The organism is Halopseudomonas salina (assembly GCF_008641105.1).
In genome coordinates, this window is the sequence record NZ_VTTI01000013.1 from 1 (window position 1) to 94,835 (window position 94,835).

The window sequence follows — 94,835 nt, forward strand, 5'->3', positions numbered from 1 at the left end:
CCCGGGATTCTCGTCCAGCATCTTTTCCAGCGAGAACTCCTGAAGACCTGCGGAACCATGGGCCTGAGCAAAAAAGTCGACCGGCTTCAGACCACCCTCGGGCTCAACCAGAATCATGCCGTACATCCCGTTGGTGATGTGTTGGGCGACCATAGGCGTGGCGCAATGGTAGACATACAGGCCCGGCGCGAGTGCCTTGAACGAGAAGCTCTTGGATTGACCCGGAGCCGCCTGGGTTACTGCTGCGCCGCCGCCAGGGCCAGTCGCCGCATGGAAGTCCACTGAATGGATGTGGGCGCTGTCGATCGAGTTCTTCATGTTGACATTGACGGTATCGCCGACCCGCACGCGAATCATCGGGCCGGGGACGGTGTTGTTGAATGTCCAGAATTTATAGCTGCTGCCATCACTCAGGCGACCCTGTACCTCGGTGGTTTCCAGATCGATATTGACCTCCTTGGGTCCGCGCTTGCCAACCGGCTCGCCCACCTGGCTCGGATTCTTCGAAAGATCGGGGAATTCATTCTCCGGCTGCTCCTGTGGATCGCCCACAATCAGCTTGCCGAACATTCCGGCCGCCTTGTGCCCCGGCAAGGTACACAGGTATTCGAATACGCCACTCTTGTTGGCCCGGAACACAACTGCGGTAGCAGAGCCCTTGCCGCCAATCTGATCGGAGTTGACGTCGAACTCTGGAATGGCCAGGTCATGCAGCGCGCCATCGCCGTTGACCACGTTGATCTGTACAACTGCGCCTTCGGCGACCTTCAGATCGGGGTTGACCTGGCCCTTGGTGGGCCCTGCCTCGCTGACATAGACCAGCTTGCCATCTGCGATATCAGTGCGCAGGGTGAAGGTCACATCGGGAACATAGGCTACGTCTGCGCTGCCGCGCGGATGCTCGGCGAGAGCCGGCACTGCGAATGCTGCGACAAACCACAGCATGAGCAGGGAAAGGAAGGTTTTCATGATCAGAACTCCATTAACCCGGGGATGGGCAATCTGGTTGCCCGTGTCCCAAGGCTACGCGTGGGCTGATCGGGAAAAATTGATACTGGTCAATTGTGAAAAATTGTCTGCAATGAGCAGTCTGCTGCTACATTGAAATTCCGCTTTCACCGCGCTGACTCATATTCACTCAATACCTGGCGGCACCCCGGCCCGACGCCTTCGCCCATACCCGCGTCCACCCAGGGCAGAATTGCCAGTGGCGGAGCCACCGCCAGGCCGATAACACTGGCAACCCCCCTGGCGAACAGCTCGGTACTGGTGACCTCGACACTGGGAGAATCCAGCGTGCCTCGCAGCATTACCGGAGAGTTGGCGGTAAATACGCTGACATCCTTGGGGTGGCCCTCGAGCTCCATATCGATCTGCTCGGTGCTCAGGTCAATAGATCCTTTACCGGTAAAGTTGCTGTCGTCGGTATCCATGAACAACTGCGACAGGTCCACCATCCCTCCATCGGCCTGCAGCCGAACGTAGGCACAACGGATCGGCACCTGATCGGCCTCGGCCAGGGCGGCCACCAGGGCCTCCCCTGCGTCCAGGCCCAGCAGTTCCAGGGCCAGCATATCCAGATGCCCGCCTGACATTGCCAGTTCCAGCTGGCCATCCGCGCCAGCCATGAAATCAGCCATCGATAGCCCGGTGAAACTCATATCCGCCTTCCCGCCGATGATGCCAGCCGAATCCCGGGCAACGTCTGGAAAATCGTCGCGCAGCAGCGGCTTGAGGTTCACACCAGTGGCGGACGCATCAAGCTGGCCTGTCACCTCAGCTCCACCGGCGTCGATGCGGATATCAGTGTCCACGGTCCCGCCGCCCAGACCAAATCTGAGAGGCCGCAGATTGAGCTGCCCATCCTGCAGGTCCATTTCCATCTCGAGTTCCTGCAAAGGCAGCCCTTTGGCATACACGTGGGCAGCGGTCAGGTCGACCTCTGCGTCCATGCGGCGCAGCGCCTCCGGACTCCAGGGCTCATCGGAAAAGAAGCGACCGGACTCTTCCTGCCGCCGCGCCTCACGGCGCTGTTCTGCCGAGGCCACTTCTCCTTCGCCGGTACCGGGCGGGCTGCCCCATAGCGGACGCAGATCATCATAATCCAGGCTTTCCGAGTACAGTGTCGCCCAGATCTTGGGCGGTTCTCCGGTACGCAGCCGCAGGTCTCCCGAGAGCTGGCTTTCGCCAAAACCGCCACTGAAGTCGGTCAGACGCAGTATGGGGTCATCCCAGCGCAGCCGTCCCTCGATGTGATAAGGCGGCAATGATGGCAGGCTCAACTGGGTAATCTCGTTGATCCGGTCGGGATTGGGTCCTTCGAGCCGGAACTGCGTATCCACCGACGCCAGTTCCAGCGGCCTGACGAGGGTGCCGTCTACATAGAGCGTGGTATCCCGAGAGGCGAGCGTACCTTTCACCGGATAGGGTTTCTGGGCCTCGGTCAGATCAAGCAGCGGACCGAGCTCAAGATCGAATCGAAAGGGCTCGCCGTTGCGAAAGCCGGTGCCCTTTGCCTGCAGGCCCGGCACCGGGTCGTCGGGCAACTGCCTGGAGTCCGCCTGCAACTGGATACTGAATTGCTGGGCCGGAGCGTCATAGGCCACCTCGGTCTCGTGCAATGTCATCACGCCCTCGCGAAAGCGTATATGCAGGTCGCCATCCAGCGTACCGAGGTCGGTCGAGCGGATTGGCTCCAGCGCATCGCCCAGATGAAACTGCTCGACCTGGGCATTGATCTCTCCGGTCACATCATCCTTTTCCAGCAGCAGCGATCCACTGGCTTGAAATTGTCCGTCGCCCTGTTGCGCCTGCAGTTCAGAGACATTCAGTTCTCGCTCGTCGAGGCTGGCAGTGAGGGTCAGATTGCGCAGTGAATGGTTGCCGTAGAGCAGCTCGTCCACCTTCAACGCCAACTCGATTTCACGGCCTCGCAACATCTCGAATTGATCGGCGAGACGCTCGGCAAGTGGTTGTTTGTTCTCACTTTCAGGTTGTTGCTGCTCGGCGGTTAATCGTTCCAGGACGTTCCAGCGATTCAGGTCCAGACTGGTTGCGTGCAGCTGCGCATCCAGACGCAGCGGGTCTTCGAGGACCAGGGTCATCTCGCCGTCGATATCGGTTTCGGCAGATTCAAGCTGCAGCTCCTCGAGCATCCAGCGCGGTCCGTCACGCTCCAGCCGGCCCTGCAGCTGGAAGGACGGGAATGCCAGATCCGGATAGCCGAACATGGTTGCCAGCTCCGTTTCCTCGGGTGCTGACAATTCGAAACTGCCTTGCATGACCTGCGGCTGCAGCGGATCACGCGCCTGGCCATCGAAGCGCACCTGCAGCTCGCCCAGATTGCCCTCGAGCCTGAGTGGATAGGCGTCCTCTTCGTCAAGCGCCTCCAGCGGGGCCGCGCCCCAGGCATCGAAATGCAGCGGTTTGCCTTGCCACTGGCCCTCCCCGCTAACCATCAGACGCCGATCGCTGTCTGCCGCTGTTCGGGTCGCAACGCTGGCTTCGATTGACGCGTCCAACTGCGCATCCTGATAGGTCAGCCGCCCGTCCTCGATCGCCAGCGTATCGGGCACCATGGGTGGCTCGTTGTCATCTTCGCTGGTCAATTCACCCCAATTGGTCGTGCCGTCCGCACGCCGGGCCAGATGCACGCGGGGTTGCTCCAGAATCAGGCGCTGCATGCCAATTTTACCGCCCAGCAGATCTCCCATCGCCGGTGCAAACTCAAGCGTGTCAATGTTGACCATATACTCGTGTTCGGCCCATTCGGTATTGGCAATGCGAATGCCCTCGATCGTGAATACCGGCGGCCAGCCCCACTCGACCGAGATATCCGCTATGTTCACTTCGCGGCCTTCCAGTCGCTGGCTTGCCTGATCCTCGATCCAGTTGCGCGCCCATTGGGATTCGGGCACGAAATACACCAGGGTACCGGCAGCCAACAGCAGTAGCACCAGCACGATCAGCATGACTTTGGCTGTTTTACCCACCAGAACGCTCCATCCCGAGTAGTTTGCCGAGAGACGAGTCAGGCTCAACAGGTGCAAAAAGCCCGCTGAAAAGCGGGCTTCCTACCCACACACCTTCATCAATCGTCCTTGTCCTCTTCCTCCAGGTTCTCGCGTAGCTTGGCAGGGTCCACCTGGTTGAGATTCTCCCCGTCGACGGGCCCCTCCAGGTTCTCCAGCGGCTCCTCCTGGTCCGGGGTGGGTTTGTGCGGCAGGTTGTTCTCGCCAGGATGCTTGTGGTCTTCGCTCATGCTGTCCTCCTTGCCTCGGATGTCTTCTAGGTGTGACGTCGGAATAAGGTGAGGGTTCACCGCTTTCACTGTGAATGAAGATCAGCAACCGTACCGATAGCGGGTGAAACCCCCAGGCCGCCGGGCGGTCCAAACTCTCAGCGCTCAGAGCAAAGGAGTTGATAATGGACTTGGGAACGCTCTCCCTGTGGCAGAACATCGGGTTGTTTGCCCTCGCTGGCGTGGTGATCCTGTTCACCGGCACCTGGCTGGCAGGGCTCGCTGATCGCTTCGCCGACCGCACAGGTATTGGCGAGGCCATGGCAGGCAGCGTGTTCCTGGGCATGGTCACCTCGCTCCCGGGGCTCACCACGTCGATAACCGCTGCCCTCGATGGCAGGCCCTCCCTGGCCATCAGCAATGCCCTGGGCGGGATTGCAGTGCAAACAGCGTTTCTCGGATTGGCGGATATAAGCTACCCGCGGATCAATCTGGAACATGCAGTCGCGTCAGTGCAGAACATCATGCAGATCGTCCTGCTGGCAATTCTATAGGGATCGAGAGCGTGCTCATGCTCTCGCTTTATGTAGGCGGCGCCGGGGTATTAGCCTTCACCGACTTCGGTGGCTGACCAGGAGGGTAGCGCCAACGCAGCAGGACTTCGGCCACTACACATTCGCCTGTGCGAATGTCCACTCGAAGCTGGTAACCGCTGTATTGATGACGTAGCTTTTTGCAACTGGCTTCTTGCCACTCTCAGGTCGTGCAATACTGCCCGGGCACAATACACCAGGGATAAGGCTCCAATAATGAAAACACAGCAGATAATGGGTATCGCTCTACTGGTCGCAGGCTTGATCATGCTGTTCTTTGGCTGGCAATCATCACAATCGGTGGGGGAGCAATTGGTAGAGACAGTAACCGGCCGGTATACCGACAACACCATGTGGTATTTCATCGGTGGCGCCGTCGCCAGTGTAGTGGGGATTTGCCTGTTGGCCATCAGGAAATAGTGGAGACATTCATGGACGAAGTACGAACGGTGCAGGTGGGTATTTTCGTATTCGAGGACGTGGAAGTGCTCGATTTCGCCGGCCCCTTCGAAGTCCTTACCACTGCAGCACGAGTGTGGGCACGCTCCCATCCCCAGGACCCGCCGTTATTCAATGTAACCTTGCTTGCTGAAACCACATCGGTTCGGGCGCGGGCCGGATTACTGGTGCACACTGACCACTCCCTGGAGGATGCTCCCCATCTGGATCTGCTTGTTATTCCCGGCGGCGTGGTCACCGATGAACTGGAAAAGCCGCACGTCATCAGCTGGATCAGGGAAGCCGCTACGCAGTGTCTGGTAGCTTCGGTTTGCACTGGTGCCTTTCTGGTAGCCAAGGCGGGATTGCTCGACAACCGCCGCGCCACGACGCATTGGGAGGACATCGACGATCTGCGCGAGCAATTTCCGCAGGTGACGGTACTGTCAGACCAGCGATGGGTGGACGAGGGCAGAGTCGTCAGCTCCGCCGGCATTTCCGCCGGGATCGACATGAGCCTGCACCTAGTCGAGCGCCTGGCGGGCCGTGATCTGGCGATAGCCACTGCACGGCAAATGGAGTTCGATTGGACAGAGGCCGATTGACTGGTCATCATTCCGCCTCCCAACCAGTCAATAGCCAGGTACCCCATGAGTGATTTACCACCCTGCCCCCAGTGCCAGTCCGAGTATACCTACCAGGATGCAGCGATGCTGGTCTGCCCAGAATGCGGCAATGAATGGTCAGCCGAAGCCGAATCCGGATCAGTTGGCGGCGCGGCGGTCATCCGCGATGCCAATGGCAACCCGCTCGAGGATGGCGATGTGGTCACCGTGATCAAGGACCTCAAGGTCAAGGGTACTTCGCTGGTAGTCAAGGTCGGAACCAAGGTGAAGAACATCCGCCTGGTAGACGGCGATCACGATATTGATTGCAAGATTGACGGTATCGGACCGATGAAGCTCAAGTCCGAATTCGTCAAGAAATCCTGATCGACCGGCTATCTGTTCACCCAGGTTGCCAGCCAGGCAATCAGCAGTGAAGCGATTACCACGAAGCTCAGTGGCTTGCGTAATGCCGGGTACCAGACCGGCGCCAGACCGTGGTTGACCGCCCAGATGTCTGCAAAATACAGTCCGGCAAAGGCGACAAAAAACACGGGTAGAGCCAAATCGATGGGTAGGCTCAAGGCTACCCAACCCAGCAGTGGGGGTATGACCGACAGGCCCAGTTGCACTGGGGCCTGATCGCTGGCCTCGTCCGCGCGCATGGCCAGGCCCCAGTGAATCGCCCCCATGAAAGCGAGAATCACTGCAGCGTAATTGAGCAGTTCCTCCATCACCCGCTCCCGCCATGCCTCGGGGGTCACCCATAGTCCCAGGGCTGCGCTGACGAAGGGGATCAATCCGGCAAGCCCGAGTCCGACTGCAAGGGGGGGCGGTTTGATAGCGCTGAAAGGATGCATGGGTGCTCCGCTGCAAGATTGAAAACGCCAGGGTGGCGGCAAGCCTCATTATAGGCGGGTGGAACGTCCGGGCAAGTCGTCCGTATCAAGGGATGCGATGCGACCAGGTGGCAACCTGCGAGGCAAAGACCTGGTCAGCATGCGCTCGAGATTGTGCAGCTGCCCCTGCATGGTGCGATCAGCTCGGCTCTCGCTCGCATAGGTCTGACGCACATACTCATCGAAGTACGCCGCCAGTTCCGCTTTGCTGCCGGGCAATGCACTACTCAAGCGTGCTTGCCAGTCACGCGGTCCCTCGCCCCGTTTGGCCTGCAAATCCAGCCGCTGTAGCCGTCGATCCAGCCGTGCCCAGGATCGACGCCTTGGATCCTGCGGCATGCGCCCGGGGCGCAGCGTCCACAATGCCAGGGGGATCATGACCAAAGCGGCACAGGCCAACAGAATCACACCGATACGTTGCCAATCAGTGGTTCCCAGCCAGCGCTGAAAGAATCCCGCCTGGCTGTCGGATTGAAATCCCAGCACGCGCAACTGCCATTGAAAATTGATCTCGTCCCATTGCAACCGGATCCTGTTGACCCAGTTGATATCCCGGTAGCGGGCAGCTGAGAGTGGCGAGTCCTCGAGAAAGCTGCCCTCGCCCTGAAGTGCCTGCTGGATGCCGCGCTCGATGCGCTGCGGTGCCACCTGAAAGGTAGGGTCGACCGACGTCCAGCCTTGACCGGGCAGCCAAGCCTCAACCCAGGCATGGGCGTCAAACTGGTGCACCAATACATAGTTTCCCGCAGGGTTGATCTCGCCACCCTGATACCCAGCGACGATGCGCGCAGGAATTCCCGCAGCGCGCAGCACGAAAGCCATGGCACCAGCGAAATGGGCGCAGAAACCGCGCCTGGAATCAAAGAGAAACTCATCATTGGTATTCACTCCGAGCGTTTCGGGTCGCAGGGTGTAAAAAAACGGTTCCGAATTGAAATAGCGCAGGAGCGCCTGGACCAGCTCGGCGTCATCGGGGTATTGGTTGCGCAGTTCGGCTGCAAAGGCCCTGCTACGCGGGTCTACCTCCTCCGGGAGTATCGTGTACAGGCGCTGCTGCGTTTCGGTCAGCCCTTGTGGCTCAAGCAGGCTCTGTTGGTAGGAGGTGGCCCGATAGCTGGTGGTATCGCTGAGCGGCCGGCGGGAGCGAAGCATGAAGTCCCGGGTCAGTACCAGCCTTTTATCCTTGGTAGTGGCTCCGCGCAAGCTGAACACCCAGGGCTGCTGGGTAGCCCGCGTGGTTACCTGATAACCCATGGGCTCGCCAAGCGGCTCCCAGTTACCGGGCTCTGCACGTGAGGCAAAATCCAGATGACTCCACCTGCGGCCATCGAAGCTCGATAGCGTCAGTGCACGCCAGTAGAGCGTATCGTGGGCGGGAATCTCTTCATCGAACTGAACACGAAAAGCCAGCTCACTTGACCGGGCAAGATCGGCTATGTCTCCCGGCGCCATACTTTCTGCAAGCCCGGTAGTTGCACGGCCGCCGGGTGTATCCACAGACCAGAGCGGCCCGATACGCGGGAAGAGAAAGAACAGCACCAGCATCAGCGGCACCGCCTGCAATAACAGCACCGACCCGGTGCGCAGCGCACGGGATGGGTCGTTACGCCCCGCCGTCTGCTGCAGACCTACCAGCGCCGCAACGAGAACCAGCAGGGAGAACAACTGATACAGCGCCAGCAAGATCGACTGGTCGAACAGAAACGCGGTAGCGACAATAAAGAAACCCAGGTAGATCACCACGATCGCGTCACGGGGGTTGCGCATCTCCAGCAGTTTGAACATGAACAGCAGAAGCAGCAGCATTACCGCTGCATCCAGGCCGATTAGTGTTCGCTCGGTAAGCCAGACGCCGGCCCCAATAGCCACAATCCCCAGGGTCTTGAATATGATTCCGGGGTAAGCCCAGCGCATCCGCTGGATCTGCACGCGCCAGAGGGCGCACCCAACCCATATGACGGTAACCCACAACGGCAAACGCGGCAGATGCGGCAGCAGCACGACAATCTGCGCAGTGAGAAGCCAGGCAAGGCTGTTTCGCGGTATAAGGGTGTGGGTCTTGTGTGTTGTCGATTTCATTGCCCGCTCCCGAATAATGCCAGGGTGCGCAGGCAGCGATCGCGGTGTTGCACCCCTATACCAGGATCGATGCGCGTCTCACCCACTTGCAGACCATAAGGCTGGCCTGCCTGTTCCAACTGCATGACCCAACCAGCGAGGTGGCTCAAGCGCTGCTCCATATCGGCACCGGGCGTGTGGGCCAGATCAAGCCAGTGCGTTGTTCCCGCCGGTTCGGCAAAAACCTTGCTGTGCAGGCCCTGGCCGCGGGAATAAGCCCGCCAGTCCAGGCGCCGGCGCGAGTCGCCGGGCTGATAGTCGCGCAGCCCCTGAAAATCGTCCGTACCTTCGGCCAACAGCTGTTCGGTTTCCCCCTCCCCTCCAAGGGCCAGCGCCGGAAGTGGCAAACTGATAGCCCGTGGATAGACCAGCACCTGCCAGTCCAGGTCCACAAGGCTCCAGGCAACAAACCAGCCAAGCGGATAACGGGTCTCGATTCGCAATCGCCCGGGCTTCAACCACCCACGCTTGCTGCTAGGGTAGTACAGGGTGATGCGCGACTCGCCATTGCGCTCTATGTCGATCTGACGTGATTGAGCATCCGGCCAGGAAAACACCAGGGCCTGGTGCTCGTGCCGTGGTGCGAGCAGATTCAGATCAAGGGGCGCCATTTCTCCGGCAAACACCGGGCTGCTGCCTGCGGCATGTACTTCCAGACTTGCGAGGTTGCGGTACGTGTGGTGTAACGACACCCAGAAGAGACTGCCCAACAGAAAAGTCACCCCATACACCAGGCTGTTCTGATAGTTGATCGCGCCGATCAACATGATCAGCAGCAGTAGCAGCAGCGCCAGCCCGGCGCGCGTGGGCACAATGAAGATTTGCCGATGTGACAGGGTCATCCGCGCAGCGGCCGGAATGCGTCTTGTGAGCCATCTGTCGAACAGGCTCCTGGCGCGTTGCTGCACGGACTTCAAACCGCTTCCACCTCATTCAGCAGCCACTGGGCCAGACCGCCACCGCCGTGGCCTGCCGGATCTTCACTGGCGCGCAGGCGATGGCTGACTACCGACGGCAATACGGCCTGCACGTCCTCGGGGATCACGTAGCTGCGATGCTCGAGCATTGCCCAGGCGCGGGACGCGGCCAACAGACCGAGGCTGGCGCGCGGCGACAGGCCCCAGGCACATACCTGGCTTTCACGGGTGCGGTTAACCAGCCGGAGTATGTAATCAATGATTGCCGGGCTGGCGGTGATCTGCGGCACGCTCTCCTGCAGGCTCTTGAGAGTCGCGCGGTCCAGCACCGGCTCCACGCGACCCAGACGGGCATTGCGATCTTCACCCAGGAGCAGCGCTTTCTCGGCGGCTGGCCCCGGGTAGCCCAGGGACAGGCGCATCAGAAACCGGTCAAGCTGAGACTCGGGCAAGGCATAGGTACCAGCCTGGGACACCGGATTCTGGGTAGCTATAACAAAAAATGGATCCGGCAGTTTCCGTGTGGCCCCGTCAACCGTCACCTGATACTCCTCCATCGCCTCCAGCAATGCGCTCTGGCTTTTTGGAGTGGCACGGTTGATTTCATCGGCCAGCACCAACTCGGCAAAAATCGGCCCTGGATGAAAGACAAACTGGGCCGTATTGCGGTCGAAAACCGAGGTGCCGAGAATGTCGCCGGGCAGCAGATCGCTGGTGAACTGGATACGCTGATAGCTCATGCCCATGACCCGTGACAAAGCCTGGGAAAGCGTGGTCTTGCCCATACCAGGCAGGTCTTCGATCAGCAGGTGGCCACGAGCAAGGATGCAGGCTACGGCCAGTTTTACTGCATGCTCCTTCCCCATCACTACCTGATCTACAGCCGCCAGCGCACGATTCAACACATCCTTCATGTTCGATCCTTATTCAAAGCTTCTGGGTGCTCAAGGCTACATATAGTCAAGGCATGTTAGGTTTGCTGCCGGCCGGATAGAAGGCGCACGCAACGACTTGTAACAGCTTGTCGATTGAACTCACTGCGCCCTGATCCATTCTCAAGCCTTGCACCAGTGAAAGTTCACAGTCAAAACTACGTCAAGTTCAGGGATCGTGCACCATGTCCATTCGTTCGGCAAAAATTCTACTGGCTTTGCTGGCAGTTCTCAGCACCGCCTGTTCACCCCTTGCGCCGGTAAATCTTCTGGTGCCCGATGACACCTACATTTTGTTGCCAGACCAGGCCTACGGTGAGAATGATCGGCAAAAGCTCGATGTCTATATGCCACTGGAGGGCGTGGCCGAAGCGCCCGTAGTGGTTTTTTTCTATGGCGGCAGCTGGCGGAACGGTGATCGGGCAGATTACGCCTTTGTCGGCGAAGCCCTGGCGTCACGCGGCATCATCACCGTGGTAGCTGATTACCGGGTGTATCCGGAGGTCACCTACCCCGCCTTTGTCGAGGACAGCGCCGCAGCGACCGCCTGGGTGCGCAAACAACAGGATACCTGGCAAACCCGACGCCAACCCTTGTTCGTCATGGGGCACAGCGCAGGGGCCTATAACGCGGCCATGCTCGCCCTGGACGAACGCTGGCTCGGAGAACACGGCATGAGTCCGCAACATTTGGCTGGATGGATCGGCTTGTCCGGCCCCTATGAATTTCTGCCAATCATCAATCCGGACGTCAAGCCCATCTTCCATCATCCCGACACCCCAGAGACGTCCCAGCCCTATTACCATGCCAGGCCTCAGAGCCCACCGGCGCTGTTGATGGCGGCCACACCTGACAAGCTGGTCGATCCCCAGCGAAACACCGGCCAATTGACCGAAAAGCTGCGCAGCGCGGGGACTGCGGTTGAAACCCATTACTACGAATCACTGCACCATTTGACGATCATTGTGGTGATGGCAGACCCGCTGCAATGGTGGGAGCCGGTGGTTGATCAGGTGCAGGAGTTTGTCATGCGTCATTCCAGCTCGTCGTCCGCAGCGGATTCCTGAGAGCTGGCGCGCATGCTTTCCAAACGGTTAATCATGTAGCGCACGTGTAAATGCAGGCTGTATAGCTCATGGGCATAGGACAGGGGAACATCGACCTGGGTCAGCTCATCCTGCAGTCGATGCAAGCGTTCGACCTGCTCCTCAAGCACGCCCTGTATCCGGCCCTGGTGAATAAGCTTGTCGACCTCCCGCAGCTGGGCATACCAGCGAAATACGCGGGCACGCATACGCCAGCTGTAGATCGGTCCCATGCTGCGCAGCAAAGGCACCATGATGGCGATGAATGGAATCAGCAACACCACATAGCGATCAACGATTGACGCTATCCAGAACGGCAGATACCGCTGCAGAAAAGGCACGCCCTGGCGATGGTAATAGTCCGCTTCACCAGTCAGGGTCAGCTCTAGAGGTTTGGCGGCGGGAAAGGCGCCAGCAGGATCGAGCAGGTTGCCCTCACTGAGGACCTCGCGTGATGCTTCCAGCACCAGGGAAGTCAATGCCGGGTGAAAAGTCTCGTTGGCGATCAGGGTAGCCACGGGCGAAAGCAACTCAAGATCCTGGCGCGGCACGTTGCCAGCGATATCCAGCAATCCCTCGGTAACGGTCAGGTGGTCCAGAAAGGTCAACCTGGCCGCGTAGGCTCGCGCCCGTGTGAGGCTCACCAGCTCCAGACCGGGGTCGGATATCAAACTGGCTATGCGCTCATTGTCCGCCGGCAGAACAAAGAACGCCGCGTCAAGCTCGCCATTCTGCAGCGCCTCGGCGGCAGCCTTGCCAGGCAATTTCTGCCAATTCCCGCCGTCCAGATTCTGGAGCCTGCCCGCATCGCCATGGGCCTCGAACAGACTGCCCACCACGGCCCAGGTGCCGCTGCCTTCGCTGCCAACCGCCAAACGCTTGCCGTGCAGGTCAGACAGCCGTTCAACCTGCAGACCAGCACGTTGAAAAAGCCACAGGGGCTCATGATACAAGGCAGCCAGGCCTTCGAGCTTTTTCAACCTGGAGCGCTCTATCAAGCGGGTCGTCCCGCTTTGGATCAACCCCAGCTGCACGTCGGGAGAATCAGCGGTAAGCCGCTCCAGATTATCCATTGAGCCGCGGGTGCTGTGCAGCTCCAGCGTCACCCCATCCTCGGCCAGGCGCTCCTTGAGCGCCAGCCCGAACTGGTGATAACCGCCACCCTCACCACCTGTCACCATTGCGATGTGCCGTGGCGGTGCTGGATCGAGAAAGCGGAACAGCACCCAGATCAACATCGCTACCAGCGGCACAATCCACAGATTGGCGCGTACAAATAGCGCGCCCTGCTTCAGCACATTCATCCAATTCCCCTGCGCCTGTTTTTTTCAGTCTATACACTGGGTTTGGCCAGGGCGAATCGAGTTCTGATCAGTTGATGTCGCCCGGAACGTCATGACCCAGTTCAAGATCTGCCCGATCGCGCCAGGTTTCGCCCAGCTCCGCCTTGACCGATACACCCAGATCCTTGAAGTCATTGACCTGTTTCACAAGGTTGCCACGCCCACCAACCAACTGATCACAGGCCTTCTGATAGGCATCAGACGCCTTTTCCAGACTCTTGCCGATGCCATCCATGCTCCCCAGAAAGGTGCGCAGCTTGTCGTGCACCTTGGCAGCCCGCTCGGCGAGCTCTGCGGTGTGGCGATTCTGATCCTCGAAGCGCCACAACTGGCGAACGATATTGAGACTGGTCAGCAAGGTAGTGGGCGTGGCGACCAGCACGTTCTGCTCGATGGCTTTCTGAAACAGAGTCTCATCAGCCCTGAGCGCCTCGACAAAGGCAGATTCGATCGGAATGAACATGAAAACCATCTCCGGCGCGTTCAAGCCGGGCAAATCAAAGTAGTTGCGATCAGACAGCTCACGAATGCGCTGGCCGATGGCCTGCACGTGCTCGGCCAGGGCGATGCGGCGCTCGCTATCGTCCTCGCTGTTGATATATCGCGTGTAGGCGTTGAGTGACACCTTCGCGTCGATGATCAGATGCTTTTCCTGGGGCAGGTAGACCAGCACATCCGGACGCTGACGCTGGCCTTCGCTGTTGGTCATGCTCACTTCGCGCTTGAAATCCTTGCCTGCCACCAGCCCTGAACGTTCCAGCACGTTCTCCAGGATCAGCTCGCCCCAGTTGCCCTGGGTTTTCTTCTGTCCACGCAAAGCCGTGCTCAGATCATGGGCTTCCTGGGTAATCTGCCGGTTGAGCTCCTTGAGGTGGTTGAGCTCACTGGCCAGGGTCGCCTGTTGCTGCGTGTCCTTGTGGTGTATGTCCTCGACCTTGAGGCGAAATTGGTCGATCTGCTCACGGAAGGGTTTGAGCAGGTTATCCAGGGACTGCTGGCTCTGTTGCGAGAATGCCTGCCCCTTGGCTTCGAATATCCGGCTGGCGAGCTGTTCGAACTCCAGTTTGAGCTGGTCGCGACTGTCCTTGAGCAACTGCTGTTGCTCGGTAAAATGCTGCTGACGGTGTTCGAGGGTATTCTGCAAGGTGGAATGCTCAATCCCCAGAGCCTCATGGCTGGCCTGCAATTCCTGCAGTCGAGCGTTGAACGCATCACGCTCCTGTTTAACCGATTCCAACTGGCGGCTCTGCTCCTCGCCAAGCGTCTGGGCTTTTTCAGCCCGCACCTGCCAGTCATGGGCCTGCCGCTCCAGCTCACTTTGTCGCGTTTGGCCCTGCCGGTGTTGTTCGCGCAGGGATTCGACATTTTCGTGCAGATGTTCGAGACGTACCTGGAGTCCCGCGCGTTCACTGTGCTGTTGATGCGCTTCAAGCTGCAGTTGCTGGCAGAGCTCGCGCTGTTGCTCGGTTTGGCGCCGAGCCTCTTCGAGCTCGCGTTGCAGGCCTGCCTGGCGGCGCACCTGTAGCCATGCCGTCAACGCCCAGCCCAGCAACAGCACTGCACTGACAATAGCCAACTGAATCTGCGCGTCGGTTAGGGGCATTGATATTTCTCCTTGTCTGATGGCGCGCATTATCCCGGTTTACTCACTGCTTTGTAACCTTTGCACCAGAGCCCAACACGACTGTCGCTGAATCCGGGGGAGCCTTCCCCCCCATTAGGGGGGTACATCACGACCATACAGGCGACTAGTGTCGTAAGGAGTGCGGTGGCCTGCATGGCGGGCCATCAGGAAGGCTGAACATAAAGCCAGCATGCACTTGCCAAGGGTTCCCAATAACAACAAGCGCCCGGCGCGAGGAATACCATGACTAGAACAACAAAAACGCAAAGCTTCAATGTCTTGCTCAAGCCATTGACCGTGGCTGTAGCAATAGCCCTTTCCCTACCCGCCCATGCAGCCCGATTTGATCTCGGCGAAATACAGGGCCAGTTCGATTCACAGATGTCGGTAGGCACCAGCATTGGCACCAGCGACATCGACGACGATCTGATCTGGGTCAACAACGGAGGCAAAGCCAACGCCGCCAACTCCGATGATGGCCGCCTGAACTTCAAGAAAGGCGAACCCTTCTCGACCATTTTCAAAGCCACCCATGACCTCTCATTGCAATACGAGAATACCGGCGTGTTTGTGCGGGGCAAATACTGGTATGACTTCGAAACCAAGGACGGCAGTCGCGAACTCTATGATGTCAATGATAGCGGACGTCGCCAGGCAGCCAAGTCATCCGGCGGCCAGATTCTGGATGCTTTCATCTATCACAACTACAACATCGGTAACCTGCCAGGCTCCGTTCGCGTAGGCAAGCAGGTGGTCAGTTGGGGTGAAAGTACCTTCATTCAGAACAGCGTAAACAGTATCAACCCGATTGACGTAGCGGCATTCCGCCGCCCGGGCGCCGAGATCAAGGAAGGCCTGATTCCGGTCAACATGCTTTTTGTTTCCCAGAGTCTGACCGACAACCTGGGTATGGAAGCCTTCTACCAGCTCGAATGGGATCCCACCGTACTGGACAACTGTGGCACCTTCTTCTCGTTTACCGACTCGGTGGCCAAGGGTTGCGGTCAGGTAGGTATTGGCGGCTCTCAAGCAGCAGCAAACTCACCGCTGAACCCCTTCGCTTACGTACCGCGAACCAAAAATCGGGAAGCAAGTGATAGCGGTCAGTTTGGTGTTGCCTTCCGTTTGTACGTAGACAGTCTCAACCAGACCGAATTCGGCCTGTTCGCGATGAACTATCACAGCCGTAATCCGGTATTCAGTACTACCGCTGGCACGGGCGCTGCTAATCCGGGCGGCTTCGGTTTCAACAATGATACCAATGCTTGGGAGATCCCGGTCGACGCCGCTTATTACATCGAGTACCCAGAGGATATCCGGCTTTATGGGGTCAGCTTCCAGACTAACCTGGGCGGCATGTCAGTATCGGGTGAAGTCAGCTATCGCCCTAATCAGCCACTGCAGATCAGCACGAACGATCTGGTAGGTGCTGCACTTGGCGCGGCTGGCAATCCGGTTTCTCCAGTCAACTCCCAGGGTGTGGGCGGATCCGTATTCGGCGTACCGGCAGCCCCGGGCACTGACCTGCCGGGCTACAAGCGTATGCCCGTCACCCAGGCACAAGTCACCGTTATCAACTTCATTGACAACGTCTGGGGCGCTGACCGTCTGACCATGGTGGGTGAAGTGGGTTACAACCACATCGGGGGTATCAAGAGCAGCCCCACCGAGCTGCGTTTTGGCCGTGATTCGCTCTACGGCTCCGGCGAACTGCCGATACCCGGTCTGTGTGAAACAGCGCTCAACGCCTCCCAACCCAAATACTGCAACGACGAAGGTTTCTACACGCAGCATTCCTGGGGCCTGCGCACCGTGGCATCACTCGAGTACCGTGGCTTTGCAGGTGTTCAACTGACACCCAACGTCGCCTTTGCCTGGGACGTGGAGGGCTATGGCCCGAACTTCAACGAAGGATCAAAGGCCGCCAGCATCGGCCTGAATGCCCTGTATAACAACAAATACAACGCCAGCATCAATTACACGAACTTCTTCGATGGCGATTACAACGCCATGGTCGATCGTGACTTTATTGCGCTGAGCGTTGGTGCGAACTTCTGACCTGGATGGAGAACAATATGAAAGTAATCAAGAACCTGGGTCGCCAAACCTTTGCCGTGCTTGCTTTGAGCAGCCTGGCAATGGCGGTATCGGCGGCAGTATCGGTTGAAGAGGCAGCGACACTGCAAACAACGCTCACGCCCATGGGCGCCGAGCGCGCGGGTAACGCCGAGGGCACTATTCCAGAATGGACTGGCGGCCTGCCAACCGATGCAGCATCCGTAAGCGAGAACGGCTTTTTCTCGGACCCCTTTGCTGATGATCAGAAGCTGTTCACCGTCACGGCAGACAACGTAGAGCAATATGCTGACCAGATCAGCCCCGGCCAGTTGGCCATGTTTGCCCGCTATCCCGAGACCTATCGCATGCACGTTTATCCGTCGCGGCGCAGTAACACCGTGCCGGATGAAGTGTTCGCAGCAGTGGCGCGCAACGCAGTCAATACCGTGACAGTGGAAGGTGGCAACGGCCTGGAGAATTTTGACACCGCCTACCCTTTCCCGATCCCCAAAACGGGTGTCGAGGCGGTATGGAACCATATTACCCGCTACCGCGGTGGCAGCTTCAGCCGCACCATCGCACAGGCCACGCCGCAGGCGAACGGCTCCAATACCATGGTGGTATTCAAGGATGAATTTACCTTTGCAACGGCACTGACTGATTACAACGCACAAACCAACCCTAATCTGATGTTCTATTTTACCCAGCGCGTTCTCTCGCCTTCGCGTCTGGCCGGTGACGTATTACTGGTGCACGAGTTTATCAACCAGGTCAAGGAACCGCGTCTGGCATGGATCTATAACGCCGGCCAGCGTCGCGTGCGCCGGGCTCCCCAGGTGGCCTATGACGGTCCAGCCTTCGGCTCAGACGGCACCAGAACCTCCGACAATTACGACTTCTACAATGGCGCGCCAGATCGCTACAACTGGAAGCTCATTGGCAAGCGCGAGATGCTGATTCCGTACAACAACTACAAGATCGCTTCGCCGGATATCAAGTACGACCAGATTATCCAGGCCGGCCATATCAATCAGGACCTTGTGCGCTACGAAAAGCACCGCGTATGGGAGGTCGAGGCCACTCTGCGAGAAGGCCAGCGCCATGTTTACGCCAAACGTCACTTTTTCATCAACGAGGATAACTGGCAAGTGGCGGCTCTGGATCACTACGACGGTCGTGGCGGCCTCTGGCGTGTAGCAGAAGCTATCGCCTTGCAGCGTTACGACGAAAAGATCCCCAGCTATGCAGTCGAAACCCTGTATGACCTTCAGAACGGCCGCTATGTGGCACTGGGCATGACCAACGAAGAGCGTGAGAACTACGACACCAACTTCGAGGCATCGTCCGCCGATTACACCCCCAACGCCCTGCGCGCCTCGGGTATCCGCTAGAAAAAAACCGCCGCTCCGGTCATGCCGGGCGGCGGTTTATTTACCCGAAAAGTACAACGCCTCTTCTGCACAGGCTCCCTGCCCGTCCTGCAAATCCCCTCAACCAGTCTGCAGCATCACTGCTGCCTGAGCACGGTTATCTACCTTGAGTTTGGCAAAGATACTTTTCATATGGGATTTGATGGTTTCTGGTGTTACGTTCAGGTCACGTGCGATCTGTTTGTTCGATTTGCCCTCGGCCACCAAGTGCATTACCTGGCGCTCTTTCACAGTCAACTCAAGCAGAGCTGCATTGCACACGGTTACCGCTCCCTCATCGGGCAGATTCTCGCTGAACCACCCCTGAGCGCCGGTCCACCATTCATCCGACACCTTGCCCTCCAAAGCACCACATAGATCCGCTACGGGTAAATCCTGCAGCACACTGATAGCCCCGGTCTCACGCACGACGCCAAGTACTTTGCCAAGCAGATTTTCGCCGCGCTCTCTTTCACCCTGTATGCAACACAACACACCTGTCGCCAGGGCAACTTCTGCATACATAATCTGCAACTGCCTCTGTTCAAGCTCGGCAAGTAAAGCAGCGCTACTTGCCAAAAGGCCAGCTTTCGACTCCAGCCCATTGACGGCCAGCCAGAGCGCACCCAGATGTGCGTACACCTGGCGATCCAGACTCACGTCTTCGCCCTGTTCGGCAGCCAGTTCCACCAGATAGTGGCTGCACGCAATAGCCTCGCGGTGCTTGCCATCGCGCAGGTTCAACCAGGTCCGCTCCAGCAGTACCCTGGCGCGTAATCGCGTCCATTTGCGCTGTGTTGCCAATACATCGAGCTGCTCGAGGGTCCGCCGGGCACGGGTCGCGAATCCTCTCCGCCACTGCAGGCGCGCACTGGTGCAATAGGCCGCGGCCATGCAGTCGAGGAATCCACCCATGGCGATAAAATCCATGCACTGGGCCAGATAAGACTCGGCCAACTGGCTGTCCCCGCGCAGGTAGGCCAGTTGCGCCAACAAGGCCTGAGGTAACGCCACAAGAGCCGGATTGGGTCGATTGAGGCTGAGATCAAAGGTCTGGTCGATCCGCGCCAGCAGAATGTGAAGACATTCGGTTGCAGGACCTATACGGCCCTGGGCAGACTCCGCCAGGGCATGAATCGATTGCCGATAGCAATCATGGAACAGCAGGTTCGGTGTCGGACTGTTGTCCAGCAGACTTGGCGGTAGCGTGTAAAACGCATCCCAGCGGCTGGCGTGGTAATGGCTGCAACTCATCAGATTGAGCAGTACGTTCGTCACCCAGGGACGAAGCGGCACGGCTTCGAAACAGCTGACTGCAAGCGCTCCGGAGCGTTCATTGTGATCTGCCAGACCCAGCAACATGGCATTGAGGGCCTGCATTTCCCAATACAGAGGACGCTTCTCGAGCGTACTTTCAGGACCCGTCCGGCTTTGCACTTCCGCTAGCAATGTCTGCGCAGCATCCACTTCAAGGGCGAGCCCCATGGCCCATGCCCGCGCCATTTTCAGTTGGATTGGGGCGTCGAACTCCTGAAGCTTCCAGCGCTTCTCAAGCATGACCAGAGTGGTGAAATCTCCCTGTTCAAGCAATTCCATTGCGCACTGGTTTATCCACTCCCGCACCGCTTCTGTATGGCCACTTTCAAGCCCTAGACGAATCGCGTCCAGCCAATACTCGTGCAGTGCAAACCAGCTTGCCGCGCGCAGTAGCAGGTCACGGGCAGCCAACTCATCCTGCTCGATGCACTCTTTCTTCAGGTAGCTGCGAAACAACGGGTGCAGGCTGAACCAGTTTTCACTCTCGTCCAGAGCGCTGATAAACAGTTGGCGTTGTTGCAACAGGGTCAACATTTGGCGCGCCCGAGGCGCTCCGAACAACTCGGTAAGCAGACCAACACTGAACTTGTCGAGCAATCCCAGTTGATACAAATGCTCGCGACTGGAGGCTTCCAGAGACTGCATCAGCTCATCAAAGAGAATACAGATGCTGCGCGTGGCCAGTCGCGGCCGACCACCAGGATTGATCTGTGGCGTCAGCAGGAAAGCACGCAAGGAAGCAATCCAGCCATCCGAACCCTGCTGAATCGCGCTTAGTTCGCCAGCCTGTTCCAGCTCCACACCGGCCTTCTTCAGGAGGTCGCGGGTCTCATCCAGAATGAACCGCAGGTGATGGCCATCCACCTCGAGCAGGTCATCGGCATACAGGTGTTCCAACAAGGCGTTGGGCAGTTCGCGGCGCCCAATGAGCACTACGTGCAGCAGATCGGGAGCCCGCTGCAGAAAGAAACGCAATGCACCGACCAGAACGCTGTCGCTGATACGATGAAAATCGTCGATAAAAAGCACCACGGGCCGGCCGTAGCCTGTCAGCTCATTAATCAGCAGGCTGGCCAGGGTTTCCATGGTGAAAAAGGTCAGCTCGGCACGCAGGCTCAGACAGGCCCGCCCAACCTCAGGCGCAGCTTGATTCAGAGCCGCAGCCAGGTAGAAAAGCACACGCTGGACTGACTCATCCTCCTCGTCCAGTGACAACCAGGCAACAGTATGACCCTGGGAGCCAAGCCGATCTGCCCAGATAGTCGCCAGGGTTGTCTTGCCGAATCCGGGAGGCGCCTTGAGCAAGGAAAGACGTCTTTCGGCTACCTGAGCCGCCATATCCTCGAGACGCGACCGGGGCAGAATACCTCGCCCCAGGCGTGGCGGTATGAGCTTGGTGGAGAGCAGCAGGGGTACGTCGTTGCCTGGCTTTGTGGATTCATTCCCCACGTCGCCGGCGGCTATAGGAATTATGGCACCGCCTTTCATATTCATAAGGTCAGTCATCCTGGTTCACACGGGCCGGGTTTTACCGGCCTCTTGTTATTGGCTGAACTACAGCGCCTGGCATCGATACAGGCCTGTTTTCAGCATAACAGTGAACAGGCCCGAGAAAAGCGCAAGCGCTTTAAACGAGCCTATCATAAGGATTACTGATATTAGAGTAATTACTCGGCAGCAGTGGATCCCTCCCCAGTCGACTCGGCTGACACCTGCATCGCCTGCATGTAGGTCTCGTACTCCCGATGCAGGACATACAGCCGAATGTTATCCACCTGCTCAGGCGTCAGGCTGGTGGCGAAGCTGGGCATACCCTGGGACTGCAGCAGGCCTTCCAGAAGGATGGCCTGGTAGGCGGCGCGCACTGGCTCGGCCGAATGGCGCAGGTCCGGCAGCACGCCACCGCCAATTACACCCGCACCGTGACAGACCGCGCAATATTGCGCATACAACAGCTTGCCTGCCTCAACATCAGCCTTCGCTGCTATGACCGGTTCCGGCACACGCTCTGATGCTGGCGGTTCGGCCAACGCCGGCAATGTGGCCTGGCCCCCGACCTTGAATACCAGCATGCGACTGACATTACGTACGCCGGTGGCTACCGCCGCATCACCGCCAAACAAGGCAGCGGCCCCACCCCAACCGGCCATCAATGCAATATATTGATCATCGCCGTGCTTGAAGGTCATCGGTGCGGCGATGATGCCGGTCTGCGCGTCAAAGTCCCAGAGTTGCTCACCCTCGTCCGCGGTATAGGCAACCAGCTTGCCGGCCGCAGTGCCCTGAAACACCAGATTCCCCGCCGTGGTCAAGGTACCACCATTCCAGTGATTATCATGCTCTACGCGCCAGGCCGCCTCCTGCTTCACCGGGTCCCAGGCCACCAGTGCGCCGGAAGTATACTCTCGGGGCAGTTCAGTGATTTCCGAGGATCCCGCACCGGTATTGAATGCCTCACGCTTGACGAAACCCTTGCCCTCGTTACTGTAGGTGCCCGGTACTTCCTGGTAGGGAATGTAGACCAGACCGGTCTGGGGGTTGAAGGACATCGGATGCCAGTTATGCGCGCCGAAGGGGCTTGGCCACATGACTATCATTTCTTCCTCGTAGCGCGCACCGGGTGTTTCCACTGGACGTCCAGTGGCCATGTCGATGCGTTCGGCCCAGGTCACCTTGCCGAATTTTTCTGCCGACAGGAGTTCACCCGTAGCGCGATCAAGCACATAGAAAAAGCCATTCTTGGGCGCCTGCATCAATACCTGACGCTCCTTGCCGTCGATCTCCAGGTTGGCCAGGGTGATCTGCTGGGTCGCAGTAAAATCCCAGGTATCGCCGGGGTTGACCTGGTAGTGCCAGACCAGTTTTCCGGTATCCGGTCGTACAGCCAGAATGGATGATAGAAACAGGTTATCTCCACCGCCTGGGCTGCGAATTTCACGGTTCCAGGGCGAGCCATTGCCAGTGCCGACATACAGCAGGTCAAGCTCCGGATCGTAAGCCATACTGTCCCAGGCGGTACCGCCGCCGCCCAGTGACCAGTCGGTATCCTTGCTCCAGGTTTTGGCCGCTTCCAGCAACTCAGGGTGCTCTACCGGCTTGGAGGGATCAGCAGGCACAGTATAGAAGCGCCAGCGCATCTCGCCTGTCTGGGCGTCATAGGCAGAAAAATAGCCGCGCACGCCGAACTCGGCACCGCCATTGCCGATCATGATCATGCCCTTGACCACGCGGGGCGCAGCAGTGATGGTGTAGGGCTGGCTGTTATCGGTCGTTTGCTGGCTCCAGACCTCGTTACCGGTCTTGGCGTCCAGGGCGATCAACCGTCCATCCAGCGTACCCACGTAGACCTTGCCTTCATGCAGAGCCACTCCGCGGTTTACCGCATCACAGCATGCATGCCTGCCCTTGGCCTTGTTCACTTTTGGATCGAAACTCCAGAGAATCTCCCCGGATACGGCGTCAACCGCCATCACCCGGCTCCACGACAGTGAGGTGTAGAGCACGCCGTCGCTGTAAAGCGGTGTTGCTTCAAGCCCGCGGTTGTTATCCAGATCTATAGACCATGCCAGGCCCAGCTTGCCGACTGTCTGTTCATTCAGATCGGTCAAAGGACTGTGGCGCTGGCCGGCCAGCGTGCGGTCGTAGCTCAACCACTCTCCGCTTGCCATTGCGGGCATGTGGGCCACGGCGCCAGCGGGCTCATCCGCGTAACTGACGGACCAGCCAAGCATTCCGGCTGCAAGGGCTGTAGCAACGCCGACCAGGCACGTATTGCGCTTTATTATTCTTGTCATTGCATTCTCTCTCTAGGTGATTGGGTCTGTTCAGGCTTCGGCAAAGTCACCAATACGCTGAGCAACTGCCTCTGGCGCCTCAAGCGCTACCGAATGCCCGGCACCGGGAATCACGTACATGTCACCGTGTCCGCTGGTATCCACAATTTGCTGGGAAAGTTCTATTGAATAGGCGTGATCCTGCTCACCAGCCAGCACCAGCAGAGGCACCTCCAGCAAGGCAATCTCTGGCAGAACACTCTGGCGATGGATAACACCCCGGGCGGCTGCACCGATGCCAGTATCCAGATCAAGCATCTTGCTGCGCCAATGGGCTAACAGCGGCTCGCGGGCTGGGTCCGAAAAAATGTCGTCGCCAAACATGATATGCATCAGGGTATCGATATGGTCAGCTGGTCCATTACGCGCCAGATCCTCGACCAAGGGCTCGAAGGCAGCCAGCTTGTGCTCCAGATCCGCGCTGCTGCCCATCACGATGCACCCGGCCACCAGATGCGGATACCGCGCAGCCAGGCGCAAGGCGACAAAGCCGCCCATGGAGTTGCCTGCGACTTGGCACGGACCAAAATCCAGGGCCGCGATCAACGCAGCTGCATCGCGGGTCAGATTGTCCATGTCCAGCGCGCCCTTACGGCCACTGGCGCCCTGGCCCCGGTGGTCGTAGGCAACAATCTCAAAGCGATCCTTGAGCAGCTCGATCAGAGGCTCGAACATGCTCAGATCAAAGAACAGTGAATGGCTGAGAAGCAGTCGCGGACCGCCCGCAACGCCGGTTCGCAGATAGTGAATAGTCGTATCGTTGATCTGGATACTGGGCATGGATCGCCTCCTGCTGAAGCCACCGTCGGATCACGGGGCACTGTCGATCCTAGGCGCGCAGAAGGCGTAACTTCACCCCCCTGTTGGGGGAGAAGTTCGAATACCTGTAGCCGGCATGCATCTGAATATTTCTGAAAACAGCTGAATCAGATAGCAAAAAGCCCCTGGAAAGGGGCTTTAGACTAGTCTCGATCAGGTTATGCCAATGATCGGGTCAGGACACGAAAGGGCTCAACCGCACTTGCTATCACCACAATTGAGGCAGGTCAGACAGCCATCCATTTGCACTGCCGCCTGTGTGTGGCACTTGCCGCACATCTGTGCGCCAGGCGGGTAGGACTCGGTGCTGTCGTCACAATCGGAAGCAGCCTGGCCCTGGGGCTTGAGGCTGACAAACTCGGCCCGCTTCTGTTCGAGGTAAGCACGCTGATGCTCGTCCATCTCGTTGGTCATCATGCCGATGCGCGTCAGGTGCTGCTCGAGCACATCACCGATCTCGGCGACCAGCGAGGGCATCCAGCGACCCCCGCGCTTCATGTAACCACCCTTGGGGTCGAACACACTACGCAGCTCTTCCACCAGGAAGGTGCAATCACCACCCTTGCGAAAAACGGCAGAGATAATCAGCGTGAGGGCTGAAATCCACTGGTAGTGCTCCATGTTCTTGGAGTTGATGAAAATCTCGAAGGGTCGGCGAATTTCATGATCGCTGCCGTGGTTGAGAATAACATCATTAATGGTGACGTAGATCGCGTGCTCGGACGTCGGCGTCTTGATCTTATAGGTCGAGCCTTCCAGAAACTCGGGACGCTTGAGCTTCTCGTGCATCTCTTCCAGTTGCTCGTCAGGCGCCGCGATCACCTCCAGTGGGGCAACTGGCTCATCGGGTTTGACTACCGCGTAGTCGACAATCTTGCTGCTTATCTTCAATGCCATTTCCTGATCCTCACCCGGCTCTGGCCGGGCTCTTTACTGTTCGTTAGCGGGGAGCCGCGCACGGGGCTCCGATGTGTCAGAACTTACCGTAATAGCCTTCTTTCAAGGCGTCGTAGAGGTTCGCTGCGCTGTGCATCTCGCCGTCATACTCGATCTCGTCACCGCCCTTGGCCTCAACAAAACTGCCGTCTTCTAGCTTGAAGCGGTAAGTGGTGTTAGCCAGATCCTGCTCCTTGACCAGAACGCCCTGGAAGGCTTCGGGGTTGAAGCGGAAAGTGGTGCAGCCCTTGAGGCCCTTCTCGAACGCGTAGCGGTAGATATCCTTGAAATCTTCATAGGGATAATCGGTCGGTACGTTGGCCGTCTTGGAGATGGACGAGTCCACCCACTTCTGCGCTGCGGCCTGCACATCCACGTGCTCGGTCGGCTTGACGTCGTCAGCGGCGATAAAATAGTCGGGCAGGTTGCGGGTACCCGCCTCCATGCTCGGCAATGCATCGGCATTGACGAAGTGACGGTAAGCCAGCAACTCGAAGCTGAACACGTCGACCTTTTCCTTGGACTTCTTGTTTGCGCGAATCACGTTACGGAAGTAGTGGTGGGCGAAGCTTGGCTCGATTCCATTGGACGCGTTATTGGCCAGCGACAGGGAAATCGTGCCCGTGGGCGCAATCGAGCTGTGGTGGGTAAAACGTGCGCCCTTCTCGCTCAAGGCGGCAACCAGCTCCGCATCTTCACCGGCAATCTGCTGCATGTAACGGCTGTATTTCGCCCAAAGAATCTTGCCCTTGAGACTGTCACCGGCCTTGATGCCGTCGGCGCGCATTTCCGGACGCTTGACCAGCATGGCTTCAGTCACGGTGAACTCTTCATCCATGATCGGGGCTGCGCCCTTTTCTTCACTCAGCTGCAGCGCTGTGCGCCAGCCCTGCACCGCCATCTCCTTGGAGACCTGCTCGGTAAAGTCCAGCGACTTGGGCTCGCCATATTTCATGCACAACATGGTCATGGTTGAACCCAGGCCCAGAAAGCCCATGCCGTGACGGCGCTTGCGGAAAATCTCCGCACGTTGCTCTTCCAGAGGCAGGCCGTTGATCTCGACCACGTTGTCGAGCATGCGGGTAAAGACATCTACCACTTTGCGGTATTCATCCCAGTCAAAGCGGGCCTTCTCGGTGAAGGGATCGCGCACAAACAGGGTCAGGTTGATCGAACCCAGCAGGCAGGCGCCATGGGGCGGCAGAGGCTGCTCACCACAGGGGTTGGTAGCGCGGATCTCTTCACAGAACCAGTTGTTGTTCATCTGATTGACGCGGTCGATCAGGATGAAGCCGGGCTCGGCGAAGTCGTAGGTCGAGGTCATGATCATGTCCCAGATCCGACGCGCCTTCAGCACCTTGGACACCCGACAGGCCACACGACCATCTTCGCGGGTCAGGTAACGCTGGGTGGCGGGTAGCTCACGCCAGATCACCTGATCATCATTGGCCAGATCCAGACCATCCGCATCGACCTCAGACTGGGTCAGCGGAAAGGACAGTTTCCAATCGGCATCGTCGGCCACTGCCTGCATGAAATCTTCAGTAATCAACAGCGACAGATTGAACTGACGCAGCCGACCACCTTCACGCTTGGCGCGGATAAAGTCCATGACATCAGGATGGCCAACATCGAAGGTCGCCATCTGGGCACCGCGGCGGCCACCGGCGGAGGAAACGGTGAAGCACATCTTGTCGTAGATATCCATGAACGACAGAGGGCCGGAGGTGTACGCACCGGCGCCGGAGACGTATGCGCCCTTGGGCCGCAGTGTGGAAAACTCGTAACCGATACCGCAACCCGCCTTGAGCGTCAGGCCTGCCTCGTGCAGCTTGGACAGGATGTCGTCCATGGAGTCGCCGATAGTAGCCGATACCGTGCAGTTAATTGTCGAGGTAGCGGGCTTGTGCTCCAGAGCGCCAGCATTGGACGTGATACGGCCGGCGGGTATCGCGCCATGACGCAACGCCCAGAGGAACTGCTCGTACCAGTGCTCACGTACAGAGGGCTCTTCCACATCGGCAATAGCCCGGGCAACGCGCTGATAGGTCTCGTCGACGGTCGAATCGATCGCTACCCCATCCTTGGTTTTCAACCGGTACTTGGTATCCCAGATATCCTCGGAGGCTGGCTGCATCGGGATGTCGGTGACCGTGTTGTGCAGGCGCTGCACCTTGGCTGTCTGGTTCATTATTATCTCCTGAAATACTCGGCTACACCCCGTAAAACCACGTTGTCAACGCCCAATGGCGCCTGGGAGTTTACGGGGAAGAAACACTACTTGTTGTGCATAGCGAGCAATCCTAGACCCAGATATGGTAAATATCAATATCTGGCAGACCACAAAAAAGTACTTTTTCCGCTTGACTTGAAGAGAGCCAGAAAGGACGTGGCCGGGGAGCGCCGACCAGACCGGCCGGCGAGGATTTCGGGGAAATATCAGGCGCGGTTGCCGTCTATCGGAAAGAAGCATCCGTTGCTCCAGACGCCCAGACAAAGTGTGCCCTGGTGCTCGCGCTCAACGGCCAGCTCGACCAGTTGATAGAAAACATTGCGTCCGATCAGTGCCTCCAGATTGCGCCGCACCAGCACGTAGGGTGAGGGCTCCTGAGTGCCTGCATCGAGCTCGACGCGAATCGGATTGTCACTTCCTACTTCGACTGTATCTTCAAGGTTGGTAGTGAATGTCAGCTTCTGACTCTCGCCCTCACCTTCCACGTTGAGCAGGGTGGCCACAAATGGCGCGTCATCGACCTGAATAGCCCAGCGCTCGACGGGCGTCACCAGATAATAACGGCCATCGTCGTCAAGACGCAGAATGCTGGCAAATAACTGCACCAAAGCCTTGCGACTGATTGGATCACCCTCGTGGTACCAGGTGCCATCGCGGGTAATCTGCAGATCCATTTCGCCACTGACCGGCGGATCCCACTGATCAACCGGAGCCGGTTGCGGGCGACGGGTCGAATTGGCGCCGGGGATGCTGTCGAGCAGCGACTGGTGCGGTGGTGGTCGTCGGGTCATGGTGTTACCTCTATTCAACGGCCGAGCAATTGCCGGGTGTAGTCTTCCAGCGGCGGACGCAGCAGATCCGTTGGCTCGGACTGGTAAAATTGCAGGAAACCGCCGCGCGTAGCGACAACGGCATGATCGATCATCCGGCGCGTAGCCGTTTCCATCAGAATCAGATGCAGGGTGGCGCGATCAACACCAACATCACCCAGGCGACGGGAATCTTCCCAGTGTTCACGGTCTCCGACCTGATCTTCGGCACTGGCAAAGCGGGTGTACAGAAGATAGTCCATGCCATGGACGTATGCCTGATCCAGGGCCTCTTCCAATCCCAATGGTGTCTCCGCACGACGCATCAGGGGAAACACCTGTACTGCCGCGGCAAAGGTTTCCTCGGCGACAACATTCGGACGTGCATAGGGATGGCCCACCGGGACGAAATGCCCCTGGGCAATAAACAGACTGGAGTCGGATTGCAGGCTCCAGTTGGCCTGTCGGGTGATGGTGTAATTATCCATCAACCCTGCGTCACCCAAATGGTAACGCGCGGTTTTCTGCATGTCGGACGGCTTGACGCAGCCGGTCAGTGCCAACAGGGCGGTGAGTAAAATGGCTATTGCTGTCCAGCGCATCCTGATTTCCTCGGCATGTTACCTGGTGGCTCAATGGAGCCTATTACAGACCGCGCATCCACTCCGGTCGCAAACGCGCCCGCTCGGGCCGCTCGATGGCGTTCTTCACCTGCTCCAGTATTCGCTCCTTGTCCGCCCCCAGCGTGCCCTTGAGCACCAGAGCGTTGGAAGCATGGTCACTGCGAAAGACGCTGTCGCGCAAGTCGAGCTCCTGGATAAACTGTTGCAATTCAAGAAACAGACTCTGCTGGTCCAGGGGTTCGAAATCGGGAAAGCGATCACGATAGCGTTCCATCCCCTGAGGAAAACTGACCACTAGCGTCGAAACAAATTCAGGCTGAGTTGCATTCATCAGTCTGGCAGAGTTGCGCGCGTGCTGCTCGCTCAAGCTCTTTCCGCCCAGACCATTGAGAATCATCACCGAACGCAGGATGCCAGCCTCCCCAGCCTTGGTCAGTGCCTGCTCGGTGGACTCGTAGGTTTCCCCCTTGTTGACGCGCTCAAGCACCTGATCATCTCCTGATTCGGCGCCCACATAGAGCATGGCCAATCCGGCCTCACGCAGCTCTCTGAGTTCCTCGACCGATTTACGCTTGAGATTGCGCGGCAGGCAGTAGGAAGTCACACGCTCCACCGTCGGCATGTGCTCACGTATAGCTTCAAGAATGGTCAACAGCCGGCGCGTGGGAAGCACCATGGCATCCCCGTCTGCCAGGAAGACGCGCTGAACAATCAACTGTTCGCCGCTGCGCCGTATCTCTTCAAGCACCTGTTTCTCATCCCGCGCACGGAATTTCTTCTGCTCATCTGTGTACATTTCACAAAATGTGCACTGATTCCAGGAGCAGCCATTGGTAACCGGCAGGATCAGCGAATGGGCTTCACTGGGGGGACGGAAGACGGGTTCTATGTAACTGACGGGGAACGACTGGGCAGACATGACTTCTCCGTTGGAGGGGGGGGGTGACGAGTCGACCCTGCAGTCTACTACGAAAAACCTCAAGGTAGGATCACCCGTATACGTTTCGCGCCTGCGGTGTGATTGATTTATCGTTTTAACTCGACTCGAGCCATATTTCGAATTAGAACAAACCAATCTGAGTGGATAAAACAATGAATCGATCCAGCCTCCCTTTTGCCGGCTTTTGCCGGACAGGGCTCGCCGCCGCCGTTTTCGCCGTAACCCTTACCGGCTGCCTCTCTGGAGGTGGCGGTGGTAGTGAAGCAGTGGCTACCCCCGACCCCCTAACTGTCACTACTACCGAGGGGGCTATCAAGGGCGTCACACTCGAGGGTGTGGAAGGTATCCGCGTATTCCGCGGCATACCCTATGCTGAACCGCCGGTTGGTGAACTACGATTTGCGCCAACAGTGCCAGCGGAGGACCGGTCGGAAACACTGCAGTTGAGCGACGCCTTCGGTAGCAGCTGTGTTCAGATCGATCTCGCTGTCAGAGCGCCGGCCGGAAATGAAGATTGTCTCTATCTCAATGTGTATGCGCCCGAGTCCGGCGAGAATCTTCCTGTAATGGTATGGCTTCATGGCGGGGCTTTCGTATTCGGCAATGGCGGTGGTGAATATGATCCAACTCGACTGGTGAAAGAAGACGTTATCGTCGTTACCCTGAACTACCGTCTTGGTTTGCTGGGCTTTCTCGCTCACCCCAACCTGGAGTCAGACGGAGGCAACTTCGGCTTGATGGACCAGCAACAGGCGCTGCGCTGGGTGAAGGAAAACGCTGCTGCCTTTGGCGGCGATTCGAACAATGTCACTATCTTTGGTGAATCCGCTGGCGGTCATAGCGTGATGAGCCATATCGCTTCACCACGAGCCAAAGAGGAAAATCTGTTCCAGCGCGCAATAGTACAAAGCGGTTCCTACGCCGCCTTCCAACAAAGCAAGGTTGACGCGCAAGCGACTGGCGAAACCGCTGCCACCGCGCTGGGCTGTGCCGATGGGGCAACGGCTGCAACCTGTCTGCGCGCTCTGCCGGCAATGAGTTTCCTGGCTGTGCAGGGCTCCCAGGTCATTCCCAACTCCGATCCAACTACCGACCTGCTGCCTGTGAGCATACAAACTGCGCTGGCCACCGGTTCATTCAATCAGGATCTGGACATCATGATCGGCAGCAACCAGGATGAAGGCACCCTGTTCGTCGCTCTGGATGAACTCACAGGCGACCCGCTTGATGTCCTGGGCGAGGCCGAATACCGCACACGCGTCGCTGATCTTTTTGAAGATTCAGGCCTGGATGCCGATGCCATCGCCACCTACTATCTGAATGAGTACCCCACCGGGGCAAATCGACTATCGCTGGCACTGTCGGCGATCTGGACCGACTCCAACTTCGCCTGCAACAGCTATGCACAGGCCAGCACGTTCGCGAACAGCAACATGAATACCTACCAGTACTGGTTCCGCGACGAAAATGCGCCCTGGACTTTGGTACCTGCGGCGAGCTTCCCACTGGGGGCAACACACGCCGGCGAGATTCCCTATGTTCTATACCCGGAGCAGGTGATGCGCGATCGTTATACGGGCGATAAAGACGAACTGGATGCACTGGCCAGCGACATGGTGGGCTACTGGGCCCAATTCGCCAAGGATGGCAACCCCAACAGCACCGACGGTGTAGCCCCCAACTGGGCGCAAGTATCCGCCGGTCAAATCAATACCCTGGACGTGTCGAGCCCTGGCAGTGGTTCGAACCTCAACTTCCTCGGATATCATCGCTGCGGTTATTGGGCAACCCCACCCCTGGCGGCGGCACCTCGTTAACCTGACCTTTCAATCTCCCACAGCAGCCCGGCTATTCGCCGGGCTGCTATGTTTCGGCCGACTCCAGCTCCTTCTTGCGCTTGGACTTGTTGCCCATGCGCACGCCTATATCCATCAGAAACTGCATATATCCTTCCTTGTCCTCGATCACATCCTGCCAGAACGGTGAGTGATACATCGCCATGGCGCCGTGCACCAGAGCCCAGGCCGCGCAGTAATGGAAGTAGGCTGGCACATTCTCCAGTTTGCCATCATCAATACGTTCCTGAATAACCCCGGTCAGATGGTTGAAGTTGGAGGCGCGGATCTTGTGCAACTCTTCAACAAGTTCAGGTAACTGATTGGATTTGACCAGTTTTTCTTCCAGACGATCAAACAGACGATAGCGTTCCGGATCGCTCATGCGGAAGGCGAAATAGTCGCGAGAAAGGGCTTCGCGGTCTCGCTCGATGCTTTCGGAATGCAGGAGACTGGCAAGATCGCGTTCATAGTCGAGCATCAGACGCAGATAGATTTCAGCCTTGGATTTGAAGTGCTTGTAGATGGTGCCCTTTCCGATACCCACTTCGTCGGCGATCATTTCAACCGTCACACTGTCTTCACCCTGCTCAAGGAACAGGCGCAGGGAGGTATCGAGTATTTCCTGCTCGCGACGCCGAAACTCGCGGACCTTTCGTGATTCTTTCTGCATGACGATTATGCACTTCCCTACCGGCAAAATCGGCATTATGCCAACTTGATGACCAAATTCCCATGATTGCTTGAAAGCTGACTGTCAGGCCCTTTTTTGAACACGAACAGCCACCAGCGCAAGCACCATCGAGCCAAGCATCAGCAACAGAGAGACAGCATTGAGTACCGGCGTAGCGCCCTCGCGAAGGCGACTGAACAACGTGATGGTCAGCGGCGCATCGGAGCCAACCAGCATCAGCGTGGTATTGAAGTTCTCGAACGACATCAGAAAACAGATCAGCGCTGCGCCGATGATTGCCGGCGCCAGAAACGGCAAGGTGACGGTCAGAACGGCAGTCAGATGTGAAGCACCCAGATTACGGGCGGCCTCTTCAAGCTGTATGTCGAAGGTTCGCAACCGCGCTGATATGACCAGAGTGGCGATGGTGCTGAGGAAGGCAAATTGACCCAACACCACCAGCAGCAGCCCGGGCCTAAGCATATCCAGGAAAATATCGTGATTGAAGTCGAAATAGTTGGCGATACGACTGGCAAAAATCAGAATGGATATACCCAGAATCACACCCGGGATAACCAGGGGTAGCAGCATCAGAATGAACAGCAGATTCTTGCCGGGGAAACGGTGGCGCTCAAAAAGAAAGGCATTGAGTGTGGCCAGGCTGACAGCCAGCACCGTGACACAACTGGCGACCAGAGCGCTGGTACCAACACTGCGCAAAATGGCGCGATCATGGAACAACCCTGTGCGCTCAGGGGTATTGGCCACAAACCAATCGAGCGTAAAGCCTTTCCAGGGCAGAGCCGGAAAGCTGCTGTCATTGAAGGCAAACACGCCCACAACGATCAGCGGTGCCGCCAGGTAAATGAAGAACACCAGCACATAGGCCGCATAGATCCAGCGAAATCGTCGGGTTAGCGGTAACGAGGCGATCATCGCATGGTCTCCGCAAAGGATTGCCGGCTCAACCTCAGGCCCAGCCACACAATCAGCGATGACAGCACCAGCAGCAGCACACCGAATGCGGCGCCCTGCTCCCAATTGAATCGGGTAATAAACTGGGTAAAAATCTGCTCGGTGAACCACATACTGTCCTTGCCACCAAGCAGTACCGGCGTGAGATAGTTGCCTACCGAAAGCATGAACACCACGATCGAACCGGAAACAATACCCGGCATAGCGTGGGGGATGACGATGTTGCGCGCAACGCTCAGATGATTGCCGCCCAGATCGTAGGCCGCCTCCACAAGACTGTCATCCAGGCTGTCCAGCGTGGTCACCAGGGGAACCAGCATGAACAGAATCGAGGCGTAGACCAACCCGACCATGATCGCCACATCGTTATAGAGCATCTCCACCGGCCCGGCGGCCAGGCCGCTCCACTGCAGCAAGCCGCTGATCACGCCACTTTCACGCAGCAGGATCATCCATCCATAGGTACGCACCAGTTCGCTGACCCAGAAAGGCACCAGGCATGCCAGAAACAGCAGCGAGCGCCTGCGACCACGCACCAGCTTGGCAATGTACCAGGCCACCGGAAAGGCAATAACCAGCGTCAGGAACGTGGTAAAAATTGAAATAAACGCAGTACGCACGAAGGTACGCCAGTACAGCGACTCGGTGAAAAACAGCTCGTAATGCATCCAGCTGAAACGATGCTCGGCAAAACCGATACGTTCACGCAGGGACACCAGCACCATATCCACATGCGGCAACACAATCAGTAGCAACAGCCACAATAACAACGGCAACATGAGCAGGAATACACCAAGGCCCAATCCGCCATGTGATGCCTTGTTCCCTCTCATGGAGCATCTGCCGCAAAATACTGCGCCTGGCTACTCATCCAGCCCAACTGCAGACGATCGCCCGGTTTCAGCCTGGCAAACTCCGGGGTCTGGGGAAGCCGGACGGTCAGCCCGACGCCCTGCTCCACCGTCGCACTGATACGACTGTTGGCGCCATCGAATAACAGTGTATTGATCTGAGCATTCAGGCAGTTGTCCATCCGGCATGTCTCACCCGGTAAAAACGGGCTGATACCTTCAGGCCGCACAAACAGTGAAACGGCGTCGCCCACACTGATCGGCAGAGCTCCTGCAGCGGTGGCTTGAATAGCCTGACCACTGGCCAGGGTGACCCGACCCGGAGCCGCCACACGTGCCTGAAGCCGGTTTGAGTCGCCAACAAATCCCGCCACAAAAGGGGTGGCCGGCTCGTAATACAAGGTTTGCGGGCTTGCTACCTGCTCGAAGCGGCCCTTATTCATCACGGCCACCTGATCAGACATGACCAGGGCTTCGGACTGGTCGTGGGTGATATAGACAAAGGTGGTGCCAAAGGTCTGCTGCAGCTGCTTGAGCTCCAGTTTCATCTGCTCGCGCAGCTTCAGATCCAGGGCGCCCAGGGGTTCATCCAGCAATAACACCGCCGGCTCCAGCACCAGACAGCGGGCGATGGCAATGCGCTGCTTTTGCCCACCGGAGAGTTGGTCCGGCTTGCGCTGCCCCACGTCGGGCAGCCCGACCCTTTCGAGTACGTCATTCACCCGCCGGGCAATATCTTTCCTGGCAACACCGCGACGTTTCAGCCCGTAGGCTATGTTGTCCGCGACGCTCATCATCGGAAACAGAGCCAGATGCTGGAACACCATATTCAGAGATCGCTTGTTGGGCGGTACTCCCCGCATGGACTGGCCCTTGATGCGGATGTCCCCGTGATCGGGTTCGACAAAGCCTGCAAGCATGCGCAGCAGCGTTGTTTTACCGCAGCCCGAGGGTCCCAGAATGGAGAAAAAGGAACCGGCCGGAATACTCAGGGAGATATTATCTACCGCCGCCTGGCCGGCAAACGCCTTGTACAGCTGGTGGCACTCAAGGTCCAGGGGGGTATCGGGTGTGAAAGGCATGGCATTTCCGTTGCAAAGGATCCTGATCGCCCGGCATTGCGCCGGACGAAAAGACCGGAATCAATGTCAGTTCGCGGCGCTAACGCGATCGAGAATACGCCCTTCAATGGTTTCCAGGCCCGGCGGAACCGGTGGATACCACTTGATATTCTCCAGTGCCGCTTCGTCGAAGCTGCTCTCGAAACTGTTTTTCAGCTTTGCATCGACAAAGGCTTCAGCGCCCCGGGATGCGGTGAAATTACCCGCCGACTGGGTAATCATTGCCGCAATTTCGGGCTGCATAACAAAGTTGATCCACTTGTAGGCCGCTTCATCATTGGCCCCACGACGCGGCAATGCAAAGGTATCGATCCAACCCAGCGCACCGCTGGCAGGCGCCACAAAGCTGATTTCCGGATTCTCGGCCTGGAGCTTCCAGCCGCCTGCATCCCAGCCCTTGGCCGCAACCACTTCGCCTGATGCAACCAGGTTGATCAGTTCGTCACCCCCGGTCCAGTAGGTTTTCACGTTGGGTTTGCAGGCAATCAGCTTTTCCTGCACACGCGTCATCATTGCCTCATAGGCTACGGGATCGTCGTAGGCCGCGAAGGGGTCCTCGCCCATGGAGAACGCCATACCGATCAGCATTGGCCGACGCAAGCGGTAGGAGACCCGGCCTGCCAATTCCGGCTTGCACAGGTCTGCGAAGCTGTTCACCTGACCCCGTACACTGTCGTGCACAATCAGGCCCGTTGTGCCCCACACATGGGGGACCGCATAGATGTCACCATCCAGTTCGGTGTTGGCCTTGGTGGCTGCCAGCATGGAGGGGATAAATAGGGAGGAGTCTATTTTGCTGGTGTCCATCGGCTTGTAGATCCGATATTCCTGCTGGGCACTGGTGATCCGATCCTGACTGGGCTGCGCCAGATCAAAACCCGAGCCGCCGGTGGCACGCAGTTTGGAAATCATGTCCTCGTTGTTGGACAGGGTTACCTGCACATCAATGCCGGTTTGCTCTTCGAATTGGCTGATCACTTCCTCGGGGGCATAACCGCCCCAGGTGAGCAAACGCAGCTCTTCAGCAATGGCGGAAAACGGCATGGCAAGGGTGATTACGGCAGGTACGAGCATCTGTTTCAAACGCATGATGTACTTCCTTTTATCGTCGTTGGTTCCCGGAAACTAAGTCATGACCGTGACAGTATAGTTACAGCAAAAAAAACTGCCCGACCGCGAGCTAACAACAGTTGACGATAAAATGCCGTGCGCGTATTCCAAATCGGTTTATGAAAGGGGAACAAAGGGCTGGCGGACTGCGGAATCTGGGCAATACTGAAGACATCAGGTTGACGCGCTCCCCCAGGCGCAAGGCCTGAAATGGTTGGGCCACGCCCGACCTCGCAACACTCCTAATGGTCTTGACCCGGATACTTCCCCCAGTATTCGGGTTTTTTTTGCGTCTGACCGCCAGATCACCTGGCCAGAGGAAACAGCCGATGAAAGTTATCCGTGGTGTTCTGCCATAGTGTGTCGAGGGGCTCACCGCGGATATCCGCCACGAATGCGGCTACCTCACAGACAAACTGGGGCTCGTTGGGTTTGCCCCGATGGGGGACCGGAGCCAGATAGGGAGAGTCGGTTTCAACCAGCAGCCGATCATTGGGTACACGGCGCGCTACATCTCTAAGTGCGTCGGCATTGCGAAAGGTGACAATACCCGACAAGGAAATGTAATAACCGAGGTCCAGCGCTTGGCGCGCCATATCCCAGTCCTCGGTAAAGCAGTGCAACACGCCGGTTTCAGCCAGATCGGCCTCGCGTAGCAGATCCAGAGTGTCCTGCCGCGCTGCCCGAGTGTGAATGATCACCGGCTTGCCGGTCTGCCTGGCAGCTGTCAGATGGCACTGAAAAGAGCGTTTCTGCTGTTCCGCCATATCAGGCTGGTAATGATAATCCAGGCCGGTTTCGCCAATGGCAACAACCCGCGGGTGATCAAGCTCCCCGATCAGCCAGTCGAGCTCGGTGAGTTGTGCATCGGCCAGATCCAGAGGATGCACACCCACACTGCAGTACACATCGGAATAACGCTCCGCCAGCCCCTTTACCACCGAGGCATTGGCAGCATCCACGCCGATACAGAGAAACTTGCCCACGCCTTTGGCCCGCGCCGCATCCAGCGCGGCATCAAGTGAACCTGCATGGGAGGTGAGATCCAAACGGTCGAGATGGCAGTGAGAGTCAATCAGCATGGAAACCCAGATTACATCGTATGGGTGGGCCGGTCGGACTTGAGTGCGCCAGCGAGGTAGGTTTCGATCTTGCTGCGCGCGGTGTTGTCCTGATCACTGAACTGCACGCCGATTCCCGCTGCCCGGTTACCCTGGGCGCCCTTTGGTGTGATCCAGATAACCTTTCCAGCCACCGGGATCTTCTCGGGCTCATCCATCAGGTTGAGCAACATGAAGACCTCATCGCTGAGCCGATAGCTCTTGTTGGTCGGAATGAAAAGCCCACCGTGCTTCACGAAAGGCATATAGGCCGCGTACAGAACCGACTTGTCCTTGATGGTCAGGGACAGGATTCCGTTGCGCGGACCGGGGGCGGTCGGATTACTCATGTTAGATTCATCCTGATCAATAATGTCTGCAGGTTAACGCTTTTTCAGCAACTGTTTCCACTCTAGCAACAAGGTCTCGAGAAACAGCCCCCGGTTGAGGTTCGCCTTGCCCAGGGTCATCGACCGATGGGCGAGCAACCAGTCCTGCCACTGCATCAACTCTTGCGCTTGAACATGTTTGGCCATGTAACCAAGCACCACATCCATGTCGCCGTTCTCCGCGTGCGTAATGGCACCCGTATGCAGTTTGAGCAAATCCAGCGTCCAGCTGCAAAACCAGTCGATCAGCAGTTCAAGGGGAATTTTTGCCCAGCTTTCGGCTACCTGGCTGGGAGACTGTTTGTCCTTGAGTAATGCCTTAATGTTGTCAACCACGCCCATGCGCAACTGCACCGCATCCATTTCATGCAACGCGGCTGCGCGCAGGGGGGCACCTGCTGCCATCTGCAAGAGTACCAGTCGCTGTTCGGCACCTAACTCAGGCACGCTTTCTGCCAGCCAGGCGAGTGCTGATTCCCGCGCGGGAGTCGGCAGCCGCTGAGCGCGGCAGCGACTGCGCACTGTTGGCAGCAGCCGCCCCGGCTGATCGGTGACCAACAGCAGATAGGTCGCGGCAGTCGGTTCTTCGAGTGACTTGAGCAAGGCGTTGGCCGCGTTCTGGTTCATCGCCTCGGCTGGATGCAGAACAATGACTTTGCTACCTCCCTGCTGCGCTGTCTGCCCCATAAAGTCGACCAACTGCCTGATAGCATCGACACGAATTGCTTTGCCTTCCTCCTCCGGCGTGATCAAAAGCAGGTCCGGGTGGGTACCGGCTTCGCGCAGCAGGCAACTGCGACAGCGCCCGCATGCCATGCCCTGGGCGGGTTTTTCGCATAACAGAAAAGCAGCAAACGCATGGGCGAAGCGCCGTTTACCTACGCCCGGCAACCCGCTGAACAGGTAGGCGTGGGCGTGCTCCTGCTGCTCGGTCAACTGCGACCAGACCTCCTGCTGCCAGGGAAAGGCGATCTCAGGCATGCCATTGCTCCAAGACCTGAGCAACCAGAGGCCGCATAGCCTGGGCAACCTGATCGAGCGTACCACTGGCGTCGATTATCCGGTAACGGCCCGGATCTGCCGAGGCACGTTCAAGGTAGGTCTGACGAACCGCCTCGAAAAACGCCGTTTGCTCCACTTCAAAACGATCCAGCTCACTGCGCGCCCGGGCTCGCTGCATACCAACTGCAACGGGCACATCGAAAACAACAGTCAGGTCCGGACGCAAGGGGCCCTGGACCCATTCCTCAAGTGCGGCAATACGCTGGACCGCTATTCCGCGGCCACCGCCCTGATAGGCATAGGTAGCATCTGTAAACCGGTCACTGATCACCACCTGGCCCCTGTCCAGGGCTGGACGAATAAGACGATCGATATGCTGCGCACGCGCCGCAAACATCAACAGCAGCTCTGCATCCGAGCACATGGGCTCATCGTGGTGGCTAAGCAGCACCTCACGAATCTTCTCGGCAATCGGCGTACCACCCGGCTCGCGGGTCAATAGCGGATCACAGCCAGACTCGCGCAACGCCGCGGCAAAGAGCTGCAAATTGGTCGACTTGCCTGCCCCTTCCGGCCCCTCGAACGTGATGAACAGCCCGCTCATTCTGCACTCTCCCCTGTGCCGCCCGATGCCGCCGGGCTCGACCTGTAGCTCTCGGCCCGCTGCCGTATCTGGTATTGCTGAACAGCACGGTTGTGCTCGCGCAGGGAGTCAGAGAACACATGACTGCCATCGCCGCGGGCAACGAAATAGAGACTAGTCCCGGATTTCGGATTCACCGCCGCTTCCAGCGCTCCGCGGCCCGGCATGGCGATAGGTGTCGGCGGCAATCCGTCAATAGTGTAGGTGTTGTAGGCAGTGGGTCGGCGCAAATCACTGCGCCGGATGTTGCCCTGGTAGGCATCGCCCATGCCATAGATAACCGTCGGGTCAGTCTGCAGGCGCATGCCAATCCGCAGGCGTCGGGTAAAGACACCGGCAATTTCGCCACGCTCCTGCGGCACCCCTGTTTCCCGCTCGATGATCGAGGCCAGTATCAGCGCCTCGTAGGGCGTCTTGACCGGCAGATCGTCAGCCCGCTTCTGCCAGACATCAGCCAACACCTCTTCCATGCGCTGGTAGGACCTGAGCAGAATGTCACGGTCACTCATGCCGAAGGTGTACTGGTAGGTATCGGGGAAAAACCGACCCTCCGGATGTACCCCCTCCAGACCCAATGTCGTCATGACCTGCTCGTTGCTCGCCTGCGGATCCAGTGACTGCTCAAGGCGCTCCGCCTTGGCCAGCTGTGCGCGAACCTGCTGGAAGTTCCAGCCTTCAACCAGCGTCACGCTGCGTCGCACTACCTCACCGGCATCCAGCCGGCGCAGAAGCTCCGCAGCTGACATGCCGGGCTCAAGCTGATACTCCCCGACCTGCAGCACCGAATCGGGCATCTGCCATTGCCAGTAACGACGCAGCCACTGGGCCCGATCAATCCGACCGTCATTCTCGAGGTTCGCAAGAACCCTGGCTGGTGTACTTCCCGGCACTACATCCAGACTGACGGGCTCATCCACACGAACAGGTTGCTCCAGCACATCCTCAAGGGTCAGATACGCCCAAAGCCCCACAGCAAGAAAAGAAAAAACCGATAAAACAATAAGTAAACGGACAATACGCAGAATCAACTTCACTTTATCACCTGCTCTGCCAGACGCTGCGCCTGGCGTGTTCGGGATCCGATCGACCAGCTTGTATCCGCCAGGCCAATTACCGGCCAGACACCGTAAAGGCTGTTGCAGCAGAATACTTCGGTGCTCTCAAGCAAGGTCGAAAAGTCGACTTTTCTGACTTCAACCGACTCACCGGCCTGCCCCAACCGGTCAATCAGGTAATCACGCATGACCCCCTGCACTCCACACCCGGACAGATCAGGCGTCACCCAGCGTTCTCCGTGAAGCATGAACAGGTTGCTCATGGTGCATTCGATCACGTTCCCCAGTGTATCGCGCACCATACCCTCAGCATGGATGGAATCGGACCATTCGCTTCGCGCGAGCACCTGCTCGAGACGGTTCAGGTGCTTGATTCCGGCCAGCAGGGGCTGAACGGCCAGGCGTGTCTGGCATTCGAACAACCTGATACCGGTGCGGGCATTTTCAATGGGGTAACCCGTGGGGGCAAAACTCTGACAGATGCGCGTGGGCTGGGCCTGTGCAGGAATGCCGTAGCCCCGCTTTCCAATCCCCCGGGTCAGGGTCATCTTGAGAACACCATCACCCAGTTGCCCCGCCAGCGCATTGAGCTCCGAGATAATGGCAGTCTGATCTGCATCCATCTTCAGGGCCAACAGACCACGACGTAACCGGGCCAGATGGTAGTCGAGCAACGCAATGCGTCCGTCAACGACGCGCATGGTTTCAAACAGGCCGTCACCATAGGCAAGGCCTCGGTCCAGCACCGACACCTCGCTACGCTGCTGACCGTTGACCATCGTTTGCGGCAACTGCAAATTATCCAGACTTGGGTCCGCCATCAGAGACGACGGAACACCAGACTGCCGTTGGTGCCACCAAAGCCGAATGAATTGGACACCACGACCTCAAGAGAACGCTGCTGAGCCTCATGAGCCACATAATCCAGATCACAGCCCTCATCGGGATTATCGAGATTGATGGTTGGCGGTGCTACCTGATCACGCAGAGCCAGAATACTGAAAATCGCTTCGACGGCCCCGGCCGCACCAAGCAAATGGCCGGTCATGGACTTGGTGGAGCTGATCGCCAATGCCTGAGCATGGTCGCCAAACACCGTTTTGACCGCGCGCGTCTCCGCCAAGTCGCCTGCCGAGGTAGAGGTACCGTGGGCGTTGATATAACCGACTGCCGAAGGATCCACACCGGCATCACGCAGTGCATTGGTCATGCACTTTGCACCACCACGTCCATCTTCCGGGGGTGCGGTCATGTGATAGGCATCGCCGCTCATGCCAAAGCCGATAAGTTCGGCGTAAATGTGTGCGCCACGTGCCTTGGCATGTTCGTACTCCTCGAGCACCAGTGCCCCGGAACCATCGGACAAGACAAAACCGTCCCGGTCGCGGTCCCATGGCCGGCTGGCAGCCGTCGGGGCATCATTGCGCGTGGAGAGTGCCCGGGCAGCGCTGAACCCCCCCAGACCCAGACCACTGGTAGCCATCTCCGAACCACCGGTAATCATCACGTCCGCTTCACCGTAGGCAATATTGCGGGCGGCCATGCCGATGCTGTGGGTACCTGTGGTACAGGCTGTAGTCAGTGCATAGTTCGGGCCTTGCAGGCCGTACTGTATGGAGAAGTAACCGGCAACCATGTTGATGATCGAGCCGGGCACGAAAAACGGTGAAATGCGCCGCGGCCCACTGGCCAGCAACAACTCGTGATTCTTCTCGATATTGGTCAGGCCACCAATTCCCGACCCCATGGAAACGCCGATCCGGTCGCGATTGTCGTCGGTAACCTCCACGCCCGAGTCGGTGAGCGCCTGGATGCAGGCAGCAATACCATACTGGATGAACAGATCAAGCTTGCGCGCCTCCTTGGGCGCCATGTACGGCTCGATATCGAACTCGCGGATTGATCCGCCGAAGCGCGTGCCAAAGGCACTCACATCCATATGCTCGATAGGCCCGATACCGCTCTTGCCCGCCAGGGCTGCCTGCCAACTGCTGTCCACCGTGTTGCCCAAAGGGGTCAACATGCCAAGGCCGGTTACCACGACGCGTCTGCGCGACACAGGATGCTCCTTATTCAACTCTCAGGGATGACGAGACAGTACATAATCTCGCGGCAATCGGACGGTATTGTCCGCATAAAGGGCGCACTCGGCAATAACAGCAACCGAAGTAAGCAGCGGCTCATGGTGAAATGGATGCAAAAAAGCCGCAGTTCAAGGAAAGAACTGCGGCTTTTTTGTATTCAGTCAGCTGACTTTGTGATTACTTCTGGTGAGCATTCACGTAGTCGATGGCTTCTTGAACGGTGGTGATTTTCTCGGCATCTTCATCCGGGATCTCGGTCTCGAATTCTTCCTCGAGAGCCATGACCAGCTCAACGGTATCAAGCGAGTCAGCGCCAAGGTCTTCAACAAAAGAAGCGCTGTTGGTCACTTCTTCTTCTTTGACGCCGAGCTGCTCGGCAACGATTTTCTTGACGCGTTCTTCGATGGTACTCATACCTTGTTCTCACTCCTGGTTGCAGTTCCGGAAAGCCGGACTGCGCGTAGTTTATAGAAACAATTTACGTTATTTCAAGCATCAATCGTTTCTATCTCAAAGAGGTAAAGGCCAGCAGGCCCTCACCGCGTAAAATCTGTTCCAGTCTGGAGGGCGCAAAAGCCCATGCCAGAGGGGTTACATCTTAGCTCATAAACATGCCGCCGTTCACCGGAATAACCGCGCCGGTAATGTAACCGGCCGACTCACCAGTCAGAAATTCGACTGCTGCGGCGATTTCTTCGGCCTGACCAAGACGACCCAGCGGGATCTGCTCGAGCATCGCAGAGCGCTGGCCTTCATTCAATGCCTTGGTCATGTCGGTGTCAATAAAGCCCGGCGCCACCGCATTGACCGTAATCGAGCGAGAGCCAACCTCGCGGGCCAGGGCACGGGTAAAGCCTTCCATGCCCGCCTTGGATGCTGCGTAATTGGATTGACCGGCGTTACCCATGCCCGCCACCACAGAGCTGATGTTGATGATACGCCCCCAGCGAGCCTTGGTCATACCCCGCAGTACCGCTTTTGACAACCTGAAGACCGAGCCCAGGTTGGTACCGACGACGTCGTCCCACTCGTCATCTTTCATGCGCATAAGCAGATTATCGCTGGTGATGCCCGCATTATTGACCAGAATTGCCGGAGCCGCGAACTCTTTGCTGATGCGCTCCAACACCTCGGATACCGACTGAGGATCACGCACATCCAGCTTCATTCCTGCACCCTGGTATCCGGCAGCATGGAGCTTTTCGGCAATCGCGGCTGCACCGGAATCAGTGGTTGCAGTGCCAACAACGATCGCTCCCTTGGCAGCGAGCGCGTGGGCGATTGCCTGCCCGATACCCCGGCTGGCGCCGGTAACCAGTGCCACTTTTCCTTCGATACTCATAGTCAGGCTCCTTGCTTTAACGTATTGCTGGCAGCGGTGAAAGCCTCTGCCGAATCAAGATTGTGGGTACCAATACCCTTGACGCAGCGCTTGTTCAAGCCTGATAAAACGCGTCCGGGTCCACACTCGACCAAATCGGTAACGCCCTGGGCAGCCATCCATTCAATGCTCTCCACCCAGCGTACCGGATTGTAAAGTTGCTCAACCAGCTGCTGACGCAAGCTATCCAGGTCAGCAGCAGGCCGGGCCGATACGTTCTGCACTAGGATGATCTGCGGCTCTCGCCAGCTCAGTACGTCCAGATCAGTGCTCAACTGCTCTGCAGCCGGCTTCATCAGGGCACAGTGCGAGGGCACGCTGACCGGTAGCGCAATAGCACGCTTGGCGCCAGCTGCCTTGCACTGTTCAATAGCGCGCTCAACAGCGCTGGCCTGACCGGCTATAACCACCTGGCCCGGCGCATTGAAGTTGACAGCGCTGACTACTTCTCCCTGGGCTGCCTGAGCACAGATATCAACAATCTGATTGTCTTCCAGCCCCAGAATGGCAGCCATACCGCCCTGCCCTTCAGGCACGGCCTGCTGCATCAACTGGCCGCGACGCTCGACCAGTCGCAACGCATCAGCAAAGCTGATTACCTCTGCTGCCACCAAAGCGGAATACTCACCCAGGCTGTGGCCAGCAACATATGCCGGGCGGACAGGATTAGTTGAGCACCAGAGGCGCCAGAGCGCGACGGAGGCCGCCAGAATCGCCGGCTGAGTACGATCGGTACGGTTCAGATCGGCTTCCGGCCCATCCTGACAGAGCGCCCAGAGATCATAGCCGAGCACCTCGGAGGCTTCGACAAAGGTCTCGGTGATCTGGCTGTGCTCCTGAGCAAGCGAGGCAAGCATGCCAACTGCCTGCGAGCCCTGACCGGGAAAAACAAATGCAAGGGTTTGAGACATTCCATCATCCTCGTTTATTGTCATATTCGCTGTTAGCCATTTGCTAGTAATTGTTTGGATGGCCACGGACCTGCACGGGTCACAGATTAACCCGCCCATATGTCACGGGCTGCCAGGTCCGGCCGACCCGAGCCGACGGGCAATATGCTGAGGAAGGTTGCTTCGGCCGGCCTGGGCTGCGCGGTCAATGGCCGCTGTAAAAGCATCTTCGTCGGCACCTCCGTGGCTCTTGACCACGACCCCCTTGAGACCAAGCAAGCTAGCGCCATTGTAGCAACCGGGATCGTGCCGCCGATTCATGGGCCGCAGGGCGAGACGCAACAGGGGTGAAAGGCAACGCAATAACAGGTTGGCTGTCAGCGCCTGGCGAAGCTCTTCCTGCATATAACTGGCCAGCCCCTCGCTGGCCTTGAGCACCACATTGCCCACAAAACCGTCACAGACCACCACATCCGCATCACCCCGGAACAGGCCGTCGCCCTCCACGTGACCGACGTAATTAAGCGAGGCGTGCTGGCGCAGCAATTCGCTGGCCTCTCGTACCCGCTGACTGCCCTTGTTGACTTCACTACCTATGTTCAACAAACCAACGCGCGGCTCCTGCAGCCCGGATAACTCACGTGCGGCCTCGGACCCCATCACGGCAAACTGGACGAGCTGCAGCGCAGTGCAATCCACATTGGCACCCAGATCAAGCAGATAGCAGGCTTTACCCGCCACCGGCAGCGCAGCCATGATCGCAGGGCGCTCGATTTGATCTAGGGTGCCAAGAATGGAGCGCGACAGGACCATTAGCGCACCGGTATTACCGGCGCTCAGACAGGCATCAGCATGCCCGTCACGCACCTGTTCGATAGCCACGCGCATGGATGCATCCGGCTTGCGGCGCAGAACGCTGGCAGGAGAATCGCTGGCATGAATGATTTGCGTGGTAGGAATACACCGTATGCGTCCGGACGGAAGCCGATGTTTGTTACATAGGGACGCCAACTGCTCGGCATCACCAACCAGAAGCACGTACAGATCAGGTATCTGCCGGAGGCTACGGGCTACCGCAGGGATAATGCAACGGGGACCGAAGTCCCCGCCCATCACATCAATCGCTAAGCGGATTGACGTGGACAAGACTTACTCTTCGCTGTCCTTGTTGACAACCTGACGGCCACGGTAGAAGCCATCTGGGGTCACATGGTGACGGAGGTGAGTCTCGCCGGTGGTGCTGTCCACAGACAGTGCTGCTGAAGACAGCGCATCGTGTGAACGGCGCATGCCGCGTGCTGAACGAGACTTTTTGTTCTGCTGTACTGCCATGGCGATAAGCTCCTAAGCTTTTCAGGTATCACGTTTTAACGATGCAAGCACACTGAAGGGGTTGGGCTTTTCAGCCGGTTCTTCAACGTCCACCGGGTCAGGGGTATAGCCCGGAGGATGCTCGCATGTTTCCATTGGATGCATCGGAACTGGTGGCAGAGCCAGTAACAGTTCGTCCTCGATCAGCGCATGCAGATCCAGGGGTTCATCATCCACAATAACCGGTTCGTAGTGCTTCGGCAGATTTTTGGCTGCCTCATCACTTTCGACAAAACCCACGTCACACTGACTATCGAGCGGTACCACGACCTGCTCGAGACAACGCTGACAAATCAGCGCAACCTCGGCCTGGTAGTGCCCGTGCAGAGTAGCAATACCCTGCTCGTCCCGTGCGAAAGCGAGCTTGACCTGAACGTCCCCTGCGGGGGCGTCCAAAAGCGCGCTCAACCTGGGCATCTTGACGGCAGCCACCGTTCCCTCGAGAACGATTTCACGGTCAACCAGCTTGCGCGGCTCTATGTGTGCGGGTATGGGTCCAGACATAAGCGCGCAATTCTAGGCATCATGCACCCCGCTGTCAAAACTATTTGCAGATTTATGCAAGGCTTGGCCACAGAGGTTAGGATAGTCGACCATTCAATCCTCGCAGGACAGACCCATGCTGCCGCTGATACTTGCCTCGGGCTCACCCTACCGCCGCGAGCTACTCGCCCGCCTGGGCCTGCCCTTCAAATGGGCCGCCCCGGACATCGACGAGACCCCTACGCCCGGCGAGAGTGCCGCAGAGCTGACCCAGCGGCTGGCACTTGCCAAGGCACAAGCTCTCGCACCGGCCTGGCCAAATCATCTGATTATCGGTTCAGATCAGGTGCTGCTGCTGGATGGCATTCCAGTAAGCAAACCCGGCAACCACCAGGCTGCTGCTCAACAGTTGCGACGCTGTAGCGGAAGAACCCTGCGATTTTCAACCGCACTATGCCTGCTCAACACTCAGACAGGTAGCCATCAGATAGCCGTAGAGCCTTTCGACGTAGTTTTCCGGGACCTCTCTGATGAGCAGATCGACAGGTACCTGCAGCGCGAGCAACCTTATGATTGCGCTGGCAGCTTCAAGATGGAGGGCCTGGGCATCACGCTGTTTCGCGCACTGCGTGGAGAGGACCCCAACAGCCTGATCGGGCTACCTCTGATCAGGCTGTGCGACATGCTCATGCAGGAGGGCTTCAGCCTGCCCTGAGTACGCCTAACGCAATAAAGGCGCACTCAGACCGAGATGAGTCGAAAGCGTATTGCCCATGCTCGCACCTATCTGACGAGCGAAACGCTCGAATGCTGACTCCCGGTGAGTGAAATCCACTAACTCTTCCACCCCTACCACCTCACGCGCAACCTGCGAGGTACTGCCAAAGCCATCGATCAGACCCAGCTCCAATGCCTGCTCACCAGACCAGATAAGACCACTGAACATATCAGGGTGCTCCTTGAGTCTGTCACCACGACCCGCCTTGACCTGATCGATAAACTGCTGATGCACGGTTCCCAGCACATCCTGCCAGAACTCAGTTTCTTCAGGCCTCTCGGGCTGGAAAGGATCGAGAAAGGTTTTGTGTTCTCCGGAGGCATAAATGCGGCGCTCGACGCCCAGCTTGTCGAGGGTCTCAACAAAACCGAACCCCGCGGCAGTAACACCTATGGATCCAACCAGGCTCGCCTTGTCAGCATAAATCTCATCAGCTGCAGCCGCGATATAATAGGCACCGGAGGCCCCCAGATCGGTAATGACAGCGTAAACGCGCGTATCAGGGTAAAGGCCACGGAGCCGCACAATTTCATCGTACACGTAGCCGGATTGTACCGGACTGCCGCCCGGGCTATTAATTCGTAACACAATTCCGCGCGTATTTTCGTCTTCGAAGGCCTCGCGAAGACTGGTAATCAGATTATCGGCACCGGCTTCCTGCTGGTCAGCAATCGGTCCACGCAACTCGATTACGGCTGTGTGCGGCTCCAGGGAAGCGGCACCTTCCATCGATAATAAAGGTGAAAACAATGCTATGCCGCCAAACAGATAGATGAATATCAACAGCTTGAAGAAGATACCCCAACGCCGCGCCCTGCGCTGCTCCTGGACCGAAGCCAGCATGGTGCGCTCGATCAGTTCCCAGGCCTTGACGTTATTCGCGCCTGCCTGAGCCTGATCACGATTGAGCATGGGACCATCGGTCCATTTATCCTGTGACATCATCTATCCTCTGCTGCTACACAGCCTTTGACGCGGGCATAACGAAGCCCGGAAATTCGTTGAAAGCATCAATACAATGCTCGGGGCGGCTTTGCAACAGGTGTTCCCGGGACTGTGCGCCGTAGGTTGCGGCAATAGCCCGCACCCTCGCACCATGGGCCATGCGCATGTCGAATTCGCTGTCGCCGAGCATCAACGCGCAACTGGCCGGCGTTTCCAGTCGGTTGAGAATTTCCTCCAGCATGCGTGGATGCGGTTTACTCAGGGTTTCATCGGCGCAGCGGGTCATATCGAAAAACCCCGTCAAGTCGTGAGCAGCCAGAACGCGATCCAGGCCGCGACGACTCTTGCCAGTGGCCACTGCCATCTTGAACCCCGCCGAGCGGAAGCTGTCCAGCGCTTCCAACACGCCGGGAAACAAGTTCGCTGGCTGCTGCTCAAGCGCCACATAATGTTCGCTGTATTCCTGACGCAGCTTCTCCACCAACCAGGGCTCATTCAGACCAGGAAACAGAATCGCTATAGCTTCGGGCAGACCCAGGCCGATGATATCGCGCACCGCCCGCTCGGAAGGCACGTCCAGACCAGTCAGCTTCGCCGCAGCCACCATGGACTCGACAATCCGGCTGATGGAGTCACACAGCGTTCCATCCCAGTCAAAGATCAGTGTTTTTAGTTCAGGCATTGGCCAGCCTGCGCAGGGTGTCATCCCACATGCGGCCAGGCTCGGCCTTCACGTCCAACTGAGTGCCGTCGGGCAACTCGACATGCAGCGAGGCTGCATGCAGAAAGAGCCGTTTACCCCCCAGCTCTTTTATCTGCTGGGAAAATTCGTCGCTTCCATATTTCGGATCGCCAGCAATCACATGACCGGCATGCCGAGCATGCACACGGATCTGGTGGGTACGGCCGGTAATCGGACGAGCTTCCACCAAAGTGGCGAAATCGCCAAAGCGCTGAACCACGCTGAACTCGGTCAGAGATTCCTTGCCCTCGGCATTTACCTCGACCATTCGCTCGCCGGACCGCAGATTATTCTTCTGCAGAGGCGCGTGAACTTTTCGCGTGGTAGCAGGCCAATGGCCGCGCACCAGTGCCAGATAGCACTTGCGCACGCCATCACCGCGTAATGCCGCATGCAGATGACGGAGCATACTGCGCTTCTTGGCGATCATCAGGCAGCCGGAGGTGTCGCGGTCCAGCCGGTGTACCAGCTCCATCTGCGGCACATCGGGACGCAACTGGCGCATCGCCTCGATCACACCGAAATTGAGGCCACTGCCACCGTGCACGGCAAGACCCGCGGGCTTGTTGATAACAATCAGCCCCTTGTCCTCATACAGAATGTTCTGCTCCAACGCCTGCAGAATGCCCTGACCGACCAGCGCTGGCTCATTGGGTTCCGGTAAGCGTACTGGCGGTATACGTATGCTGTCACCCGCCTGCAAACGGTAGTCCGGCTTGACCCTTCCTTTATTGACGCGCACCTCGCCCTTGCGCAGGATCCGGTAGACCAGCGTGCGCGGCGCGCCCTTGAGACGAGTGATCAGATAGTTGTCGATGCGCTGCCCCGCGAGGTCCTCGGAGATGAGGTCAAACTGTACGGGGGGAGCTGCTGGAGTTGTGCTTTCATTCATCCGCGCATGATACATTTTTTCTTGCAATTGAAGCACTTAAAAAATGCTGTTATATTCGCTAAAGCTGCGTAACAGGCAGCCGGGGAAACAGCAGGCGCATCACCATCGCGCAGCCCCCAGAAACAACGACATTTGGGGCTTTGCCAGGCGTTTATCAAACAGTAGGCCGGCAAGCACCATTGATCGACACGCTGGTTGCCAGTTGGCAGCCAGAATATAAACCCGCTCCCGACAAAGCGATGAGCGGCACCCGATCAAGATGGGTAAGTGTCAGGTGGAGATGCACAGCTTCAGGATCATGTGACGAGCGCTGACAGTTGCCCTGCAATGTGTCCCCGTTCCCAGTCCGGCTGATTCCTCCCGAAGGCAGTTTTTGAACAGGCCCCCGCGCTGACATGGTCACCGGCGACCTGAAACGTCATCCCAGGCATGCAGCATATTTGCATGGGTAGGCATCCGGCGCTGTCGTGGCATGGTTGGATAGATAGTCACGCAGGCTTTTTCAAAGACTTCCAGAAACGGTTTATCTGTACTCGCCGTAACAGACTGTATTGCCCTGCCCTGTGGCAGCGACATGAAATCTGAACAAGGGCAAGGTTGGCCCAAGCAGAAACACCCCTGACACCTGTCATACGAGTCGCAGGTGCCGTCATTGTGTGATCCGGGCAGCATTGGAAACACAACGGTACTTCATGAAAAGAATGCTGATCAACGCAACTCAACCCGAAGAGTTGCGCGTCGCCCTGGTAGATGGCCAGCGCCTGTACGATCTGGATATAGAATCCGGAGCACGTGAACAGAAGAAAGCCAACATCTATAAAGGCAAGATCACCCGTGTCGAACCCAGCCTCGAGGCTGCATTCGTTGATTTCGGCTCTGACCGCCACGGCTTTCTGCCGCTGAAGGAAATCTCCCGCGAATACTTCTCCAAGCAGCCTGAAGGCCGCGTCAACATCAAGGAAGTACTGCGCGAAGGCCAGGAAGTCATAGTCCAGGTCGACAAGGAAGAGCGCGGCAACAAGGGCGCAGCTTTGACGACCTTTATCAGCCTGGCTGGTCGCTACCTGGTGCTGATGCCCAACAACCCGCGCGCCGGTGGCATTTCCCGTCGCATCGAGGGTGAAGAGCGCAACGAGCTACGCGAAGCCATCAACAGCCTCAACGTTCCCGCCGACATGGGCATGATCGTGCGCACCGCCGGCCTGGGTCGCAGTGCTGAAGAACTGCAATGGGATCTGGATTATCTGCTGCAACTCTGGGGTGCCATCAAGGGCGCCTCCGATGAGCGCGCCTCCCCGTTCCTGATCTATCAGGAAAGCAACGTCATCATCCGCGCCATCCGCGACTACCTGCGCCAGGACATCGGCGAAGTGTTGATCGACAGCGAGACCGTCAAGGAAGAAGCGCTGAACTTCATCAGCCAGGTCATGCCGCAGTACGCGAGCAAGGTGAAGCTGTACGAAGATACCGTACCGCTGTTCAACCGTTTCCAGATTGAAAGCCAGATTGAAACCGCCTTCGAACGCGAAGTGAAACTGCCTTCCGGCGGCTCCATCGTGATCGACCACACCGAAGCTCTGGTCTCCATTGATATCAACTCCTCGCGCGCCACCAAGGGTGCCGATATCGAAGAGACTGCACTGCAGACCAACCTGGAAGCGGCTGAAGAAATCGCCCGCCAGTTACGCCTGCGTGATATCGGCGGCCTGATCGTGATCGACTTCATCGACATGTCCCCTGCCAAAAACCAGCGGGCCGTTGAAGAGCGCGTCAAGGAAAGCCTGGAAGCCGACCGCGCCCGTGTTCAGGTGGGTCGGATTTCCCGTTTCGGTCTGCTGGAAATGTCCCGTCAGCGCCTGCGCCCATCCCTGGGCGAGACCAGTGGTATTGTCTGCCCACGCTGTAATGGCCGAGGCACCATCCGCGACGTCGAGTCCCTGTCCCTGTCGGTACTTCGCCTTATCGAAGAAGAAGCATTGAAGGAACGCACCGCAGAAGTTCGCGCCCACGTGCCGATCGCTGTAGCCACCTTCCTGCTCAACGAAAAGCGCGAAGCGCTGGCCAAAACCGAAGAGCGTACCAAGGTACGCCTGCTGATTCTGCCCAGCGAGCACATGGAAACCCCGCACTTCGACGTTCAGCGTCTGCGCGACGACCATGAAGCCGTTCTCAATGGCGAAACCAGCTACACCATGAGCAGCGAAATCGTTGCCGAAGAGCCCACACCCGTCAGCCAGACCAAGGCTATCGTGCGTCAGGAAGCAGCAGTCAAGACGCTGGCGCCCTCACGCCCTGCGCCAACGCCTGTTGCCGCCGCAGCTCCCGTGGCTGCCACCAAGGCGATTCACGATGCGCAGCCGGGATTGTTCAAGGGTTTGATCAAGTCACTCGTGAGCCTGTTCGCCTCTGAAGAAGAGCCAGCACGCGAAGAGCCGGCCAAGCCCGCAGAGCGCTCTGCCAGCAAGCCCGCCCCACGTGACAACAAGCGAGGTGGTGACGAGCGCCGTGGTGGTCGTGGCCGCCGCCCCCGTACCGAACGCAGTGACCGCCCAGAACGCAATGAGCGCCCAGAACGCGCCGAGCGTCCTGAGCGCAGCGAACGTCCCGAGCGCAAAGCTCCAGCAGCTCGCGCCGAGGCGCCGGTCCAGACCGAGAAGCGTGACGCTCCGGTAGCAACGGAAACCAAGTCGGGGGAAACGCCTACCCGCCGCCGCCGCCGCGGTACGCCGGAAACCCCGACTGAAGCCAAGCAAGCGGCGCAGGAGCAGGGTCCAGATCAGAACCAGGACCGGACTCCTGATCAAGGCCGTTCCGAAGCACCTGCCGAGCGTCGTTCGCGTCGCCCTGTCGAGGAAAAGGCAAACGAAGACCAGACGATCGCTGAAGATCAGACAGATCTGGACACCACGGATGAGACAGGCGAAAGCGATCGCCCCAAGCGTCGCTCGCGTAATAGCCAGCGTCGTCGCAATAATCGTCGCAGCCGCGTTAATCAGGATGACACTACAGCCGGCTCCGAGGGCGCCCAGGAAGGCGAGCAGACGCCTTCCAGCGAACTGCCGAGCAACGAGCCGAGCCAGCCTGTAGCAGACAGCGCTGTCGCAGTGGCAGCCACAGCTGCAGCGTCGGTTGCCCGTGTGGAAGAAACGGTAGCCGAGCAGGAGCAGGAGCAACCTGGCAGCCTGAGTGATGTGACTGATCCTGTAGAGGCCGGCTTGAAACAGGCCGCATCCGATCTTGAGTCCTCCATTGAGGATGCGGTTCAGGCGTTCAGCCAGTCGCAACCCAAGGCGGTTGATGAAGATACAACCGAGCAGCAAGCCACTCCGGCTCCTGTCGAGGAAGTGGCTGAGATCAAGGCCGCTGATGCAGAGCCAACGGCAGTACCGGCTGAATCCGTCAATGAGGCGCCCACTGAGCCTGCGGTCCAGATTACCGCCGCAGCGGTCGAACCAACCGAGCAGGAACCGCAAGTTCTGGTACACGCAGAGCCTGTAGCGCCAGCACCGGCACTGGAAGAAACGGTTGCCGCACAGACGGAAGTTCAGCCCGAGCCAGTGAAGCCTGTGGAGCCGGTGAATCCGCCAACAGAAAGCGGACGCGCCTATAACGATCCGCGGGAAATTCGCCGCCGCCAGCAGGAAGCCAAGCTTTTGGCTGAACAGCAGGCAGCCAGCGAGGAGCCGGAAACAGCAATGGAAACGGCAACGCCGGTTCAGGATGTCACACCCCTGCCCGATCAGCCCGCACCGGTAGTAGACCCGGTCGCTCAGCAGCCTGCAGTCGAAGAGCAGTCGGCGCCAGCCGAGCAAGCCGACAGTCCGCAGCCCGAGCGTTCCGAACGGGAGCGTCCAGCCAATCCGCAACAGGCTGACCTGCCGATCGATACGGTCGAGTCACCCGCTAGCGCGGATGCGACGGGTGATGAAGATCATCCCGAGACCCATGATCTGCGTCAGCAGCAGGAAGACCAGGAAGATAAGCCCAAGCTCTGATAGGGGACGGCGAACGAAAAAGGGGATGCTTGATGCATCCCCTTTTTTTGTCTGAGTGACCCTTGAAACATCGGCAAAGTCTTCAACCCAGCCGTTGCGGCTCCATTTCCAGCTCCAGGCCAAACCGGGCATGGACATCATCGCTGATACGCTTGGCCAGCGAGAGAATATCCTCTCCCCGTGCGCCACCGTGATTTACCAGCACCAGCGCCTGTCGTGCATGCACGCCCACATGGCCAGCGCGCACACCCTTCCAGCCAGCCTGGTCAATCAACCATCCGGCTGCAACCTTGTATCGACCATCCGGCTGCAGGTAGTGCGGTATGTCGGGATAAAGGGCCTTGAGCGCATTCAGTTGGTGCCGGGTTACCAGCGGATTCTTGAAAAAGCTTCCCGCATTGCCCAACACCGCGGGATCCGGGAGTTTGGACTGGCGGATATGGCAGACCAGACTGGCGACAACACGCGGATCCGGTCGGTGCAGGCCGGTCGCTTCCCAGGCAGTGTCCAGCGGGGCATAGTCGACACGAACCTGAGCATGACGGCGCAGTATCAGCCGCACCCGCAAGATCACATAGCGCCCGGGCGACTGTTTGAAAACGGACTCCCTGTAGCCGAAGTGGCAAGCTGCACGGTCAAATTGTCGGATCTCACCGGTCACCCGGTCCAGTGCGTCCAGACTATGAAAGACATCCTGTAACTCAACACCGTAAGCGCCGATATTCTGGACCGGAGCTGCGCCCAGCGTGCCCGGTATAAGTGACAGATTTTCCAGCCCGCAGAGCCCCAGATCCAGCGTCCAGTTGACCAGGTCGTGCCAATTCTCACCGGCCTCACCCTCGATCAGCAGCGCATCTGGCGCGCGCCGCAAAACCCGCCGGCCGCGGCTGCGCATGATTATGACCACACCAGGCAGCGATCCGGTAACAACGACGTTACTGCCGCCTCCCAGCACAGTGACCGGCCAGGCATGTTCAGCCGCCATATCCAGTGCAGCCACAAGCTCCCGATCGCTGTGGATCTCCACCAGATGCTCGGCGCGCTCGGTAATACCCAGGGAGTTGTAGGCCCGCAGGTCAACCTGCTGTCGCACGGCGAACATCAGGATCCGGCCAGCATTGCGCGTACCCGCTCCAGGTCGTCCCGGGTATCAATGCCCGGTGCCGGCACCTCACAGGCATCAGCAACCTGAATCCGGCAGCCAAACCAGAGTGCCCGCAGTTGTTCCAGGGATTCTGCCGTCTCCAGGGGGCTCGGTGCCCACTGGACATAATCATGCAGAAATCCGACCTTATAGGCATACAGGCCGATATGCCGGCGGAAGGTCATTCCCTCAGGGATGCTGCGCGGCTCGGTTGCAAAGGCATCCCTGGACCAGGGGATCGGCGCGCGACTGAAGTACAGGGCAAAGCCCTGTTGGTCGGTCACCAGCTTCACCACATTGGGATTGAAAACCGATTCGATATCCGTCAAAGGCTCGGCCAGAGTGGCAATGCTGGCCTGCGGGTGCGCGAGCAGGTTTGCTGCCACCTGGTCAATCAAGCTGGGGGGGATCATCGGCTCGTCGCCCTGCACGTTGACCACACAGTCTTCGGCATCAAGCCCCATCAACGTCACCACCTCCTGCAACCGGTCGGTGCCCGAGGGGTGATCGGCTCTGGTCAGTACAACGTTGGCGCCGAACTGACGACAGGCCTCAGCTATGCGCTCGTCGTCGGTGGCCACGGTCACGCTCAAGGCCTGGCTCTTGCCGGCCTGCTCCCACACGCGCTGAATCATTGTCTTGCCGCCAATATCAAGCAGGGGCTTGCCTGGCAGGCGGGTGGAAGCATATCGAGCCGGAATGATGACGTGGAACATGTTCAGGTATCCAGCCGCTCATCGGCATCCAGGGCACGGGCCTCGCCTTCCAGCATGACCGGTATGCCATCGCGAACCGGATAGGCCAGACCATCGGCGCGGCACCACAACTCGGTCTTGTCGGCGTTCTGTACCAGCGGGCCCTTGCAGATCGGGCACGCCAGGATATCAAGCAGCTTGGGGTCCATCATAAAACTCCTGAGAAAATGAAAAGAAAATGCCGAGTAGCCAGACCAGTCAGGCAGGCCTCGGATTGAGAGTGGCCAGGCGCTGTTGCAACTGGCTGGCAAAGGCGTCACTCATGGTCGCCTCTACGCACAGATACCACCAGTTGGGTCGGGCAAAGCCGGTGCATTTGATCGCGTCCTTTTCGGTCATGATCAAGGGCCTGTCCAGATCGCAAGCAGCAAAACTGGCTACCGAATAATGTGCATGATCGGAAAAAATGTGCCGCTCCACCTCGAAGGATAGCTGCTCAAGACTGATAAAAAAACGCTCGGGGTTGCCGATTCCTGCCACCGCTGACACCTGTTTGCTGCCCTGCCAGTGTTCAGGCCGTATGCGCTCACCCGTCAGCAGGTTGACCAGCGCCACCGGCTTGAGCTGCATCCCGAAATCCGTGGAACTGTCAGATACGGCACCATTGCGCACCACGAAGTCTACCGACTTCACCCTGCTGGCAGGCTCACGCAACGGCCCCTCCGGCAGACATCTGGCATTGCCCAGCCCCCGCGCAGCATCGACCATGAGTATTTCCAGATCGCGCCCCAGTCGGTAATGCTGCAGGCCATCGTCACTGACGATGACGTCCACCTGCGCGCTGGCCAGCAGGTGCCGCGCCGCCTGCGGACGATCCGGATCAATGACCACGGGCACCTGGCAGCGCTTTGCGATTAACAAAGGTTCATCGCCCACGGTCACCGCGTCGTCATGGTCGGGATCGAGCAACCAGGGCGTTGACTGGGGGGAGGCGCCGTAGCCACGACTTATCAGACCGGGACGTAGCCCCTGGGCCTTGAGATAATCAAGCAGCCAGATGCACATGGGGGTCTTGCCGGTACCACCCAGGGTGATGTTACCCACCACGATCAGCGGCACGGGGGGCTGCCAGACACGCGCAGCATCCTCCATGTATGCTGCGCGACGTCTGGTTACTACCAAGCCGTAAAACGCGGACAAGGGCCTGAGGGCCAGCAGCCAACTCTGCCGTCCATACCAGGCACGGAGCATGAACTGCTCGAGGGAAAATCCCTTCACTGCCCTTCGCCCGCCTCCGCCTGGGTCGTCGTCAGCCTCAACCGGGTGAAGCCCAGTTGACCTGCCGCGTCCATCGCCATGATCACTGACTGATGGGGCGTCTGCGCATCTGCGGTAATAATCAAGGGCAACGACAGGTCACCAGCCGATTCGCGCTGAAGCGCTGTCTTAAGCGTATCCACCCCGGGAGCAATAAGCGCCTTGTCGTTGATTGCAATATCCCCGCTGGCCGATATGGTCAGTTCGATCTGCTGCTGGTCACGATTTTCCACCTGCTCGCCGGACACCGCTTCCGGCAGATCCAGCTTGAGCTGGGTCTCGCGGGTAAAGGTGGTTGAAACCATGAAGAAAATCAGCAGCAGAAACACTACATCGATCAGGGGCGTGAGATTGACGCTGGCCTCTTCCTGTCTCTGGCGCCTGAAATTCACGTCCTGGCTCCCTTGCGAGTGCTACCAACGCGTGAAACCGGCTCCTTGCTCACGGGGCCAGCGATCGGCGCTTCCACTTCACGATTGCCCTGCAGAACCTCGACCAGCTTGGTCGCCTCCTGTTCCATGGCCACCACCAGCTCGTCCACCCGACGCACAAAGAAACGATGAAAAAACAGGGCCGGAATGGCTACGGTCAGGCCCGCAGCGGTGGTTATCAATGCCTTGGAGATACCTCCTGCCAACACGCCGGTATTGCCGGTACCCTGAATCATGATTGCGCTAAACACGTCGATCATCCCGATTACCGTACCCAGCAGACCAAGCAGCGGCGTAATTGCAGCGACTGTACCGAGGGTATTGAGGTAGCGTTCGAGCTCATGAATGACCTTGCCGGCCGCTTCCTGGATGCTTTCTTTCATGATCTCCCGACCGTGCTTGGAGTTGTTCAGGCCGGCCGCCATGATTTCGCCCAGGGGCGAGTCACTACGCAGGGTTTTCAGACGTTCGGCGTCCAGCTTGCCCTCACGCACCCATTGCCAGACCTGACCAAGTAACGCCGGAGGCGCCACACGCGCGCTGCGCAGTGCCCAAAGACGCTCTATCACGATGGCGGCAGCAATAACCGAAGACAAGATAATCGGCAGCATCAGCCAGCCGCCCGCACTGATCAGTTCCCACACAAGCGATCCCTCCCCAAAAGTCAGCATACTCTAGCACAGGGCCAGCTGCTCCCTGCGCGCTCTTGTTATTCATGCCAGAAGCGCCTGGCGCTGTCTCTCCAGCTCCAGTCACGGCGCCCGCCGTGGTCTTTGTCAAACACGAAACGAACAGCACCGGCGCGGCTAGTATAAACAGGTTCGACGGCCAATTCCCGATAGCGCGCCACAACATTTGGATGCGGATGGTTGAAGCGGTTCCTGTGACCGGCACTGAATACCACCCAATTTGGATCCACCGCACGAATCAGCGCATAGGAAGAAGAGGTTCGACTGCCATGGTGCGGGGCCAGCAACAGATTCGCAGACAGATCATGGGCAAGCATCTGATATTCACCGCGTATGCCTACATCACCGGTTAACAGCACCCCACTGTCGCCCGTCGTCACGCGCAGGACGCAGGATCGCTCATTGGCTGGCGCGGGAGCCGGTGCGCTGTAAATGATCTCGAATGTCACCGCATTCCAGCTCCAGCTCTCACCTGGCTGGCAGGCAATCGCTTGCAGTTGGGGGCTCTGATCCTCAATCTGACCGGCGACTACTCGGCCCACGGGCATGTGCCGAATTATTGCCTGCGCCCCACCTGCATGGTCATTGTCTGCATGACTGACCAGGAGCCTGTCCAGATCGGTTACCCCAAGGGATACAAGGGCAGGATGCACCACGGCTTCACCCAGATCAAAACCGCTGGAAAGCCGCGCACCCGCATCGTAAAGAAGCGCATGCTGTCGGGTCTGCACCAACACTGACAGCCCCTGCCCCACATCCAGGACAGTTACCCAGAACTCCCCCTCGACCGGCCTTGGTTGCGGTGCTGCAAGCAGCACGGGCACGCACGCCAGAGCGGGCAACCACAACAACCGCGATAACGGGCTCAGCAGGGCCAGAATACCCGCTACGCCCAGCAGCCAGTTGATCCAGCCAGGAAAAGCCAGGTACGTGGGGACATGCAAGCTAGCTGCCTGCTCCAGCGCAAGAAATAATCCATCGAGTAATTGGGCAGCGAACCAGAGAAGCCAGGGGACCCCCAGCACAAGCTCCAGCAGCGTCCCCAGTAGTGCAGCGGGCACCACCAGCAGACTGACGAATGGGATTGCCAGAATATTCACCAACGGCGCAATGAGGCTGCCGGGCATCCCCCATAACAGCAACCAGGGCCAGAGACCGATAAAAATAACCCACTGCGCGCGACCCCAACGCCACCAGAGCCCCCTTTGATCGAGCCTGCCAGCCATCCCGAAAACCAACAGACCCACCGCCATGAAAGATAGCCAGAACCCAGCCAGCAGGGGCGCAGCAGGATTTATCATCACCACCAGACACATGGCCAGCAACCAGAAGAACCAGGGCCCGGGTTGGCGATAAAGCAACCGGGCCAGCAACACCATGGCCACCATCAGCAAGGCGCGCTGGGTGGGGACGGCAAAACCCGCAAGTGCGGCATAAATAGCAGCGGCAAAGATGGCCAGGGGCGCTGCCAGCCAGATACGCGCAAAGGGCAGGTGTAATATGCCCAGTCGACCCGCAAGCGTAACCAGACCAAACACCGCCGCGGCGAACAGACCTACGTGCAAGCCGGATATCACCATCAGATGACTGGTGCCGGTTGCCTGCAGTACCTGCCAATCCTCCCGACTGAGCACGCTTCGGTCACCAACAATTAATGCCAGCAGCCTTTCAGTACCCGGGGTAGCCCCCAGGGCCTGCAGCAATCGGTCACGGATATGACTGCGCATTCCGTCAACGCCTCCATACCGCATGCCGTCCAGCCGTTGACCACTGCGTATGCTGCCAAGGGCGCCAATACCCTGGGCATAAAGCCAGGCTTCGTAATCGAATGCACCGGGGTTGGACATGCCGCGGGGACGGCGCACCCGCGCCTCGAACCGCCAGTACTCGCCCTGCAGCACGGGCTCACCGGCGTACCAGTGAACACGCATGAAAGGCAGGGATTCACCGGTGTCAACTATCCGTGCGTCCGCGAGCTGAAATCGCCAGCCGGTTAGGGTGGCTTCGGGCAGACCTGCAATACGCCCCTCGATCGACAGGGTTTGTTGATCGAGCCGGTCCGGCAGCCGCTCATGCAATACAAGATGATGAACCAGCACTGCCCAGACCAGACCAGTCAGACCTGCGGCAAGCAGCCGGTTATCCGGGCCCTTCAGCCAGACTACCGGAATCAGCAGGCTCAACACCCCGAGAAGCCAGGGCGATGGCAACTGCTCCAGCATCAATGGACTGATCAGGCCCAGAAAAAAACCCGGCAGGATAACCATGAGTTGTGGGCGGCGGAATACATCCAATGTACGGCCTTCCTTTGCAGTCAGGCAGTAGTCTGCGCCTGACATTCCATGCATAATTGAGCGACATTTCCCTGGCTACCATAGTAATGCCGCGTCGGTTCCTGAAACGCTACATGCCCAGTCCCGAACGCATAAAGCAAAGCAAATCGCTTCGCTTTATGGGCAGCATGCTGCACGATCCAAACCTATGGCATCTCAACCGCCACAGCGTTGCGCGGGCAATGGCCATCGGGCTTTTCGTTTCGATGCTACCCATTCCAATGCAAATGCTGGTTTCAGCCTGCGTTGCAATGCCGGCACGTGCCAACCTGCCCGTCTCGGTGGGCCTGGTCTGGCTGACCAATCCGGTCACCATGCCGATGATTTTCTTTGCGGAATACAAGATCGGAACCATGCTTCTGGGCGCACCCGAACGCAGCATGCCCATGGAATTATCAATGACCTGGCTGGCCAGCGAAATCCACCATATCTGGCAGCCGCTGCTTCTCGGTTCCGTTCTTCTGGGGGCCGTCTTCGCCGTGGCGGGGTATGCCGCCACCATGTTGTATTGGCGAATATGGGTCGGGCGCAACTGGCAAAGGCGTAAAATGCGACGCCGTCATCAGAACTGACGTTTTTACTCTACGCGCGCCGCCAGTTTACCTTCCACCAGGGTCAGGACCCTGTCCATTTGTGACGCCAGTGCGAGGTCATGGGTAACCACCATGAAGGCGGTCTTGAGACTCTGGCTAAGTTCGAGCATCAACTGCTGAATGCTTCTTGCCGTGTGCTGGTCCAGATTGCCGGTAGGTTCGTCGAGTAGGACACAGGCCGGCTCGTTGATCAGCGCCCGTGCGATGGCCACACGCTGACGCTCACCACCTGACAATTCGCCCGGCTTGTGTCCGGCGCGCTGGGCAAGACCAACACGTTCAAGCATCTGCTGCCCGCGTTGGTGCGCTTCACTGATAGGCGTGTTGCCAATCAACAGCGGCATGCATACGTTTTCCAGGGCACTGAACTCCGCCAGCAGGTGATGGAACTGGTAGACAAAACCCAGCCCGCTGTTACGGAGCTTGCCACGTTCTGATTCGCGCAGTGAGGACATCTGCCTGCCGGCCAGCCAAACCTCTCCTTCAGTGGGCGTATCCAGCCCACCGAGCAGATTGAGCAGTGTCGTTTTACCCGACCCCGAGCTGCCGACAATGGCCACGCGCTCACCGGCTACCAGTTGCATGTTTATGCCATCGAGTACACGCAGGCGCTGCGGTCCGATTGCATATTCCATACTCAGGTTCCGACATTCCAGGACAAAATCAGTCATAACGCAATGCCTCCGCAGGCTCGGTGCGCGAGGCGCGCCAGGCCGGATACAGTGTGGCCAGGAAGCTCATGCCCAGAGCCGCAGCACAGATCAACACAACATCACTCCAGATAAGCTGGGACGGCAGGTAACTGATGAAGTACACATCGGAACTGAGGAACTGGATGCCGAAAAGTTTTTCCAGCCCAGCGACCATCGCCGACACGTTCAACGCCGCAAGTACCCCGAGGACACAACCAGCCAGAGTTCCCACCACACCAATCACGGAGCCCTGCACCATGAATATGCCCATGATGGTGCCAGGCGATGCGCCAAGAGTTCGCAGAATAGCGATGTCCGCTTTCTTGTCGGTGACCACCATGACCAGAGTGGAGATGATATTGAATGCAGCCACTGCGACGATCAGCAGCAGAAGCAGGCCGATCATGGTCTTTTCCATCCGGATCGCGGCAAACAGATTACCGTGAGTACGGGTCCAGTCCTGCGCGTAGTAGTCACCCGGCAGCAAGGATGCCAGCTCCCAGGCAACACGGGGCGCCTGGAAGAGATCACCCAACCTGACACGCAAACCCTGCACCTGACCGGGCTCCCAGCGCGACAAACGTGCAGCATCGCCGGCATGGATCAGCGCCAGGGAACCATCCAGCTCCGCTCCGACCTTGAAGGTGCCCACCACATGAAAACGTTTGAGGCGGGGAAACACGCCGGCGGGGGTTACCGATGCTTCTGGCAGAACAAAGGTCAGCTTGTCGCCAATCCCCACGCCAAAGCGACTGGCAATCTGTTCACCGACGATAATGCCAAACTCCCCGTCCTGCAGGTCGCCCAGGGTGCCACGGGTCATGTGCTGACCAACAATGGACACATCTACCTCCTTGTCCGGCAGAATGCCGTTCACCAGAACAGGAGCTACACTGCCATCATGCGTGAGCATGCCCTGCAGCTGGACAAAAGGCGCCACTGCTTCGACATCGGGATGCTCAAGCAGGGTATCGGCCAGCAGAGGCCAGTCGTTGATCGGCTGCTGGGAGCTGACGGTCGCATGGGGCACCATACCCAGAATGCGGGTCCGCAACTCGCGGTCAAAGCCGTTCATCACCGACAGCACCAGGATCATGACCAGCACGCCAAGGGTCAGCCCCAGCATGGAGATCAGGGAAATGAAGGAAATGAAATGATTGCGGCGCTTGGCGCGGGTATAGCGCAGGCCGATAAAAAATGGCAAGGGTCTGAACATGAAGTAACGGTTACCTGAAGGGCCGTGCCCGTTGAATGGCAGTTCGGATTGGCATGGTACACTGAAAAGCATATTTGTTCAGCGCTTCGCAAAGGCTCAGGCGGGTCAAATGACAGACAAAGAAGAAGACTCAACAGACGACAAGCGGGATTTCTTCAGAATTCGCGACAGCCTCGCCCTGGATGTGCGCAAGGTGAGCAGTGCGGACATTGAAGAGGCTGCGTTCGAGGAGCAATCACCACTTTTCAGCCTGTTAAGTGACCTCCATACCCTGGACTACGAATCGCAGCATCTGCTGCGTCAGATAGCCGAGCGTGACCGAGCCCTGGCGCACTATCTGAAGATAATCAACAAGCGAGTCGATCTGCTAAGTAACGCTCTGGCGCTACAGCTGGTGGATGAAATCGGTGATCCCCAGGAAGTTACCCTGAGTGAAGGCGGTATTTCCTTTGCCTATCCGGAGGCTTTCGAGATTGGTGCCTGGCTGGCGCTACGTATGGTGCTGCTGCCCTCACCACTTGGGCTGGTGTTGCCGTCACAGGTTATTCGCTGTGAGCCTGATACCGAGTCAGACAACTGGATCATTGCCGTGAGCTTTCACACCCTGGCAGATAATCAGCGTCAGATGCTTGCCCGGCATATACTGCAAAAACAGGCTCAGGAAATCCGTGCCAACAAGACTCAAGCCTCAATCCAGGAAAGGACACCATGATGAAACACCTAACCTCGACACTATGTGCCACCTCTCTGATGCTAGGTATGATGCTCAGCGCAGCACCCCTGCAAGCAGACACCCTGGTCATTCCACTCGGCCACCAGGCAACCGACAATGTGTCTGCTATGCCCCAGCGGGGTCAGACCAAAGGCTCCGTGGTCCAGCGCCATGGCGAGCCGAGCACTCGACATGCCGCTGTCGGGCAACCACCGATTACCCGCTGGGACTATCCCGGCTACAGCGTTTATTTTGAATACGACAGGGTCATCGATAGCGTTCGCCATCGCCAATCGGGGAGCGCGCTGACCCCATGACGTTGATTTACGGCCATCGGGGTGCCCGCGGCGAAGCACCGGAAAACACCCTCCCAAGCTTCAGACGCGCACTGGCCGCCGGCGTCACCCGTGTCGAGCTTGACCTGCATCTGTCCGCAGACCGTCAACTCATGGTAATTCATGACCCTACCCTCAGGCGCACCACAGGCCTGGGCGGCAAGGTCAGCAAACATACTGCTGCTGAATTGATGCGCCTGGACGCCCGCCGGGATGGTCCATCCTGGCCGGAGCCTTGCCCAATACCCAGCCTGGAGCAGCTTTTCCAGGCCTGCCCAGAGTTCGAGCACTACCAGCTTGAAGTCAAGAGTGGCTCCAGCGGCCAATCACGTATTGTGCTGGACGCTGTCAGTGAACTGGTCCAGCGTTTCGGGTTGAAGGACAAGGTAGTCCTTACCTCAAGCAGCCGCACCTTGCTGAAAACGGCCAGCCAGGACAATTACTCGCTTCCCACCGGGCTGGTCGAAGAGTATGGCCTGATTGATCCCCTGAAGAGCGCACGTCGGTACGGTTGCCGCTATCTGATCCTGAACTGGAAATTATGCAGGCTTGCACGTATACGAAAAGCCCAGGCCATGGGTCTGCATGTATCAGTCTGGACAGTGAATGACCCTGCGATGATGCAGCGCCTGGCAGAGATGGGCGTAGACAGCCTGATTACCGACCTGCCGCACCTGGCAGTCGAGACCCTCAAGCAGCGGGCATAAAAAAGCCCCGGTTACGGGGCTTTTTCGTTGCACACACGAGCATAGTGCCTAAAAAAGTCGGTTCAATCCGTCCAACGCCGCAACCCGATAGGCTTCAGCCATGGTCGGGTAGTTGAAGGTGGTGTTGACGAAGTACTTGATGGTATTCGCCTCCCCTTTCTGGTTCATGACGGCCTGGCCGATGTGCACAATTTCCGATGCCTGGTCGCCAAAGCAATGAATACCCAGAACTTCGAGAGTTTCGCGATGGAACAGGATCTTCAGCATACCCACCTGTTCACTGGTAATTTGCGCGCGCGCCATACTCTTGAAAAATGCCTGTCCAATTTCGTAAGGCACCTGTGCATCGGTCAACTCACGCTCGGTCTTGCCCAACGAGCTGATCTCCGGAATCGTGTAAATACCTGTGGGCACATCATCCACAAAACGCCAGGCGTCATTGCTTACGATATTACCCGCGGCAGAACGGCCCTGGTCGAAAGCCGCACTGGCCAGGCTCGGCCAGCCAATCACATCTCCGACAGCGTAGATATTCGGCACATCAGTGCGGTAGTTTTCATCCACACTCAACTGGCCACGGTTATTGGCCTTTAACCCGACATTTTCCATGCCTAGCCCATCAGTATTACCAGTACGGCCGTTACACCAGAGCAACGCATCGGCCTTGAGCTTCTTGCCAGACTTTAGATGCAGAACAACACCCTGGCTGTCCAATCCCTCAATCTTGTCGTATTCCTCGTTATGCCGGATCAATACGCTGTTGTTACGCAGGTGGTAACTCAAGGCATCAGAGATCTCGTCGTCAAGGAAACTGAGTAACCGGTCCCGGTTGTTGATCAGGTCTACCTTTACGCCCAGCCCGCAGAAGATTGATGCATATTCACAACCAATAACACCCGCACCGTAAATGATCAGGGTACGTGGAGTATGGTTAAGCTTGAGGATGGTGTCGCTGTCATAGATGCGCGGGTGACTGAAGTTCACGTCCGCCGGACGATACGGCCTGGAGCCCGTGGCAACGATGACTTCCTTGGCGATCAACTTGTCGACCACACCTGCGGAATTGACCAGTTCGATGGTGTTCTCGTCGGCGAAACTGCCCTTGCCAAAAAACACATCGACCCGATTGCGGGCGTAATAGCTGGTCCGGGAGGTAACCTGTTTGGCCATGACCTTTTCGGCACTTTTCAGTACGTTTGGAAATGAGAACCAGCGGGGCTCACCGATGGTGCGAAACATCGGATTGGTATTGAAGTGAATGATCTGTTTGACAGAATAACGCAATGCCTTGGACGGAATGGTGCCCAGATGGGTACAGTTACCACCCACAGAGTCACGCTCTTCAACCACAGCCACCTTGCGGCCGTGCTTGGCCGCGTTCATTGCAGCGCCCTCGCCAGCTGGGCCAGAGCCCAGTACCACTACGTCATAATTGTATACAGCCATTCAGTAAGTTCCTTGTTGTGCTCGAGGGTATGCTCTCATCTGAAAACCGATGAAGCTAGTCGACCTTGGTCGCGTCATATCCCAGATCACTGGTTGCACGCTTGGCCCGCGGCTCGATACCCGCGTTTTCACTTGCTTCTTCGCACCTTGTGACGTCCCCGCCGCAGATGCCACAGGACTTGTCGAGTCCAGTCGCACCAATACCACCGCAGGACCCGGCAATAGGCTTGCGACCCATCATTACGCCCACGGACATGCCAACCACGACCAGAGTCATCAACAGGAATGCCAGAAACCAGACCATAGGTTACTCCTCGCTCTTTACCAGAGCCTCAAACAGGGGTGTGGGCCGGGAAACAAACTCGGCCCCCTCGCGCAGCACAAAAAGTGCCGCAACATTGTTTTCCTGTGCATATTCCCAGCCCTTCTCCGGGCCAAGAATCAGCAATACGGTGGAAAGCCCATCAGCCACCATGGCAGAGGGATCCATCACGGTCACTGCAGTCAAATTATGCATGACCGGCCATCCGCTCCTGGGATTGACAGTGTGCGAATAACGCTGCCCCTCGTATTCAAAGTAATTACGATAGTCACCTGAAGTGGATACCGCATAACCGTCGAGCTCAACGATCAGACTCGCTGTGCGCTCATCATCACGCGGCTCCTCTATGGCAATGCGCCAAGGATTCTCGCCCGGCTTGACCCCGGCCGCCTTGAGTTCGCCGGTAATCTCGACCATATAGTCTTTGATTCCCAGTGACAGCAGGTGTTCCGCAACCCGATCAACCATATAGCCTGCGGCAATGCTGCTGAGATCAACCTTGAGGTCATTGTCCTTACACAACTGGTCCTTCTCGATGCGCAAATGCTGCTGGCCTACATTCTGCAACGCCTTATCAATCTCGGCCTGCACAGGCACGACCTGCATTCCGTCGCCACGCTGAAAGCCCCAGACTTCCAGCAACGGGCCAACGGTCACGTCGAAACCGCCTTCGCTGTCCCTATTGAGCCTCTGTGCAAAACCGACCAAATCCAGAATCGATTGCGGCATGGACTGACAGGCACCAGCAAGCAGTGCGTTGAATCTCGCCAAATCCGAATCGTCACGCCAGGTAGAAACCTCAGCATCAAATTCGTCGAACTGGTTTTCCAGACTGGCCTGCAGCTTTTCCGGACCGGGAGAACCATCCGCCGCAACCCATTTGATCGAATAGGTGCTACCCATGGTGCTACCGGAAATTTCCGAAACCGGCACCGTAGAATTGAAACAGCCCGCCAGAGCTGTTGCCAAGGCAACAACAATAGCGGGCCGAAGGTTTCGAAGTAGCACTCTAGCCGCCGAAATCATCAAGCATGATGTTTTCCGGTTCGACACCCATATCCTGCAGCATCTTGATAACCGAAGCGTTCATCATTGGCGGACCACACATGTAGTACTCGCAATCCTCAGGGGCCGGATGGTCCTTCAGATAGTTATCAAGCAACACATTGTGAATAAAGCCCGTTGGACCATTCCAGTTGTCTTCCGGCAGCGCATCGGACAAGGCCAGATGCCACTTGAAGTTCTCATTTTCTTCCTGCAGCTTGTCGAATTCCTCGACATAGAAAGCTTCACGCAGCGAGCGCGCACCGTACCAGAAGGAGATCTTGCGCTTGGTCTTGATGCGGCCCAGCTGATCGAAGATGTGCGAACGCATGGGCGCCATACCGGCGCCACCACCAATAAAGACCATCTCGGCATCGGTATCCTTGGCAAAGAACTCACCAAAGGGACCATAGACCGTGACCTTGTCACCGGGCTTGAGCGCGAAACACCAGGAGGACATCTTGCCCGGGGGCAGATCGTCACGGCCTGGCGGCGGCGAAGCCACACGCAGATTGAACTTCACTACGCCACGCTCTTCCGGGTAGTTGGCCATGGAATAGGCACGAATGACGGTTTCATCAACCTTGGACACAAAGCGCCACATGTCGAACTTGTCCCAGTCACCACGGAATTCCGGCTGAATGTCGAAATCCTTGTAATGCACGGTATGCGGCGGGCATTCCAGCTGCACATAACCACCAGCACGGAAATCGACGTTCTCGCCTTCCGGCAGTTTGAGCGTCAGTTCCTTGATGAAGGTCGCCACATTGGGGTTGGCCTCAACGGTGCATTCCCACTTCTTCACGCCGAAGACTTCTTCCGGCACTTCAATCTTCATATCCTGCTTGACCGGGGCCTGGCAGGACAAGCGCCAGCCTTCGTTGGCTTCACGCTTGGTGAAATGCGACTCCTCGGTGGGCAGCATGGAACCGCCGCCCTCCTCGACAATGCACTTGCACTGGGCGCAGGTACCGCCGCCGCCGCAGGCAGAAGACAGGAAAATGCCGTTGTTCGACAAGGTGTTCAGCAATTTGCCACCGGCAGGCACGGTAATGGTGCGCTCGCCATTGATTTCAATGGTCACGTCGCCACTGGTGACAAGCTTGGAGCGAGCGATCAAGATCACGGCAACCAGAAACAGCACGATCGCCGTGAACATCCCCACGCCCAGAAAGATTTCCATGTTCATCAGTTACAGCTCCTGTTTACAGTTGCACGCCGGAGAACGACATGAACCCCAGGGACATGAGCCCCACGGTGATGAAGGTAATGCCCAGACCGCGCAGGCCATCAGGAACATCGCTGTACTTGAGCTTCTCGCGAATACCCGCAAGCGCAACAATCGCCAACGCCCAGCCCACACCGGCACCAAACCCGTAAACGGTGCTCTCGCCGAGAGAATAATCACGCTCGACCATGAACAGGGACGCACCGAGAATGGCGCAGTTCACGGTGATCAGCGGCAAGAATACACCCAGCGCGTTGTAGAGCGAGGGAACAAACTTGTCCAGCAACATCTCCAGAATCTGCACCAGTGCAGCGATAACGCCGATGTAGCTGAGCAGACCCAGGAAGCTCAGGTCCACATTGGGCAGACCGGCCCAGGCCAGCGCGCCATCACGCAACAAGTAGGTATAGATCAGATTGTTGGCCGGTACGGTGATGGTCAATACCACCACTACCGCAATACCCAGACCCAGCGAAGTCTGCACCTTTTTTGAAATAGCGATAAAGGTACACATGCCGAGGAAGAAGGCCAAAGCCATGTTCTCAACGAAAATGGCCCGGACCATCAGGCTTATATAGTGTTCAATCATGGCTTACATAGCCTCCTTCAACGCACGGCTCTGTGGTGCCATCTTGAAATCCGGCTCCTCCACCTGCTCAGTCTTCCAGGAGCGTAGCGCCCAGATGATCAGCCCGATTATGAAGAACGCAGACGGTGGCAGCAGAAGCAGACCGTTGGGCTGGTACCAGCCACCCACGTTGACCAACGGCAGGATTTCATAGCCGAGCAGCTTGCCGGCACCAAACAGCTCACGAATCACGGCAACCACGATAAGTATGAAGCTGTAGCCCAGGCCGTTACCGACCCCGTCAAGGAAACTCATATGTGGCGGGTTCTGCATGGCAAAGGCTTCAGCCCGGCCCATCACGATGCAGTTGGTGATGATCAGACCAACGAAAACCGACAACTGCTTGCTGATGTTGTAGGCATAGGCCTTGAGAACCTGATCTACCACGATTACCAACGACGCAATGATCACCATCTGCACGATCATCCGGATTGAGCCGGGGATGTAGGTGCGGATGCTCGAGATAAACAGGTTGGAAAAAGCGGTTACCGAGGTGAGTGCCAGACACATCACCAGGGTGACGTTCAGGCTGGTCGTAACCGCCAGCGCCGAGCAGATCCCGAGGATCTGCAGGGCAATTGGGTTGTTGCTGAAAATTGGGTCGAAGAGCACCTGTCTGGCGCTTGCTTTAGCCATGATTACGCTTCTCCCGCGCTGAGATTATCGAGGAACGGACGAAAGCCATTCTCGCCCATCCAGAACTGAACTAATTTTTCCACCCCACGACTGGTCAAGGTGGCACCGGCAAGACCGTCGATCTTGTGCTCGGCGTCAGCCATACCCGGATCCACGCTACCCTTGATGACCTGGATAGCAACATCATCCTGCTCATCGTAGACAACCTTGCCGGTCCATTGCTGTTTCCAGTTCGGATTGTCGACTTCACCACCCAGACCGGGCGTTTCCGCGTGCTGGTAGAAGCCCAGACCCACAACAGTCTGCAGATCACCCTCAAGGGCAATAAAGCCGTAAAGGGTCGACCACAGGCCGTAACCATGGATTGGCAGAATCATGGTCTCGATACCATCTTCGTTCTCAACCATGTATACGGTTGCGTAGTTGGCACGGCGACGGATGCTGGCAATATCTTCGGAAGCATCAAGTTGCTGAGACAGCGCAGGCTCCTTGGAAGCCTTTTGCTGATCGTAGGTCAACGGATCGATTTCATCACTGAACTCGCCAGTGCGCAGATCAACCAGACGAGCAGTCACTTTCTCGAACTGCTCCTCGACACTAACGCCCTCTTCCAACAAACCGGCGATAGACAGAATGTTGCGCTTCTTGTCCAACAACTGGTTGGTTATCTGCACCGGCTTGAGCGACACGGCGGCAACCGAAACAACCACCGAGCACACCAGACAGACCAGCAACGCCACCATGATGGTGCGGCTGACGGATTCTCTATTACTGGACATTGCGTACAAGCCTCCGCTTTATATTGGCCTGGACGACGAAGTGGTCGATCAGGGGAGCGAACAGGTTGGAGAACAGAATCGCCAGCATGATGCCCTCGGGGAAGGCCGGGTTGACCACACGGATCAGTACAACCATGACACCGATCAGGCCACCGAAGATCCATTTACCCTGGTTGGTCATGGACGCAGATACAGGATCAGTGGCCATGAAGATCATGCCGAAAGCGAAGCCGCCAACCACCATATGCCAGTACCAGGGCACTGAGAACATCGGGTTGGTAGTGGAGCCCAGCATGTTGAACAACAGACTCAAACCAATCATGCCAAGCATCACGCCTGCCACAATACGCCAGTTGGCGATCTTGGTTGTCAGCAGTACGGCGCCGCCCAGGAATATAGCCAGGGTCGAAGTTTCACCTATTGAACCGTGGATGTTGCCGACAAAGGCATCAAACCAGCTGATTCCCTGTGACATGATCGCTTCGACGCCACCGGAAGCCGCCAGACTCAGTGCGGTTGCACCGGCGTAGCCATCAATCGAAGTCCAGACAGCGTCACCGGAGGAGGCCGCAGGATAGGCAAAGTACAGGAACGCCCTGCCCGTCAGCGCCGGGTTGAGGAAGTTCTTGCCAGTACCGCCGAAGACTTCCTTGCCGATCACGATACCGAAGCTGATACCCAGCGCGACCTGCCACAGAGGAATGCTTGGCGGCAGAATCAGCGCAAACAGGATAGAAGTAACGAAGAAGCCTTCATTGACCTCATGCTTGCGGATCGAGGCGAACAGGACTTCCCAGAAACCACCGACCAGAAAGGTCACGGCATACACCGGCAGAAAGAACGCCGCACCATGAATCAGGTTGTCCCACAGACTCGCTGCGTCAAAACCTGCCAGCGACCCGATCAAGCCAATGCGCCAGCCTTCCTGAGCTGCGAGCAACTCGGGGTTGGCTGCATAGATGATATTGGCCTGATAACCAATGTTGTACATGCCATAGAACATCGCCGGGAAAGTACATACCCATACGGTGATCATCATGCGCTTGAGGTCCAGACCATCGCGCACGTGCGCAGTGGTGCGAGTTACGCTACCGGGACGGTAGAAAAACGTGTCGATCGCTTCGTAGAGGGCGTAGAACTTTTCGTGCTTGCCACCCTTCTCGAAGTTGTGCTCGATCTTGTCGAGGAATGCACGCAAACCCATGGCTTAACCCTCCTTCTCGATCAGCGTGAGGTTGTCACGCAGAATCGGGCCATATTCATATTTGCCAGCGCACACGTAACTGCACAGGGCCAGATCTTCTTCGTCCAGCTCCAGGCAGCCCAGTTTCTGGGCCATGTCAGTGTCACCGACGATGAGGTAGCGCAAGAGTTGCGTTGGCAGGATGTCCAGCGGCATGACCATCTCGTAGTTACCGAGTGGGACCATGGCCCGCGGGCTGCCATTTGTAGTAGTAGTAAAATCGAATTGCTTGCCGGGTTTCAACTTGGAGACGAAAATATTCAATACCGAGTGTTTATTCACCCCGGGACGCAGGTAGTGAATCATTTCGCGGTTATCGCCTTCGGCCAGTACGGAAACCTGCTGGTGATAACGACCAAGGTACGCGACCGGACCCTGAGCCAGGCGACCACCAAAGACCGACCCGGAAATAACACGGTTATTACCTGACTGCAGCTCGCCAGCGGTGAGCTCATCAAGATTGGCACCCAGACGTGTGCGCAGCAGACGTGGACGCTCGACCATCGGGCCTCCCAGTGCAACCACACGTTCAGTCCATAACTTGCCGTCGGTAAACAGATGACCGATAGCAATAACGTCCTGATAGTTGACCTGCCAGACAGTCTTGCTCTCGCTGACCGGGTCGAGCATGTGGATGTGCGTACCAGGCAAGCCTGCGGGATGGGGGCCGGCGAAGCTTTCGCAGCGAACGCCATCGAGGTTTTCACCCGGTACCGACGCGCCCTCGGCGCGGCACAGCCAGATTCGTCCGAGGCGCGCAAGCACCTTCAGGCCATTCTCGAATGCGCCTGCGTATTCCTTCAACACCAGGGCCGGGTCAGCGGCCAGCGGGTTGGTATCCATAGCCGTTACAAAAATCGAGTGCGGCTCACTGTCAACAGCAGGCACACGGCTGTAGGGCCGTGTCCGCAATGCTGTCCACATACCTGATTCGATCAATTGCTCACGTACATGCTTGGGATCAAGGCCCGCCAGGGCCGTTTCCTCGTGGGCGGTAAAGCTGACCGCTTCATCACCCTCGACGTCGATTACCACCGACTGCAGGATACGCTTCTCGCCGCGGTTGATCGCACTGACTACGCCTGACGCGGGTGCGGTGTAGATAACGCCGGGGGTTTTCTTGTCACTGAAAAGAATCTGGCCTAGCTTGACCCGGTCACCCTCTTTCACTTCCATGGTTGGTTTCATACCGTGGTAGTCGAAACCGACCACGGCAACGCTGCGCACCGGGCGCGCGTCATCCATGATTTGCTCAGGGGAGCCGGTGATTGGCAGATCCAAGCCCCGTTTGATTTTTATCATACGTATAGCCTAATCACTGGTTGGAATCGTCAAGGGCGGATCGGGCATCCGGCGTAGCAAAGGGGCCGCCGAGCGTTTCGGGAGGCAAACAAAACCCAGCAGAATGTGACCACGAACCCTCATCAAAAATCCCGTCAAGTATAAAGACCATGACCTGTCAATGCTACTCAAGGTCTTGGTTTTTTCAGGTTTTTTGCTGTTACACAATCCGTTACCGGGTGAATTGACCATAATTCAGCCGGAGTAGTTAATGGGCGTATTGACTCACCGAAAACGGAGTAGAAAAGATGATTGCACGTACCCTGGCGCTGGTTTGTTGCCTCTTGCCACTCAGCCTTGCCGCCAGCGAAAAGCGCCTGGCCGAAGCGGACTTCCCGCAACGCATCGAAGTTGGCAATCAGGAGCTGGTCTTGCGCAATGCCAGCTTGCTGGAATACCTGTTCGTGGACGTTTACAGCGCCGCCCTGCTGACACCAGCACAACAGCCACTGGAAAACCCGATAAAGGCAGGAGAACCCCTGCATCTGGAGCTGTATTACTACCGGAACATTGATCGCGAGGACGTCATCAAGGCAGCCTGGGTAGCTCTGGAACGGCAGTACGACAAGCCAACCCTTGACGAGCTGCGGCCCATGATTGACGAGCTGCACGCCACATTTACCGACATCAGCGCAGGTGATCGTTACGCACTTACCCTTGATGCAGCCCACTCCCTTAGTTTGAAATACAACGGAGTGGAGTCTTTCAGCTCAGAGGACAGTCAACTGGCTAGAGCATATGTTGGCATCTGGCTCAGGGAAAACGGATTGTCTGACGACCTACGCGAAAGACTGACTGCAACCCGTTGATTTAAAATGGATCAATAGTTCAAAAAAAAGGCGCCAGAGGCGCCTTTTTTATTACTCACTACCTGCACAAGCAAGCAGTGTCTGCTCAGACCGGGAAAGCCGGGGGATTGACGTTCGCCAGATCTTCCAGAATCCGCACAACCTGACAGCTGTAACCAAACTCGTTGTCATACCAGACGTAGAGAATCAGACGATTGTCATTGCAGATGGTAGCCTCGGCATCCACCACACCGGCATGGCGTGAACCCACGAAATCACTGGAAACCACTTCCTGGGAATTGGTGAAATCGATTTGCTTGTGCAGGTCAGAATGCAGCGCCATGTAACGCAGGTATTCATTGACCTCATCACGATCAGTTGCCTTCTCAAGGTTAAGATTGAGAATGGCCATGGACACGTTGGGCGTAGGTACACGAATCGCGTTACCACTCAGCTTGCCGCCCAGCTCCGGCAACGCCTTGGCAACTGCCTTGGCAGCACCCGTTTCAGTGATGACCATGTTCAGTGCAGCGCTGCGACCACGACGGTTGCCCTTGTGGAAGTTGTCGATCAGGTTCTGGTCGTTGGTGTAGGAGTGAACAGTCTCCACATGACCGTTGACGATCCCGTACTTGTCGTTGATCGCCTTGAGAACTGGGACAATAGCGTTGGTGGTACAGGACGCAGCAGAAATGATCTTGTCGTCCGGCGAAATCGTCGCATGATTGATGCCGTGAACGATGTTCTTCAGGTCACCCTTGCCCGGAGCGGTAAGAACTACCTGAGATGCGCCCGGGCACTTCAGGTGCTGGGACAGACCCTCGGCATCACGCCATACGCCAGTATTGTCTACGACAATGGCGTCTTCTATACCGTACTGGGTGTAATCGACTTCGCTGGGGTTACTCGCATAGATCACCTGGATGATCATGCCGTTAGCCGTCAGGGTGTTGTTTTCCTCATCCACCTTGATCGTGCCCTGAAAGGAACCGTGCACCGAATCGCGACGCAGCAGACTGGCACGCTTGGCCAGATCATTAACTGCACCCTTGCGCACAACAATGGCGCGCAGACGCAGGCCGTCGCCCACACCTATCTTCTCGACCATGATGCGCGCCAACAACCGACCGATACGTCCGAAGCCGTAAAGCACAACATCACGGCCCTGGCGGCGCTCGCCCTTGTGCCCGATCACATCAGCCAGCTCTGTGCGCAGGAAAGCGTCCAGATCATCCCCACCTTCACGGCGGAACTTATCAACCAGGCGGGCCAGATCGATCGAGGCAGGACCCAGGTTCAGATCCAGCAGAGCCTTGATCAGCGGGAAGGTGTCATGTACTGACAGCTCGGTATCGTCGATCTGACGCGCAAAGCGGTGGGACTTGAGGATACTGATAACAGAACGATTCACCAGCCCCCGACCATAGATCGAGGTGACCACGTTGTGCTCGCGGTACAGACGGCCGATCAGCGGAATCATCGCTTCGGCGGTGGATTCACGATCCGTCCAGTTTTCCAGACATTGGTCATATTGGGCTTGAGTCACGTCTTTTCCTTCCAGGTCATGGGCTCTAAAGGGCCGATATTATGCTTTTGTTCTGGCACCGAGGCAATGATTCCGGGAAAAGCGCTGTAACCGCGGCATAGTCATGCGTACACAGGTACACTTGGCGTTTTTTACAGATGGACAGTCAACGCATGCCTGCGAACAAAACCATTCTTGCCTCTGCCGATGCACTCGCCGGCCATGGCAAGACGGCCTGGGGCAACCTGACCGGAGCCGCCAGGGCGCTAGCCATAGCCGAGGGCGCCCTGCTGCACCCGGGCCTGAGTCTGGTCATAACCACTGATACGGCCATGGCCGATCAACTGGAACGGGAGCTGCGGTTCTTCGCTCCAGATCTGCCCGTGCTCAGCTTCCCGGACTGGGAAACTCTACCCTATGACCGTTTTTCGCCGCACCAGGACATCATTTCCCAGCGCCTGAAGACGCTTTACCAGCTACCGTCGGTCACCCAGGGCATTCTTGTTGTGCCCATGACGACCTTATTGCACCGCATCGCGCCACGCTCCTTCCTCGGCGGCTCGGTGCTCATGCTCGAGCTGGGCCAGCAGCTGGATATGGACAAGATGCGCCTGAATCTGGACGCGGCCGGCTATCGATGCGTCGATACGGTATACGAGCATGGCGACTACGCCGTGCGCGGCGCGCTGCTGGATCTGTATCCGATGGGCAGCCGCCTGCCCCTGCGCATCGACCTGTTTGACGATGAAATCGAGACCCTGCGCACCTTCGACCCAGAGACCCAGCGTTCGATCGACAAGGTCGAGCGGGTCCATCTGTTACCCGCCAAGGAATTTCCGCTGGACAAGGCAGCCCTGACCGGCTTCCGCGCCCGCTTTCGTGAGCGCTTCGACGTCGACTACCGACGCTGCCCGGTGTATCAGGATCTGAGCGAGGGGCTGGTGCCAGCAGGGGTGGAATACTACCTGCCGCTGTTTTTTGAAGAACTGCAAAGCCTGTTTGATTATCTGCCAGACAATACCCTGCTGTTCAGTCTGCCTGGCATCGAGGGCAGCGCCGAACACTTCTGGACCGACGTACGTAACCGCTATCAGGAGCAGAGCGTCGACAAGACACGTCCGCTGCTCTCACCGGCGGAGCTGTTTCTCAGCGTCGAGGACTGTTTCGCGCTGATCAAGCGCTTTCCACGGATTGTCTGTCACCAGGAATCCATCGGGCCCGCCGCCGGTAACATTCACTTCAGCTGCCAGCCGCCGCCTGAGCTGCCAATAGACAATCGGCTGGATCAGCCCCTTGCAGCCCTTGAATCCTTTGCCAGCTCTTTTGAAGGGCGAATTCTGTACGTCGTGGAAAGCGCCGGACGCCGTGAGGCGATGCTCGACCTGCTGGCACGCATCGAGGTCAAGCCGGGCACGGTGGAAAGCTGGCCAGAGTTTCTCGCCAGCACTGCGCCGCACTCGATCATGGTGGCAACCATTGACCAGGGCATGCTCTGCGGCTCGCCCGCCATCGCACTGATTGCCGAGAATCAGCTGTTTGGCCAGCGCGTCATGCAGCGCCGGCGTCGCGGCAAGGCCACCGACCTGGGCGATGCGGTCATTCGCAATCTGACCGAGCTCCGCGAAGGGTCACCGGTGGTGCATATCGACCACGGCGTCGGCCGCTTCCTGGGCCTGGTCAATCTGACCGTTGAAGACCAGCAGGCCGAATTCCTCACCCTGGAATACGCCGACGAAGCCAAGCTCTATGTCCCGGTAGCCAACCTGCACCTGATCGCCCGCTACACCGGTGGCGAGGACGAACACGCCCCGCTACACCGCCTGGGCTCGGAACAATGGCAAAAAGCCAAGCGCAAGGCGGCCGAAAAGGTCCGCGACGTGGCTGCCGAACTGCTTGATGTCTACGCCCGCCGAGGTGCCCGCAAGGGCTTCAGTTTCAGTGCACCGGAACGCGACTATCAGGCGTTCGCCGATGCCTTCCCGTTCGAGGAAACCGCCGATCAGGAAGCAGCCATCGAAGCGGTAATCAGCGATATGGTCAAGTCACAGCCGATGGACCGGCTTGTGTGCGGCGATGTCGGCTTCGGCAAGACCGAAGTCGCCATGCGCGCAGCTTTCCTGGCGGTACACGGTGGCAAGCAGGTTGCGGTACTAGTACCCACCACCCTGCTCGCTCAGCAGCACTACAACAGCTTTCGCGACCGCTTTGCTGACTGGCCGGTCAAGGTCGAGGTCATGTCGCGCTTCAAGTCCACCAAGGAAATCAAGTCTGCCATCGGCGAACTCGCCGAGGGCAAGGTGGATATCATGATCGGTACCCACAAACTGCTGCAGGGCGACATCCAGTTTCAAAACCTGGGACTGATGATCATCGACGAAGAACACCGCTTCGGCGTCCGCCAGAAAGAACAGCTCAAAGCCCTGCGCAGTGAAGTGGATGTGCTCACGCTAACCGCCACACCCATTCCGCGCACCCTGAATATGGCCATGTCGGGCATGCGGGAGCTGTCGATTATCGCCACGCCACCGGCACGCCGATTGTCCGTGCGCACCTTCGTCATGCAGCAACAGGCGCCGGTGCTCAAGGAAGCCATCCTGCGTGAGCTGCTCCGCGGTGGGCAGGTCTACTTCCTGCACAACGAGGTGCAGACCATCGAGAAATGCGCCGCAGACCTGGCTGAACTGGTGCCCGAAGCGCGCATCGGTATCAGCCACGGACAGATGCCCGAACGCGCGCTGGAACAGGTGATGGGCGACTTCTATCACCGGCGGTTCAACGTGTTGGTGACCACCACCATCATCGAAACCGGTATCGACGTACCCAACGCCAACACCATCATTATCGAGCGGGCCGACAAATTCGGCCTGGCTCAGCTGCACCAGCTACGCGGTCGTGTCGGCCGCAGCCACCACCAGGCTTACGCCTACCTGCTCACGCCCCACGGCAAGAAGCTGACCAGCGACGCCGAAAAGCGTCTGGAAGCGATTGCCGCAGCCCAGGAACTGGGAGCCGGATTCACCCTGGCCACCCATGACCTGGAAATCCGCGGCGCCGGCGAACTGCTGGGCGACGGCCAGAGCGGTCAGATCCAGGCCATCGGCTTTACCCTGTACATGGACATGCTCGATCGGGCTATCAAGGCAATCAAGTCGGGCAACCAACCGTCCCTGGATCAGCCTCTGGGAGGCGGGCCGGATATCAACCTGCGTCTACCGGCTCTGATCCCGGATGACTACCTGCCAGACGTGCACAGCCGCCTGATTCTCTACAAGCGCATAGCCAATGCCACCGATGACGAGGCTTTGAAGGATCTGCAGGTGGAGATGATCGACCGGTTCGGCCTCTTGCCTGAGGCAGCCAAGACGCTGTTCCGCGTTACGTCCCTGAAATTGCGCTGCACTCCTCTGGGAATCAGCAAAATAGATGTCGGGCCCGAGCATGGCCGTCTCGAATTTGCCAGCAACACCCAGGTTGACCCGATGACGCTGGTCAAACTGATCCAGGATCAGCCCAATCGGTATAAACTTGAGGGTGCTACCCTGTTCCGCTTCAGTGCGCCCATGGGAGCATCGGATCTGCGCCTGAATACGGTTGAGGCACTGATTGACCGTCTGGAAGCACCACCGCAGCAATCCCAGCCATCCAAAGGGAAAGGAAAACGTTCATGAACTCCGTTATTCGCACTCTGCAGCTGCCCGCACTCGTCGCTATCTCTGTTCTGGCAAGCACCGTCCAGGCCCAGGATGCGGGCACCTACCAGGTCGAGGCCATTGTGTTCGCCCAACCCTCAGCCCCGATCAGCGGCAACCGTGCCCCCGACTACAACTGGGCCAATGACGCTGTGATGCTCGAAGATACCGCCCGCAGTGATGTGCGCAAACTGGACGTAACCCAGCTTCGCATGGACAGGGAGGCGGACAAGCTCGCGGCCAATGGCTACCGAATACTCATGCATCAGGCCTGGATCCAGCCGGCTGACAGTAACCTGAAGGTAGCGATACACCAGGGGGAAACGCTGGGCGAGCATTATCCCGTCGAAGCGGTGCTTGGTCTGGAGCGCGCCGAGGAATCAATGGCGCTCGAGGTAAAGGCTTGGCGGCACACTGGCACTCGCAGCCAGGATGGCCAGGCCGACAGTATTGTCAGCGAGAAACTGCACCAGTCCCGTCGCTTGCGTCTGAACGAGGTGCATTATCTCGACCACCAGAGCATGGGCATGCTGGTCCGGGTTAACAGTCGCTAAAGGAACTTGGCTCAGGCGCCGGCGACCATCGCATTGATGACAGCCCGCGCCTGCTCCATGCCGCTCTCCATCACTTTTTCGATATCTGCCATGGTGATCACGCCCTTGCCCTTGCCTGCAGCGGGATTGACTACCAGTGACAGACTGGCATAGGGCAACTGCAGCTCTCGGGCCAGCGCCGCCTCAGGCATTCCAGTCATGCCGACTATGTCACAGCCGTCGCGCTCCAGCAGACTGATCTCCGCCGCAGTTTCCAGCCGGGGGCCCTGAGTCGCTGCGTAGACACCATAGGCACTGTGCGCCACGCCGACTCGCGCCAGCACGCCAATCAGCCGCTGACGCAGGCCCTCATCATAGGGATGGGTAAAGTCGATATGCGTGACCTCATCCAGATCGTCCTCAAAAAAAGTGCTGTGCCGGCCCCAGGTGTAATCGATCAACTGATGGGGTACGCAAAAATGCCCTACTCCCATGGCCGGATGAATGCCGCCGACCGCGTTGACTGCCAGTATTTCATCAGCGCCCGCCTCCTTGAGAGCCCATAGATTGGCCCGATAATTGACCCGATGGGGCGGTATACGATGAGGGTCCCCATGGCGCGCCATGAAGAACACTTCCCGGCCGGCCATGAGACCCTTGATGACGGGCGCCGAAGCAGTACCGAAGGGCGTTTCCGAACTGGCTTCACCGGTACGCTTGAGGCCAGGTAGTCGGGTCAGACCAGTACCGCCAATAATGGCCAGGGCGTTCATGAACCCACCTGCGGCGGGTTACCCGCCTGGTTGGCAGACGGAGGCTCGACTTCACCGCTACGCAGCGTCAGCCCGTCAGGCACATGCAGGGTCGATGTGGGGAACGCCACCTGCGCCCCGTGCTCGGACACAATAGCCAGAATCTTCAACAATACATCCTCCTTCACCCGGTGAAATTCAGCCCACACAGGACTGGTAAAACAATAGATGAAAAAATCCACAGACGAGGCCGCACACCGGTCGAAATAGACCATCTGGGTCACATCCTGGGCGATATCCGGATGCTCCTTGAGCATCTCGCGGACAGCCTTGACGATGGGCTCCATGTGCTGGATGTCGTCATAACGGATACCGATATGCTCGAATATGCGCCTATGCGTCATTCGCGACGGGTTCTGCAGAACGACGTTGGTAAAAATCGCATTCGGCACATAAATAGGGCGTTTATCGAAGGTCCGTATGCGTGTCAGACGCCAGCCGATATGCTCGACCGTGCCTTCAATCTCCTTGTCCGGCGAACGTACCCACTCGCCCACCGAGAAAGGCCTGTCAAGGTAGACCATCAAACCACCAAAAAAGTTTGCCAACAGATCCTTGGCGGCAAAACCCACCGCGATACCGCCGATGCCACCGAAGGCAAGCACGCCACCAATGCTGTACCCCAGCGTCTGCAATATGACCAGACCGCAGGTGATAACTACCGAAATACGCAACAACTTGCCAATAGCGCTGACAGTAGTCTGATCCATGGGCTTTTGCAGATAACGGGAATCAACCAGGCGCTCCTCGACTCGACTCGCCAGACGCAGCAGAAACCAGGCGAGCAAACCTATCAGCAGCACGCTCTGGACACTCTCGAGCACGTCCGCAAAGTCTTCGTCCATCTCCAATGCCGTTATCCGCGCCGCCCACAACAGTCCCATACTCCATATGAGTACCCAAAGCGGCCGGCGCAGCGCGATTACCAGCGCGTCATCCCAGACGTTCGGACTGATCGTGGCACGGGCTTCCAGTCGGTCGAGTATCAGCTTGCCCACGTAGGCCAATATCAGCGACGCGAACACGATGGCAAAAACCTTGTAGACCCAGAGCTGCCCGGCCAGCGGCAGGTTGTCCAGAGGCAGATTGTCGATCAAGTCATTCATGCATGCTCCCCAAGCAATCCCACTTCGCGCAACAGGTGAAGCGCGGAAGACCACTGTGGGTCAGCTTTATAGTCAATACCCGGCTGGCGGCGTGCAAGCATGGCTGCCAGATGCTCTGGGGGATTCAGGCCGATCTGCTGGCAATGCGTCAGAGCCTCCTCGGCCGCACCACGATCATTGCATACCAACAGCATGTCGCAACCCGATGACAATGCAGCGTCAACTCGCTGGGTAATGCCACCTACAACATGGGCGCCCGCCATGGTCAGGTCGTCGCTGAAGATCACCCCGCTGAAGCCCAGTTCGCTGCGCAGAATGTCCTGCAGCCAGCGTCGGGAAAAGCCAGCCGGCTGCTCATCGATCGCCGGATACACCACATGGGCCGGCATAATGCCATCCAGCAATGCGGCAAGATCCCTGAAAGGCACAAGGTCGCTTGCGCGGATCTGCGTTTCGCTGCGCTCATCAACCGGCAAATCCGTATGGGAGTCTGCTTCCGCCCAGCCGTGGCCAGGAAAATGTTTACCGGTCGCCGCCATCCCTGCTGTGTGCAAACCCTCTATATAAGCTCGGCCGAGATTGGCCACCTGCTCGGGGTCACCCCCAAGGGAACGGTCACCGATAACATCACTGCGGCCATGATCCAGATCGAGAACCGGTGCAAAACTGATATCGATACCGCAGGCGAGCATCTCGGTAGCCATTACCCAGGCAGCACTTCTCGCCGCCGCCTCAGCCTGGCCCATATCCCCGGAGCTGGCCAGGGCTGCAATACGGCGCAACGCCGGCAAGCGTTCGACGCCATTGCGCAGGCGCTGTACCCGTCCACCCTCCTGGTCTATTGCGATCAGCATATCAGGTCGCACGGCCCTGATTGACTGCACCAGTTCACGAACCTGATGCGGTGATTCGGTATTGCGAGCGAACAGAATGATACCGCCCACCTCGGGCTGTCTGAGCAAATGGCGATCAGCCGCATCAAGCCAGGTACCGGCCACATCAAGCATCAGGGTGCCTTGTTTCAACAGTGTTACTCCGTTCAAGTCTTTGCGGGCATGAGCAGATCTAAAGCCTGCTCGTGAATTTCAACGCGGCAGCCTACTGGCGTGAGATCGAATAGCACAAGCATGTCGCTGTTACGTAAGCGCACACAGCCATGGGATAGCGCCACACCCATAGGTTGGTCGTCAGGGGTACCGTGCAGGTATATATAGCGGCGCTGGGAATCCTGCCTGCCGCCTCGATTGAATCCCGACTCCTCGCCACACAGCCACAATATCCGGGTAAGAATCCAGTCGCGCTGTGGGTGCTGCCGGGCGAGTTCATGGGACCAGATCTCACCCGTCGGACGACGACCGATATACACCGAGGCCAAGGGCTGGCCTTCACCGATCCGTGCCCTGACCCGATGCACGCCCCGCGGAGTACATCCGGACCCGTCCTGCTCCCCTGCACCCTTGAGCGCAGTGGAAACAGGATAATCGCACACCTGCATCCCGCCGCTGAGCCCGATAAGGCGCTGGGAAGCCAGTGAGACGAGGATCAGATCCAGCGACATAGCCACCTCCGTTAAAAGTGCTCACACGATAACGGATCAGCCCGCGCTAGGAAACCGGCGCAGAGGGGAAACCAAAGCCAGCAGGCAATAGTACTGCTGACTCACAGACACAATAGCGATCGGGGAATATCAGACTGGTTCGGGGACGGACCGGGTTTGGGTCCCGGCGGTTATGGACGGCATGACGCTCTCTGCGCGCATGCCCGCCGCGAGAAACGGCACCATCAGCTTGAGCACCTGATCAATACCTGTCTGAGTGTCGAATTCCGCTTCGGCAATCGCGCGCAGCGCTTTCATGCTCGACATCGTGAACGCAGCGCTACCCAGCATGAAGTGCACCCGCCAGAAAAGCTCGGTTGGCGGCAATTGCGGAGCCGCAGTAAACACCAACTGCATGTAACGCTGAAACACCTTGCCATAAACCTCTGCAAGATACTTGCGCAGATGACCCTGACTCTGACTGAAGGCCAGCCCCAGCAGGCGCATGAAAATCGCCAGATCGTTGCCGCTGCGCGGCTTCACGGTCAGTGCCTGTCTCACCAGCATCTCGAGCAACTGTTCCAGGGTAAGCTGAGAAGCACTGCCCTGCTGCTGATGACGGTCGAGTTCCTGCTCCAGGCTGCTGACAAAGGGATTCAGAAAACGCACGAATACCGCCTGAATCAAGGCCTTCTTGGAACCAAAGTGATAATTTACCGCCGCCAGATTCACCCCCGCCTTGCTGGTGATCAGGCGCAACGATGTCTCTGCAAAACCTTTCTCGGCGAAGAGTTGCTCGGCTGCATCAAGAATGCGTTCGACAGTATCAGACTGGGCCATGGGCGATTCCGCTAGTAAACATTTGTTTCAAACATACGTTTCAAACGCATTCAGTGTCAAGCAGCCAAAACGAAACCAGGTCATTGACAGAATTGAGACTGCCCCTTGCCCTCCACTAACAACTGTATATAATCACAGTTACTGTATATACAAACAGGTAGAGCCGGATGCAGAAACTGACCGCCAGACAACAACAGATCCTTGCCTTCATCAAGGAGTACATGGATGCCAACGGCTATCCCCCTACCCGTGTAGACATAGCTCGGGTACTCGGATTCAAATCGCCCAACGCGGCGGAAGATCATCTGCGCGCCCTGGCCCGTAAAGGGGCAATTGAAATGATTCCGGGTGCGTCCCGGGGCATACGTCTACCCGAACAGGATATCGATACCCCCGAGGGGCGGCTACCCGTCATCGGCAGGGTAGCAGCAGGCGCGCCGGTGCTGGCACTGGAAAATATCGAGGATCACTGCCAGATAGACCCGGGGTTTTTCCATCCCCGGGCCGATTACCTGCTTCGGGTGCAGGGTCTGAGTATGCGCGACGTCGGCATTCTTGACGGCGATCTGCTGGCAGTTCATCGCACCGCCGTTGCCCGTAACGGGCAGATCGTGGTTGCCCGCATTGGCGATGAAGTTACCGTGAAACGCTTTCAGAAACAGGGCCGCAAGGTTCTGCTTCACGCAGAAAACCCGGATTTTGCACCGATAGAAGTTGATCTGGGTGAAGAGGAACTGACCATCGAAGGCTTGAGTGTCGGCGTAATACGCCGCTAGAGGGGTTCAATATGCTGTATTCCCACGACCATCACCGATCAATCAGTACCGCCGTACAACCGGAGCTCTTTCATAATGCTCTGATGGCGTCCCGCTACGCACTTCCGTCAAAGCCGGCGCTGGCCAGCACGCGACCGACGCGCCACGCCGAGCCCGAAGACGCCTTCAGCGAGATCCGCCTCAATGGCGCTCCCAGGCAGTGCCTGCAATGGCTGGCACCAGTCCTGCGCGATCTAAGCCAGGCCGATGCACCTGGTTGGCTGACACTGCTTGACCCCCCCGAAACGGTAAGCCACCAGTGGCTGCGTAACGCGGGGCTCAATCCGGAACGGATACTGATCGTCAGATGCAAACCGGGAATGGACAGCCTTGAACTCTGTTGTGAATTACTCAGCCTCGGCTGTAGTCATACTGTGGTGAGTTGGCTGGCAACAGACGGTCAGAGTGGGCGTGCAAGTCAGCAGTTACGCCTGGCCGCTGGCAAAGGTCGCTGTCAGAGTCTGAATGTATGTCTGGATAGCTGTCTGGCGGCGTAAAAGCGCTGAGCGAAGTAGCAAACGGGGGTTGTGAATAGCACCTCAACCCCCTTCAAGCATCACAAGGGCGTGCGCCTAGTGCAGGATACGGCCTTCCGAATAGGGCTCACCCTCTTCCATCACCTGACCGGCAACCTGCATACCAGCGCTGATCATTGCCTTGGCAACTTCGATGTAATGGCCCTGCAGGAAGTCCTGAGCGTCAGCAGAAAACTCGATGACCACCAGGGGCTCGGCTTCTTCATTGGAGCGGCGCAGAGCTACTTTGCCATTTTCCAGCTCTACTATCTCCAGAAACGATGAAGAGGACATGTCGGGTCTCCTGTTGATTGGCCGCGCAGCTTAACACAATGCTGCGAGCAATCGCAGGGACTGCTACCACTCCACCATCCCTTCACGGTAGCAGCCAACGCGCTCGGTCAGAGCGGTGTGAGCTTCACGTGCATCGACCAGAGACCAATCAACCGATGCCTTGACTGCGCTGACCGCAATCAGGTCATCGGCAGGCGCCTTGGCCTCCTCTGGTCGCGGCGGTAGATTCAGGATATCCCACCCTTTCAGCAGCCGCCCCAGCCAGGTGTCCGATGCCTTGGCCAGCTCGCTCAGTTCAGCCAGTTCAGGCCCTGGGAAACGCTCAACGGTCTGCGGGTCGAGCATCATGTCCAGCGAGCGAACCTCCAACAACGGCCAGCGATAGCGGTCAGCAACTTCATGGGCAACCGCCAGTACGGCACGATGCAGATGAAACAACGCATGCTCGCGGTGGTAGCGCGTCATAGTGAAGGCAGACAGCGCATCCGAGGTTTCAGCCTCGGACCAAGACTCGATCGCCAGGCGGGCAAAATACAAAGCCTGGTTGGTACGGGTATAGACTTCATTGGCCATGGGTCAACCCTCAGCTCTTGGCTTTCGGCCGCTTGTCATCCTCGACCCAGCGCTTGCCGTCATGATAGGCGCGCCATCCATTGGGCTTGCCGTCGACTTCACTCTGAACATATTGCTCTTTGGTCTTGCGGCTGTAACGAATAACCGTCGGCACGCCGTCCGGATCCGCTACCGGCGCCTCCAGCAGGAAATGATACTTGGGATCGATTTCCTTGCGATGCGGTAGCAATTCCTTCACCAATGGCGCGCGGGTTTCGCGGTTCTTCGGAAACTGGCTGGCGGCCAGGAACATGCCCGAAGCGCCATCGCGCAGCACGTACACGTCATCGACCTTTTCACAGGCCAGCTCGGGCATGGGCACCGGATCCATCTTCGGCGGCGCAGCCTCGCCATTTCTCAGCAATTTGCGGGTGTTCTTGCATTCGCTATTGGTACAGCCAAAGTATTTGCCGAAACGACCCGTCTTGAGCTGCATCTCGCTGCCGCACTTATCGCAATCCAACCTTGGACCATCATAACCCTTGATCTTGAAAGCACCTTCTTCAATTTCGAAACCGGGGCAGTCGGGATTGTTACCGCATACGTGCAGCTTGTGCTGCTCGTCTACCAGGTAGCTGTCCATCGCGGTGCTGCACACCGGGCACCGACGCTTGTTACGCAGTACACGGGACTCACCCTCTTCATCATCGGCGGCCACTTCGTTACCAGGCACCAGATTCACGGTCGCCTTGCAGCGTTCCTTTGGCGGCAATGCATAGCCCGAACAACCCAGGAACACACCGGTTGACGCGGTGCGAATCATCATCGGCCGGCCGCAGTCCTTGCACTTGATGTCTGTCAGGGTCGGCTCGTTGGAGCGCATGCCCTTGCCTTCCTCGGCCGACTCGGCGGCACTCAGCTTGAGGCTGAAGTCAGCATAGAAATTATCCAGAACCTTTTTCCAGACCACGCCGCCCTGGGCCACTTCGTCCAGGGACTCCTCCATGGTCGCGGTAAAGCTGTAGTCCATCAGATTGGGAAAACTTTCTGCCAGGCGCTCGGTAACAATGTCACCCATCTTCTCGGCATAGAACCGGCGGTTATTCTGAGAGACGTAACCCCGATCCTGAATGGTCGAAATAATGGACGCATAGGTAGAGGGCCGGCCGATGCCGCGCTTCTCCAGCTCCTTGACCAGATTGGCTTCGGAGTAGCGCGCTGGCGGCTTGGTGAAGTGCTGTTTGGGATCGAGCTTCTGCAGCGCCAGCTTGTCCTTGACCTTCATGTCGGGCAGCACTTCGTCCTCGCCACCCTTGCCCTGGGTCGGCATTACCCGGGTATAGCCGTCGAACTTGAGGATGCGACCCTTGGCGCGCAACTCGAAATCCCCGGCTTCAACGGTGATCAGCGTGGACAGATACTGGGCGGGCACCATCTGGCAGGCCAGAAACTGACGCCAGATAAGCTCGTAAAGCCGCTCAGCGTCTTTTTCCATACTCTTGAGATCGCCGGTCTTGAGTTTGACGTCCGACGGCCTGATCGCTTCGTGGGCTTCCTGAGCGCCTTCCTTGCTGCTGTACATGTTGGGCTTTTCAGGCAGGTATTTCTCGCCGAAATTGGTTTCGATATAGCCGCGCGCCATGGCAATCGCATCGGCGGAGAGGTTAGTCGAGTCCGTACGCATGTAGGTGATGTAGCCCGCTTCATACAAGCGCTGAGCCATCATCATGGTCTTCTTCACGCCGAAGCCCAGGCGCGTACTCGCCGCCTGCTGCAGCGTAGAGGTAATAAAAGGTGCGCTGGGCTTGGAGCTGGTCGGCTTGTCTTCACGCTTGGCAACGCTGTAGTCAGCGTCTTTGAGCACCTTCAGGGCGGCATCGGTCTCAGCCTTGTTGACCGGGCGGAAGTTGCTGCCGTTGTGCTTGGCGACTTCAAAACGCACCGAATCGCTCTGCGGTGTATCCAGCAATGCGTGAATTTCCCAGAACTCTTCAGGTATGAACGCGCGAATCTCACGCTCGCGATCCACAATGAGCTTCACTGCCACCGACTGAACACGACCGGCCGACAGGCCACGGGCTATCTTCTGCCAGAGCAAAGGCGAGACCATATAGCCCACGACGCGATCCAGAAAGCGCCGCGCTTGCTGGGCATTGACGCGGTTGATGTCCAGCTCGCCGGGCTTGGCAAACGCACCTTGAATGGCTTTCTTGGTGATTTCGTTGAACACCACACGCTTGTAGCGGCTTTCATCACCACCAATGGATTCGCGCAGGTGCCAGGCAATAGCTTCCCCTTCGCGGTCCAAGTCCGTCGCGAGATAGATGGCGTCGGCGTCCTTGGCCAGGCGACGAAGCTCTTCTACGACCTTCTCCTTGCCCGGCAGGATCTCGTAGTGCGCCTTCCAGCCATTCTCGGGGTCGACGCCCATGCGCTTGACCAGCTGCATGCGTGCCTTGGTTTTCTTGTCTACCTCGGGAGCGGCAGAAGCTGCCTTGCGGCCGCCCTTGGCTTTGGTCTCGGTCTTGCCGCTGCCACTGGTGGGCAAATCGCGTATGTGACCAATGCTCGACTTGACGATGAAGTCGTTGCCAAGATACTTGTTGATCGTCTTCGCCTTGGCGGGAGACTCAACAATGACCAGTGCTTTTCCCATGGGTAACTGTATTCCTAGCTCTATCGAATCTGGATGTCCTGTCGGACATGGAGTAATGCGCCGCGGCGTCTGGAAGCTCGCACAGACCCACGGAGGGCCAGAGCCTACACGTCTTCGCTGATAAAGGTAAAGCGTGGCGTAGGCTCGCCGTCAAGCACGACGTTGCCCGTAAACATGTCCAGGGGCCGCACCCACAGATCAAAATCCCCATATAACGTGCGGTACACCACCAGGGATTCTTCTGTCTCCGAGTGTGTCGCCACACCCACGACCTGGTAATCCTTTCCTTTATAGTGGCGGTAGAGTCCTGGCTTTAGTGACATGTCGTGTTCCTTGTTTGCTTATGACTTGGCTCGGCGGCTTATAGGTTAGCGTAGAGTGTGGAGTCGATACTGATTCTGCATCTTATGTGCTCGGCACAGCGCCCCAAAGGCCTTTGCGCGACACGCTACTAGCCATCCCTGGGGCTCGTCGTCGCACGTCCCTGTGCTCCGACGGTCGCGCAAAGGCCTTCGGGGCGCTGCGCTGATACTGACTCGGATCCTGGACCAACGAACGAACCCAAAGAACGGGTTCCGTGCAGGAGGCTCGATTTAAGTTGGCGCCGGCGACCAAGGGCCTGTGTGAGTGCCGTCGATGGCCAGGGACGGCCATCGACGAGCCCCATGGATGGCTTGTAGCGTGCCGAACACAGGCCCTTGGTCGTCGGCGCCGCACACAGAGCTCAAACAATCAGCAGTCCAGCAACCGCACCGAGCTACCAAACTTGCAACCCACAAACAAAAACCGGGGCACTAGGCCCCGGTTTCTGGTCACACCACAACCGTATCAGACACGCTCGAATACGGTAGTGATGCCTTGCCCCAGACCAATACACATGGTCGAGACACCAACAGTGCCGCCATTCTGCTTCATCACGTTCAGCAGAGTGCCGGAGATGCGGGCGCCGGAGCAGCCGAAGGGGTGACCCAGTGCGATCGCGCCGCCGTGCAGGTTGACCTTGGCTTCCATCTGGTCCAGCAGTTTGAGGTCTTTCAACACAGGCAGGGCCTGGGCAGCAAAGGCTTCGTTCAGCTCGACAAAATCGACGTTATCCATGGTCATGCCAGCGCGCTTGAGCGCCTTGTGGGTAGCCGGGACCGGACCGTAGCCCATGATCGCCGGATCAACACCAGCAACAGCCATTGAACGGATAACCGCCATCGGCTCAAGACCCAAGGCCTTGGCGCGCTCGGCAGACATCACGATCATGCAGGAAGCACCGTCAGTGATCTGCGAAGAAGAACCGGCTGTCACGGTACCGCCCTTGGGATTGAACGCCGGCCGCAGGGCCGCCAGGCTTTCCAGGGTAGTCTCGGGACGGATGGTCTCGTCTTCAGTGAACACTTTCAGGAAACCGTCAGCATCGTGGCCGTGCATCGGGATGATCTCATCCTTGAAGCCACCATTGAGGGTTGCCTTGTGCGCCAACTGGTGCGAACGCAGGGCGAACTGGTCCTGCTGCTCGCGGCTGATACCGTGCATCTTGCCCAGCATTTCCGCAGTCAGACCCATCATGCCGGACGCCTTGGCAGCGTACAGGGACAGGGTCGGGTTTGGATCAACACCGTGCATCATGCTCAGGTGGCCCATGTGCTCCACACCACCTACCACGAACACATCACCGTTACCGGTCTGGATCGCCTGGGCAGCAGTGTGCAGCGCGCTCATGGAAGAACCACACAGACGGCTCACGGTTTGCGCGGAGCTGGTGTGCGGGATCGGCGTCAGCAGGGAGATCATGCGGGCAACGTTCCAGCCCTGCTCCAGGGTCTGGTTTACACAGCCCCAGATCACATCTTCCACTTCTGCGGGATCAATTTTCGGGTTACGTGCCAGCAGACCGGTGATCAGGTCGGCGGACAGGTTCTCGGCACGAACATTACGGTACATGCCACCCTTGGAACGGCCCATCGGGGTGCGGCCGAAGTCGACAATAACGACGTCTCTCGGATTCAGGCTCATAGATTCACTCTCGCTCTGTGCGTTCCGCGGTTAACCGAAGAATTTCTTGCCGTTCTTGGCCATTTCACGCAACTTTTCAGTCGGCGCGTACATGGGACCAAACTCGGCATACTTGTCAGCAATGGCCACAAACTCGGCCACACCCAGGGTGTCGATATAGCGCAGCGCACCACCACGGAAGGGCGGGAAGCCGATACCGTAGATCAGACCCATGTCGGCGTCGGCAGCACTTTCAACGATGCCGTCTTCCAGGCAGCGAACGGTCTCAAGGCACAGCGGAACCATCATGATCTCAATGATTTCCTCGTCAGTGAACTCACGGTTCTCCTGAACCACTGGCTTGATCAGCTCGTAGGACTGCGGATCGACAACCTTCTTCGGCTTGCCCTTCTTGTCCATCTCGTACGCGTAGAAGCCCTTGCCGGTCTTCTGACCCAGGCGACCTTCGTCATACATGACGTCAGCGGCGGTGCGCACGTTATCAGCCATGCGATCGGGATAGCCTTCAGCCATCACATCACGACCGTGGTGCCCGGTGTCCAGGCCTACAACGTCAAGCAGGTAAGCCGGGCCCATGGGCCAGCCAAACTTTTCCATGACCTTGTCGACGCGCTGGAAGTCGGCGCCCATGTTTACCAGGCGAGCAAAGCCGCCGAAGTATGGGAACAGTACGCGGTTGACCAGGAAGCCGGGGCAGTCGTTGACGACAACCGGGGTCTTGCCCATTTTCTTGGCGTAGGCAACGGTAGTGGCAATCGCCTTCTCGCTGGACTTCTCGCCACGGATAACTTCAACCAGGGGCATCATGTGCACGGGGTTGAAGAAGTGCATGCCGCAGAAGTTTTCCGGACGCTTGAGCGCCTGGGCAAGATAGGTGATGGAGATGGTCGAAGTGTTGGAAGCGATAATCGCGTCCTCACGTACATGACCTTCCACCTCAGCCAGCACAGCGTGCTTGACCTTGGGATTCTCGACAACGGCCTCAACGACGATATCGACGTTGCCAAAATCACCGTAGGACATGGTCGGACGGATCGCATTCAGTGCCTTGGCCATCTGGTCAGGCTTCAAGCGGCCCTTGGCAACGCGGCTACCCAGCAGCTTGGACGCTTCGTCCAGACCCAGCTGAATACCTTCCTCGCGGATATCCTTCATCAGGATAGGCGTGCCTTTGACGGCAGACTGGTAAGCAATACCGCCACCCATGATGCCTGCGCCCAGTACAGCGGCCAGCTTCACGTCTGCAGCTTGCTTGTCATACTGCTTGGCCTTGGCTTTCAGTGCCTGATCGTTCAGGAACAGACCGACCAGTGCCTGGGCAACGGAGGTCTTGGCCAGCTTGGCAAAACCAGCGGCTTCGATTTCCAGTGCCTTTTCGCGGCCATGGGCAGCGGCTTTCTGGATGGTCTTGATCGCTTCAACCGGCGCCGGATAGTTCGGGCCAGCCTGACCAGCAACGAAACCTTTGGCAGTTTCGAACGCCATCATCTGCTCGATGGTGTTGAGCTTGATCTTTTCCAGCTTGGGCTGACGCTTGGCCATGTAGTCCAACTCGCCACTGATGGCACGCTTGACCAGATCCAGAGCACCTGCCTTGAGCTTGTCGTCGGCTACAACAGCGTCAACAGCACCCATTTTCAGGGCCTTGTCGGCACGGTTTTCAGTACCACCACAGATCCACTCGATGGCGTTATCGACACCGATCAGACGTGGAGTACGTACGGTACCGCCGAAGCCCGGGTAGATACCCAGTTTGACTTCAGGCAGGCCGACCTTGGCACTGGCGGCCATGACACGGTAGTCACAGGCCAGGCACATTTCGAAACCGCCACCCAGCGCCATGCCGTTAATGGCAGCAACGGTGGGGATTTTCAGGTCTTCAACGGCATTGAAGATCTTGTTGGCATCGAGGTTGCCGGCGACCAGATCTGCCTCGGGCAGTTGGAAGGTGTCAACGAACTCGTTGATGTCGGCACCGACAATGAACACGTCCTTGCCGCTGGTGACGATGAGGCCCTTGATGCTGCTATCGGACTGGATGGCCTCGACGGCAGCTTGCAGCTCCGCCAGGGTCGCACGATTGAACTTGTTGACAGACTCGCCCTGCAAATCGAACTTGAGCTCGACGATGCCGTCTTCAAGGGCTTGAACCGTGATGGCTTTACCTTCGTAAATCATCAACTGATCTCCACGCTGTGTAAGCACTTGAGAAAAAGCAATTCCGACGCTGCCCGCAGCGTTGGCTGAAGCAGCTCATCGGAGGATGCCATGATAGTTCCCGGGGCGTTTGCTCGGTGAGAATGCCGAACAATTCATACGCTCGTTTGATTCGGGTGCGCACACCTTCGTGCAAATCCGGGCTGTTGTCAATCTAAAGCAGACATGGGCGCGTCTTGCCCGGCTGTTAGAAATGAGCATATTTCATTTTTTTATCTTTTAAATTCAGATAATTAGCAGCTATACCTAGAACGGATCGAGACAAGGACCGGCGGTCAGCCCGCCTGCGACTGGCGTAAAGGAGCCAATGCGAGATCCAGCTGTTCAAGCGTAGCTATGGAATCCGGCTCGATCCAGAATACCAACACCGAGAAAGACTGACGGTCAATGCGTTGCACAGCCTGCGGCAATGTATCCAGTACCGCCAGCGCCAGCGCGTTGTCCGCAGAACCCAGTAACCAGCGCCAGCCTTGCCCATCCCGCTCGCAACTGAACTCCTGCTGTACTGAACAGCGCTCCAGTGACTGTCTATAGCCAACGCAATGTTCCAGCTGGGCACCAGCTGCCGTTTCAGGCTGCCGCTCCACTCTGTAGCCAAGCTTGCGCGCCGCTTCACGCAGACGCTGTATATGCAGCATACGCCCACGGGGCAACAGTTTGAGCAGGTTCGCAACCAGTATCGCAGCAACCACCGCCACTATTACCCAGGTCACAGGCGCGCGCCCGGCGCTGGGGCGGATATTGCGCTGTCGCCCAGAAGGCCGCTGCAGAGCTGGACTGCGCGAAAAAGACTGTTACTATCGGGCTGAAAAACAGGAGAAACCTGCATGCTCTATTCCCACGTATTGGTCGCCGTCGACCTGATCGATGAATGCCGCTCGGTAGCCGACCATGCCATGGCCCTTGCCAAGGCACTGGATGCCAAACTGACGCTCCTGCATGTGGTCGAGCCCCTCGCCATGGCCTATGGCGGTGATGTGCCCATGGACCTGTCTATGCTGCAACAGCAGCAATTCGACCAGGCCAGAGAGAGGATGCAGGCGTTTGCCGGCGACTATGGGCTTCCGGAAGACCGTTTGCAAATCGCCTTCGGCCATCCCCGCCACGAGATCCACCGGGTGTCGACAGAACAGAATTGTGACCTCATCGTCGTCGGCAGCCACGGCCGCCACGGTCTCGCGCTACTACTAGGCTCCACAGCCAACGACGTCCTGCACGGCGCGCCCTGTGATGTTATTGCTGTGCGGTTGGGTAAAAAAGAAAAGAAGTAACGGGACCGCCCCAACCCAACGCAATGTTCAACCCCGCTTTCTCAAAATCAAAATGGATCCCCGC

General features: G+C 57.9%; 89 protein-coding genes. 20 read left to right on the forward strand and 69 right to left on the reverse strand.

The genetic code is table 11. The features are described 5' to 3' along the window. From FZF01_RS16970 to FZF01_RS19430, 3 genes are all read right to left on the reverse strand, one after another. Window positions 1-969, reverse strand: a 969-nt coding sequence (locus FZF01_RS16970; protein ID WP_190325450.1) for a multicopper oxidase domain-containing protein, incomplete at its 3' end; no start/stop codon positions are given. Window positions 970-1,115: 146 nt separating this feature from the next. Further along, window positions 1,116-3,992, reverse strand: coding sequence for an AsmA family protein (locus tag FZF01_RS16975; RefSeq protein WP_150276827.1), 2,877 nt, complete (start codon window positions 3,990-3,992; stop codon window positions 1,116-1,118). A gap of 98 nt (window positions 3,993-4,090) precedes the next feature. Next, complete coding sequence (locus tag FZF01_RS19430) at window positions 4,091-4,261, reverse strand: hypothetical protein (protein ID WP_188434445.1); 171 nt, start codon at window positions 4,259-4,261, stop codon at window positions 4,091-4,093. 164 nt (window positions 4,262-4,425) lie between these two features. Here FZF01_RS19430 and FZF01_RS16980 point away from each other — a divergent pair, with 164 nt between their 5' ends. The 4 genes from FZF01_RS16980 (at window position 4,426) to FZF01_RS16995 (ending at window position 6,263) form a co-directional block, all read left to right on the forward strand. Next, the gene (locus FZF01_RS16980) at window positions 4,426-4,794 is read left to right on the forward strand and encodes a hypothetical protein (RefSeq protein WP_150276826.1); all 369 of its coding nucleotides are present in this window, start codon (window positions 4,426-4,428) and stop codon (window positions 4,792-4,794) included. A 255-nt stretch (window positions 4,795-5,049) separates the two neighbouring features. Next, entirely contained in the window at window positions 5,050-5,253 is a 204-nt protein-coding gene (locus FZF01_RS16985; RefSeq protein WP_150276824.1) for a DUF3185 family protein, read from the forward strand. Between the two features lie 11 nt (window positions 5,254-5,264). Next, window positions 5,265-5,876, forward strand: a complete 612-nt coding sequence (locus FZF01_RS16990) for a DJ-1/PfpI family protein (RefSeq protein ID WP_150276823.1) — start codon at window positions 5,265-5,267, stop codon at window positions 5,874-5,876. Between the two features lie 45 nt (window positions 5,877-5,921). After that, complete coding sequence (locus tag FZF01_RS16995; RefSeq protein ID WP_150276821.1) at window positions 5,922-6,263, forward strand: zinc ribbon domain-containing protein YjdM; 342 nt, start codon at window positions 5,922-5,924, stop codon at window positions 6,261-6,263. Window positions 6,264-6,271: 8 nt separating this feature from the next. Here FZF01_RS16995 and FZF01_RS17000 read toward each other — a convergent pair whose 3' ends face one another. The 4 genes from FZF01_RS17000 to FZF01_RS17015 are packed head-to-tail and all read right to left on the reverse strand — an operon-like array spanning window position 6,272 to window position 10,724. Next, the gene (locus FZF01_RS17000; protein ID WP_150276820.1) at window positions 6,272-6,736 is read right to left on the reverse strand and encodes a DUF3429 domain-containing protein; all 465 of its coding nucleotides are present in this window, start codon (window positions 6,734-6,736) and stop codon (window positions 6,272-6,274) included. A gap of 48 nt (window positions 6,737-6,784) precedes the next feature. Beyond that, a complete protein-coding gene (locus FZF01_RS17005; protein WP_150276818.1) occupies window positions 6,785-8,854 on the reverse strand; it encodes a transglutaminase family protein in 2,070 nt (689 codons plus the stop codon). Beyond that, a complete protein-coding gene (locus FZF01_RS17010) occupies window positions 8,851-9,801 on the reverse strand; it encodes a DUF58 domain-containing protein (RefSeq protein ID WP_150277104.1) in 951 nt (316 codons plus the stop codon). Before FZF01_RS17010 ends, FZF01_RS17005 begins: the two co-directional genes overlap by 4 nt. A 5-nt stretch (window positions 9,802-9,806) precedes the next feature. After that, the gene (locus FZF01_RS17015; protein WP_150276816.1) at window positions 9,807-10,724 is read right to left on the reverse strand and encodes an AAA family ATPase; all 918 of its coding nucleotides are present in this window, start codon (window positions 10,722-10,724) and stop codon (window positions 9,807-9,809) included. 203 nt (window positions 10,725-10,927) lie between these two features. Between FZF01_RS17015 and FZF01_RS17020 the strand changes: the two genes are divergently transcribed. Further along, the gene (locus FZF01_RS17020; RefSeq protein WP_150276815.1) at window positions 10,928-11,809 is read left to right on the forward strand and encodes an alpha/beta hydrolase; all 882 of its coding nucleotides are present in this window, start codon (window positions 10,928-10,930) and stop codon (window positions 11,807-11,809) included. On the opposite strand, the gene FZF01_RS17025 is transcribed toward FZF01_RS17020, so the two are convergent. Both FZF01_RS17025 and rmuC read right to left on the reverse strand, forming a co-directional pair. After that, complete coding sequence (locus tag FZF01_RS17025) at window positions 11,776-13,131, reverse strand: TAXI family TRAP transporter solute-binding subunit (protein WP_150276814.1); 1,356 nt, start codon at window positions 13,129-13,131, stop codon at window positions 11,776-11,778. The two genes, FZF01_RS17020 and FZF01_RS17025, sit on opposite strands and share 34 nt — an antisense overlap. A 67-nt stretch (window positions 13,132-13,198) precedes the next feature. Beyond that, complete coding sequence (gene rmuC / locus FZF01_RS17030) at window positions 13,199-14,773, reverse strand: DNA recombination protein RmuC (protein WP_150276813.1); 1,575 nt, start codon at window positions 14,771-14,773, stop codon at window positions 13,199-13,201. 264 nt (window positions 14,774-15,037) lie between these two features. Here rmuC and FZF01_RS17035 point away from each other — a divergent pair, with 264 nt between their 5' ends. Both FZF01_RS17035 and FZF01_RS17040 read left to right on the forward strand, forming a co-directional pair. Further along, the gene (locus FZF01_RS17035; RefSeq protein WP_150276811.1) at window positions 15,038-16,852 is read left to right on the forward strand and encodes a DUF1302 domain-containing protein; all 1,815 of its coding nucleotides are present in this window, start codon (window positions 15,038-15,040) and stop codon (window positions 16,850-16,852) included. Between the two features lie 17 nt (window positions 16,853-16,869). Next, the gene (locus FZF01_RS17040) at window positions 16,870-18,243 is read left to right on the forward strand and encodes a DUF1329 domain-containing protein (protein ID WP_150276809.1); all 1,374 of its coding nucleotides are present in this window, start codon (window positions 16,870-16,872) and stop codon (window positions 18,241-18,243) included. Window positions 18,244-18,342: 99 nt separating this feature from the next. Here the strand turns inward: FZF01_RS17040 and FZF01_RS17045 are convergent, their stop codons facing one another. From FZF01_RS17045 to FZF01_RS17080, 8 genes are all read right to left on the reverse strand, one after another. Further along, on the reverse strand, window positions 18,343-21,072 hold the full coding sequence (locus FZF01_RS17045) for a LuxR C-terminal-related transcriptional regulator (RefSeq protein ID WP_188434446.1): 2,730 nt from the start codon (window positions 21,070-21,072) through the stop codon (window positions 18,343-18,345). A gap of 173 nt (window positions 21,073-21,245) precedes the next feature. Continuing rightward, window positions 21,246-23,372 (reverse strand): PQQ-dependent dehydrogenase, methanol/ethanol family, encoded by a 2,127-nt coding sequence (locus FZF01_RS17050; RefSeq protein ID WP_150276807.1) that lies wholly within the window; start codon window positions 23,370-23,372, stop codon window positions 21,246-21,248. 30 nt (window positions 23,373-23,402) lie between these two features. After that, entirely contained in the window at window positions 23,403-24,191 is a 789-nt protein-coding gene (locus FZF01_RS17055; RefSeq protein WP_150276806.1) for an alpha/beta fold hydrolase, read from the reverse strand. Between the two features lie 231 nt (window positions 24,192-24,422). Continuing rightward, window positions 24,423-25,127, reverse strand: coding sequence for a TSCPD domain-containing protein (locus FZF01_RS17060; protein WP_150276805.1), 705 nt, complete (start codon window positions 25,125-25,127; stop codon window positions 24,423-24,425). 76 nt (window positions 25,128-25,203) lie between these two features. Next, window positions 25,204-27,357 carry an adenosylcobalamin-dependent ribonucleoside-diphosphate reductase gene (locus FZF01_RS17065; protein WP_150276804.1) on the reverse strand — a complete coding sequence of 718 codons (2,154 nt, stop codon included), beginning with the start codon at window positions 27,355-27,357 and terminating at the stop codon, window positions 25,204-25,206. 248 nt (window positions 27,358-27,605) lie between these two features. After that, entirely contained in the window at window positions 27,606-28,190 is a 585-nt protein-coding gene (locus FZF01_RS17070) for a DUF1285 domain-containing protein (protein WP_150276803.1), read from the reverse strand. A gap of 14 nt (window positions 28,191-28,204) precedes the next feature. Beyond that, complete coding sequence (locus FZF01_RS17075; RefSeq protein ID WP_150276802.1) at window positions 28,205-28,810, reverse strand: DUF4823 domain-containing protein; 606 nt, start codon at window positions 28,808-28,810, stop codon at window positions 28,205-28,207. Between the two features lie 43 nt (window positions 28,811-28,853). Further along, window positions 28,854-29,750 carry a radical SAM protein gene (locus FZF01_RS17080; protein WP_150276801.1) on the reverse strand — a complete coding sequence of 299 codons (897 nt, stop codon included), beginning with the start codon at window positions 29,748-29,750 and terminating at the stop codon, window positions 28,854-28,856. A 173-nt stretch (window positions 29,751-29,923) separates the two neighbouring features. Here FZF01_RS17080 and FZF01_RS17085 point away from each other — a divergent pair, with 173 nt between their 5' ends. After that, entirely contained in the window at window positions 29,924-31,588 is a 1,665-nt protein-coding gene (locus tag FZF01_RS17085; RefSeq protein ID WP_150276800.1) for a carboxylesterase/lipase family protein, read from the forward strand. Between the two features lie 46 nt (window positions 31,589-31,634). Here FZF01_RS17085 and FZF01_RS17090 read toward each other — a convergent pair whose 3' ends face one another. The 18 genes from FZF01_RS17090 to FZF01_RS17175 form a co-directional block, all read right to left on the reverse strand. Beyond that, window positions 31,635-32,279: a TetR/AcrR family transcriptional regulator gene (locus tag FZF01_RS17090; RefSeq protein ID WP_150276799.1), complete on the reverse strand. Its 645-nt coding sequence runs from the start codon at window positions 32,277-32,279 to the stop codon at window positions 31,635-31,637. A gap of 84 nt (window positions 32,280-32,363) precedes the next feature. Next, window positions 32,364-33,215: an ABC transporter permease gene (locus tag FZF01_RS17095; RefSeq protein ID WP_150276798.1), complete on the reverse strand. Its 852-nt coding sequence runs from the start codon at window positions 33,213-33,215 to the stop codon at window positions 32,364-32,366. Next, window positions 33,212-34,087, reverse strand: a complete 876-nt coding sequence (locus FZF01_RS17100; RefSeq protein WP_150276797.1) for an ABC transporter permease — start codon at window positions 34,085-34,087, stop codon at window positions 33,212-33,214. The genes FZF01_RS17095 and FZF01_RS17100 overlap by 4 nt, the downstream gene beginning before the upstream one ends. Beyond that, the gene (locus FZF01_RS17105) at window positions 34,084-35,187 is read right to left on the reverse strand and encodes an ABC transporter ATP-binding protein (RefSeq protein WP_150276796.1); all 1,104 of its coding nucleotides are present in this window, start codon (window positions 35,185-35,187) and stop codon (window positions 34,084-34,086) included. The genes FZF01_RS17100 and FZF01_RS17105 overlap by 4 nt, the downstream gene beginning before the upstream one ends. A 66-nt stretch (window positions 35,188-35,253) precedes the next feature. Next, window positions 35,254-36,315, reverse strand: coding sequence for an extracellular solute-binding protein (locus FZF01_RS17110; RefSeq protein WP_150276795.1), 1,062 nt, complete (start codon window positions 36,313-36,315; stop codon window positions 35,254-35,256). A 326-nt stretch (window positions 36,316-36,641) separates the two neighbouring features. Beyond that, entirely contained in the window at window positions 36,642-37,418 is a 777-nt protein-coding gene (locus tag FZF01_RS17115; RefSeq protein WP_150276794.1) for a TatD family hydrolase, read from the reverse strand. 11 nt (window positions 37,419-37,429) lie between these two features. Beyond that, entirely contained in the window at window positions 37,430-37,786 is a 357-nt protein-coding gene (locus tag FZF01_RS17120; protein ID WP_150276793.1) for a PilZ domain-containing protein, read from the reverse strand. A 33-nt stretch (window positions 37,787-37,819) separates the two neighbouring features. After that, window positions 37,820-38,806: a DNA polymerase III subunit delta' gene (locus FZF01_RS17125; RefSeq protein ID WP_150276792.1), complete on the reverse strand. Its 987-nt coding sequence runs from the start codon at window positions 38,804-38,806 to the stop codon at window positions 37,820-37,822. Further along, a complete protein-coding gene (tmk, locus tag FZF01_RS17130) occupies window positions 38,799-39,431 on the reverse strand; it encodes a dTMP kinase (RefSeq protein ID WP_150276791.1) in 633 nt (210 codons plus the stop codon). Before tmk ends, FZF01_RS17125 begins: the two co-directional genes overlap by 8 nt. Then, window positions 39,428-40,498, reverse strand: a complete 1,071-nt coding sequence (gene mltG / locus FZF01_RS17135; protein ID WP_188434452.1) for an endolytic transglycosylase MltG — start codon at window positions 40,496-40,498, stop codon at window positions 39,428-39,430. The genes tmk and mltG overlap by 4 nt, the downstream gene beginning before the upstream one ends. A gap of 2 nt (window positions 40,499-40,500) precedes the next feature. Then, a complete protein-coding gene (gene pabC / locus FZF01_RS17140) occupies window positions 40,501-41,346 on the reverse strand; it encodes an aminodeoxychorismate lyase (RefSeq protein ID WP_373286446.1) in 846 nt (281 codons plus the stop codon). Further along, entirely contained in the window at window positions 41,346-42,584 is a 1,239-nt protein-coding gene (fabF, locus tag FZF01_RS17145; protein WP_150276790.1) for a beta-ketoacyl-ACP synthase II, read from the reverse strand. The genes pabC and fabF overlap by 1 nt, the downstream gene beginning before the upstream one ends. Before the next feature lie 202 nt (window positions 42,585-42,786). After that, window positions 42,787-43,023: an acyl carrier protein gene (gene acpP, locus FZF01_RS17150; protein ID WP_092385036.1), complete on the reverse strand. Its 237-nt coding sequence runs from the start codon at window positions 43,021-43,023 to the stop codon at window positions 42,787-42,789. Window positions 43,024-43,207: 184 nt separating this feature from the next. Further along, on the reverse strand, window positions 43,208-43,951 hold the full coding sequence (gene fabG / locus FZF01_RS17155; protein ID WP_150276789.1) for a 3-oxoacyl-ACP reductase FabG: 744 nt from the start codon (window positions 43,949-43,951) through the stop codon (window positions 43,208-43,210). Window positions 43,952-43,953: 2 nt separating this feature from the next. Beyond that, window positions 43,954-44,901 carry an ACP S-malonyltransferase gene (gene fabD / locus FZF01_RS17160; RefSeq protein WP_150276788.1) on the reverse strand — a complete coding sequence of 316 codons (948 nt, stop codon included), beginning with the start codon at window positions 44,899-44,901 and terminating at the stop codon, window positions 43,954-43,956. A 102-nt stretch (window positions 44,902-45,003) separates the two neighbouring features. Continuing rightward, on the reverse strand, window positions 45,004-46,026 hold the full coding sequence (gene plsX / locus FZF01_RS17165) for a phosphate acyltransferase PlsX (RefSeq protein ID WP_150276787.1): 1,023 nt from the start codon (window positions 46,024-46,026) through the stop codon (window positions 45,004-45,006). A gap of 3 nt (window positions 46,027-46,029) precedes the next feature. Further along, complete coding sequence (rpmF, locus tag FZF01_RS17170) at window positions 46,030-46,212, reverse strand: 50S ribosomal protein L32 (protein WP_150276786.1); 183 nt, start codon at window positions 46,210-46,212, stop codon at window positions 46,030-46,032. Window positions 46,213-46,233: 21 nt separating this feature from the next. Further along, window positions 46,234-46,755 carry a YceD family protein gene (locus FZF01_RS17175; RefSeq protein WP_150276785.1) on the reverse strand — a complete coding sequence of 174 codons (522 nt, stop codon included), beginning with the start codon at window positions 46,753-46,755 and terminating at the stop codon, window positions 46,234-46,236. Window positions 46,756-46,870: 115 nt separating this feature from the next. On the opposite strand from FZF01_RS17175, the gene FZF01_RS17180 reads away from it, so the two are divergent. Then, window positions 46,871-47,449 carry a Maf family protein gene (locus tag FZF01_RS17180; protein WP_150276784.1) on the forward strand — a complete coding sequence of 193 codons (579 nt, stop codon included), beginning with the start codon at window positions 46,871-46,873 and terminating at the stop codon, window positions 47,447-47,449. A gap of 6 nt (window positions 47,450-47,455) precedes the next feature. Here the strand turns inward: FZF01_RS17180 and FZF01_RS17185 are convergent, their stop codons facing one another. From FZF01_RS17185 to rluC, 3 genes are read right to left on the reverse strand one after another with little or no spacing between them, the layout of a single operon-like run. Next, on the reverse strand, window positions 47,456-48,424 hold the full coding sequence (locus FZF01_RS17185) for a S49 family peptidase (protein ID WP_150277101.1): 969 nt from the start codon (window positions 48,422-48,424) through the stop codon (window positions 47,456-47,458). 46 nt (window positions 48,425-48,470) lie between these two features. Beyond that, complete coding sequence (locus tag FZF01_RS17190) at window positions 48,471-49,139, reverse strand: HAD-IA family hydrolase (RefSeq protein ID WP_150276783.1); 669 nt, start codon at window positions 49,137-49,139, stop codon at window positions 48,471-48,473. Beyond that, on the reverse strand, window positions 49,132-50,091 hold the full coding sequence (gene rluC, locus FZF01_RS17195; RefSeq protein WP_150276782.1) for a 23S rRNA pseudouridine(955/2504/2580) synthase RluC: 960 nt from the start codon (window positions 50,089-50,091) through the stop codon (window positions 49,132-49,134). Before rluC ends, FZF01_RS17190 begins: the two co-directional genes overlap by 8 nt. Before the next feature lie 692 nt (window positions 50,092-50,783). On the opposite strand from rluC, the gene rne reads away from it, so the two are divergent. Then, window positions 50,784-54,086: a ribonuclease E gene (gene rne, locus FZF01_RS17200; protein ID WP_150276781.1), complete on the forward strand. Its 3,303-nt coding sequence runs from the start codon at window positions 50,784-50,786 to the stop codon at window positions 54,084-54,086. Between the two features lie 82 nt (window positions 54,087-54,168). On the opposite strand, the gene murB is transcribed toward rne, so the two are convergent. The 7 genes from murB to FZF01_RS17235 all read right to left on the reverse strand — a co-directional run bounded on the left by murB (window position 54,169) and on the right by FZF01_RS17235 (window position 60,710). Beyond that, the gene (gene murB / locus FZF01_RS17205; protein WP_150276780.1) at window positions 54,169-55,191 is read right to left on the reverse strand and encodes a UDP-N-acetylmuramate dehydrogenase; all 1,023 of its coding nucleotides are present in this window, start codon (window positions 55,189-55,191) and stop codon (window positions 54,169-54,171) included. Continuing rightward, entirely contained in the window at window positions 55,188-55,946 is a 759-nt protein-coding gene (kdsB, locus tag FZF01_RS17210; RefSeq protein ID WP_150276779.1) for a 3-deoxy-manno-octulosonate cytidylyltransferase, read from the reverse strand. Before kdsB ends, murB begins: the two co-directional genes overlap by 4 nt. Window positions 55,947-55,948: 2 nt before the next feature. Continuing rightward, entirely contained in the window at window positions 55,949-56,134 is a 186-nt protein-coding gene (locus FZF01_RS17215; RefSeq protein ID WP_150277100.1) for a Trm112 family protein, read from the reverse strand. 49 nt (window positions 56,135-56,183) lie between these two features. After that, window positions 56,184-57,176: a tetraacyldisaccharide 4'-kinase gene (lpxK, locus tag FZF01_RS17220; protein ID WP_150277099.1), complete on the reverse strand. Its 993-nt coding sequence runs from the start codon at window positions 57,174-57,176 to the stop codon at window positions 56,184-56,186. Window positions 57,177-57,199: 23 nt separating this feature from the next. Continuing rightward, complete coding sequence (locus tag FZF01_RS17225; protein ID WP_150276778.1) at window positions 57,200-57,634, reverse strand: ExbD/TolR family protein; 435 nt, start codon at window positions 57,632-57,634, stop codon at window positions 57,200-57,202. Continuing rightward, entirely contained in the window at window positions 57,631-58,317 is a 687-nt protein-coding gene (locus tag FZF01_RS17230) for a MotA/TolQ/ExbB proton channel family protein (protein ID WP_373286447.1), read from the reverse strand. Before FZF01_RS17230 ends, FZF01_RS17225 begins: the two co-directional genes overlap by 4 nt. 65 nt (window positions 58,318-58,382) lie before the next feature. Continuing rightward, on the reverse strand, window positions 58,383-60,710 hold the full coding sequence (locus tag FZF01_RS17235) for a DNA internalization-related competence protein ComEC/Rec2 (protein ID WP_150276776.1): 2,328 nt from the start codon (window positions 60,708-60,710) through the stop codon (window positions 58,383-58,385). A gap of 32 nt (window positions 60,711-60,742) precedes the next feature. Between FZF01_RS17235 and FZF01_RS17240 the strand changes: the two genes are divergently transcribed. Beyond that, window positions 60,743-61,267 (forward strand): DUF2062 domain-containing protein, encoded by a 525-nt coding sequence (locus FZF01_RS17240; protein WP_150276775.1) that lies wholly within the window; start codon window positions 60,743-60,745, stop codon window positions 61,265-61,267. 5 nt (window positions 61,268-61,272) lie between these two features. On the opposite strand, the gene lolD is transcribed toward FZF01_RS17240, so the two are convergent. Together lolD and FZF01_RS17250 are read right to left on the reverse strand one after the other, a co-directional pair. Continuing rightward, window positions 61,273-61,959 (reverse strand): lipoprotein-releasing ABC transporter ATP-binding protein LolD, encoded by a 687-nt coding sequence (lolD, locus tag FZF01_RS17245; RefSeq protein WP_150276774.1) that lies wholly within the window; start codon window positions 61,957-61,959, stop codon window positions 61,273-61,275. Next, entirely contained in the window at window positions 61,952-63,196 is a 1,245-nt protein-coding gene (locus tag FZF01_RS17250; protein WP_150276773.1) for a lipoprotein-releasing ABC transporter permease subunit, read from the reverse strand. Before FZF01_RS17250 ends, lolD begins: the two co-directional genes overlap by 8 nt. A gap of 109 nt (window positions 63,197-63,305) precedes the next feature. Between FZF01_RS17250 and FZF01_RS17255 the strand changes: the two genes are divergently transcribed. From FZF01_RS17255 to FZF01_RS17265, 3 genes are read left to right on the forward strand one after another with little or no spacing between them, the layout of a single operon-like run. Beyond that, entirely contained in the window at window positions 63,306-63,908 is a 603-nt protein-coding gene (locus FZF01_RS17255; RefSeq protein ID WP_150276772.1) for a PilZ domain-containing protein, read from the forward strand. After that, the gene (locus tag FZF01_RS17260) at window positions 63,908-64,225 is read left to right on the forward strand and encodes a phosphodiesterase (protein WP_150277098.1); all 318 of its coding nucleotides are present in this window, start codon (window positions 63,908-63,910) and stop codon (window positions 64,223-64,225) included. The genes FZF01_RS17255 and FZF01_RS17260 overlap by 1 nt, the downstream gene beginning before the upstream one ends. After that, window positions 64,222-64,950, forward strand: a complete 729-nt coding sequence (locus FZF01_RS17265; protein WP_150276771.1) for a glycerophosphodiester phosphodiesterase — start codon at window positions 64,222-64,224, stop codon at window positions 64,948-64,950. Before FZF01_RS17260 ends, FZF01_RS17265 begins: the two co-directional genes overlap by 4 nt. A gap of 48 nt (window positions 64,951-64,998) precedes the next feature. On the opposite strand, the gene sthA is transcribed toward FZF01_RS17265, so the two are convergent. From sthA to FZF01_RS17310, 9 genes are all read right to left on the reverse strand, one after another. Continuing rightward, on the reverse strand, window positions 64,999-66,396 hold the full coding sequence (gene sthA / locus FZF01_RS17270; protein WP_150276770.1) for a Si-specific NAD(P)(+) transhydrogenase: 1,398 nt from the start codon (window positions 66,394-66,396) through the stop codon (window positions 64,999-65,001). 55 nt (window positions 66,397-66,451) lie between these two features. Then, window positions 66,452-66,700 (reverse strand): (Na+)-NQR maturation NqrM, encoded by a 249-nt coding sequence (nqrM, locus tag FZF01_RS17275; protein ID WP_150276769.1) that lies wholly within the window; start codon window positions 66,698-66,700, stop codon window positions 66,452-66,454. Between the two features lie 3 nt (window positions 66,701-66,703). After that, window positions 66,704-67,621, reverse strand: coding sequence for an FAD:protein FMN transferase (locus FZF01_RS17280; RefSeq protein ID WP_223825376.1), 918 nt, complete (start codon window positions 67,619-67,621; stop codon window positions 66,704-66,706). A gap of 106 nt (window positions 67,622-67,727) precedes the next feature. Further along, on the reverse strand, window positions 67,728-68,954 hold the full coding sequence (gene nqrF / locus FZF01_RS17285; RefSeq protein WP_188434454.1) for an NADH:ubiquinone reductase (Na(+)-transporting) subunit F: 1,227 nt from the start codon (window positions 68,952-68,954) through the stop codon (window positions 67,728-67,730). Window positions 68,955-68,967: 13 nt separating this feature from the next. Further along, a complete protein-coding gene (gene nqrE / locus FZF01_RS17290) occupies window positions 68,968-69,576 on the reverse strand; it encodes an NADH:ubiquinone reductase (Na(+)-transporting) subunit E (RefSeq protein WP_150277097.1) in 609 nt (202 codons plus the stop codon). A 6-nt stretch (window positions 69,577-69,582) separates the two neighbouring features. Further along, window positions 69,583-70,254, reverse strand: a complete 672-nt coding sequence (locus FZF01_RS17295; RefSeq protein WP_150276766.1) for an NADH:ubiquinone reductase (Na(+)-transporting) subunit D — start codon at window positions 70,252-70,254, stop codon at window positions 69,583-69,585. Between the two features lie 2 nt (window positions 70,255-70,256). Continuing rightward, window positions 70,257-71,033, reverse strand: a complete 777-nt coding sequence (locus tag FZF01_RS17300; protein ID WP_150276765.1) for a Na(+)-translocating NADH-quinone reductase subunit C — start codon at window positions 71,031-71,033, stop codon at window positions 70,257-70,259. After that, complete coding sequence (locus tag FZF01_RS17305) at window positions 71,023-72,237, reverse strand: NADH:ubiquinone reductase (Na(+)-transporting) subunit B (protein WP_150276764.1); 1,215 nt, start codon at window positions 72,235-72,237, stop codon at window positions 71,023-71,025. The genes FZF01_RS17300 and FZF01_RS17305 overlap by 11 nt, the downstream gene beginning before the upstream one ends. A gap of 3 nt (window positions 72,238-72,240) precedes the next feature. Next, a complete protein-coding gene (locus FZF01_RS17310; protein WP_150276763.1) occupies window positions 72,241-73,578 on the reverse strand; it encodes a Na(+)-translocating NADH-quinone reductase subunit A in 1,338 nt (445 codons plus the stop codon). A gap of 287 nt (window positions 73,579-73,865) precedes the next feature. Here FZF01_RS17310 and FZF01_RS17315 point away from each other — a divergent pair, with 287 nt between their 5' ends. Then, complete coding sequence (locus FZF01_RS17315; protein WP_150276762.1) at window positions 73,866-74,426, forward strand: chalcone isomerase family protein; 561 nt, start codon at window positions 73,866-73,868, stop codon at window positions 74,424-74,426. An 85-nt stretch (window positions 74,427-74,511) separates the two neighbouring features. Here the strand turns inward: FZF01_RS17315 and FZF01_RS17320 are convergent, their stop codons facing one another. Then, window positions 74,512-75,951: a glyceraldehyde-3-phosphate dehydrogenase gene (locus FZF01_RS17320; protein ID WP_150276761.1), complete on the reverse strand. Its 1,440-nt coding sequence runs from the start codon at window positions 75,949-75,951 to the stop codon at window positions 74,512-74,514. A gap of 152 nt (window positions 75,952-76,103) precedes the next feature. Here FZF01_RS17320 and mfd point away from each other — a divergent pair, with 152 nt between their 5' ends. Both mfd and FZF01_RS17330 read left to right on the forward strand, forming a co-directional pair. Continuing rightward, on the forward strand, window positions 76,104-79,598 hold the full coding sequence (mfd, locus tag FZF01_RS17325) for a transcription-repair coupling factor (protein ID WP_150276760.1): 3,495 nt from the start codon (window positions 76,104-76,106) through the stop codon (window positions 79,596-79,598). Continuing rightward, window positions 79,595-80,173: a CsiV family protein gene (locus FZF01_RS17330; protein ID WP_150276759.1), complete on the forward strand. Its 579-nt coding sequence runs from the start codon at window positions 79,595-79,597 to the stop codon at window positions 80,171-80,173. The genes mfd and FZF01_RS17330 overlap by 4 nt, the downstream gene beginning before the upstream one ends. 11 nt (window positions 80,174-80,184) lie before the next feature. On the opposite strand, the gene FZF01_RS17335 is transcribed toward FZF01_RS17330, so the two are convergent. The 5 genes from FZF01_RS17335 to FZF01_RS17355 form a co-directional block, all read right to left on the reverse strand. Further along, window positions 80,185-80,925, reverse strand: a complete 741-nt coding sequence (locus FZF01_RS17335; protein ID WP_150276758.1) for an S-methyl-5'-thioinosine phosphorylase — start codon at window positions 80,923-80,925, stop codon at window positions 80,185-80,187. Then, window positions 80,922-82,070 carry a mechanosensitive ion channel family protein gene (locus tag FZF01_RS17340; RefSeq protein WP_150276757.1) on the reverse strand — a complete coding sequence of 383 codons (1,149 nt, stop codon included), beginning with the start codon at window positions 82,068-82,070 and terminating at the stop codon, window positions 80,922-80,924. Before FZF01_RS17340 ends, FZF01_RS17335 begins: the two co-directional genes overlap by 4 nt. Then, a complete protein-coding gene (nagZ, locus tag FZF01_RS17345) occupies window positions 82,067-83,077 on the reverse strand; it encodes a beta-N-acetylhexosaminidase (protein ID WP_150277096.1) in 1,011 nt (336 codons plus the stop codon). The genes FZF01_RS17340 and nagZ overlap by 4 nt, the downstream gene beginning before the upstream one ends. Before the next feature lie 32 nt (window positions 83,078-83,109). After that, window positions 83,110-83,628: a L,D-transpeptidase gene (locus FZF01_RS17350; RefSeq protein ID WP_150276756.1), complete on the reverse strand. Its 519-nt coding sequence runs from the start codon at window positions 83,626-83,628 to the stop codon at window positions 83,110-83,112. A 129-nt stretch (window positions 83,629-83,757) separates the two neighbouring features. Next, window positions 83,758-84,447: a TetR/AcrR family transcriptional regulator gene (locus tag FZF01_RS17355; RefSeq protein WP_150276755.1), complete on the reverse strand. Its 690-nt coding sequence runs from the start codon at window positions 84,445-84,447 to the stop codon at window positions 83,758-83,760. A 167-nt stretch (window positions 84,448-84,614) separates the two neighbouring features. Between FZF01_RS17355 and lexA the strand changes: the two genes are divergently transcribed. Beyond that, a complete protein-coding gene (gene lexA, locus FZF01_RS17360) occupies window positions 84,615-85,223 on the forward strand; it encodes a transcriptional repressor LexA (protein ID WP_150276754.1) in 609 nt (202 codons plus the stop codon). Between the two features lie 11 nt (window positions 85,224-85,234). Next, window positions 85,235-85,759 (forward strand): SOS-induced cell division inhibitor SulA, encoded by a 525-nt coding sequence (gene sulA, locus FZF01_RS17365; protein WP_150276753.1) that lies wholly within the window; start codon window positions 85,235-85,237, stop codon window positions 85,757-85,759. 75 nt (window positions 85,760-85,834) lie between these two features. Here sulA and FZF01_RS17370 read toward each other — a convergent pair whose 3' ends face one another. From FZF01_RS17370 to FZF01_RS17400, 7 genes are all read right to left on the reverse strand, one after another. Continuing rightward, the gene (locus tag FZF01_RS17370) at window positions 85,835-86,071 is read right to left on the reverse strand and encodes a hypothetical protein (protein ID WP_150276752.1); all 237 of its coding nucleotides are present in this window, start codon (window positions 86,069-86,071) and stop codon (window positions 85,835-85,837) included. 63 nt (window positions 86,072-86,134) lie between these two features. Further along, window positions 86,135-86,644, reverse strand: coding sequence for a DUF6586 family protein (locus tag FZF01_RS17375; RefSeq protein WP_150276751.1), 510 nt, complete (start codon window positions 86,642-86,644; stop codon window positions 86,135-86,137). A 10-nt stretch (window positions 86,645-86,654) separates the two neighbouring features. Further along, on the reverse strand, window positions 86,655-89,279 hold the full coding sequence (topA, locus tag FZF01_RS17380; protein WP_150276750.1) for a type I DNA topoisomerase: 2,625 nt from the start codon (window positions 89,277-89,279) through the stop codon (window positions 86,655-86,657). 104 nt (window positions 89,280-89,383) lie between these two features. Continuing rightward, entirely contained in the window at window positions 89,384-89,602 is a 219-nt protein-coding gene (locus tag FZF01_RS17385; protein ID WP_150276749.1) for a DUF1653 domain-containing protein, read from the reverse strand. Between the two features lie 505 nt (window positions 89,603-90,107). Then, window positions 90,108-91,283 carry an acetyl-CoA C-acyltransferase FadA gene (gene fadA / locus FZF01_RS17390; protein ID WP_150276748.1) on the reverse strand — a complete coding sequence of 392 codons (1,176 nt, stop codon included), beginning with the start codon at window positions 91,281-91,283 and terminating at the stop codon, window positions 90,108-90,110. A gap of 30 nt (window positions 91,284-91,313) precedes the next feature. Continuing rightward, entirely contained in the window at window positions 91,314-93,461 is a 2,148-nt protein-coding gene (gene fadB / locus FZF01_RS17395) for a fatty acid oxidation complex subunit alpha FadB (RefSeq protein WP_150276747.1), read from the reverse strand. A 314-nt stretch (window positions 93,462-93,775) separates the two neighbouring features. Continuing rightward, window positions 93,776-94,213: a hypothetical protein gene (locus FZF01_RS17400; protein WP_150276746.1), complete on the reverse strand. Its 438-nt coding sequence runs from the start codon at window positions 94,211-94,213 to the stop codon at window positions 93,776-93,778. 114 nt (window positions 94,214-94,327) lie between these two features. On the opposite strand from FZF01_RS17400, the gene FZF01_RS17405 reads away from it, so the two are divergent. Beyond that, window positions 94,328-94,771 (forward strand): universal stress protein, encoded by a 444-nt coding sequence (locus tag FZF01_RS17405; RefSeq protein WP_150276745.1) that lies wholly within the window; start codon window positions 94,328-94,330, stop codon window positions 94,769-94,771. Window positions 94,772-94,835: the final 64 nt, after the last annotated feature.

Excerpts from the sequence above, each read along its gene's own strand:
- FZF01_RS19430 (WP_188434445.1), bottom strand. The coding sequence starts at position 4,261 with ATGAGCGAAGACCACAAGCATCCTGGCGAGAACAACCTGCCGCACAAA.
- FZF01_RS16980 (WP_150276826.1), top strand. The coding sequence starts at position 4,426 with ATGGACTTGGGAACGCTCTCCCTGTGGCAGAACATCGGGTTGTTTGCC.
- FZF01_RS16985 (WP_150276824.1), top strand. The coding sequence starts at position 5,050 with ATGAAAACACAGCAGATAATGGGTATCGCTCTACTGGTCGCAGGCTTG.
- FZF01_RS16990 (WP_150276823.1), top strand. The coding sequence starts at position 5,265 with ATGGACGAAGTACGAACGGTGCAGGTGGGTATTTTCGTATTCGAGGAC.
- FZF01_RS16995 (WP_150276821.1), top strand. The coding sequence starts at position 5,922 with ATGAGTGATTTACCACCCTGCCCCCAGTGCCAGTCCGAGTATACCTAC.
- FZF01_RS17000 (WP_150276820.1), bottom strand. The coding sequence starts at position 6,736 with ATGCATCCTTTCAGCGCTATCAAACCGCCCCCCCTTGCAGTCGGACTC.
- FZF01_RS17005 (WP_150276818.1), bottom strand. The coding sequence starts at position 8,854 with ATGAAATCGACAACACACAAGACCCACACCCTTATACCGCGAAACAGC.
- FZF01_RS17015 (WP_150276816.1), bottom strand. The coding sequence starts at position 10,724 with ATGAAGGATGTGTTGAATCGTGCGCTGGCGGCTGTAGATCAGGTAGTG.
- FZF01_RS17020 (WP_150276815.1), top strand. The coding sequence starts at position 10,928 with ATGTCCATTCGTTCGGCAAAAATTCTACTGGCTTTGCTGGCAGTTCTC.
- FZF01_RS17025 (WP_150276814.1), bottom strand. The coding sequence starts at position 13,131 with ATGAATGTGCTGAAGCAGGGCGCGCTATTTGTACGCGCCAATCTGTGG.
- rmuC (WP_150276813.1), bottom strand. The coding sequence starts at position 14,773 with ATGCCCCTAACCGACGCGCAGATTCAGTTGGCTATTGTCAGTGCAGTG.
- FZF01_RS17035 (WP_150276811.1), top strand. The coding sequence starts at position 15,038 with ATGACTAGAACAACAAAAACGCAAAGCTTCAATGTCTTGCTCAAGCCA.
- FZF01_RS17040 (WP_150276809.1), top strand. The coding sequence starts at position 16,870 with ATGAAAGTAATCAAGAACCTGGGTCGCCAAACCTTTGCCGTGCTTGCT.
- FZF01_RS17045 (WP_188434446.1), bottom strand. The coding sequence starts at position 21,072 with ATGAATATGAAAGGCGGTGCCATAATTCCTATAGCCGCCGGCGACGTG.
- FZF01_RS17050 (WP_150276807.1), bottom strand. The coding sequence starts at position 23,372 with ATGACAAGAATAATAAAGCGCAATACGTGCCTGGTCGGCGTTGCTACA.
- FZF01_RS17055 (WP_150276806.1), bottom strand. The coding sequence starts at position 24,191 with ATGCCCAGTATCCAGATCAACGATACGACTATTCACTATCTGCGAACC.
- FZF01_RS17060 (WP_150276805.1), bottom strand. The coding sequence starts at position 25,127 with ATGGCATTGAAGATAAGCAGCAAGATTGTCGACTACGCGGTAGTCAAA.
- FZF01_RS17065 (WP_150276804.1), bottom strand. The coding sequence starts at position 27,357 with ATGAACCAGACAGCCAAGGTGCAGCGCCTGCACAACACGGTCACCGAC.
- FZF01_RS17070 (WP_150276803.1), bottom strand. The coding sequence starts at position 28,190 with ATGACCCGACGACCACCACCGCACCAGTCGCTGCTCGACAGCATCCCC.
- FZF01_RS17075 (WP_150276802.1), bottom strand. The coding sequence starts at position 28,810 with ATGCGCTGGACAGCAATAGCCATTTTACTCACCGCCCTGTTGGCACTG.
- FZF01_RS17080 (WP_150276801.1), bottom strand. The coding sequence starts at position 29,750 with ATGTCTGCCCAGTCGTTCCCCGTCAGTTACATAGAACCCGTCTTCCGT.
- FZF01_RS17085 (WP_150276800.1), top strand. The coding sequence starts at position 29,924 with ATGAATCGATCCAGCCTCCCTTTTGCCGGCTTTTGCCGGACAGGGCTC.
- FZF01_RS17090 (WP_150276799.1), bottom strand. The coding sequence starts at position 32,279 with ATGCAGAAAGAATCACGAAAGGTCCGCGAGTTTCGGCGTCGCGAGCAG.
- FZF01_RS17095 (WP_150276798.1), bottom strand. The coding sequence starts at position 33,215 with ATGATCGCCTCGTTACCGCTAACCCGACGATTTCGCTGGATCTATGCG.
- FZF01_RS17100 (WP_150276797.1), bottom strand. The coding sequence starts at position 34,087 with ATGAGAGGGAACAAGGCATCACATGGCGGATTGGGCCTTGGTGTATTC.
- FZF01_RS17105 (WP_150276796.1), bottom strand. The coding sequence starts at position 35,187 with ATGCCTTTCACACCCGATACCCCCCTGGACCTTGAGTGCCACCAGCTG.
- FZF01_RS17110 (WP_150276795.1), bottom strand. The coding sequence starts at position 36,315 with ATGCGTTTGAAACAGATGCTCGTACCTGCCGTAATCACCCTTGCCATG.
- FZF01_RS17115 (WP_150276794.1), bottom strand. The coding sequence starts at position 37,418 with ATGCTGATTGACTCTCACTGCCATCTCGACCGTTTGGATCTCACCTCC.
- FZF01_RS17120 (WP_150276793.1), bottom strand. The coding sequence starts at position 37,786 with ATGAGTAATCCGACCGCCCCCGGTCCGCGCAACGGAATCCTGTCCCTG.
- FZF01_RS17125 (WP_150276792.1), bottom strand. The coding sequence starts at position 38,806 with ATGCCTGAGATCGCCTTTCCCTGGCAGCAGGAGGTCTGGTCGCAGTTG.
- tmk (WP_150276791.1), bottom strand. The coding sequence starts at position 39,431 with ATGAGCGGGCTGTTCATCACGTTCGAGGGGCCGGAAGGGGCAGGCAAG.
- pabC (WP_373286446.1), bottom strand. The coding sequence starts at position 41,346 with ATGGCGGACCCAAGTCTGGATAATTTGCAGTTGCCGCAAACGATGGTC.
- acpP (WP_092385036.1), bottom strand. The coding sequence starts at position 43,023 with ATGAGTACCATCGAAGAACGCGTCAAGAAAATCGTTGCCGAGCAGCTC.
- fabG (WP_150276789.1), bottom strand. The coding sequence starts at position 43,951 with ATGAGTATCGAAGGAAAAGTGGCACTGGTTACCGGCGCCAGCCGGGGT.
- fabD (WP_150276788.1), bottom strand. The coding sequence starts at position 44,901 with ATGTCTCAAACCCTTGCATTTGTTTTTCCCGGTCAGGGCTCGCAGGCA.
- rpmF (WP_150276786.1), bottom strand. The coding sequence starts at position 46,212 with ATGGCAGTACAGCAGAACAAAAAGTCTCGTTCAGCACGCGGCATGCGC.
- FZF01_RS17175 (WP_150276785.1), bottom strand. The coding sequence starts at position 46,755 with ATGTCTGGACCCATACCCGCACACATAGAGCCGCGCAAGCTGGTTGAC.
- FZF01_RS17180 (WP_150276784.1), top strand. The coding sequence starts at position 46,871 with ATGCTGCCGCTGATACTTGCCTCGGGCTCACCCTACCGCCGCGAGCTA.
- FZF01_RS17185 (WP_150277101.1), bottom strand. The coding sequence starts at position 48,424 with ATGCTCAATCGTGATCAGGCTCAGGCAGGCGCGAATAACGTCAAGGCC.
- FZF01_RS17190 (WP_150276783.1), bottom strand. The coding sequence starts at position 49,139 with ATGCCTGAACTAAAAACACTGATCTTTGACTGGGATGGAACGCTGTGT.
- rluC (WP_150276782.1), bottom strand. The coding sequence starts at position 50,091 with ATGAATGAAAGCACAACTCCAGCAGCTCCCCCCGTACAGTTTGACCTC.
- rne (WP_150276781.1), top strand. The coding sequence starts at position 50,784 with ATGAAAAGAATGCTGATCAACGCAACTCAACCCGAAGAGTTGCGCGTC.
- kdsB (WP_150276779.1), bottom strand. The coding sequence starts at position 55,946 with ATGTTCCACGTCATCATTCCGGCTCGATATGCTTCCACCCGCCTGCCA.
- FZF01_RS17215 (WP_150277100.1), bottom strand. The coding sequence starts at position 56,134 with ATGGACCCCAAGCTGCTTGATATCCTGGCGTGCCCGATCTGCAAGGGC.
- lpxK (WP_150277099.1), bottom strand. The coding sequence starts at position 57,176 with ATGCTCCGTGCCTGGTATGGACGGCAGAGTTGGCTGCTGGCCCTCAGG.
- FZF01_RS17235 (WP_150276776.1), bottom strand. The coding sequence starts at position 60,710 with ATGCATGGAATGTCAGGCGCAGACTACTGCCTGACTGCAAAGGAAGGC.
- FZF01_RS17240 (WP_150276775.1), top strand. The coding sequence starts at position 60,743 with ATGCCGCGTCGGTTCCTGAAACGCTACATGCCCAGTCCCGAACGCATA.
- lolD (WP_150276774.1), bottom strand. The coding sequence starts at position 61,959 with ATGACTGATTTTGTCCTGGAATGTCGGAACCTGAGTATGGAATATGCA.
- FZF01_RS17250 (WP_150276773.1), bottom strand. The coding sequence starts at position 63,196 with ATGTTCAGACCCTTGCCATTTTTTATCGGCCTGCGCTATACCCGCGCC.
- FZF01_RS17255 (WP_150276772.1), top strand. The coding sequence starts at position 63,306 with ATGACAGACAAAGAAGAAGACTCAACAGACGACAAGCGGGATTTCTTC.
- FZF01_RS17260 (WP_150277098.1), top strand. The coding sequence starts at position 63,908 with ATGAAACACCTAACCTCGACACTATGTGCCACCTCTCTGATGCTAGGT.
- FZF01_RS17265 (WP_150276771.1), top strand. The coding sequence starts at position 64,222 with ATGACGTTGATTTACGGCCATCGGGGTGCCCGCGGCGAAGCACCGGAA.
- sthA (WP_150276770.1), bottom strand. The coding sequence starts at position 66,396 with ATGGCTGTATACAATTATGACGTAGTGGTACTGGGCTCTGGCCCAGCT.
- nqrM (WP_150276769.1), bottom strand. The coding sequence starts at position 66,700 with ATGGTCTGGTTTCTGGCATTCCTGTTGATGACTCTGGTCGTGGTTGGC.
- FZF01_RS17280 (WP_223825376.1), bottom strand. The coding sequence starts at position 67,621 with ATGGGTAGCACCTATTCGATCAAATGGGTTGCGGCGGATGGTTCTCCC.
- FZF01_RS17295 (WP_150276766.1), bottom strand. The coding sequence starts at position 70,254 with ATGGCTAAAGCAAGCGCCAGACAGGTGCTCTTCGACCCAATTTTCAGC.
- FZF01_RS17300 (WP_150276765.1), bottom strand. The coding sequence starts at position 71,033 with ATGTCCAGTAATAGAGAATCCGTCAGCCGCACCATCATGGTGGCGTTG.
- FZF01_RS17305 (WP_150276764.1), bottom strand. The coding sequence starts at position 72,237 with ATGGGTTTGCGTGCATTCCTCGACAAGATCGAGCACAACTTCGAGAAG.
- FZF01_RS17310 (WP_150276763.1), bottom strand. The coding sequence starts at position 73,578 with ATGATAAAAATCAAACGGGGCTTGGATCTGCCAATCACCGGCTCCCCT.
- FZF01_RS17315 (WP_150276762.1), top strand. The coding sequence starts at position 73,866 with ATGATTGCACGTACCCTGGCGCTGGTTTGTTGCCTCTTGCCACTCAGC.
- mfd (WP_150276760.1), top strand. The coding sequence starts at position 76,104 with ATGCCTGCGAACAAAACCATTCTTGCCTCTGCCGATGCACTCGCCGGC.
- FZF01_RS17330 (WP_150276759.1), top strand. The coding sequence starts at position 79,595 with ATGAACTCCGTTATTCGCACTCTGCAGCTGCCCGCACTCGTCGCTATC.
- FZF01_RS17335 (WP_150276758.1), bottom strand. The coding sequence starts at position 80,925 with ATGAACGCCCTGGCCATTATTGGCGGTACTGGTCTGACCCGACTACCT.
- FZF01_RS17340 (WP_150276757.1), bottom strand. The coding sequence starts at position 82,070 with ATGAATGACTTGATCGACAATCTGCCTCTGGACAACCTGCCGCTGGCC.
- nagZ (WP_150277096.1), bottom strand. The coding sequence starts at position 83,077 with ATGCTTGATGTGGCCGGTACCTGGCTTGATGCGGCTGATCGCCATTTG.
- FZF01_RS17350 (WP_150276756.1), bottom strand. The coding sequence starts at position 83,628 with ATGTCGCTGGATCTGATCCTCGTCTCACTGGCTTCCCAGCGCCTTATC.
- FZF01_RS17355 (WP_150276755.1), bottom strand. The coding sequence starts at position 84,447 with ATGGCCCAGTCTGATACTGTCGAACGCATTCTTGATGCAGCCGAGCAA.
- lexA (WP_150276754.1), top strand. The coding sequence starts at position 84,615 with ATGCAGAAACTGACCGCCAGACAACAACAGATCCTTGCCTTCATCAAG.
- sulA (WP_150276753.1), top strand. The coding sequence starts at position 85,235 with ATGCTGTATTCCCACGACCATCACCGATCAATCAGTACCGCCGTACAA.
- FZF01_RS17370 (WP_150276752.1), bottom strand. The coding sequence starts at position 86,071 with ATGTCCTCTTCATCGTTTCTGGAGATAGTAGAGCTGGAAAATGGCAAA.
- FZF01_RS17375 (WP_150276751.1), bottom strand. The coding sequence starts at position 86,644 with ATGGCCAATGAAGTCTATACCCGTACCAACCAGGCTTTGTATTTTGCC.
- topA (WP_150276750.1), bottom strand. The coding sequence starts at position 89,279 with ATGGGAAAAGCACTGGTCATTGTTGAGTCTCCCGCCAAGGCGAAGACG.
- FZF01_RS17385 (WP_150276749.1), bottom strand. The coding sequence starts at position 89,602 with ATGTCACTAAAGCCAGGACTCTACCGCCACTATAAAGGAAAGGATTAC.
- fadA (WP_150276748.1), bottom strand. The coding sequence starts at position 91,283 with ATGAGCCTGAATCCGAGAGACGTCGTTATTGTCGACTTCGGCCGCACC.
- fadB (WP_150276747.1), bottom strand. The coding sequence starts at position 93,461 with ATGATTTACGAAGGTAAAGCCATCACGGTTCAAGCCCTTGAAGACGGC.
- FZF01_RS17405 (WP_150276745.1), top strand. The coding sequence starts at position 94,328 with ATGCTCTATTCCCACGTATTGGTCGCCGTCGACCTGATCGATGAATGC.